Origin of the sequence: Scytonema sp. PCC 10023 (genome assembly GCF_963920835.1) — a bacterium.
Classification (GTDB): Bacteria; Cyanobacteriota; Cyanobacteriia; order Cyanobacteriales; family Nostocaceae; genus Kalymmatonema.
In genome coordinates this window covers 1-115343 of the sequence record NZ_CAWUDP010000015.1, presented here as the reverse complement: position 1 = coordinate 115343, position 115343 = coordinate 1, and the positions used below count along the sequence as shown (strand labels likewise).

At 43.9% G+C, this 115343-nt stretch carries 93 protein-coding genes and 5 pseudogenes (1 of these 98 running past the window's edge); 46 read left to right on the top strand and 52 right to left on the bottom strand.

Annotated features, from left to right (window positions below):
• The 3 genes from ACM0OZ_RS11825 to ssuD form a co-directional block, all read right to left on the bottom strand.
• Positions 1 to 111 carry the beginning of a hypothetical protein gene (locus ACM0OZ_RS11825; RefSeq protein WP_414583025.1) on the bottom strand. 111 nt of this gene lie to the left of the window's left edge, so 111 of the gene's 222 nt are visible here — the first part of the coding sequence; the start codon lies at positions 109 to 111; its stop codon lies off the left edge, out of view.
• A gap of 312 nt (positions 112 to 423) precedes the next feature.
• Positions 424 to 987, bottom strand: coding sequence for an NADPH-dependent FMN reductase (ssuE, locus tag ACM0OZ_RS11820; RefSeq protein ID WP_414583023.1), 564 nt, complete (start codon positions 985 to 987; stop codon positions 424 to 426).
• Between the two features lie 155 nt (positions 988 to 1142).
• Positions 1143 to 2306 carry an FMNH2-dependent alkanesulfonate monooxygenase gene (ssuD, locus tag ACM0OZ_RS11815; protein WP_414583022.1) on the bottom strand — a complete coding sequence of 388 codons (1164 nt, stop codon included), beginning with the start codon at positions 2304 to 2306 and terminating at the stop codon, positions 1143 to 1145.
• A gap of 553 nt (positions 2307 to 2859) precedes the next feature.
• Between ssuD and ACM0OZ_RS11810 the strand changes: the two genes are divergently transcribed.
• The 4 genes from ACM0OZ_RS11810 to ACM0OZ_RS11795 all read left to right on the top strand — a co-directional run bounded on the left by ACM0OZ_RS11810 (position 2860) and on the right by ACM0OZ_RS11795 (position 7558).
• Positions 2860 to 3900 (top strand): NADP(H)-dependent aldo-keto reductase, encoded by a 1041-nt coding sequence (locus tag ACM0OZ_RS11810; protein ID WP_414583021.1) that lies wholly within the window; start codon positions 2860 to 2862, stop codon positions 3898 to 3900.
• 191 nt (positions 3901 to 4091) lie between these two features.
• The gene (locus tag ACM0OZ_RS11805) at positions 4092 to 4325 is read left to right on the top strand and encodes a hypothetical protein (RefSeq protein ID WP_414583020.1); all 234 of its coding nucleotides are present in this window, start codon (positions 4092 to 4094) and stop codon (positions 4323 to 4325) included.
• A gap of 242 nt (positions 4326 to 4567) precedes the next feature.
• Complete coding sequence (locus ACM0OZ_RS11800; protein WP_414583019.1) at positions 4568 to 4987, top strand: hypothetical protein; 420 nt, start codon at positions 4568 to 4570, stop codon at positions 4985 to 4987.
• A 102-nt stretch (positions 4988 to 5089) separates the two neighbouring features.
• Positions 5090 to 7558, top strand: a complete 2469-nt coding sequence (locus tag ACM0OZ_RS11795) for a tetratricopeptide repeat protein (protein WP_414583048.1) — start codon at positions 5090 to 5092, stop codon at positions 7556 to 7558.
• Positions 7559 to 7611: 53 nt separating this feature from the next.
• Here ACM0OZ_RS11795 and ACM0OZ_RS11790 read toward each other — a convergent pair.
• From ACM0OZ_RS11790 to ACM0OZ_RS11775, 4 genes and pseudogenes are all read right to left on the bottom strand, one after another.
• A pseudogene (locus tag ACM0OZ_RS11790) lies at positions 7612 to 7859 on the bottom strand (DUF4926 domain-containing protein).
• Between the two features lie 19 nt (positions 7860 to 7878).
• A complete protein-coding gene (locus ACM0OZ_RS11785) occupies positions 7879 to 8154 on the bottom strand; it encodes a hypothetical protein (protein ID WP_414583018.1) in 276 nt (91 codons plus the stop codon).
• A 433-nt stretch (positions 8155 to 8587) separates the two neighbouring features.
• Positions 8588 to 10063, bottom strand: coding sequence for a hypothetical protein (locus tag ACM0OZ_RS11780; RefSeq protein ID WP_414583017.1), 1476 nt, complete (start codon positions 10061 to 10063; stop codon positions 8588 to 8590).
• On the bottom strand, positions 10064 to 10705 hold the full coding sequence (locus ACM0OZ_RS11775) for an IS607 family transposase (RefSeq protein WP_414583016.1): 642 nt from the start codon (positions 10703 to 10705) through the stop codon (positions 10064 to 10066).
• A 70-nt stretch (positions 10706 to 10775) separates the two neighbouring features.
• Here ACM0OZ_RS11775 and ACM0OZ_RS11770 point away from each other — a divergent pair, with 70 nt between their 5' ends.
• The 4 genes and pseudogenes from ACM0OZ_RS11770 to ACM0OZ_RS11755 all read left to right on the top strand — a co-directional run bounded on the left by ACM0OZ_RS11770 (position 10776) and on the right by ACM0OZ_RS11755 (position 14216).
• Positions 10776 to 11846, top strand: a complete 1071-nt coding sequence (locus ACM0OZ_RS11770) for an NADH:flavin oxidoreductase/NADH oxidase (RefSeq protein ID WP_414583047.1) — start codon at positions 10776 to 10778, stop codon at positions 11844 to 11846.
• A 134-nt stretch (positions 11847 to 11980) separates the two neighbouring features.
• Positions 11981 to 12811 (top strand): dienelactone hydrolase family protein, encoded by an 831-nt coding sequence (locus ACM0OZ_RS11765; RefSeq protein ID WP_414583046.1) that lies wholly within the window; start codon positions 11981 to 11983, stop codon positions 12809 to 12811.
• Positions 12812 to 12887: 76 nt separating this feature from the next.
• Positions 12888 to 13130: pseudogene (locus ACM0OZ_RS11760) on the top strand (IS607 family transposase); the annotation flags it as partial.
• Positions 13130 to 14216: pseudogene (locus ACM0OZ_RS11755) on the top strand (RNA-guided endonuclease InsQ/TnpB family protein). The pseudogenes ACM0OZ_RS11760 and ACM0OZ_RS11755, both read left to right, overlap by 1 nt.
• Positions 14217 to 14352: 136 nt before the next feature.
• Here the strand turns inward: ACM0OZ_RS11755 and ACM0OZ_RS11750 are convergent.
• Entirely contained in the window at positions 14353 to 14478 is a 126-nt protein-coding gene (locus ACM0OZ_RS11750; protein ID WP_414583015.1) for a hypothetical protein, read from the bottom strand.
• A 53-nt stretch (positions 14479 to 14531) separates the two neighbouring features.
• On the opposite strand from ACM0OZ_RS11750, the gene ACM0OZ_RS11745 reads away from it, so the two are divergent.
• Positions 14532 to 14735, top strand: coding sequence for an RpiB/LacA/LacB family sugar-phosphate isomerase (locus tag ACM0OZ_RS11745; protein ID WP_414583014.1), 204 nt, complete (start codon positions 14532 to 14534; stop codon positions 14733 to 14735).
• Here the strand turns inward: ACM0OZ_RS11745 and ACM0OZ_RS11740 are convergent.
• On the bottom strand, positions 14732 to 14983 hold the full coding sequence (locus ACM0OZ_RS11740) for a MetQ/NlpA family ABC transporter substrate-binding protein (RefSeq protein ID WP_414583013.1): 252 nt from the start codon (positions 14981 to 14983) through the stop codon (positions 14732 to 14734). The two genes, ACM0OZ_RS11745 and ACM0OZ_RS11740, sit on opposite strands and share 4 nt — an antisense overlap.
• 126 nt (positions 14984 to 15109) lie before the next feature.
• Here ACM0OZ_RS11740 and dacB point away from each other — a divergent pair, with 126 nt between their 5' ends.
• Positions 15110 to 16582 carry a D-alanyl-D-alanine carboxypeptidase/D-alanyl-D-alanine-endopeptidase gene (gene dacB / locus ACM0OZ_RS11735; protein ID WP_414583012.1) on the top strand — a complete coding sequence of 491 codons (1473 nt, stop codon included), beginning with the start codon at positions 15110 to 15112 and terminating at the stop codon, positions 16580 to 16582.
• Between the two features lie 306 nt (positions 16583 to 16888).
• On the opposite strand, the gene ACM0OZ_RS11730 is transcribed toward dacB, so the two are convergent.
• The 4 genes from ACM0OZ_RS11730 to ACM0OZ_RS11715 all read right to left on the bottom strand — a co-directional run bounded on the left by ACM0OZ_RS11730 (position 16889) and on the right by ACM0OZ_RS11715 (position 20855).
• Positions 16889 to 17710, bottom strand: a complete 822-nt coding sequence (locus ACM0OZ_RS11730) for an FHA domain-containing protein (RefSeq protein ID WP_414583011.1) — start codon at positions 17708 to 17710, stop codon at positions 16889 to 16891.
• Between the two features lie 118 nt (positions 17711 to 17828).
• The gene (locus tag ACM0OZ_RS11725) at positions 17829 to 18419 is read right to left on the bottom strand and encodes a Uma2 family endonuclease (protein WP_414583010.1); all 591 of its coding nucleotides are present in this window, start codon (positions 18417 to 18419) and stop codon (positions 17829 to 17831) included.
• Positions 18420 to 18635: 216 nt separating this feature from the next.
• The gene (locus tag ACM0OZ_RS11720; protein WP_414583009.1) at positions 18636 to 19853 is read right to left on the bottom strand and encodes a DNA double-strand break repair nuclease NurA; all 1218 of its coding nucleotides are present in this window, start codon (positions 19851 to 19853) and stop codon (positions 18636 to 18638) included.
• Positions 19854 to 20069: 216 nt separating this feature from the next.
• Complete coding sequence (locus ACM0OZ_RS11715; protein ID WP_414583008.1) at positions 20070 to 20855, bottom strand: HAD family hydrolase; 786 nt, start codon at positions 20853 to 20855, stop codon at positions 20070 to 20072.
• 312 nt (positions 20856 to 21167) lie between these two features.
• Here ACM0OZ_RS11715 and ACM0OZ_RS11710 point away from each other — a divergent pair, with 312 nt between their 5' ends.
• Positions 21168 to 21899, top strand: a complete 732-nt coding sequence (locus ACM0OZ_RS11710; RefSeq protein ID WP_414583006.1) for a choice-of-anchor E domain-containing protein — start codon at positions 21168 to 21170, stop codon at positions 21897 to 21899.
• Between the two features lie 179 nt (positions 21900 to 22078).
• On the opposite strand, the gene ACM0OZ_RS11705 is transcribed toward ACM0OZ_RS11710, so the two are convergent.
• Positions 22079 to 22924 carry a metal ABC transporter permease gene (locus ACM0OZ_RS11705; RefSeq protein WP_414583045.1) on the bottom strand — a complete coding sequence of 282 codons (846 nt, stop codon included), beginning with the start codon at positions 22922 to 22924 and terminating at the stop codon, positions 22079 to 22081.
• A gap of 63 nt (positions 22925 to 22987) precedes the next feature.
• Positions 22988 to 23776, bottom strand: coding sequence for a metal ABC transporter ATP-binding protein (locus ACM0OZ_RS11700; RefSeq protein ID WP_414583044.1), 789 nt, complete (start codon positions 23774 to 23776; stop codon positions 22988 to 22990).
• A gap of 147 nt (positions 23777 to 23923) precedes the next feature.
• Here ACM0OZ_RS11700 and ACM0OZ_RS11695 point away from each other — a divergent pair, with 147 nt between their 5' ends.
• The 6 genes from ACM0OZ_RS11695 to ACM0OZ_RS11670 all read left to right on the top strand — a co-directional run bounded on the left by ACM0OZ_RS11695 (position 23924) and on the right by ACM0OZ_RS11670 (position 29133).
• A complete protein-coding gene (locus ACM0OZ_RS11695) occupies positions 23924 to 24961 on the top strand; it encodes a metal ABC transporter substrate-binding protein (protein ID WP_414583005.1) in 1038 nt (345 codons plus the stop codon).
• A 397-nt stretch (positions 24962 to 25358) separates the two neighbouring features.
• A complete protein-coding gene (locus ACM0OZ_RS11690; RefSeq protein WP_414583004.1) occupies positions 25359 to 26450 on the top strand; it encodes a glycosyltransferase family 4 protein in 1092 nt (363 codons plus the stop codon).
• Positions 26451 to 26483: 33 nt separating this feature from the next.
• Positions 26484 to 26675, top strand: coding sequence for a hypothetical protein (locus ACM0OZ_RS11685; protein ID WP_414583003.1), 192 nt, complete (start codon positions 26484 to 26486; stop codon positions 26673 to 26675).
• 531 nt (positions 26676 to 27206) lie between these two features.
• Positions 27207 to 27335, top strand: coding sequence for a hypothetical protein (locus ACM0OZ_RS11680; RefSeq protein ID WP_414583002.1), 129 nt, complete (start codon positions 27207 to 27209; stop codon positions 27333 to 27335).
• A gap of 104 nt (positions 27336 to 27439) precedes the next feature.
• Positions 27440 to 27670 carry a hypothetical protein gene (locus ACM0OZ_RS11675; RefSeq protein WP_414583001.1) on the top strand — a complete coding sequence of 77 codons (231 nt, stop codon included), beginning with the start codon at positions 27440 to 27442 and terminating at the stop codon, positions 27668 to 27670.
• A 239-nt stretch (positions 27671 to 27909) separates the two neighbouring features.
• On the top strand, positions 27910 to 29133 hold the full coding sequence (locus ACM0OZ_RS11670) for a glycosyltransferase (protein ID WP_414583000.1): 1224 nt from the start codon (positions 27910 to 27912) through the stop codon (positions 29131 to 29133).
• Between the two features lie 161 nt (positions 29134 to 29294).
• Here ACM0OZ_RS11670 and ACM0OZ_RS11665 read toward each other — a convergent pair whose 3' ends face one another.
• Both ACM0OZ_RS11665 and ACM0OZ_RS11660 read right to left on the bottom strand, forming a co-directional pair.
• On the bottom strand, positions 29295 to 29735 hold the full coding sequence (locus ACM0OZ_RS11665) for a VOC family protein (RefSeq protein ID WP_096562486.1): 441 nt from the start codon (positions 29733 to 29735) through the stop codon (positions 29295 to 29297).
• Between the two features lie 954 nt (positions 29736 to 30689).
• Entirely contained in the window at positions 30690 to 31691 is a 1002-nt protein-coding gene (locus ACM0OZ_RS11660; RefSeq protein WP_414582999.1) for a bestrophin family protein, read from the bottom strand.
• 336 nt (positions 31692 to 32027) lie between these two features.
• Here ACM0OZ_RS11660 and ACM0OZ_RS11655 point away from each other — a divergent pair, with 336 nt between their 5' ends.
• Entirely contained in the window at positions 32028 to 33398 is a 1371-nt protein-coding gene (locus ACM0OZ_RS11655; protein WP_414582998.1) for a GTP-binding protein, read from the top strand.
• 19 nt (positions 33399 to 33417) lie between these two features.
• Here the strand turns inward: ACM0OZ_RS11655 and ylqF are convergent, their stop codons facing one another.
• From ylqF to fdhD, 5 genes are all read right to left on the bottom strand, one after another.
• Entirely contained in the window at positions 33418 to 34302 is an 885-nt protein-coding gene (ylqF, locus tag ACM0OZ_RS11650; protein WP_414583043.1) for a ribosome biogenesis GTPase YlqF, read from the bottom strand.
• Positions 34303 to 34628: 326 nt separating this feature from the next.
• Positions 34629 to 35000 (bottom strand): VOC family protein, encoded by a 372-nt coding sequence (locus ACM0OZ_RS11645; RefSeq protein ID WP_414582997.1) that lies wholly within the window; start codon positions 34998 to 35000, stop codon positions 34629 to 34631.
• 210 nt (positions 35001 to 35210) lie between these two features.
• Positions 35211 to 36074, bottom strand: a complete 864-nt coding sequence (locus ACM0OZ_RS11640; RefSeq protein WP_414582996.1) for a class I SAM-dependent methyltransferase — start codon at positions 36072 to 36074, stop codon at positions 35211 to 35213.
• Positions 36075 to 36311: 237 nt separating this feature from the next.
• Positions 36312 to 36863 carry a VOC family protein gene (locus tag ACM0OZ_RS11635; RefSeq protein ID WP_414582995.1) on the bottom strand — a complete coding sequence of 184 codons (552 nt, stop codon included), beginning with the start codon at positions 36861 to 36863 and terminating at the stop codon, positions 36312 to 36314.
• A gap of 5 nt (positions 36864 to 36868) precedes the next feature.
• Complete coding sequence (gene fdhD, locus ACM0OZ_RS11630; RefSeq protein ID WP_414582994.1) at positions 36869 to 37717, bottom strand: formate dehydrogenase accessory sulfurtransferase FdhD; 849 nt, start codon at positions 37715 to 37717, stop codon at positions 36869 to 36871.
• A 287-nt stretch (positions 37718 to 38004) separates the two neighbouring features.
• On the opposite strand from fdhD, the gene ACM0OZ_RS11625 reads away from it, so the two are divergent.
• Together ACM0OZ_RS11625 and ACM0OZ_RS11620 are read left to right on the top strand one after the other, a co-directional pair.
• Entirely contained in the window at positions 38005 to 39303 is a 1299-nt protein-coding gene (locus ACM0OZ_RS11625; protein ID WP_414582993.1) for an RNA-guided endonuclease InsQ/TnpB family protein, read from the top strand.
• 212 nt (positions 39304 to 39515) lie between these two features.
• A complete protein-coding gene (locus tag ACM0OZ_RS11620; protein WP_336231470.1) occupies positions 39516 to 40649 on the top strand; it encodes an ISAs1 family transposase in 1134 nt (377 codons plus the stop codon).
• 242 nt (positions 40650 to 40891) lie between these two features.
• Here ACM0OZ_RS11620 and ACM0OZ_RS11615 read toward each other — a convergent pair.
• Positions 40892 to 41200 (bottom strand): annotated as a pseudogene (locus ACM0OZ_RS11615) (helix-turn-helix domain-containing protein); the annotation flags it as partial.
• Between the two features lie 141 nt (positions 41201 to 41341).
• Here ACM0OZ_RS11615 and ACM0OZ_RS11610 point away from each other — a divergent pair.
• A complete protein-coding gene (locus ACM0OZ_RS11610) occupies positions 41342 to 41464 on the top strand; it encodes a hypothetical protein (RefSeq protein ID WP_414582992.1) in 123 nt (40 codons plus the stop codon).
• Here the strand turns inward: ACM0OZ_RS11610 and ACM0OZ_RS11605 are convergent.
• On the bottom strand, positions 41459 to 42085 hold the full coding sequence (locus ACM0OZ_RS11605; protein ID WP_332986984.1) for a peptidoglycan-binding domain-containing protein: 627 nt from the start codon (positions 42083 to 42085) through the stop codon (positions 41459 to 41461). The genes ACM0OZ_RS11610 and ACM0OZ_RS11605 overlap by 6 nt on opposite strands.
• 128 nt (positions 42086 to 42213) lie before the next feature.
• The gene (locus ACM0OZ_RS11600) at positions 42214 to 42630 is read right to left on the bottom strand and encodes a hypothetical protein (protein ID WP_414582991.1); all 417 of its coding nucleotides are present in this window, start codon (positions 42628 to 42630) and stop codon (positions 42214 to 42216) included.
• A 1186-nt stretch (positions 42631 to 43816) separates the two neighbouring features.
• Here ACM0OZ_RS11600 and ACM0OZ_RS11595 point away from each other — a divergent pair.
• The gene (locus tag ACM0OZ_RS11595) at positions 43817 to 45940 is read left to right on the top strand and encodes a M13 family metallopeptidase (RefSeq protein WP_414582990.1); all 2124 of its coding nucleotides are present in this window, start codon (positions 43817 to 43819) and stop codon (positions 45938 to 45940) included.
• A gap of 546 nt (positions 45941 to 46486) precedes the next feature.
• Here ACM0OZ_RS11595 and ACM0OZ_RS11590 read toward each other — a convergent pair.
• From ACM0OZ_RS11590 to ACM0OZ_RS11580, 3 genes are read right to left on the bottom strand one after another with little or no spacing between them, the layout of a single operon-like run.
• A complete protein-coding gene (locus tag ACM0OZ_RS11590) occupies positions 46487 to 48334 on the bottom strand; it encodes a mechanosensitive ion channel family protein (RefSeq protein ID WP_414582989.1) in 1848 nt (615 codons plus the stop codon).
• A gap of 49 nt (positions 48335 to 48383) precedes the next feature.
• Positions 48384 to 49559 carry a PrsW family intramembrane metalloprotease gene (locus tag ACM0OZ_RS11585; RefSeq protein ID WP_414582988.1) on the bottom strand — a complete coding sequence of 392 codons (1176 nt, stop codon included), beginning with the start codon at positions 49557 to 49559 and terminating at the stop codon, positions 48384 to 48386.
• Positions 49556 to 50029 carry a hypothetical protein gene (locus ACM0OZ_RS11580; RefSeq protein WP_414582987.1) on the bottom strand — a complete coding sequence of 158 codons (474 nt, stop codon included), beginning with the start codon at positions 50027 to 50029 and terminating at the stop codon, positions 49556 to 49558. The genes ACM0OZ_RS11585 and ACM0OZ_RS11580 overlap by 4 nt, the downstream gene beginning before the upstream one ends.
• 366 nt (positions 50030 to 50395) lie before the next feature.
• On the opposite strand from ACM0OZ_RS11580, the gene ACM0OZ_RS11575 reads away from it, so the two are divergent.
• Positions 50396 to 51646, top strand: coding sequence for an RNA-guided endonuclease InsQ/TnpB family protein (locus ACM0OZ_RS11575; protein ID WP_414582986.1), 1251 nt, complete (start codon positions 50396 to 50398; stop codon positions 51644 to 51646).
• A 61-nt stretch (positions 51647 to 51707) separates the two neighbouring features.
• Here ACM0OZ_RS11575 and ACM0OZ_RS11570 read toward each other — a convergent pair whose 3' ends face one another.
• The 6 genes from ACM0OZ_RS11570 to ACM0OZ_RS11545 all read right to left on the bottom strand — a co-directional run bounded on the left by ACM0OZ_RS11570 (position 51708) and on the right by ACM0OZ_RS11545 (position 54976).
• On the bottom strand, positions 51708 to 52418 hold the full coding sequence (locus ACM0OZ_RS11570) for a hypothetical protein (RefSeq protein ID WP_414582985.1): 711 nt from the start codon (positions 52416 to 52418) through the stop codon (positions 51708 to 51710).
• Positions 52419 to 52525: 107 nt separating this feature from the next.
• Complete coding sequence (locus ACM0OZ_RS11565; protein ID WP_332986991.1) at positions 52526 to 53086, bottom strand: hypothetical protein; 561 nt, start codon at positions 53084 to 53086, stop codon at positions 52526 to 52528.
• 59 nt (positions 53087 to 53145) lie between these two features.
• Positions 53146 to 53523, bottom strand: coding sequence for a hypothetical protein (locus tag ACM0OZ_RS11560; RefSeq protein ID WP_414582984.1), 378 nt, complete (start codon positions 53521 to 53523; stop codon positions 53146 to 53148).
• A gap of 621 nt (positions 53524 to 54144) precedes the next feature.
• Entirely contained in the window at positions 54145 to 54246 is a 102-nt protein-coding gene (locus ACM0OZ_RS11555; protein ID WP_414583042.1) for a transposase, read from the bottom strand.
• A gap of 66 nt (positions 54247 to 54312) precedes the next feature.
• Positions 54313 to 54660: a hypothetical protein gene (locus ACM0OZ_RS11550; RefSeq protein WP_414582983.1), complete on the bottom strand. Its 348-nt coding sequence runs from the start codon at positions 54658 to 54660 to the stop codon at positions 54313 to 54315.
• Positions 54661 to 54793: 133 nt separating this feature from the next.
• A complete protein-coding gene (locus ACM0OZ_RS11545; protein ID WP_332986994.1) occupies positions 54794 to 54976 on the bottom strand; it encodes a helix-turn-helix domain-containing protein in 183 nt (60 codons plus the stop codon).
• Between the two features lie 392 nt (positions 54977 to 55368).
• Between ACM0OZ_RS11545 and ACM0OZ_RS11540 the strand changes: the two genes are divergently transcribed.
• Positions 55369 to 56913, top strand: coding sequence for an AAA-like domain-containing protein (locus tag ACM0OZ_RS11540; RefSeq protein WP_414582982.1), 1545 nt, complete (start codon positions 55369 to 55371; stop codon positions 56911 to 56913).
• A 34-nt stretch (positions 56914 to 56947) separates the two neighbouring features.
• The gene (locus ACM0OZ_RS11535) at positions 56948 to 60958 is read left to right on the top strand and encodes an AAA-like domain-containing protein (protein ID WP_414582981.1); all 4011 of its coding nucleotides are present in this window, start codon (positions 56948 to 56950) and stop codon (positions 60956 to 60958) included.
• Between the two features lie 246 nt (positions 60959 to 61204).
• Here the strand turns inward: ACM0OZ_RS11535 and ACM0OZ_RS11530 are convergent, their stop codons facing one another.
• Complete coding sequence (locus tag ACM0OZ_RS11530; protein WP_414582980.1) at positions 61205 to 62536, bottom strand: YcjF family protein; 1332 nt, start codon at positions 62534 to 62536, stop codon at positions 61205 to 61207.
• Between the two features lie 1070 nt (positions 62537 to 63606).
• Here ACM0OZ_RS11530 and ACM0OZ_RS11525 point away from each other — a divergent pair.
• Complete coding sequence (locus ACM0OZ_RS11525) at positions 63607 to 65583, top strand: response regulator (RefSeq protein WP_414582979.1); 1977 nt, start codon at positions 63607 to 63609, stop codon at positions 65581 to 65583.
• A 198-nt stretch (positions 65584 to 65781) separates the two neighbouring features.
• On the opposite strand, the gene ACM0OZ_RS11520 is transcribed toward ACM0OZ_RS11525, so the two are convergent.
• Together ACM0OZ_RS11520 and ACM0OZ_RS11515 are read right to left on the bottom strand one after the other, a co-directional pair.
• The gene (locus ACM0OZ_RS11520) at positions 65782 to 68394 is read right to left on the bottom strand and encodes an ABC transporter substrate-binding protein (protein ID WP_414582978.1); all 2613 of its coding nucleotides are present in this window, start codon (positions 68392 to 68394) and stop codon (positions 65782 to 65784) included.
• A 114-nt stretch (positions 68395 to 68508) separates the two neighbouring features.
• Entirely contained in the window at positions 68509 to 69246 is a 738-nt protein-coding gene (locus tag ACM0OZ_RS11515) for a cupin domain-containing protein (RefSeq protein WP_414582977.1), read from the bottom strand.
• Between the two features lie 207 nt (positions 69247 to 69453).
• On the opposite strand from ACM0OZ_RS11515, the gene ACM0OZ_RS11510 reads away from it, so the two are divergent.
• The gene (locus tag ACM0OZ_RS11510) at positions 69454 to 71751 is read left to right on the top strand and encodes an NACHT domain-containing protein (RefSeq protein WP_414582976.1); all 2298 of its coding nucleotides are present in this window, start codon (positions 69454 to 69456) and stop codon (positions 71749 to 71751) included.
• 470 nt (positions 71752 to 72221) lie between these two features.
• Here the strand turns inward: ACM0OZ_RS11510 and ACM0OZ_RS11505 are convergent, their stop codons facing one another.
• From ACM0OZ_RS11505 to ACM0OZ_RS11485, 5 genes are all read right to left on the bottom strand, one after another.
• Positions 72222 to 73343 (bottom strand): DUF1822 family protein, encoded by a 1122-nt coding sequence (locus ACM0OZ_RS11505; protein WP_414582975.1) that lies wholly within the window; start codon positions 73341 to 73343, stop codon positions 72222 to 72224.
• Positions 73344 to 73409: 66 nt separating this feature from the next.
• The gene (locus ACM0OZ_RS11500) at positions 73410 to 74084 is read right to left on the bottom strand and encodes an RNA polymerase sigma factor (RefSeq protein ID WP_414582974.1); all 675 of its coding nucleotides are present in this window, start codon (positions 74082 to 74084) and stop codon (positions 73410 to 73412) included.
• Positions 74085 to 74112: 28 nt separating this feature from the next.
• On the bottom strand, positions 74113 to 74952 hold the full coding sequence (locus ACM0OZ_RS11495; RefSeq protein WP_414582973.1) for a prohibitin family protein: 840 nt from the start codon (positions 74950 to 74952) through the stop codon (positions 74113 to 74115).
• Positions 74953 to 75058: 106 nt separating this feature from the next.
• A complete protein-coding gene (locus ACM0OZ_RS11490) occupies positions 75059 to 76174 on the bottom strand; it encodes an RRXRR domain-containing protein (RefSeq protein ID WP_414582972.1) in 1116 nt (371 codons plus the stop codon).
• A 511-nt stretch (positions 76175 to 76685) separates the two neighbouring features.
• Positions 76686 to 77570: an isocitrate lyase/PEP mutase family protein gene (locus ACM0OZ_RS11485; protein WP_414582971.1), complete on the bottom strand. Its 885-nt coding sequence runs from the start codon at positions 77568 to 77570 to the stop codon at positions 76686 to 76688.
• Between the two features lie 331 nt (positions 77571 to 77901).
• Here ACM0OZ_RS11485 and ACM0OZ_RS11480 point away from each other — a divergent pair, with 331 nt between their 5' ends.
• The 7 genes from ACM0OZ_RS11480 (at position 77902) to arsC (ending at position 87513) form a co-directional block, all read left to right on the top strand.
• Positions 77902 to 79362, top strand: a complete 1461-nt coding sequence (locus ACM0OZ_RS11480) for a SulP family inorganic anion transporter (RefSeq protein ID WP_414582970.1) — start codon at positions 77902 to 77904, stop codon at positions 79360 to 79362.
• A gap of 741 nt (positions 79363 to 80103) precedes the next feature.
• A complete protein-coding gene (locus ACM0OZ_RS11475; RefSeq protein ID WP_414582969.1) occupies positions 80104 to 84081 on the top strand; it encodes a DUF4347 domain-containing protein in 3978 nt (1325 codons plus the stop codon).
• A gap of 153 nt (positions 84082 to 84234) precedes the next feature.
• Positions 84235 to 84453 carry a hypothetical protein gene (locus ACM0OZ_RS11470; RefSeq protein ID WP_414582968.1) on the top strand — a complete coding sequence of 73 codons (219 nt, stop codon included), beginning with the start codon at positions 84235 to 84237 and terminating at the stop codon, positions 84451 to 84453.
• Between the two features lie 82 nt (positions 84454 to 84535).
• Positions 84536 to 84865 carry an ArsR/SmtB family transcription factor gene (locus tag ACM0OZ_RS11465; protein WP_414582967.1) on the top strand — a complete coding sequence of 110 codons (330 nt, stop codon included), beginning with the start codon at positions 84536 to 84538 and terminating at the stop codon, positions 84863 to 84865.
• Positions 84866 to 85211: 346 nt separating this feature from the next.
• Positions 85212 to 86366, top strand: coding sequence for an ACR3 family arsenite efflux transporter (arsB, locus tag ACM0OZ_RS11460; protein WP_414582966.1), 1155 nt, complete (start codon positions 85212 to 85214; stop codon positions 86364 to 86366).
• Positions 86367 to 86378: 12 nt separating this feature from the next.
• Positions 86379 to 87047, top strand: a complete 669-nt coding sequence (gene arsH, locus ACM0OZ_RS11455) for an arsenical resistance protein ArsH (protein WP_414582965.1) — start codon at positions 86379 to 86381, stop codon at positions 87045 to 87047.
• A 70-nt stretch (positions 87048 to 87117) separates the two neighbouring features.
• Positions 87118 to 87513 carry an arsenate reductase, glutathione/glutaredoxin type gene (arsC, locus tag ACM0OZ_RS11450; protein ID WP_414582964.1) on the top strand — a complete coding sequence of 132 codons (396 nt, stop codon included), beginning with the start codon at positions 87118 to 87120 and terminating at the stop codon, positions 87511 to 87513.
• A 47-nt stretch (positions 87514 to 87560) separates the two neighbouring features.
• Here arsC and ACM0OZ_RS11445 read toward each other — a convergent pair whose 3' ends face one another.
• Positions 87561 to 88496 carry an NmrA/HSCARG family protein gene (locus tag ACM0OZ_RS11445; RefSeq protein WP_414582963.1) on the bottom strand — a complete coding sequence of 312 codons (936 nt, stop codon included), beginning with the start codon at positions 88494 to 88496 and terminating at the stop codon, positions 87561 to 87563.
• A 61-nt stretch (positions 88497 to 88557) separates the two neighbouring features.
• On the opposite strand from ACM0OZ_RS11445, the gene ACM0OZ_RS11440 reads away from it, so the two are divergent.
• The 3 genes from ACM0OZ_RS11440 (at position 88558) to ACM0OZ_RS11430 (ending at position 91850) form a co-directional block, all read left to right on the top strand.
• Positions 88558 to 89319: a red chlorophyll catabolite reductase gene (locus ACM0OZ_RS11440; RefSeq protein WP_414582962.1), complete on the top strand. Its 762-nt coding sequence runs from the start codon at positions 88558 to 88560 to the stop codon at positions 89317 to 89319.
• A 65-nt stretch (positions 89320 to 89384) separates the two neighbouring features.
• The gene (locus ACM0OZ_RS11435) at positions 89385 to 90428 is read left to right on the top strand and encodes a nitrilase-related carbon-nitrogen hydrolase (RefSeq protein ID WP_414582961.1); all 1044 of its coding nucleotides are present in this window, start codon (positions 89385 to 89387) and stop codon (positions 90426 to 90428) included.
• A 3-nt stretch (positions 90429 to 90431) separates the two neighbouring features.
• A complete protein-coding gene (locus ACM0OZ_RS11430) occupies positions 90432 to 91850 on the top strand; it encodes an aldehyde dehydrogenase family protein (RefSeq protein ID WP_414582960.1) in 1419 nt (472 codons plus the stop codon).
• Between the two features lie 317 nt (positions 91851 to 92167).
• Here ACM0OZ_RS11430 and ACM0OZ_RS11425 read toward each other — a convergent pair whose 3' ends face one another.
• From ACM0OZ_RS11425 to ACM0OZ_RS11400, 6 genes are all read right to left on the bottom strand, one after another.
• Positions 92168 to 92962 (bottom strand): aspartyl/asparaginyl beta-hydroxylase domain-containing protein, encoded by a 795-nt coding sequence (locus tag ACM0OZ_RS11425; RefSeq protein WP_414582959.1) that lies wholly within the window; start codon positions 92960 to 92962, stop codon positions 92168 to 92170.
• A gap of 428 nt (positions 92963 to 93390) precedes the next feature.
• The gene (locus ACM0OZ_RS11420; RefSeq protein ID WP_414582958.1) at positions 93391 to 94101 is read right to left on the bottom strand and encodes an HAD family hydrolase; all 711 of its coding nucleotides are present in this window, start codon (positions 94099 to 94101) and stop codon (positions 93391 to 93393) included.
• A gap of 1 nt (position 94102) precedes the next feature.
• On the bottom strand, positions 94103 to 95560 hold the full coding sequence (locus tag ACM0OZ_RS11415; protein ID WP_414582957.1) for a prenyltransferase/squalene oxidase repeat-containing protein: 1458 nt from the start codon (positions 95558 to 95560) through the stop codon (positions 94103 to 94105).
• A 444-nt stretch (positions 95561 to 96004) separates the two neighbouring features.
• Positions 96005 to 97345: a cytochrome P450 gene (locus ACM0OZ_RS11410; protein ID WP_414582956.1), complete on the bottom strand. Its 1341-nt coding sequence runs from the start codon at positions 97343 to 97345 to the stop codon at positions 96005 to 96007.
• Positions 97346 to 97989: 644 nt separating this feature from the next.
• Positions 97990 to 99447: an FAD-binding protein gene (locus tag ACM0OZ_RS11405; RefSeq protein ID WP_414582955.1), complete on the bottom strand. Its 1458-nt coding sequence runs from the start codon at positions 99445 to 99447 to the stop codon at positions 97990 to 97992.
• Between the two features lie 173 nt (positions 99448 to 99620).
• Entirely contained in the window at positions 99621 to 99827 is a 207-nt protein-coding gene (locus tag ACM0OZ_RS11400) for a hypothetical protein (protein ID WP_414582954.1), read from the bottom strand.
• Between the two features lie 60 nt (positions 99828 to 99887).
• Here ACM0OZ_RS11400 and ACM0OZ_RS11395 point away from each other — a divergent pair, with 60 nt between their 5' ends.
• The 3 genes from ACM0OZ_RS11395 to ACM0OZ_RS11385 all read left to right on the top strand — a co-directional run bounded on the left by ACM0OZ_RS11395 (position 99888) and on the right by ACM0OZ_RS11385 (position 103421).
• Positions 99888 to 100979 (top strand): RNA-guided endonuclease InsQ/TnpB family protein, encoded by a 1092-nt coding sequence (locus ACM0OZ_RS11395; protein ID WP_414582953.1) that lies wholly within the window; start codon positions 99888 to 99890, stop codon positions 100977 to 100979.
• A gap of 348 nt (positions 100980 to 101327) precedes the next feature.
• The gene (locus ACM0OZ_RS11390; protein ID WP_414582952.1) at positions 101328 to 102797 is read left to right on the top strand and encodes an amidohydrolase family protein; all 1470 of its coding nucleotides are present in this window, start codon (positions 101328 to 101330) and stop codon (positions 102795 to 102797) included.
• Between the two features lie 177 nt (positions 102798 to 102974).
• Positions 102975 to 103421 carry a DUF3598 family protein gene (locus tag ACM0OZ_RS11385; RefSeq protein WP_414582951.1) on the top strand — a complete coding sequence of 149 codons (447 nt, stop codon included), beginning with the start codon at positions 102975 to 102977 and terminating at the stop codon, positions 103419 to 103421.
• A 300-nt stretch (positions 103422 to 103721) separates the two neighbouring features.
• Here the strand turns inward: ACM0OZ_RS11385 and ACM0OZ_RS11380 are convergent, their stop codons facing one another.
• Positions 103722 to 103868: a hypothetical protein gene (locus tag ACM0OZ_RS11380; protein WP_414582950.1), complete on the bottom strand. Its 147-nt coding sequence runs from the start codon at positions 103866 to 103868 to the stop codon at positions 103722 to 103724.
• A gap of 73 nt (positions 103869 to 103941) precedes the next feature.
• On the opposite strand from ACM0OZ_RS11380, the gene ACM0OZ_RS11375 reads away from it, so the two are divergent.
• The 5 genes from ACM0OZ_RS11375 (at position 103942) to ACM0OZ_RS11355 (ending at position 110124) form a co-directional block, all read left to right on the top strand.
• On the top strand, positions 103942 to 105123 hold the full coding sequence (locus ACM0OZ_RS11375; RefSeq protein ID WP_414582949.1) for an RNA-guided endonuclease InsQ/TnpB family protein: 1182 nt from the start codon (positions 103942 to 103944) through the stop codon (positions 105121 to 105123).
• 349 nt (positions 105124 to 105472) lie between these two features.
• Positions 105473 to 106861, top strand: coding sequence for a histidine--tRNA ligase (gene hisS / locus ACM0OZ_RS11370; RefSeq protein WP_414582948.1), 1389 nt, complete (start codon positions 105473 to 105475; stop codon positions 106859 to 106861).
• A gap of 293 nt (positions 106862 to 107154) precedes the next feature.
• The gene (locus ACM0OZ_RS11365; protein WP_414582947.1) at positions 107155 to 108060 is read left to right on the top strand and encodes a DUF4437 domain-containing protein; all 906 of its coding nucleotides are present in this window, start codon (positions 107155 to 107157) and stop codon (positions 108058 to 108060) included.
• A 157-nt stretch (positions 108061 to 108217) separates the two neighbouring features.
• A complete protein-coding gene (locus ACM0OZ_RS11360; RefSeq protein WP_414582946.1) occupies positions 108218 to 109222 on the top strand; it encodes a zinc-binding dehydrogenase in 1005 nt (334 codons plus the stop codon).
• Positions 109223 to 109725: 503 nt separating this feature from the next.
• On the top strand, positions 109726 to 110124 hold the full coding sequence (locus tag ACM0OZ_RS11355) for a nuclear transport factor 2 family protein (RefSeq protein WP_414582945.1): 399 nt from the start codon (positions 109726 to 109728) through the stop codon (positions 110122 to 110124).
• Positions 110125 to 110249: 125 nt separating this feature from the next.
• Here ACM0OZ_RS11355 and ACM0OZ_RS11350 read toward each other — a convergent pair whose 3' ends face one another.
• Positions 110250 to 110714: a hypothetical protein gene (locus tag ACM0OZ_RS11350; protein ID WP_041032806.1), complete on the bottom strand. Its 465-nt coding sequence runs from the start codon at positions 110712 to 110714 to the stop codon at positions 110250 to 110252.
• A gap of 207 nt (positions 110715 to 110921) precedes the next feature.
• On the opposite strand from ACM0OZ_RS11350, the gene ACM0OZ_RS11345 reads away from it, so the two are divergent.
• Positions 110922 to 111515: an REP-associated tyrosine transposase gene (locus tag ACM0OZ_RS11345; protein ID WP_414582944.1), complete on the top strand. Its 594-nt coding sequence runs from the start codon at positions 110922 to 110924 to the stop codon at positions 111513 to 111515.
• An 85-nt stretch (positions 111516 to 111600) separates the two neighbouring features.
• On the opposite strand, the pseudogene ACM0OZ_RS11340 reads toward ACM0OZ_RS11345, so the two are convergent.
• Positions 111601 to 115343: pseudogene (locus ACM0OZ_RS11340) on the bottom strand (hypothetical protein); the annotation flags it as partial.

The window sequence follows — 115343 nt, the reverse complement described above, 5'->3', positions numbered from 1 at the left end:
GTTGAGTTCCCAGCAGTCGCGCCTTTCGCCGCCCCACTGCATCCGGTTCATTGAATATTCTGCCCAAGGTTCACCATCTGAGATTTCTCGTTCTATGGGCTCAAACCACATTTCATTCTCCTATTCAGAAAATTGAGCGCCCGAAAGCGCTACACAACCTAAGAGCCTCACTCTCGCAACCCAAGTACTTTGTGAGGATTATTTTTCCGCAAACGAATGCAAATATTAAAGCCTGACAAAATCACCAAAAGCAAAGCTGTAACTCTCTGCAAATCAGGATTCTTAGTAGATGTACTTCTTATATCCTCTTTGCGTTCTTCACGTCTATATTGTTCATAAAAATTTTAAGAAAAAAAGTTAAGGAAAAAAGTAGCAGATGAACTTTCACCTGCTACAAGCAAGTGGTTGGAGAACAGCTATGGATTAATTTGTGTGAGCCAATTCTTTGACACCAGGTTGCACATTCTTCACAGATTGTGCAAACTCTTTGAGAGCTTCTGTCAATCTTTGGTCAATTTCTTGATCAAGTTGCAGAGTGCCATCTTGTATTTGCAGTTGTTTGTCTACTGCATAAACACCGCCCAAGATGTACCGTGCTTTTAACTCAGACAACACGGGTTTAAGGGCATATTCAATTGCCAACAAATGAGCGAGTGTTCCACCGGTAGCAATGGGTAGCACAACTTTTCCTGACAAAGCCCTTTGAGGTAGCAAGTCTAAAAACGCTTTGAGAACTCCCGTATACGCTGCTTTGTAAACTGGAGTGGCAATGATAATACCATCTGCTCTTTCTATAAGTCCTTTCGGTTGTTCTAGGGCTGGGCTATCGTACTGTCCATACGCCAAAACTTCAGGCGGTACATCCCGAACAGAGATAATATCTGTTTGGAAACCTTCTTGCTGCAAAATTTTGGTGGAGTGTTCCAGAATACCGTAGGTTCTGGAAGGATGGGATGGACTACCGGCAATTGCTAAGATATTAGCCATATTTTTTTCAGCCTTTTTGCGTTCAAAAGTTCTGAGTCTGAGTATATGCTACGAAGAAAATTCCAGGAATTGAGCAACTTTTTTTTCTTTGAGTACTAAGTAATTTTTTCCTACTTTCTACAATTCGACTCAGCACTGTTTTCTAATCCACATTTCTAATCCACAGTGGTAGCTGTCTTTTGTTTGTGCTGCTGTGTGGGAAAATCCTGATTGGCAACAATCTCTCCGAAAGGACTCAAAACCTGCTGCTGTTCAACAACTGGCAGATTCTCTAACGGTAAACGTGGGAAAAGCAGTTCCGCGACTCGATAAGCTTCTTCTAAATGGGGATAACCAGAGAGGATGAAGGTATCGATACCTATCTCGCTATACTCCAACATTCTTGCAGCAACGGTATCGCGATCGCCTACTAGGGCAGTTCCCGCGCCACCTCGCACTAAACCAATCCCCGCCCAGAGGTTGGGGCTAATTTCTAAGGCTTCTCGGCTACCGTTGTGCAATTCTCCCATGCGTCGTTGCCCTTCGGAGTCCATACGAGCATAGGCGTTTTGTGCTCTGGCGATCGCCTCCTCGTCCACATACCGTATGAGTCGATTGGCTGCTTCCCAAGCTTCGCTCTCAGTTTCGCGCACAATCACGTGTAGGCGAATACCAAACCGCAATTTCCTTCCCTCTTCTTCTGCCAGTCTGCGAACAGAGGCAATCTTCTGGGCAACTTGAGCTGGTGGTTCACCCCAAGTCAGGTACACATCGACGTGTTTGGCTGCAATGCGCTGGGCTATGGCAGAGGAACCGCCAAACCACAATGGTGGATAAGGCTTCTGGACAGGCTGAAAGAGTATTTTGCCTTCTTGGATGTCGAGATAGTCACCCTTGAAGTTAGCGACTTCACCAGCCGCTATCTGCCGCCAGACTGTCAAAAACTCATCCGTCAATTTGTAGCGGTCATCATGACTCAAGTGCAAGCCATCTCCCGCTAATTCCACCGGATCGCCACCAGTGACTACATTAATCAACAAACGTCCATTGGACATGCGGTCAAACGTTGCTGCCATTCTTGCTGCCACCCCTGGTGACATCAACCCCGGACGGATCGCCACCAGAAACCGCATCTGACTGGTATGAGTGACCAAAGTTGACGCCAAAACCCAAGCATCTTCACAAGAACGACCCGTAGGCAGCAATGCCCCCGTGAAGCCCAAGTGATCTACTGCTTGTGCAATTTGGCGCAGGTAAGAAAAGCTAACTGACCGTCCGCCTACGGAAGTGCCCAGATAGCGCCCATCACCGTGAGTTGGGATAAACCAAAGAAGATGCATGATCCCTATTTAAAGTAGCTGCAAAATGCTGATTCTATACTACAGTAAATTGACCCATTTACCGTAATTAATTGGAGTATTAACATAAAACTATTGCACAGCTTTTCAAGTCAGGCAAGACTTTTTGAAAAAAATTACGGTTAATATATCTGTTTAAAGTAGTTTGTTTCAATGGTTATCTAATATGATGTCCGCTCAATGACCCACAAATCTTGGAAAACCCCACCCGAATGAAGAATGTTCGCTTCGCGATGCTCCCGTTCGGCGCAGCCGTGCTATAGGCATAGGGAGCCGCGCCTTGCGCTTCGGGCGCAGAGCGCAGCCCCGAAGGGGCATCGCATGATTGCGCTACGATGCAATCGTGCAAAGTACCACTAATTCAGTATAATTACCGTATTTTTGTTAACCAATGTAGTATTTTGAAGTTGTCAATGGGAATGTAACCAGGAAAAATATGCGAGTAGGCTGTAGGCTGTAGGGCAAATTCCATTGCAGTCCTTCGCTCAAAGACAAGCAAAGATATTTCATTTCATGAAATGTGTTTTAGGAAAATATGAAGAACAACCAACTTGGAGAAAGCGACCTCAAGGTTTCGGAAATTTGTCTGGGTACCATGACTTTTGGGCAGCAAAATACTATTGAAGATGCCCATCAGCAGCTAGATTATGCTGTCGCCCAAGGAATAAACTTTATCGATACAGCAGAAATGTATCCGGTACCACCCCGTGGCGAAACTCAAGGGAGAACTGAAGCTTATATTGGGGAATGGCTGAAGAAGCAGCAGCGAGATCAATTAATTATCGCTACTAAAATTGCAGGACCTGGTCGTGCTATTAAATGGGTGAGAAGAGGAGCCACAAATATTCAACGCGATAATATTAAGCAAGCAGTAGATGATAGCCTCAAGCGTTTACAAACGGACTACATCGACCTCTACCAAATCCATTGGCCCGACCGTTTTGTTCCCCTCTTTGGACAGACAGAATACAATCCAAAATTTGAGCGTGAAACTGTTCCCATCGCTGAACAGCTAACAGTTTTTGGTGATTTAATTAAGGCAGGAAAAATTCGCTATTTGGGTTTGAGTAATGAAACTCCTTGGGGAGTGTCTGAGTTTAGTCACGCGGCTAAACAGCTAGGATTACCTAAAGTTGTTTCCATTCAAAATGCTTACAATCTGCTCAACCGTGAATTTGATAGACATTTAGCAGAAGCTTGCTATCGTGAAAATATTGGTTTGCTAGCTTATAGTCCTTTGGGGTTTGGTTTGTTATCAGGCAAGTATATTGATGGTAAAAAACCAGAGAATACACGACTCACACTGTTTCAGAACTTTGGACAGCGATATTTCAAGCCAAATGTGAATGAAGCAGTAGCAGCTTATGCAGAAATTGCCCGTAAACATAACATCAAACTGGCACAACTAGCGATCGCATTTGTTCGGAGTCGTTGGTTCGTCACGAGTACAATTGTCGGTGCTTCAACAATCGAACAACTTAAAGAAAATATCGAGAGTGTGAATGTCGTTCTTGACAAAGATATTCTGGTAGAGTTGGATGCTGTTCATACTCGTTATCCCAACCCAGCACCGTAAACAATTCATAAGGTACGGCATTCAAAATTCAAGCATATAAGTAGACAGTAGAGTCGGGTGTATTAGAGGTGATTTCTCCGTCCTAAATTCGAGACTGGCTGCTAACTAAAGGATGAACGATGAAATATAAAGGCTAAATACTTTATACTTTATAGTTCTTCTACCAACTTTCGATGTACCTAGGCAAAACCATGCCAACTAACCTGATCATTTTCATTGCTGCACTCATTGTCGCCTGGTTAGTCTTCCGAGCTTTGCTGAGTCTGCTGCAAACAGCCATTAGTACGGCGATCGCCATTTTTGTTATTGTCGTTATCTTAATGGCTTTTGGTTTCAGTCCCCAAGATCTGATGCGAGAAATCGCCAACCTACCTCAAATTCTTAGGCAATTTGTCACGGAGGTGAGGAAAATACTAGGGTTATGAAAAGGAGTCAGAATTCAGAATTCAGAATACCCCACGGATGAATCCGGGGGTTACAGAATTTCTCAAAAATCCCCCAGAACCAGCAGGGGGAGAGGAGCAGCCTAACACCTGACAACAGCCGAACCACCAAACACAACCGGGAACGAGCTCAAACGACAGCTATCAACTTTTTACTTTGATTGCGCAATTGAGAACAAGAACGATGTAATCATAAATAAAATACCGCGCTTACGAGGTAGCACATGGAGCCACTGACTGCTGGTGCGATCGCCACTCTTGCTTTCAAAACAGCTTTTGGAGAGACGATTAAGAATCTGACGCAAGCAACCCTTGCTAAGATAAACGAGCTACGGAAGAAGATTTGGGATAAATTTCGGGGAAATCTTCAGGCAGAAACAGCACTGGTAGAAGCAGAGAAAGGTTCTGAGGCTTCTTTAGGGACGGTGACTGAGTACTTGCAAGCGGTGATGGCTAAACAACCAGAGTTTGCTGCTGATATAGAAAAATTAGCTCATGAAATTCAGCAAGAGATAAATATTGGGAAAATTCAAGGGCAGAATGTTCAGAATGTGTATGGTGGAGAAGCACAACAGAACAATGCTAACAACACCAATGCCCCAGTGATTCAAGGTGGCAGTGGTCATAATATCACATTCAACTGACTGCAGTCGTCCGAAGGGGAACGGGCAAAGTCAAATCCCCCAAATAATATTCTGTTTCAACGCTCCGCCAACTTTGTTGGCAGACAGCATGAACTTTCCCTACTGCGAGAAAAGTTGCAGCAACCAGGTGCAGTCGCAATTTCTGCAGTTTCCGGTATGGGTGGTGTTGGCAAAACCGAACTCGCAATGCAATATGCACGAATACATGAAGATGATTACCCTGGTGGTATTTGCTGGTTAAATGCCAGAAAATCAGATTTAGCAGCAGAAATAGTGCAGTTTGCCCAGTTGTACATGAAACTGGAAGTACCGCAGCAGGATTTCCGAGGAAGACAGCTAAGTCTCACCGAACAGGTACACTGGTGCTGGCAGCACTGGCAACCAGCAGAAGGACTAGCGTTGGTGGTCTTGGATTATATCACAGATTTAGGGAATTGTCAAAAATTCATACCAACGGCTCATCGCTTCCGTGTGTTAATGACAACACGGTTGCGAAATCTAGATTCTAATATTCAGGAGATATCCTTGGATGTGCTGTCACCAGAAGAAGCTTTGGAATTGTTGACAAAGCTAGTGGGTGAAAGACGGGTGCAAAAGGAAGAGGAAACAGCGAAACAGTTGTGTGAATGGCTGGGATATCTACCTTTGGGTTTGGAATTGGTGGGGCGGTATTTGGCTAAAAAACCTCCCCATTGGAGTTTAGCTAAGATGCTGGAGCGACTGAAACAGCAGCGACTCCAAGATGAAGCCATAAACCAGCAATTGCAACAAACCCTGAGTACAGCACAGCTTGGGGTTCTGGCTGCATTTGAATTAAGTTGGCTGGAACTCCATCCTACGACACAGCGTGTCGGTGAGTTATTAAGCTTATTTGCACCGGATATTTTTGCTTGGGAATGGGTAGAGTCTGCAACACAGATGCTCAATTGGGCTTCAACTGAAGTTGAAACAGCGCTTGATCAACTTTACGAACGCCATTTGATTCAATCGGTGGAAGATAAAACTGGATATAGAGATGATTCCTACAAAATTCATCCCTTAATTCGGGAGTTTTTGAAAGTCAAGCAAGCAGCATCAGAACAAGCCGATGAGTTGAAAGGTGCTTTTGCAGAAACTTTTATCGCAATTGCTAAAACAATTCCCGACTCGCCAACCCGTCGTGATATTGAATCAGTCAAAGATGCTATTCCACATTTAGCAGAGGTGGCACAAAATCTGACTGATGCAGTCAGTGATGAAAATTTACCTTGGGCTTTTGTTGGCTTAAGTAGATTTTATTCTGGACAGGGTTTGTATGCGCTGGCTCAACCGTGGTTAGAGCAATGTGTATCAGTGGTACAATCCCGTTTGGGAGAAGAGCATCCGGATGTCGCCTTAAGTTTCAACAACTTGGCTGAACTCTACTATTCCCAAGGACGGTACACTGATGCAGAACCACTTTTAATCAAAGCTTTGGAACTAAGGCAACGCCTGCTCTTAGAAGAGCACCCTGATGTCGCCACCAGTTACAACGACTTGGCATTGCTCTACTCTTCCCAAGGACGCTACACTGAAGCAGAACCACTCCACATCAAAGCATTGGAACTAAGGCAACGCCTGCTCTTAGATGAGCATCCGGATGTCGCCTCCAGTTACGGCAGCTTGGCTCTTCTCTACCGTTCCCAAGGACGGTACACTGATGCAGAACCACTCTACATCAAAGCTTTGGAACTATACCAACGCCTGCTAGGAGAAGAGCATCCGGATGTCGCCAGCAGTTTCAACAACTTGGCATTACTCTACTCTGACCAAGGACGGTACACTGAAGCAGAACCACTTTTAATCAAAGCTTTGGAACTAAGGCAACGCCTGCTCTTAGATGAGCATCCCTCTGTCGCCACCAGTTACAACAACTTGGCTGCACTCTACCGTTCCCAAGGACGGTACACTGATGCAGAACCACTCCTCATCAAAGCTTTGGAACTAAGGCAACGCCTGCTCTTAGATGAGCATCCCTCTGTCGCCTCCAGTTACAACAATTTGGCTGCACTCTACTCTGACCAAGGACGGTACGCTGAAGCAGAACCACTCTACATCAAAGCATTGGAACTATACCAACGCCTGCTAGGAGAAGAGCATCCGGATGTCGCCTCCAGTTACAACAACTTGGCTGAACTCTACCGTTCCCAAGGACGGTACACTGATGCTGAACCACTCTACATCAAAGCTTTGGAACTAAGGCAACGCCTGCTCTTAGATGAGCATCCCTCTGTCGCCACCAGTTACAACAACTTGGCTGCACTCTACTATTCCCTTGGACGGTACACTGATGCTGAACCACTCCTCATCAAAGCTTTGGAACTATACCAACGCCTGCTAGGAGAAGAGCATCCGGATGTCGCCAGCAGTTTCAACAACTTGGCATTACTCTACTCTGACCAAGGACGGTACACTGATGCAGAACCACTCTACATCAAAGCTTTGGAAATTGCTGAACGCAGCTTAGGAGTCAATCATCCCAACACAATCACTATCCGTGAAAATTTGCAATTCTTACGTGATAATCGCCAGTCTTATAACAGTGAACAGTGAACAGTAAACAGTGAACAAAAAACTGATAACTGATAACTGATAACTGATAACTGTTAATTAGGCTCAAAGTGCAATACCATAATCTGATTTGGACGCAAACCAATTGATTCATAGGTGCGTCCGTTGCGATGCTCCTTCATGAGCCGCCCCAAGGGGGCGATCGCTAAACTCAACCTCACTCATCTGTACCACCCGCCAACATCTCAACCACTGTACCAACTTGTCCACGCCACAAATTGTATTCGGGAAGGTCTACCGTCAAGGCTACCACATCAAGCAATTTGATTGAATTGGTTGTCATCTCATCTCACCTCCAGGTATTACAGAGGATAGCAGGTTGTTAATCTCGGAATATCAGAATCATGTTCGATTGGCTTTGCCACTGCCCCGAATCGCGATTGGCTTTGCCACTGCCCCTTGGGCAATCGCGCCGGGCGCGGGCACTCCGTGCCATCGCACAGATGGCGAGTCATTTGAACCGGAGCAACGCTTACGCTCACAGCATTTGAGTTATTTTTTAAATAAATATTAGTTGGCATTTTGGCAACTGCGCCAATTTTATGAGCAGTATCGTAGGTGTTAATACGTTCTTGCACAAAAAATCACACGGCACAAGGCTAAAACCTCCTCTTACCGGTGAGCTACCGGGTCTTGTAATGCACGACTCAATATGAGTGCCAGCCCTATGCAGTCGTGGTTTTATACCCCCTAAGTGATAGCTTAGGGGTTTTTCTTTTTAAAATTTTTACTTAGTTATATTACTTATATTTATTGTTATATTTAACACTAAACTAAGAAAGATTAATGATCATAAGTGGATCAAGAATTTCGTGAAGTACCCTAAGTTCCGCTACGCTTCACTTATGACATGGAAAATAACCCAGCGATGCTGAGTTAAAGATAGTAAAGAAGGAATCAATGTTATGGCACACTTATTTGAACCGCTTCTAAAAATCTACGCATATCTGGGTAATGATACTCAAATCTATGTAGAGGGAACTAGGCGGTGTATGTTCCAAGAAATCATCTTTAATGCCGAGGCTTGCTTTGAACAGATTGCTCTGTCCATCGCTTGGTCAAAGACTCCCAGTTAGAGATAGCATAGAAGTTGTGACGCTTAATGCTAGATTTCTTAATCAGATTATTCAATTGGTTCCACAGCGACCATACGTGCTTTCCATCCTTCACGGAGAGATAGGCGGTTATGGTCGCTGGTATATTTTCTGTTAATCTCATGCCACGTCGGGCTATAGCCATCGCAGCAGCTTCATCACTGGCTAGTCCATACTGACGTGCATACTTTACCAGTCCAATAACGCTGGTATACGCTGGATTCACCTTCATAAGATAAATCCCTCGGTTACTCAAAATACTTTCTAATAACTCATAAAAACGGCTGTATGCCCAACCAGAAAGCATCCGAGCATATTTTTTACCACATTCAGATAACTGTTCTTTCTTAGTAGAAAAGTCTAATTCTTCACAAACAACAGGACAAGCAAACGTGTCTGCCAACGTTGCTAGTTGCAAGCAAGCATCGACTATCTGAGCATCCTGCTTACCACACGGCAATCCCATTTGTAGCGGGATCTTACCTCGGTGTTTCAAGTTTCCATTGCAGTCAACATATGCCCAGCCGATTGAGCCAGGATTCATGTCAATCCCAATGCAGCCATAAGCAGAATGCCTAGAGATGCACTTTACTGGCGCTGGAGTGAATTGTACGGCAGCGTTCCACTTACCATCTTTACGATAAAAATGCCAGGTCTTAGAGCCGTCTTTGGGTAATCTATTAATTCTGCGGTCAAAGTTACCTAACTTAGTTTGTACGTATTTGCCAAATTTTGATTCCAGGCAGGCTGGAACACGAAACTTGAGGATATTTCCATCCCACTGAGAAACTTGATTACCAAAAGATTCATCCTTGGAACCTACTACAAATACTTGGTCTTTAGGGATAACTGCCTGAATTAGAGCAGTTTTTAAATGCTCAATTTGTTTAGTTAATTGGTAAGCACGACGCTTCTTGTTGTGAATTTGGAAGCGAAGGTTTTTCCAATTCGTATCACCAAATTGAAGAGAGCAGGACAGAGTAAACCTGCAACCTGTCTTAGACTTCTGCCAATTCTTCTTGCTGTAGAACTTTTGGGAATCGGCTAATCTCTTTTCTGATTTACTAATCCATGAATTAATAGACTTTAGCTTACCTTCTAATGTCTTAATGTGGCGTTTTCTATGTTCTTTAGATGCGTCTACCGCTCCTTGAGCATAGCTAATTACACCGTTAGCGTGTCGTTTAGAGATACCGTAAGTCGTTTGTAAGTAAGTATTCCAGCTAGACTTATTGAAGTTGTTTCCAGCTAGAAGATAGTTGGCTGTTTCACACGCTGCTTTGTGGAATACCGGACTCAGGGCAGCCAGAAACATCTCAAACTCTGTGAAACCTAAACTATTCAATTCTTCTGCTGGAGTCGGTAAACCTTTAACATACGTGAGAGTTGCCATTTATTTCACCGAGTCAATCACATTCGATATACCATCAATTAGTTTCTTGTTCTTACGGCTTCTTGCACCATAAAGACGCGCTGAGAATACTGTCACAAGCTCAATCATATCTTGAACTAATTCTTGCTCAAAACTCAATTCCTCAGTAGATTTATTAATGATTACTACTTCAGTCTCCATCTCTTCACACATAGCAAATACTAATTCAGCACCGAATCGTAGTAATCTATCTTTATGAGTTAATACGAGTCTGCCTACATCACCTTTGAGTATTCGAGTCAAAAGCTTTCGGAGTCCTTTTTTGTTATAGTTCAAGCCACTTCCTAAGTCTTGGATGGTCTCAAACTGCCAACCATTTGAGCCACTGAAAGCTTCTAAAACTTGGATTTGTCTAGTTAAATCATTCTTTTGGTCGTGGCTTGAAACTCTCGCATAATTAATCGTTATGCGGTCATCTAACTGCTTCAAGTCACGAGGCGTAATTCGTTTGATATCTGCTAAATAGAAGCGTCTATGTCCACTTGGAGCGCGTTCATATCTAATCTTTCCTGCGTCAGCCCACCTCCTAATTGTGTCTACTGAAACTCCTAATTCTTTAGCAGCATCACCGATGCTGATAGTCACAGATTGAATGTCCTCCATATCGTTGTCTCTGATCTAGAACACATTCAATTATATTGGCATTACGGAAGACTTGCCAAGATATGCCTAGATATTTTTATTCAGCTACCAGCCCCTTACAATTCGCGCAGTCACTTTTCGCAACCGGATTGCCGTTGCACCAATGTGTCAATATTCCAGTACTGATGGGTATGCCAATGATTGGCATTTAGTTCATTTGGCAAGCCGTGCGGTTGGCGGTGCGGGTTTAGTGATCACAGAAGCGGCTGCGGTGGAACCGCGAGGACGTATCAGTCCTCAAGATTTGGGGATTTGGTCAGATGCACATATTGAGCCACTTGCAAAAATTGTAGAACTTATTCACAATTTGGGTTCTATTGCAGGGATTCAACTTGCTCATGCAGGAAGAAAAGCCAGTACAGCACCACCTTGGGAAGGCGGAAAAGTCGTGGATGAATCTGCTGGCGGTTGGCGTCCTGTGGTTTCTAGCAGTGCGATCGCTTTTACTGAAAATCACCCTGTTCCAGAAGCATTAAATAGCGAAGGAATTGCACAAATTATTCATGCTTTTGTGCAAGCTGCAAAACGCTCTGTGGAAGCTGGATTTAAAGTGATTGAAATTCACGCGGCTCATGGCTATTTATTGCATCAATTTCTCTCGCCTTTGAGCAATCATCGAGAGGATGAATATGGAGGGAGTTTTGAAAATCGTACTCGTTTCTTAAGAGAAGTTGTCAGCGGGGTACGAGAAGTTTTGCCCGAAGGTTATCCATTATGGGTGCGAATTTCAGCAACAGATTGGGCAGAAAATGGCTGGGACATAGAGCAAAGTATAGCGCTTGCAGATAAACTCAAAAATCTGGGTGTCGATTTAATTGACACCTCAAGTGGTGGTACTTTACCAAAGGTTAATATTCCTTATGGTCCTGGTTATCAGACTCAGTTTGCTTCCAGAATTCGTAATGAGGCAAATATTTTGACTGGGGCTGTAGGTTTGATTACATCACCAGAACAAGCTGACCATATTATTCGCACTGGTCAAGCAGATGTTGTATTACTTGCGCGAGAATTGCTACGCAATCCTTACTGGCCATCATATGCCGCGAAAACGTTAGGAAAAGATCAAGTTTCGCCCGTTCAGTATGAGCGAGCATGGCTTTGAATTTCCAAAACTCTTTTCAACAACAAATTCTACTTTTCCAGAGTACCATCTGACAGGCTTTGAGATATTCTGCGGCATAGCCCTACCTACTATTTGTGGTTTAATCATTTGAAAAGGGCTGTAAGGTAAAGATGATGACAGAAATAACGCGCCGCAAATTTATCGCAACTGCTACCTTGGCAACGGGTTTTGCCCTCGCAGTGCAACCGATTTATGCCCAAGTCATCACCACCGATGCCAAGGGGTTGGTAGCTGGTGCGGTGAAAATTCCCGTCAAAGATGGGGAAATTCCTGCCTACAGAGCAATGCCTGCTACTGGTAAAAATTTCCCGATAGTCCTGGTGATTCAGGAAATCTTTGGTGTACATGAGCACATTCAGGATGTCTGCCGTCGTTTTGCTAAGTTGGGGTACGTGGCGATCGCTCCGGAATTGTTCGTCCGTCAGGGCGATGTCTCGAAGTTAAGCAGCGTAGACGAAATTCGCCAGGTGGTCGCTAAAGTGCCAGATGCCCAGGTGTTGTCGGATCTTGATGCCACGACGGAGTGGGCTGTGAAGTCAGCTCAGGGTAATGCCGGTAAGTTGGGGATTACGGGCTTTTGCTGGGGTGGTCGCATTACGTGGTTGTACTCCGCACACAATCCCAAGGTTAAGGCAGGCGTAGCCTGGTACGGGCGACTGGTGGGCGATGCTACCGAACTAACGCCCAAGCATCCCGTCGATATTGCGTCTACGCTGAAAGTCCCCATTCTCGGACTCTACGGCGGCAAAGATACGGGCATTCCCCTGGATACCGTGGAGCAAATGCGATCGCGCCTTGCGTCCAGCAGCAGCAAATCCGAAATCATTGTCTACCCCGATGCACCTCATGCCTTTTTTGCCGATTATCGCCCCTCTTACCGCGAGAAAGAAGCCAAAGATGGGTGGCAACGACTCCAGGCGTGGTTTAAGCGGCATGGCGTCTAAGTCTGCGGATGGGCTGCTTCAGTTGATTTTTCTTTATAGGAAAAGCGCTTCAGCGGAGAAAACGAGCAGCACTAAGCTGACTCACAAAGACAGATTGCTCAGGTTTGGTGCTGAGTTGGTGTTTGCCATGTGTGAAGAGTTTGAAACAGAAGTGGTCATTATTAATAAATCATCGGAGGAAGTCACATTTGAGCAAGAACTGGTGCAGGACATGATTGAACTCATCACAGTGTTTTCAGCGCGTCTTTATGGCTCACGCTCTAAGAAAAACAAGAAATTAATTGACGGTATGACTCAGGTTGTCAAGGAGGTGTCGTAGTGCTGTTAGGTTTCAAGACAGAGTTGAAATTACAGAGCTACAAGCGTACAGCATTAATGAAACATTGTGGTATAGCTCGTCATGCTTGGAATTGGGGACTTAGTTTGACCAAACAAATACTTGACCATAACAAAGCGAATCCAAATGACAAAATCAAATTTCCTACTGCCATTGATCTCCACAAATGGTTGGTAGCAAAGCGTGAAATCTGAAAATGAATGGTATTACGAATGCTCTAAATCCACACCACAGCAAGCTTTAATGGCATTGCGCGAAGCTTGGAAGCGCTGTTTTAACAAGACTGCTGGCGTTCCAAAGTTCAAGAAAAAAGGTAAACGTGACTCTTTCACATTAGAAGGCACTGTCAAAATCTTAGGTAATAACAAGATTCAAGTACCCGTGATTGGTGTTCTCAAAACCTACGAACGACTACCAGAGGTTTTAACTAAATCTTGCACAATATCTCGACAAGCTGATAGGTGGTTTATTAGCTTCCGATTTGACGTAGAACAACAGGAATCAAACAATACAGACGTTGTAGGCGTTGACCTCGGTGTCAAAAATCTGGCTACATTCTCAACAGGTGAAGTCATTTCGGGAGCTAAATCCTACAAAAAATATGAAGCCAAGTTAAGCAGAATGCAGTGGTTGAACCGCAATAAAATTATTGGTTCAAACAACTGGAAAAAAGCGCAGATGGCTGTAGCTCGTCTGCACAGGAAGATAGCCAATATCCGCAAAGACACATTACACAAATTAACCACAATGCTTGCCAAGAACCACGGCACGATTGTGATTGAGAATTTAAATGTGTCAGGCATGATGGCTAATCATAAACTGGCTAAAGCTATTGCTGACATGGGATTTTACGAGTTCCGTAGACAGTTAACCTACAAGTGTGAACTGTATGGCTCCAAGCTGGTTGTAGTTGACCGATGGTTCCCATCCAGCAAGACTTGCTCTAACTGCGGAACCAAAAAAGAAACACTTTCTCTAGATGAGAGAGTGTTTATCTGTGAGCATTGCCGTTTTACGATTGACCGCGACTTGAACGCAGCAATTAATTTGAAGAACGCGGTCAGTTAGATCGTGTGAGCCTGTGGACTGGTTAACGCCGACGTTACCAGAATGAAGCAGGAAGTAACCGAAACCTAAAGTAATCTGATTGGTACAAATTATCTAGCAAGCGAAAAGTCCAGTTATGGGTAGCTTTGGGTAGGTGTTATGTAACGGCTAGCACGGCGATCGCAAGACCGACAATCCAGCGCGTTGCTAAGTTTAGGCGTTGCCCCCAAAGGATAACAACCAGTATCAGCGCAGCGGCGAGAGCAAGCCAGCGGATGATCATGATAGGCAAGAAGATGATGACGGCTTCATTAGCAGTGATTCCAGGGTGTGTAAATGGGGAGAGGGGCACGCATCTGGAATCATGCGAATGTCCTCGTACTCAGTCTGCGTGCCACAACAGAAGCGATCGCCAAAGAGATATTGGATGCCTGGTTTGCCACGCCTTACTCCAACGATGACTGGAACCTCCAGCAAATCGAGCGTATCAGACAGTTAGAGAAAATAGAGAAAAGCACAAGCGAACAAAAAATATCCTAAAATGCTGGCAGCACAGCCCCCTGATACTTTTCGTTAATGAACTGTTTGACTTGTGGGGAAGTCAAAAGCTTTGCCAGTGTTTGAATCCTAGGATCTTTCTCCCGTGTACGCAACACTGGTAAGACATTAGCATAGGGATTGCCTTGAGCCGATCCCAGCGCCAGTGCGTTTTTATTCGGCTTTAAACCAATTTGCACATAGTTACCGTTAATTACCACCAGAGCAACATCATCGAGCGATCGCGGCAATTGTTGAATTGAATGCGTGAATTTTGAATTTTGAATTCCAAGGGCTGTCGGCTCCTACATTCTTAATTGGAACCCTCTAGATGCTAAAACATTCATAAACTAATCATAATTACCTCTGTTTATAGAATGCCGAAAAAAATTTCTCTTGGGTTCCTGCTGCTATTTTTAGGCACCCAGGTAGGTATTACCACCCTAAAACCAGTCCAAGCACAAACACCAACTGTACCAACAGAAACCACCACAAAATCAATTTGTCCCGCCCAACTGGAAACATCTGTAGATGCTGTGATCAATCGTCCTTTATTCACTCGGGCGCGTTGGGGGATTTTAGTACAACCTTTGTCCTCTACCCAAATTCTTTACAGTCGGGATGCGCAAAAATACTTCACCCCAGCTTCCACAACTAAACTGCTGACAACAGCTGCTGCACTACAGCAACTTGGTACAAATTTTCGCATTCGCACCTCTGTGTATCGTGGTGGTGACGGTGTTTTGCGTGTTGTAGGTAGGGGAGATCCGAGTTTGACTGATGCACAATTGGCTGCTTTGGCAAAGCAGTTGAAACAGAGAGGCATTCAGAGAGTAAATCAGTTGATTGCTGATGATACTTATATTAAAGGAGATATTGTTCACCCCTCTTGGCAATGGGAAGATATACAGTCAGACTATGGCGCACCTATCAACAGCCTAATTTTAAATCAAAATGTTTCTACTATAAGACTTCTACCGCAAACTGTAGGACAACCTCTCAAAGTTATCTGGAATGATATCACTGAGGATAGACAGTGGCAAGTTATTAATCAGTCAGTAACAACAGCAGAAAACCAACCAACATTCACTAATGTTACCCGTGATTTGAAAGGACAAACTTTACGAATTCAAGGGCAATTGGCAGTCAATTCTGAACCTGCGTTAGTCAGTTTACCTGTTCTTGCTCCTGCTGAATATTTCTTACGTCGTTTTCGTAGTACTTTGATAGCAGAAAAAATCCCCGTTATACAGACGTTTGTGTCACCTACTAATGGCAAGAATGAAGAAGAATTAGCTAATGTGGAATCTCCGCCACTATCCGAACTTCTCGCACTGACAAACATCAACAGTAATAATCTCTTTGCTGAGTCATTGTTGAGGGCATTAGCTATTAAAAAACCACCCCTTGAAAATCAAACTTCTGCTGATGCAGGTTTGGAAGTGATGAAGGCGACGTTAACCCAGATGGGAGTCGATCCTGTCGGTTACTCTGTGGTAGATGGTTCAGGGTTATCTCGTAAAAACTTAATCAGTCCAGAAGCTTTGGTACAAACTTTGCAAGCAATGGCTAAATCACCAGCAGCGTTGGTGTATCGTGCATCTTTACCTGTAGCAGGTAGAAGCGGAACTCTGAAAAATCGCTTTCAAAACACACCTGCCGAAGGTATTGTACAAGCAAAAACAGGCACCATGAGCGGTGTTGTTTCCTTGGCTGGATATGTGAATGCTCCTAGATATGGTCCAGTCGTTTTTAGTATTATGGTAAATCAAAGCGAACAGCCTGCAAGGGTTGTCCGCCAGGGAATGGATGAAATTGTGGTGTTATTAGCTCAACTGCAAAATTGTTAAATCACTAATGTTAAATCACTAAGGCAAATCGCCAAAGCGAGCCTCGCTAAGCGAGGAGCTTCGCTAACGCGATACTTTTGTAATATATCTTCTAGATTTTGCGATTGCCCAAAGGGCAGTGCGCTCCGCGCAATCGCTGGCGTTCTGCTTCTAATTCTTGTTGTGCTTGTTCAGCACGTTGCTTTTCTTGTTCAGCGCACCAAATCTGCTAATTAGGAAGACATAATTATCGCAGTTTTCAATTGATTGCAATACACCGCGCTTGTAGGGGCACAGCACTGCTGTGCCCCTACTATGTGGTGGATGCTATCTCTTCAATAATTCCTTAAAAGAGTGCAAACTATAATTTAAAACTTTCCCCGTATTAAATAGTTGATATCCAGCAAATAATAAAGCAGAAGATACAAGAATCGCAAAAAGATTAACTGACGCGAAGACATTGCCGGTAAACAGCATGAATGCGATTCCCAGCCCTATCAAAACCCATCCTATATTACGGTTTAAATGCCGTTGGGTTAAGACAATAACCCCTGTAACACATAACAGCACACCAGGAATACGTACAAACAAACCAATGTGAGTATTCGCAGATATTATCACAATCCCTGCAATCATCAGCACTAAACCAACAAGCTTGCTGGGACGATCCACTTGGGGTTGTTTGTTGTTCTCAACAACCTGAGGCTGGACAATCTCAGGCTGCATAATTTTAGCCTGAATGACTGTAGCTGGATGAATCGGTGTGGAATGAGAAGTAGAAACAAAATTTTGTTTATGTTGAAATATAAAAGTTACCTTTTCTTCCTGACCTAGGTCGATTTTATCTCCTATGTTGAGGGGATAGCGCTGTTTTGGTTCTAGCTTGATATTGTTGAGAAAGGTTCCGTTGGCGCTTTCCACATCAATAATATAGTACGTGCTTTCTTCTACCTGAATCTCTGCATGCAGCCGAGAAACAATATCGGCATTTGGCAAAGCTAAAACATTGATGTCCGGGGCGATTTGGTCATTTGGCTTACCGATGCGAATGACAGCGAGATTCGGTGGTAACTCAAAAGAGGTGTTAGTTTGAACATGAAAAAGCTCTAAACTTAGCCCTGTTGTCTGTAATGTGCTGAGGTTTTGCATGGCTTGCTTTTAGGGAGCAATTTTTCAATTTATCTAAATTGTCTTGTCTTGTGGCAAAAATGCTTCAGTGAGCAACCGATTTTTTATTGTCTCAAATTTGACTTTTAAGTTATTGTTTCTAAAATTGTTCCAAACAGAATTTGAGATTCGATAGTTCTGTACTCTTGTCCTCATTACTCTCAATATTAACAAGTTCATAAATATCTACAAAGGAAAGTTGAAAATCTATTGAGGAAAATGGCAACACTGCATCAAAAGATTCATACTCAGTTAGTGTCCAATTTCCTTGTACATTTTTGGTAAATTGCTCTATATAATAAGTATCCTGATCAATGACAATATATTCTTTAAATTCTAGAATTGACCGATAAAAGCGAAATTTCTCTGCTTCTTTATGGTTATGATTTAATTTTGAGGAAACATGAATAATAACTGAGGGATTCATGACTGTGGTAGTATCAGTTCCCTCATAGATTGGTTCTCCCTGAATAACCATCACATCTGGATAAGTGTATAGCTTATATCGCGGTATCCACAAGCGTATATCGTTGATAAAGACTCGATAGTTCTGTCCTCTCAGAGCAAATTTCAAGAAAGCATAAATATTACCTGCAATTTGATTATGATTAGTTGTACTCTCCTTCATTGGCAATATTTCTCCATAGCGATATTCACTTTTGTAGTCACGTTTTTCCGTGTGTGATGGCATCTCATCCTGATTTCAGCGAAAGATCCTGAATTTAGAATACAATCAGTGAGGGCGTATGCCACCAAAACTCATTCGCTAGTCGTACAAAGTTCATTTTGTAAGCGCAAGCGCACACTACGTGTTGGCGCAGCCTGTCCTTTTGGACTTACGCGTAGCGTGTCCTCCGGACATATTCTGACTCGTGAGTTCCTAGCTGCGGAGTACTTTCTTGGTCACTTAAGCTATACTGCCACGCTTTCTGGCTTCCTTGTAAGAAGTTCCTACATTTTTGATGCCAGCTTTAATCATTTGTCGTTCAAGGAGGGCAAAGAACCGCGCCTTATCCCCACCACGTACAACCGCTTGATTGTGCGCTTCGGCGATCGCCACTGGATAGCCATATCCTTTCTGCACTTGTCCTAGCATGAGTCCCAGTGCAGAGTCTAACATAGCTGTGTTCTCCACTACCCATGATGGTACTTCTATCCGGGCGATTTCGGTTCCCACATGCACGTAACAAAAGTAAATTTGTTGGTCTTCGTACAGTTCAAGAATGCGAACGTTACTACGCCATAAGCAACCACGTTGTCCTGGTTTGAGTTGGGTGGACAAAAGAGTTGTATCTCGTAACGGTTCAAAAACCTTGCAAGGGACTTTTTCTAGTTGATTCGGGCAAAAGCTGGCACAATCTGGTACTGTGTGGGGACAAGCTAAAAGACGCAAAAAGTTCATCCCTTCAACGTTACGCGAAGCACTCACATAGCCCATCAAAGGAATTTGAGCTTCCCGCAACTTCTGCCAAGCTTCTAGGATAGGCGGTAAAATGTGAGCGCGTGCATCTAAGGGTAATTGCTCTAAAAACCAGTAAATTAAAGAACCATCTACCATTGCTAGCGTAGGAACTTCTTTTGTCTCCTTGTCTTCTTGTCCTTCTTGTCCCTCTTGTCCCTCTTTTACGCCACAAGCCAATTCTGCTAGCACAGTTGCTTCGCTGACTGTACGGCGGAAACTCATCCATTCTTCGGTACGAATACCCCACTGACGAGAAAGATATAAATCTTCTGGGCGATAAAATATCTCTGGCAAACTATCTAGAAGCGGGTAACGGTTTTGTCCGTAGTGTAAGACAACTCTACCCATGTTGAGAAGATAGCAGTAAGCAATTTCATGGTGACTGGGGGATATTTGGGAACCATCGGTAGCAATGACGGTATGAATTTTCGGGGGAACTGGGATCTCAATGCAGGTGTTGAGTGGTTCTATGGGGGTTGCATTGGCAAACAAGATGCGATCGCGCCATTTTTCCTGTCGCTGTACTAACTCTTCCTGACACTCTAAAGCGTTTTGAAAATGTTTTTGAGCCAATTCTAAACGCTGGCGACTAGCAACCGCCTCTTGCGTCAGATGTTGACTCAAACCCTGCATTTGTCCGGTGATTTTAGTAAGGTCAAGCATAATCGTAAGTCCTGAGTTTTGAGCCTGAGTCTTGAGAAGTCATTTATAAAGTAAAAATAAAATTATTGTAGGGTGTGTTAGGCGCACCATGCTCGATATGATTTGTAACGAAGAACATGACATGAGCGCCTAACGCACCGCCATATAGCTGAGTTTTGAGTCCTGAGTCTTGAGTGTTCAAATAAAGGTACTCAGCACTCATGACTCAGAACTATCTTAAAGCCACTCAGAGAAATCTTGAGCAAACTGAGTGAGTGATAACAACTCAAGTTGTGGGTCATTTTGAGCAGTCACTTTGTCAGTTGGGGTATTGTAACCCCAGTCTGCAAGGAAAAGTTTCACTCCCTCAAGATCTGGTTGCTGTTGGACAAGCTGTAATGTTTTCAGCCGATCTTCTACAAACCATAAACTGTCTGGTGAAGTATTTGTCCCCTGAATTAATTCTCGCAGAATTTCGTGTTTCGGACGCTTCACCTCTTTGCCAAAAATGGCTTCTCGTGGTATATCTAACCCTCCTTGTTGTAACAGCTGCTGTGCGAAACGCCCTTCTTTTGTGGTAATGATATATAGATGAACTGTGCTGGTAGCGGTTGCTTTGAGTTTCTCCACCACACCCGCATAAAACTTATGCAAACTCAGCCAACCGTTTAGATCTGTAGCAATCCATTCATCCCGTATCTTGTCTAGTTTACTGCCAATTTCTGCCCCTTTGAGATTGTCTGTTAACAAAATTTGTTGGGCAATTTTTGCCCATTCTTGAAGAATTTTTTCTTCAGGAATTCCTTCTACCAATGCTTTGACTAAAACGGGCATTTCCCAACCAGTTTCAATCACAGGTCTAAGCTGATAGAACTTAGAGGCTAAATCATTTGCTGGTGTATCTTGCTGTGGCAACCAAACTTTACAATAAGTACGCCAGGCTACTTCAAAATATTCAATCAATCCGTCGCAAATCACACCATCAAAGTCCAAAGCCAGAATTGTGGGAGTCATTGCCGTCATTGTTTGGAGGTGAACCAACTTTCAATAAAGCTGCTGTTGACAGCTTACCTGACAAATCGAACTTATGCAGTAGTTATGCCAACGGTTCCCGAATGTGCCAGATGACCTACTGTACCTATCACCCACGAAAGTTTACTGAGACTGCTAGAATAGTGGCTATTAAGCAGATATACTACCAAGTTCAATTTTTCAAGCAAAGTTTACCAAAAATTTACGTAGATTTATCAAGCCTTTAACTATACGTGTAGGGTTAAGAATGAATTGGCATTGTAGATACCAATATAGTTATCTAGTTTTAAGCAAGTCATACTCATGAGAAGAAGATTTTTAAGCGTCTTAACAGCTGCTAGCGCATTGGCAGGGATTGTGGGAATTACTGAAGCTGCTCATGCGGCTACAGTCACATACACCACAGCATACAACGCGCCTACAGACCCAACAGTACCTTATGCAGGTTTTGGTTATACAGACATCATTAACGCACCTCTGAGTATCCAAAAGTTTGACTCATCTCTTGGCACACTCGATAGTGTGACGATAGATTTTATCGGCGATATTAAAGGAGATGCAGGGTTTGAAAACAGAAGCCCACAAGCATCTACAGTCACAGTGGATCTTTCTGGCGATCTGAAATTGGAACTGGCTGATGGGACATCTGTTGCCGAGTTTAGTCCGCAGCAGGATTACAGTTATGATGTCGCCAAATATGACGGCACTACTGATTTTGGTGGCACCTCTGGTAAAACCGTTGTTGGACTCACAGCCAGTCAGTCTGATACAAAAACTTACACCGACAACACCTTATTGCAGTCTTTTACTGGCTCTGATAACCTAAACTTATTGTTTTCTGCAACAGCGAAATCAACCGTTTCTGGATCAGGTAACATCGCATCTTATGTGACAACATATGCTAAAAGCAATGTCGAAGTTACATATGACTACCAACCGAGGAAGGTACCGGAACCCTCTGTCATACTTGGGATAGGTGTCATGACTGGCGTTGGTCTGTTGGTACAGAAAAACAGAAGTTTGAGCAAAGCCTAGCAGGTTTCATGCGGTTCGCTTCGTAAACAAGAGAAAATGAGACCACAAAAACAAGATCCCCGACTTCTTAAAGAAGTCGGGGATCTGAAGAACTCAATAGCCTAGGACACACCACAGATCATTCATCTGTGTGCATCTGTGTCCATCTGTGGTTATAAATATCCATTAATTTGCTATAATTACGTCGGCTTACGACTTGGTATAAGAACACCATGTCTAGGACTAAATAGCATAGCTAACAAAAATAATCCTGATACAACTAAAACAATCGCTGGTCCTGAGGGAAAATTGTAAAAATAGCTGAGATACATCCCACAAATACTAGAAAACACCCCAATGAACGCCCCTAAAATCATCACCTCATGGAGGCGTTTCACTAATAAATAGGCGGTTGCTCCTGGTGTAATCAAAAGTGATAATACCAGAATGACACCTACAGCTTTCATGCTAGCGACGATAGTAAGAGCAATCAGCAGCATGAGTCCAAAATTAAGGCGATTGACTGGTAATCCTGCTGCTTTAGCACCTAAAGGGTCAAAAGTGTAAAATAGCAGTTCTTTGTATAATAAAAAGACAGTTAACAAAACGATCGCTGCAATAATCGCTGTATCTCTCACTTCTTGAAAGGTAACACCGAGAATATTTCCGAAAAGGAAGTGATTGAGGTCGATTTTATTGTCTTTTTGAATAACAGTAATGAGGGTGACACCAAGAGCAAAAAATGCCGAAAACACTATCCCCATTGCGGCGTCTTCTTTAATGGGAGAACGCGTTCTAATCCAGGCGATCGCCATTGTACTGATCACACCAGCAATAAATGCCCCAAAATAAATATTCGCTCCCAACAAAAAAGCGATCGCCAGTCCTGGTAAAACCGAGTGACTGATAGCATCACCCAGCAAAGCAAGCCGCTGCACCATTAAGTAGCTACCAACAACCGCACATAATAAGCCTACTAAAATGGCAATGACAAGCGACCTCTGCATAAAGCCGTATTGTAAAGGCTCAATTAAAGCTTGCAACATAGTCATTAGTCATTAGTCCTTTGTCATTAGTAAAATACTTTCAACTTTTGACTTTTGACTTTATCATGCCGCTTCTGTCCAAAACATCACCTTTCCACCGTAAGCGCGGGACAGATTTTCTTCAGTGAGAACCTGCTTTCGGGAACCTGTAGCGATTAACTCTCGATTTAATAAAATCAAGTCGTCAAAGTGGGTGATTGATGCCCCTAAGTCATGGTTGACGACTAAGACAATTTTGCCGGCGGCGGTGAGTTCATGGAAAACTTCAAAAATTACCGCCTGGGTTTTTTGGTCGATACCAACAAACGGTTCGTCAAAGCAAAAAATTTCTGCTTCTTGCGCCAAAGCACGGGCTAAAAAGACTCGTTGCTGCTGTCCTCCTGAAAGTTCACCAATAGGACGGTTCTGGTATTGACTCATCCCAACTCGTTCTATTGCACTTTTTGCGACTTGGCGACTCACCACTGAAAACTGACGTAACCATCCGGTTTTCTTTACCCTTCCCATCATCACCACATCCCAGACGGTAGCAGGGTAAGTCCAGTCTATTTGGCTTCGCTGTGGAACATAGGCAATTTTCTCTAGTTGCTGCGTCAAGGGTTTGCCTTGGTAGTTTACTATACCACTGCTCGGAACTAAGCCTAACATTGCCTTAATAAGCGTGCTTTTACCTGCACCGTTGGGACCAAAAATACCAGTCAGTCGTCCTGGTTTGACAGTGCAATTGACATCCCTCAAGGCTTCCTGAACACGGTAATGCACCCCTAAATGAGCGATTTGAATCGCTTGTGTAGCATTGGTATCAATACTATTTTGTACAGACGCGCCGCCTCTGGTCTCTACAACGGGCATTTCGCCAGGTGTATTCCTGAAAAACGATAATTTTGGATGCAAAGAGATGATTTTCATAACACTGCTTGAATACTCCTTTGCTTGAGCTTACTATAAAAATGAAAGAAATATGAGAACATCTATAATTGGAAGTAATAACCAACATAAATGAAACTAATACTTCAGACGGAAGGCAGCATTCTCTCCCAAAAAGCACAAGTCAAAAGCATAAGGAAAAAATTTTTTGTTTTTACCCACTTTCCTCAGCTTTGTCTGGCAATGCTGTTGTCTTTCGCCTTGCTTAGTTGTACTCAACAAAACTCTAGCTCTTCTTCCTCCAGCAATGATAAGCCGAAAGTGGTAGCTACTAGTACCATCATTGCAGACTTAACACAAGAGGTCGGGGGAGATGAAATTCAACTCTCAGGAATACTCAAACCGGGTACTGACCCTCATGTGTACGAACCAGTACCAAAAGATACACAGGTTATGGAAGAAGCCAATTTGATATTGTATAACGGCTACAATCTAGAACCGGGACTGATTAAGTTAATGAAATCTGCGGGGGGAAAGGCGCGTCAGCTAGCGGTGGGGGAAGCTGTCAAGCCTTTGCAGTTAGATAAAGGCAAAGGCGAAGTCGTTCCAGATCCGCACGTTTGGGGTGATGTGAAGAATGCGATCGCCATGGTAAATGCCATTCGCGATGCTTTAATACAGCTATCGCCGCAAGACAAAGAAGAATTTACGAAAAAGGCACAGCAACTGACTGATGAATTAAAGCAATTAGATAGTTGGATAAGCGCGCAAATTCAAACCATCCCAGCAGATAAGCGCAAACTCGTGACAACTCACGATGCATTTCAATATTATGGACGTGCTTATCAAATACCTATTGCAGGCACTTTAATTGGTATCAGCACCGAAGAACAACCCAGCGCACAAACAGTGCAAAAACTGGTAGAAGAAATTAAAAAGACTGGCGTTCCTGCAATCTTTGCTGAAACAACAATTAACCCAGCTTTGATTAAAACTGTAGCCGAAGAAGCAAAAATCAAATTAGCACCACGCGAACTGTATTCTGATTCAATTGGCGCGCGTGGAAGTGAGGGAGAGACTTACATCAAAATGATCGAGGCAAACACGCGGACTATTGTTGAAGCATTGGGGGGAACATATACGCCGTTTCAACGTTCAACGAATCAATAAGCTTTCAAGAGCAATTATAAATTTAGCTGGCATAAAACTCTGCTTTTTCTGATAAAAACGCCAATTATTCGTTATATAGTCATAAATCTTGAGCCGCAAATATTTGCCTCTACGGAAAAATTGACTCCATGGTTATCATTTGAAATTTTTATATAATTCTCAAGATAGATGTGGTATTCTGAAATTTCAGAATAGAGTACGGAATAGCTGCACTATGGCTAGTCAGCAGAAATTCGGAGGTGGCGCGCAAAGGGTGCAAAGTGAACGGAAAAATACGTTGTTCGCAGGGAGTTTGGTTAATTCCAACTTCTTATAAAAGGAGGTATTCATACCTGGAGCAAAAGTATCTCAACCCTTGTTTAACGACCACTTTAAACCAGCTGAACCAAGAAAATCTATGAAAATTGCTCAAATTGCCCCCTTGTGGGAACGAGTTCCTCCTTCAACTTACGGAGGAATAGAACTCGTCGTGAGTCATCTGACTGATGAACTGGTGCGTCGCGGCCACGATGTCACTTTGTTTGCCTCTGGTGATTCGCAAACATTAGCTAGACTCCAAGCAACTCATCCTCGTGCATTGCGTTTAGACCCAAACATTAAAGAGGGTATGATGTACGAGATGCTACAGGCTAGCGAGGTTTACCAACAAGCGGAGGAATTCGACATCATTCATTCCCATGTGGGGATGTGGTCATTGGCATTAGCAAATATGGTGTCAACACCCACAGTGCATACCTTGCATGGCGCATTTACCAATGACAGCAGCAAAGTATTTACCCTTCATAGAACGCAACCATACATCAGCATCAGTGATGCCCAGCGTAAAGCAGACCTGAATTACGTCAGCACTGTTTACAATGGCATCAAGATACAAGATTACCCTTTTGTAGCGGAACCGAAAGAACCCCCTTATCTGGCATTTTTAGGGCGCTTCTCGCCAGAAAAAGGACCGCAACATGCGATCGCCATAGCAAAACAAGCGGGTTGGCGCTTGAAGATGGCAGGGAAGGTTGATGTTGTAGACGTAGAGTTTTTTGAAAAAGAGATTGCCCCGCTTATCGATGGTAAGCAAATTGAATACCTGGGCGAAGTAGATCATGCTGCCAAAGTTCAACTTTTGGCTAACGCATCCATAACTCTGTTCCCTATTACCTGGCGAGAACCCTTTGGCTTAGTCATGATTGAATCAATGGCAACTGGTACACCAGTGATTGGTATAAATATGGGTTCCGTACCAGAAGTCATTGCCCACGGTAAAACAGGTTTTGTTTGCCAAACCTATGAAGAGATGGCGGATATGATTCCCGCTGCTTTGGAGTTAAATCGTCAAACCTGTCGAGAATATGTGGAAAACAGGTTTACGGTTACCCAAATGGTGGATGGGTATGAAGCTGTCTATGAAAAAATCCTCAAAGACCGCACTCAGAAGAATGGACTGATTCATGCCCTGAGAAACTCATTGGAATCAATAGCTTCTGTGAAGCTGTAATCAACAGCAGCTTTCTGCGTCAAGGAGAAAAATATGAAGATGACAACGAATAGTTGTCCTTGTTGCGGTAGTTCTTTGCTGCGTCATGTACGTCACAGAGGTGTCTACTGGTTTTGTCAATCCTGCAGGCAAGAAGTTCCTCTGTTAGGTATCAGTCGTCCAGACTCCTGCACTCACAGACGTATTCCACAACGTCCAATCTCATCCCAACTCATTCTGACGTAATGACAGCTAAAGTGCAGCAATAACAGCTTGTTATTTACGTTCCTACCTCCAAAACACCTCCAATCAAGTCGAATAGGTCAAAGACCATCCACTAAATAGTGCAGCGTTCATTCTGTTTCTTTGATTAATGTAGCCAAGCTGGTTCCCGTCCTTGAGTGTTGTTTGCATCTTTTGTTCATGACACTCAATCACCGTGGTACCAGCTTTTGTCTACTCAGACGTTTTGCAAAGTAGATTGTTCCCAATTATTACTAATACCAATTCGACCTGAAGATGCTCTTAAAAAATGAGGCCTCGCCTCCCTAACTCGTTCCCAGCCTCAGCCTGGGAACAAGAAGTTGGATGCTCTGCATCGTTAACAAAAACGGCGTAAGTCCCCATCCTTCTATAAGGTGGGGATATAAGCCGGACGGCGACGATTACATCTTTGACCAATAATAGCGGCAGGCTATTGAGGAAAAAGGTGTATGAGGAGTCGTCAAAGAAAAACCGCAAAATCACAGACATTTTGGTGTATAATAATATTGGTCGATGACCCGCCCAACTGTCTCGGAACAGATAGGTCAAGTAGCGGTAGTACGCTTACCACAGAAAGAGCAGAGCTTGGGGAAAGAACATGACCACTGGTTAGCAAGGTTATGTCCTGCTGTAAAAAAATAAACCAAGCCATGTTGTACGTAAAGTTATATCCTTGCGGAAGGCGAGGATCTGCCTGTGGAGGGGGAGTAAGACCGAGACATGTTTGCATGAGGAGGCATCGCCCAATGAAGCGGGAAGCCCAAGAGACGAATAAGACCGTCGTTGCGGAACTGAAATTGGAAGCCCCTTTTTCAGCAAAGCACTCATGGGGTACTTCACAAGGGACTTCCTTGCTTAAAAAGTATCCAACTTTTTTTGTGGGATGGAATTGGTGCCATTGGTGTCAACTTAAGCCACAACCCTTTGACAATCTCGTTAAAATCTGGTTTCCAGGTGTTGAACGACAAATGATTTGACTACAGCGACAGATTAAATGTCACAATTTACGGTCGTAACAACCTTTTAGTTAGAAATATTACAAGCGTTGAGTCAATAGAAAAAAGTGCTATGAGTCAATATAACAACTACTTCAAGCCAAGTCTGCGAGGGTTGAGTGACTCGTGACAAACAATTTGCTGCTATGGTCAAATAACTTGTCGCTCAACAAATGTGTTTCTTGAAAGAGTAAGACAACCCGTACTAGAGGAGAGCTCTGATGCGCGTGCTGCTATCGACGATCGGGTCGCGGGGTGATGTCCAGCCGCTAGTGGCGCTGGCGTTGGAATTGAGAGCCCTCGGCCAGGAGGTCCGCCTGTGCGTGCCGCCCGATTTCCGCGACTGGATCGAAAGCCTGGGGATGCCCGTCACGCCCATCGGACCCGAGCTGCGCTCGACCGGGAAAGCCAACCCGTCAGCAGCCCCACCCTCGCCCGAGCGCCTGCGTCAGCTGGCGTCAGCCACGGTCGCCACCCAATTCGAGACGATCGCGGCAGCAGCCCAAGGCTGCGACGTGATCGTGGGAGCAACAGCCCTACAGATCGCCGCTCGCTCGGCGGCAGAGAGGATGGGAATCCGTTACGTCTTTGCCGCCTACTGCCCGACAGTCCTGCCATCGCCACACCACGCGCCACCCCCATTGGGTCTACGGGGAGACACGCCGACGCCCGCACCGACCGACTACCCCGAGCTCTGGGCGCGGGATGCAGAACGCTTCAACGCCACGTTCGGCGTCGCGCTCAACTCCTCTCGGGCATCACTCGGGCTGGCCCCCGTCAGTGACGTGCGCAGCCACATTTTCACCGACCGGCCCTGGCTGGCCGCCGACCCGACGTTGGGGCCCTGGCCCGATCCCGAAGACCAGGCCGTGTTCCAGACCGGTGCCTGGATCCTGCCGGATGAGCGTCCACTCTCCCCCGAACTGGAGACGTTCCTCGACGCCGGCGAACCACCCGTCTACTTCGGCTTCGGCAGCATCCGCGCGTCGGAAGACCTCAGCCAGGTGATGATTAAATCGGCCCGTGCGCTCGGACGCCGTGCGATCGTGTCCCGCGGGTGGGCCGAGCTGTCACTCGTGGACGACGAACCCGACTGCCTAGCTATCGGCGAGGTCAACCAGCAGGCACTGTTCAAACGCGTCGCGGCCGTCGTCCACCACGGCGGCGCAGGCACCACGACCGCAGCCGCGCGAGCCGGCGCGCCCCAAGTCGTCATCCCCCAGCTGTACGACCAGCACTACTGGGCCCGACGAATCCACCACCTCGGCATCGGAACCGCGCACGCCCCCGGCACACCGACCACCGACTCGCTGACGAGCGCTCTCACGCACGCACTCCAACCCGACGTGGCTGCCGGTGCCCAATCCATCGCCACCGCAGTGCGCAGCGACGGCGCACAGGTCGCCGCCCGGCACTTGATAACCGACCCCCAGAACTCATTTTGAAGCGGGTTCTAAAGCCGGCGAGTGTCAGTGGGAACGCAGGAAGACTCGACACGTCGGTGATGCGCGTTGGCACCTAACGCCTGAGTTCAGCTGGGCAGCGGGCTGCATAAGGCCGTGAATGCCGAGGAGCCTTGGGTCGCTGCGTCAGCTGCAACCATTTGTTAGCGGACCGACGGCGCGGGTGTGCTCTGCGGAGTTCCAGGGCCAGGTAGCGGCGCGCACAATCCCAAGAGCGTGCCGTCCGGCGCACGGACGTACGCGACCTCCTGCCCCCAGGGCAGTACGTACGGCTCGGCGAGAACCTTCGCCCCTGCCGCGACGGCGCGCGTGAACGCACCGCGCACGTTGTCCGTCGTGAAGGCTACCTCGGCGTTCGCTACGCGCGTCCCCAAGCTCGGCCGTTCATACCCCGCCGGCATCAAGCGCTCCCCCGTCACGTGTGCCGCCACTGCCAGCGTGACAGTCCCGCGCCCCGCAAGCTCCCCGAACTGGTAGTCGGGGTCGTAGAAGCGGCGCGTCAGGCCAAGCGCACGCTCGTAAAACTCAAGGGCGGCCGGCACCGCTCCATCATCCACGTATACCACCACGGTCGCCAACTCCATCCGACCTCCTTGTGAGCAGCGGGTTACCCCTCGTGTACAGCCAGCTAACTTGGCATTAGGCAGAACTAGTTCGGCCTATCCACCCCATAGAGGTAATTAGGCTGAATTAATTGCGTCTAATCACCCAAATCGGACATTAGCCCGACGAATTTTCCGTATAATACCCCTGATTCCAGCCATTAGACCGAATCCTTCAGCGTTTCTTCGGTCTGTTTTTGCCTCCCATTCTGTTGAGCGACAAGTTATTTGACCATAGCAGCAAATTGTTTGTCACGAGTCACTTAACCCTCGCAGACTTGGCTTGAAGTAGTTGTTATATTGACTCATATAGCAATCCTACATCATTCATGAGAAATTTAGAACCGATTGGGCGAATAGAATTCGCTACTACACAAACAAAGTCCAGATGGTGCGTGGACTTCATAGAATAACCCGCGTAGGCGGTGAGACAGCGCTGCAGGAGGGTCTCCCGACCTAGGCGACTGCGTTCGGCTTTGCCGTGCCGCAGGCATACCCGAAGGGGTTTCGTCTGTGTAGCCGCGATTTATAATCGCCAATGCTGAATAAAATTTTACCGAAGAAGAACGAAGGTGTCAGTCGTCATCCGTCAGAATGACTCCTGTACGACTGGCGATACGGTGAGGGTTTAAAGCCCCTGCTTTCAAGTATGGAGGAATAGAAATGCGGGGCGCATCGTATCTGAAACCCCCGGTACAGAGCGTGGGGTATTCTGACCAATGTATTCTGAATTCTGACTCCTTCTCATTTTTAAATTTGATGTTAAATCTACGTATTTTCTCACAAGTCATATAGGATTGCTATAGCACTTTTTTCTATTGACTCAACGCTTGTAATATTTCTAACTAAAAGGTTGTTACGACCGTAAATTGTGACATTTAATCTGTCGCTGTAGTCAAATAATTTGTCGTTCAACAGAAATCCTTAAATGATTACTTAGTCACGAGCGCTACTAGCAGCGCTTATGATTAACTCTTCAACATTGCGTCGCATTGTGTTGCAAATCACATCCAAGGGTAGGTCATTTGGATCATGCCCGAAAGGCTCCTCGATTTCCGACCCAATTTCTTCAATACTCAATAAGGTGAAACTTACAAAAGCCGTTATTACACCAGTCCACCAAGTTAAATGAGTAACTATCTCAAGAGGCAATATCAGACAGAAAATCAACAACAATTGCCTGAGTTTAATGCTATATATTAAGGGCAGTGGAGTTTTCAAAATGCGTTCACAGCCACCCAAAATATTTACCAAATCATCCACCAAGTTATGTAAGGCAGTCAGCTGATAGATATTTATACAATTACGCTCATGCTGATGCTGCAAATAATCTCTAATCCAGAAGGCAATTTGTAGTGGGGGATGTTGAGTATCTTTGAGCTTGAAATACTGAATATCGGACATCAATGGCGCTAACTGCTCGTCAACCGGCTCTCCCCTGAGATGTAACTTCATCGCGATCGCAAAAGCAACTAACAGCCGCACAGTTGCCTCTTTTTTTCCTCTATCCTTCGGTGACTGCTCTTTAACGACTATGAAAATTCCCTGAGCCAAGTTACGAACCGTATTGACTAAACTTCCCCACAATCGACGACCTTCCCAAAATCGCTCATTGGCTGTATTCGTCCGGAAAACTAATAACAAAGTAAAGCCAATATTGAAAGTCAAGATAGCATTGGTAAGGACACCGCTTTTATGTGCGAATACTACGGAAAACCCAAGATAGTTTAATAATGATACTAAAAAACCATAGACACCACAAAATATTACCCAGGGAAGAATGACTGGAATAACTGACGTTTCAAGTCGTAAACAGACTTGAAACCAATTCAGTTTTTCGCCAGTGTAGAGGTAATACTTTCCTGTAAACGAATTTTTTTTCCTGCTTAGAAACTTTTTGCACCGTTCCAGTAGATTAGTGGAATTTGAGCGGCTCATCTATTATAGCTCCAAATTAATTAACACAGAACGTTCAACCTGGCTTATGAATCTTTAGAAATCAGTCTGCGTTTTGGGTTGGAGATTTCATGATTGCATTAAATATTAAATTATATAAAGTTATACGAAAAGTATATTACCTTGCTTATGCAATATACTACTGTTGCTGATAAATATTTTTCAGCCTTTCCACAGACACTGCTATAGCTTAATTTCTCCATTCCAAAATCTAAAATATAAAATTGGTATAGTGACTCTAAACTACGTACACAGCCAAACATCAAAATCTTCCTCCCCAGCTTCCCCCAATCAAAAACAGCTATTTTTAAATCAGCCTTGAGTCAATCTAACCCAGTGCCAAAGAACCTGCAAGAAACTCACTTAAATCGCGCTCGTGCTAGCCTAAGCCTTGCGTTGTCTTGGTATGGAAACCTTCGCAAACCCGGACAGTCGTCATCAAACTCACAATTAGCAGGTTTGGTAAAACCAGAATTGGAACTTTTGACCACGACACTCAACAAACTTGACTATAACGTGATCCGCATCGCGGCTTTTGGTTTGGTCAGTCGTGGAAAGTCAGCGGTGTTGAATGCTTTACTAGGACAAAAGATTTTACAAACTGGTCCCCTGAACGGTGTGACTCAGTACCCTCGTTCCGTGCGTTGGAATCCTGGCGGTAAGGTGCAAGTGGAGTTAATTGATACACCAGGATTAGATGAAATTGAAGGAGAAGCACGGGCGCAGATGGCGCGGGAAGTTGTGCGTCAGTCTGATTTGATTCTCTTTGTGGTATCTGGTGATATTACTAGGACTGAGTATCGAGCGCTGTGTGAATTGCGGCAAGCACAAAAACCCTTAATTTTGGTCTTCAATAAGACAGACCTTTACCCGGATACAGACAAAACAGCTATTTACAACAATTTGCAACAGTTGGGCGCAGGAAATCCCCAAGGAAAACCCTTAAAACCTGATGAAATTGTGATGGTGGCGGCGGAACCTGCACCAATGGAAGTGCGCGTTGAGTGGTCTGATGGTCGTGTGACACATGAATGGGAAACACCACCGCCACAAATAGACGAACTCAAACAAACAATTCTGAAAATTCTCAATCGCGAAGGGCGATCGCTGTTGGCTTTAAACGCACTGATCCAAGCACGGGATGCACAAGAGGCGATCGCCCAAAAAACCATCGACTTACGCCAACAACAAGCAGAAGACTTGATTTGGCAATATACCAAATACAAAGCTTTAGCAGTGGCGCTCAATCCCATCGCCTTCTTAGATATTCTCGGCGGAACAATTGCCGATTTAGCCTTAATTCGCTCACTAGCACGGCTGTATGGTTTGCCAATAACCAGCTACGAAGCCGGGAAGATTTTAAAAACGATTTTATTCAGTTCTGGTGGCTTACTGCTGGGAGAACTAGGCAGCAGTTTGCTGTTAGGTTTGGGTAAAAGTACCGCCGCCATTGCTTCTGGAGAAAACCCGCTCAATGTCACTGCTTATGCTGGAACTGCAATCACGCAAGGTGGTATCGCAGGTTACGGAGCATACGCTGTGGGGAAAGCGGCGCAAGTCTATCTCGAAAAAGGCTGTTCTTGGGGACAATTGGGAGCGAGTACAGTTATTAAAGAAATACTAGCTGAGGTGGAACCCAATACAATTTTGTATCGTTTGCGGCAAGAGTTGGGACAGCATCTTGGCTAAAAATATCTCGCGCAAAAACTTACTCGTTAGGTGGTAATTCTAAAGGAATCGGACCGAGTGAACCTTTACGAAAATCTGTGAGTAGTGTACGTGCAGTTTTTTCGACATCGCCTTTGTAACGATACTCTGCCAAAGCATGCAAGTATGCTTCTCCAGTCAGAGGCGTGGGGTCGAGTGTGTAACGCGATCGCAAAGGATGTTCTGGTAAAAAATCAGGATCATTGGTCTGACCATCTTTGATGATATCTACTAATGCCGCTGCTACTGTTTGATTGTCGTAAGATGCTTCACCTATATCGTCACAAATCGCTAACTTCAATGCTGCTTCTTGATTTTCCAACCTAGCAGGGATGACACCTGGAGCATCCAACAATTCCAGTTCCTCGGAAATTCGCACCCAACGCAATTGGCGAGTTACCCCAGGACGCGCTGCACTTTCCACCACTCGCCGTCCCAACAAACGGTTGATTAAAGCTGATTTGCCAACATTCGGAAAGCCAATCACCACAGCACGGACTGGACGGGGTAACATCCCGCGACTTTTCCGCCGTTCATTAATAGCCACCCCAGCAGCTTGTGCCGCTTTTGACACCGCAGCCACACCTTGACCTTGCTGAGCATTGGTAAAATAAGGTACTTCGCCCTGGCTCTTGAACCACTGTGTCCACGCTTGTCGTACTTGCGGCAAAATGATATCAACTCGGTTTAGCACCAACACCCGTGTTTTGCTTCCCACCCACTCGCTCATTTTCGGATGATGTGTTGCCAAAGGAATCCGGGCGTCGCGTACTTCCAATACGACATCGACAACTTTGAGATGTTCTTTGAGGTTTTTTTCAGCTTTAGCAATGTGCCCTGGATACCATTGGATGATATTTAGTTTATAGTTTTGAGTTATTGACATTTGTACGAGTGTCCTTTGTCTTTTGTCCTTTGTCAAATGACTCAGGATGATTGATACTGTGTAGCGAACTGATAAAATAATATCTGTGGGCAGTGCTTGCAAATTGTAAGCCACCATTGACAATGAATAGGCTAGAGTGCTTCTTTTGTCATAAGATTTCTTGCAAAAGTCATATACCAATATTTAAAACCACAGATGCACACAGATTAACACAGATAAATCATCTGTGTGCATCTGTCTCCATCTGTGGTTTCATTTTCATTATTCTTGACTTGGTAAGAGCCTTATTGTACAACTTTAGCCATATAGTAGCGCAAACAAGCACCCTACTTTGATTGATGTAGAATTATCCGATTACCATCTGGGTCATAAGCATATATTTCCCTACCGTGGGAAGCAGTGATAATTGCTCCTGGTGGCGAATAGCCCAATGCAGTTAGATGAGCGATCGCACTTTCTAAATCACTAACCTCTAAACACAAACTCATCTTACTTTTAGCCGAGTTTTCAAATTCAGAAAAGTCTGTCTGTCTTGGTTGAAAAATACCTAATTTCAAACTAGCAAATTGAAACTCAGCATAAACGTTTGGGATATAAGTCGTTGGCTCTATACTTAGGAACTGGGTATAGAAACCAACTAAACTTTCAAGATGAAAAGTTGCCAGGGTAACGATACCTTCAGTAAATTGAAAAGTCATCTCAAGGATGCAAATTATAGCCACAAAATCGTTAAAGACATTAAACAAGAGTGCAAAAGTCAATTTTTGGAAGATCAAACCACAGATAAACACAGATAAATGCTCTATGTTTGTCTGCGTGAATCTGCGGTTTAAAAAAACCAAAAACTCGATTTTTGTAACAAATCAATTAATGTCTGACAAACTCAAACCATAACCATCAAAATCAAGTTATTCATGTTTTTCTGACAGCTGCCAGAGTTGGATTTCGTAACACAGATGCTGGTCAAAAATTAGACGTGCTTCTAACCCCTCAACAATCAGCTTTTTAAGCCAACGATTAAACATCCAGCGCCCGATAGCATGCAATGGTGGGACAGCGATCGCCACAAGATCGGCAATATACTTGATAGTACTCAGCCCAAAAGTGCGGAAGGTTCCTATACCCAAGTCAATCGTTGGCGCAATTTGGGCTGAAATATCCTCAGCTTTAACTAAATTGAACCCAGCTTGCACCAATGCATCATGAAGAACACTGCCGACATGACAATTGGAAAAGATGCCCTCATGGTATTTGGCATCAACGCGGAGCATATCGGCAAGCAGCAGGTAGCCACCACGGTTAAGCAGACGAGCGGCACCTTGAGCAATGTCATCAGCAGCCATATACTGGCTACTTTCGCTGAAGAGGATGAGGTCGTAACAGTGGGTTCCCTGGAAATCTTCAAATCTCGTTAAGTGGAACGGTGCTTGACCGTTGGTCCGCTTCACAAACATCTCTTGCTGAAACGGATCGGGTGCCAGTCCCTCAACAGTGAAGCCACGCTTTTGCAGGTAAGCAGCATTGCCACCAATGCCACAGCCGACATCAAGCACGGTGTTTATTCCCTCTGGGATGAAACTTACAAGTTTGGCTGCATAAGCTTCCTGAGCGGTGCGTAGCTGCGCAATAGTCAGCTCCTCGCCAGAAGCAGGTACTGGCTCCCAATAGCCATAATGGAGATAAGGTGAATTTGAAAGTTCCAGATAGTAATTGAGCGCAGCATTTTGGTAGCGCGTCGGTTTAGGAATATCAATTAACTTTGGTTCAGGCATGAGTGACTAGGGTGTGTTCAGCGGCGGACTCAAAACAGTGAACAGTTATCACTGATAACTGATAACTGGTTGAGCCAAGGTACGGGTATTAGCGTAGCATTTTGTTAGAAACGTCCACTAAATCTGCATTCCAATCGGACTGGAGCATACATCATGTTGATAGCACTGTCATTGTACCTACCAGCAGCTGGCGGGTGCAAACGGGAACTGCGGACGCAGAGCCGTAGTGACACGGTACTAGTTTGTTGTGCTAACTGCTGTTGCCGGTTGATGTTGAATATCTCTGTCTGGATCACCCAACTCGCGCACATTTGCTGCAAACTCTAGCATAATGCCATCAGGGTCATAGAAATAAACAGAGGAAATAAATGTACCTTCGTCAAGTTCGCGAACAATACCAGCGGGAAGATCTGTGTGGTGTAAAACAGGTGTTGCTACTTGAACGCCTTTAGCAACAAGTTTTTCTCGGTACTCCTGAAGTTTTTCAAATGAAACTTTAAATGCCAGATGGTTTAATGAGCCGTGTGCTGTAGTTAGATTGGCAGTTTGCCAAGCATCAGGTCTAGCAGATGCTATACCAGGAGCGGCTTCTGGTGCTTGTGGAAACCAGAAAAAAGCGATCGCCTCTCCATTGCCAATATCAAAGAAAAAGTGCTGTCCACCATCCGGTAGGGCGATCGTTTTGATTAACTTCAGACCCAGCGTGTTAGTGTAAAAGTCCACAGTGCGTCCCATGTCCTTACACACCAAGGCAATATGATTTATTCCTTGCAGTTGAAACTCATTCATTGCTATCACCTGTTTTCAAAAAAGCTTATTCTTTCTAAACCAGTGTAGACATTGAACCGTTCCCCTCGCAAAAATCCAATTAAGGTAATCCCAAATTCCTTTGCTACAGACACTGCCAAACTGCTAGGCGCAGAAACAGAACAGACAATCGGAACACCCGCCGTTGTACACTTTTGCAAAATTTCAAAGCTTGAGCGCCCGCTCACCATGACTATATAATTACTTAAGGGTAACTGCTCACTCAGCAAAGCTGAACCTATCAATTTATCTAAAGCATTGTGACGCCCTACATCCTCGTGTAAGTTCACTAGCTGTCCTTGGCTGTCAAACAACGCCGCTGCATGCAAACCCCCTGTAGCATGAAACACACCTTGATCCGCCCGAAGCTTATCTGGTAAGGTATAAATCATCTCAGCAGTCACGAGCAGTTCTGAAACAATAGCCGGACAACCCTGAAAGCGCAAAGCTTCAAGACTCGCCTTACCACAAACTCCACAGGCACTACTGGTATAAAAGTGTCTTTCCAAGGGCTGTAAATCTGGATTCAATCCCTCTCGAAGGGTAACATTTACAATGTTGTAGCGTTGCTCACCATCCGCCGACTTATCCACGCAGTAACTCATGCGTTGGATATCTTCTCGACAGCTAATAACTCCCTCACTATAGAGAAAACCAGCAGCCAGTTCAAAATCTGCCCCTGGTGTGCGCATAGTAACGGCTATTGTCTTTTGGGGAGAGGCAAGGCGAATTTCCAACGGTTCCTCGGTCGTCAATTGGTCTTGCCGAGAACGGATTTTACCATTTTCCACCACCCAGGTCGTGGTTTTGGTTTTACTGCCAGTTCGCCTATTCATAGCTAATTGTCCTTTAACGGTGTCGCGGAAGTCCCCACCCTCAACGCCCTCGTCCTGCGGACAAGCTGCAAGGGACGTAGGGTGGGGATGGACAGCGGAGGATGACGTATGCCTAACGGCAGCGAAGGCATATGCGTCTTTGACTGATACTTGCCTGTGGCAAGTCAGGAAAAAGACGTATGTTAGCGAAGCGGCGCGTTAGCGCGGAATCCTCAAACTTGTCCGCAATTAATTTATCAATAATTTGATATTATGATAAAATACAAAAACCAAGGAGGTGATATTGAGTGTTACACAAAGCCGTACAAGTCCGTTTATATCCATCAAAAGAGCAACAAATACTGCTAGCTCAGACGTTTGGTTCTGCGCGTTGGTGGTGGAATTATGCCTTGAATAAATCAATTGAAACTTACAAAGAAACGGGTAAAGGACTTGGACGCTCAGCACTCAATGCATTTTTACCTGCACTTAAAAAAGCCGAAGAAACAGCCTGGCTGGCTGATTGTTACAGTCAAGTTTTGCAAACTACAACACTCAACCTAACCACAGCCTACAAAAACTTTTTTGATAAACGTGCAGGCTTTCCTAAGTTCAAATCTAAGCATGGAAAGCAGTCAATTCAGTATCCTCAAAACGTCAAAGTTGTAGATGGTAATGTCAAACTTCCGGGCAATATTGGAGCGATAAAAGCCAAAATCCATAGACAGATTGAGGGAAAAATCAAGACTGTTACCGTGAGTCTTGCTCCGTCAGGGAAATATTTTGCATCTATACTGACTGAGATTGAGGGTGAAAATCCCTCTACGACAGAAGGTAAGATTTACGGCATTGACTTAGGGTTAAAACACTTTGCCGTTGTCACAGACGGCGAGAAAGTTTCTAAATACGACAATCCTAAACATCTTGCCAAACACGAAAAGAATCTAAAACGCAAACAGAAGAAGTTAGCGCGTAAACAAAAGGGGAGTAATTCACGATATAAGTATAGAAAAGTTGTTGCCAAAGTGTACGAAAAAGTTAGCAATTCGCGGCAAGATTTTCTACATAAACTTAGTTACAAGTTGGTCAGCGATAGCCAAGCTGTCATAGTAGAGAATCTTCATGTCAAGGGCATGCTTCGTAATCACCCTTACGGGTTCGCCACTTGCTACAACGGGGGGAACCCCCGCAACGCAGTGGCTCACAACTTGCGCGAATCTTTATCTGATGTTGGCTGGGGAACATTCACTAACTTCTTAGCTTATAAGCTAGAACGCAAAGGTGCAAAGTTGGTTGAGATTGATAGATGGTTTCCTAGTTCCAAGCTTTGCTGTAATTGTTTCTATCAGATGGATGAGATTACATTAGATGTGAGGGAATGGACTTGCCCTCACTGCGGTACTCACCATGATCGAGATGGGAACGCTGCAATAAATATTAGAGCAGAGGGAATCAGATGGCTATTGGCGGAAGGTTCAGCCGTCTCTGCTGTAGGAGGGGAGGTAAGACCAAAGCTTGGACGAAAGTCTAATCTGAGGCACTCGCCTATGAGTACAGAAGCCCAGCCTATGTCTTCGACACGGCAAAACCGAACAGGCGTGCCGTAGGCATAGCCAAGGCTGGGTAGTTCACCTTGCATATCTGAATTTGAGAAACTCCTTGTGGGATCGGCTGTCCTGCCCAGGGCAAACGCATCTAAATATAGTACACGCATACTAAAGAGTCAGGAAAGGTAGAGATCGCTGATGGGATGGAGGTTGAGCAATGAGGCTTTGATGATAAAGTCATTCTAGAAGTAGAAGAAAGACCCTAAAAAAGCGTGAAGCTCAAGCCCAAAATTACGATTGCTGACCACTTTGCCCTGATGGAAGACCCAAGAATAGACCGCACGAAGCGACACAATTTAATTGACATTCTCACAATTGCTTTATGTGCAGTGATATGTGGAGCAGACAGTTGGGTGGCAATTGAACTGTATGGCTGCACAAAATATGAGTGGTTGAAAACGTTTTTAGAGCTACCAAATGGCATTCCGTCGCATGATACATTTGCACGAGTATTTGCACTGGTTGATTCGCAGCAATTTCAGTCATGTTTCTTAAATTGGATAAAGTCAATCGAGATCAAGACGGATGGTGAAGTAGTAGCAATTGACGGCAAAACTTTATGTGGCTCCCATGATAGAAGCAGTAACCAAAGTGCAATACAAATGGTAAGTGCGTGGGCAACTACAAATAAGTTAGTGTTAGGGCAGGTAAAGGTGGATGAGAAATCAAATGAAATTACAGCAATGCCCGAATTAATAAAAGTATTAGAACTATCTGGTTGTATAGTGACAATTGATGCAATCGGTTGCCAGAAGGAGATTGTGAAGTTAATTAGCCAACAAAACGCAGATTACGTAATTACTCTCAAAAAGAATCAAGGTAATCTGTACGATGAAGTAGAGCAACTATTTAAAGCAGAGATAAGCAAGGGTTTTCAAGATTTTCAACATAGCACATACAAAACAGAAGAACATGGGCATGGTCGTCATGAAATTCGCCACTACGCGATGTTATCAGGAATTCAATCTCGGCTTGACCCTGATTTAGTTTGGTCAAACTTTAATAGTATTGGGATGGTAGAATCCGTCCGGCAAGTAGATGGTAAAACAACAGTGGAGACTCGTTATTTTATTAGTAGTCTTGCAGATAATGCTAAAGAATTTGCTAATTCTGTTCGGAGCCACTGGGGAATAGAAAATTCATTACATTGGGTATTGGATGTAGCTTTAAAAGAAGATGACTGTCGGATTAGAAAAGATAATGCTCCACAAAATTTTGCAGTAATGCGGCAAATAGCAGTAAATCTTTTAGGTAAAGAGAAGCGTGTGAAACGGGGAGTTAAAAATAAACAGTTTCTGGCAGCAATGGACAATAAATATTTAGAAAGAGTTTTATCTTTAGCTTAAACTAGCTTGTCAATAATTTAGTTAAGATTGTTGCTTGTTTTCAGGAAGAAGCTTACTTATTCATGGCTGAATAGTTGGCTAATTTATCCTTAGACAAGAGTTCTTTCATTAGAGATAAGCTAATTTACGTGTTAGCAGAAGAAACAATTTGTTCTGTTTATCTTTTGTCAAGTTTTGCATTTATATAAATAGTTTTGAAATCCTTATTTGTTTTTATTAGGAAATAAGGTGCGTTTCCCCTGGTATTTGTGGCTGTTCTCATACTCTAGCTCGTTCAAAGTCCATCTATCTTTGGTTAACAGCCACTCTATTACAGACGAACGTTGCTCTGAGCTTAATAGCCCAACACTTCCTTGATGAGCGAGTTTTAAACCTTCTACTCCACTTTGAAAAAATGCTTTTTTCCACTTACTTATAAAACCCGATGAAACTCCCAGTATCGGCATTATCTCTTCATGCTTGTATCCACACAGCAGCATCTTGACTGCGAGCGCTCGTTGAAGTTCACGTTTATCTTGGCTCTTTTCAATAAACTCTTCTAGCGAGCGCATCCACATTACTGCACCCTCACCTTAGTCATCCAAGCTACTTATGCCCTCCTACGTATTTTCTCACGACTGATTCAGGATTGCTATATGTTCCTATTGAATAGCTTCCTCCGTTCAACAATCAGGTTTGTAATAATTAGTTTAATGACGATCGCAATAGTGCTTGGCTCGAATGCGATCGCCCACAGTCAAATACCTTCTTTATCCACCGCAGCCTCTGAAGATCCGCACCAGCCACCTAAGAGTGTCACCCGTCTCGGTTTATAAGTATCCTTCATCTACAGTGCTATACGATCCAAATAAAGCACTGCGAGTTTGGGGGCCGACTATACCATCGACACGCAAACCATTGTTGGCTTGAAACTGCCGGACTAGCCCAATAGTCGTATTTCCGTAATAACCTGTAGGATTAATCCCTAAACGCCTTTGTACTTGTGATACAGCAGAACCTCTAGAACCATAACTGAGTGTGATGCGTCCACCTACTCCACCAGACGTTGGGTTGTTTGAACGAGAGTTATACGTATCACCTACCCATCTTGCAGCTACATATCTATTTCTGGATAGGCGAACAAAACCATTGGCTCTACCAGTGCTGGTAATTCTAGTACCGTTGGGAATACAGTCTACAACTGAAGAACTAGTGTAGGGGCTTACACGCACGTTAAGACAACTGCCGTTAGTTCTGACATAAGCGCCTAATGCTGCTGATACTTGGGTAATAGCTGTAAAAAATACCATAAAACCAGCTAACGATAACCAAACAGAAGATTTCAGAGATTTCTTCCAATCTAAGTCAAACTTGGGAAATTCATAGTCGATAGATTTTGCCTGACCGTTTGCCTCTTCGTAGGCCACGAACATAGATGAATAAGCAATATATTCCATTGATTAACACCTTAATCTTTCAAAAACTAAAAACTCACAAACTTTTCACACCACAAATTAAGCGATTCTTGAACGGCAATAGACTCACTCAAAGCCATCGTCCAGTGTCTATGGTGTAGACTGCAATTTTATTCGCCACCATCGCTGAAAATAATGTTGTCGCTACGAATCCAACCAATCGCTCCCGATCTTGGGAATTTCACTCGACACCAGTTAAGCTGACTACCACGTCTATCTTTGTCTTGAACGCATTGTAAATTTTGGACGCGATCGCCACCTAAACCGTAGCCCTTAGTATCCGAGTTGATAGTTGGTCTTGTACGTAGGTTAATTCTTTTTGACCGTCCTCCAGCTAGCGTCACCCAATTAGATCTAGCGATGAGATAAGGCTGGTTTAACTGATTTACAACAGAAGAATTTGAGGTTACAGAAATATCATTAATTCCTTGCACTCCTTTCTGAGAAATATTTGCTTTCACTGGAAAAGTCGCAACAAATGATGCTAAAGATACAACAGTGGTAATAAGTAATGTTTTAAGGATCATGATTTTTGTTCACCTAAATATTGACAAATTAAACTTTACCTAGCCTTTGTTGCTTGTTTTCGTATTTGCTCGTTAAACTTACCCATCCTGTAACAAATATAGAGAACAGAAGCCCTAAAATTTTTAGACAGATTTAAATTTCCCATGTTTTCTTCTTGACTTCAAGTGCAGATAAATCAGTTAATCTATTTACAGGCAAATTAGCCCAAAGCACCATCATGATTAAACCAATTCACAATTCGCAATGACGCTCTCTACGAAACGCTAAAAGCCTAGCTTGCAACTCTTACATAGTACGCGGACTCGCTACCGCTACGTTCGCGCAGCGTCTCGTAGAGAAGCGTTAGCGAGTCTGCGTTCGCGCAGCGTCTCGTAGAGAGCGTCCGGAGATTTAGCTTAGGCTTCAATTCGCGCTGCCCTTCAAAGGCTAGGACTTAAACCCCCAAAGTTCGTTAAACTTGTCAGAAAGTTATATTTTTACTCTTGTTTTACAAGGTTTTATTATTAATTTTTTGATATTTAATTTGGAGATCAACCTAAAACTTTTATTAATATAGCTTTAATATACGTTGTATATTTTATTTTTTCTATCAAAAAATATCCATGAATTTAGTTACAGTTACAGAAATATCACTTAAATCAGTTAAGAGATAAATTACTTTATTCAAAACATCATATACATCAGTTAAAGTGAGAAACTTACTTACGAACATCTGACTTTTTTCAGATAGTTCCAACAGACTGTAAGCCATTGAGTAAGTCAATCGACAAACAAAGGACTTGAAGGATATTTTTCGATTTCATATATACACAAAAATTTTGTATTTATTTATTTTTGGAATCAAAATTTTATGAGAGAATAGCTATTAGATTTTCATAATTTTGTGAAAACATCAAAATCAAATCTAACTGAAAATGAAGCAATTAACCAAGTTGAAGAAGAATTCAGAAGTCAGAATTCAGGAGTCAGAATCAAGACGCGACGCTCGAATACTCGCTAACGCTCCGCTATCGATGACTCGCTAACGCTTCGCTATCAGTCGGGGATTCAGACCCGCGACTTTCTTGTTGACCACCAAATTTTCAATTTGGTGGGGGTGCAAAAACGCCGGTTATTCATCCGCTTTTTCGGTCAAAAAACATTGCTGAATTCTGACTCCTGACTCCTGAATTCTGTTCGATAAACATGAAAAACAATCAGAAATTTTCTGCCTTTCCTCGGTTAACCAGCAGTATCTTTTTAATTTTGGGGATTTCCGCCATACCCTACACTACCGCTTGCAGTAATCAATCCAATAGCAGCAAAGCCGAACAAGTTTCTCATACTAAGTTTCCTCTAGGTTTTTCGGTAAGTAAAATAGACACCACGGTAGACCCCAAGCAGGATTTCCAGAAATTTGCAGCAGGTAAATGGCTCGATGGTGTTCAACTTACCCCAGACCTTCTGCGAGCGTCCGATAGTGACTTTTTAAACAAGCAGGTTTCCCAGCAGGTGCAAAAAATAGTGTCACAAGCAGCTGCTCAAAGCACTAAGGCATCTAAAGGAAGCCCGTTGCAACAGGTTGATAACTTTTATAGCTCAGGCATGGATGAGAAGCGGCTGAAAGCTTTGGGGGTTTCTCCTCTGAAGCCAATGTTTGACCGTGTTGAGGCTATCAACTCTCCTCAGACTTTGACGGAAACCCTTGCCGATTTGTCAGTCATATTCAGTGGAGATGATATCCTGATGTTTGGGGTTGAGATTGAAGCAGATACCCAGAATAGAACCATCAACAGTGTCTATGTGGGCGATCGCAAACTGTCCCTCCTAAATCAAGCAGAATATTTGAATCAAGACACGGCTGCTACCCGCAGTGCCTATTTAAAGTTCATCACAGACAACTTAAAAATCGCTGGCGATTCTCCTGAAAAAGCAGCAGCCGCAGCTAAGAAAATTCTGGAAATAGAGACTCGCCTTGCCAGTAAAAAACTCAGCCCTGTAGAAAAAAGAGACCCCAACCGCAGATACAAAAGGATGTCGTTTGCAGAGCTTGAGTCTTTGCTATCCAACTTCGATGTCAAGACCTATTTTCAAAAGTTGGGATTACCGACCAAGGGAAATGTCATTGTTGTCGAGTCTCAGGCATTGGCAGAGCTAAACCAGATACTCAAGCAATACCCGATAGAAGACATCAAGACCTATCTCCGTTGGGTGGTATTGCTGCAAAGCAAACCCTATCTGACTCCCGCATTTAACGAGCCTGCGCTTGCCTATGCTCAGAGTCGCTATGGAAAATATCAGCTTCCACCCCGTGCTGAAATTATATCCAGTGAGATTCCTCAATTATTGGGTCATCCTCTATCTCAACTCTATGTCAAAGAATATTTTTCTCCCCAATCTAAGCAAAGGGTAGAAGATATGATTGGACAGATCAAATCTGTGTTCAGGACGCGGTTGGCAGCGAATCGCTGGCTGAGTCAGTCTACCCGTAAATCCGCCCTGGAAAAACTTGACCGTATGGTAATCAAAGTAGGGTATCCAGAGAAATGGATTGATTACTCCAGTATTGATATTCGACCGGATGACTATTTTGGCAACGTGATGCGGATCAAAGAATTTCTCTCCCGTCGCAATTTGGCCTTGTTGGGCAAATCAGTAATCCGTGATGAGTTCAACGACCCAGAAGCCACATTGCCTATCAGCGTAGATGCAGCCTACGATCCAGGTAAAAATGGAATTGAGATCCCTGCGGCTTTTTTACAACCACCATACTTCGATAGTAAGGGCGATGCAGCCGTGAATTTTTGTTCTATGGGAGCTGTAATTGGTCATGAAATGACTCACGGTTTTGACAGTCAAGGGCGACTTTACAATGCTCAAGGTAATCTCCAGAATTGGTGGACTGATGAAGATGCTGCTAAGTTTGTAGCCCAGACCGATAAATTGGTGAAACAGGCTAATGCTTTTGAAGTGCTTCCGGGGTTGAAATTGAACGGAAAACTTACCGTAGGAGAAAATTTGGCTGATGCTGGTGGGGTCAGTCTAGCTTATGAAGCGCTACAAAAATATTTAAAAGAAAATCCCCAAGCTAATCAAAAGATCGATGGCTACACACCCCAACAGCGTTGCTTTATTGCCTGGTCTCAGTTATGGGCTATGAAAACCAATGAAGGTATTCTTCGCCAAGTGACAGCAACCGATCCCCATCCTCCAGGCTCTTATCGTGGCTTTGCTCCTTTTCAGCATGAGGATGGGTTTTACAAGGCCTTTGGCATCAAACCGGGCGATGCTATGTGGTTGGATGAAAAAGACCGCGTGAAGATATGGTAAGTAGTAATTCAACACACTAATATTGACCTGTGTAGATTGGGAAAAGGGCAAAGGGTAAGGGTTTAAAGCCTTTACCTTTTTCCCCTTACCCTTTCAAGCGCCTGTCAAAAAGATTTTGGCAGACTACTAGTACAGGTCGGCGGAAATAAACCTACCATTTAAAACAGCCATAAATTACCTTGAAAGAGTTCTATACCCGGCTGTTCCTCACTTAGAAAACGGGAGCATTTACAGACCAAGGTTGAGTTCTGCAAAGTCATTGTTTTCTCTACTTAAAACTCAAAAAAGTTTTCTACACGACTAAGACAAGTAGGTTAACTGATTTATCTGCACTTGAGGTAAATAACAAAATATGGGATACTTCAAGCTATCTAAAAACTTTCGGTTTTCCATTCCTTGCTTCTGTTCCAACATCGCTAAACTGACTATAATACGCAGTAGGGGCACAGCATTGCTGTGCCCCTACGACAGATGTGGTTCAAATACATGAAAACTGCTGTAACTAATATCGGATATTTTTTTCACTGCAAGTTTCTTACACAAAGGCTAATTTTGAAAAGGAGACTTTGCCAAATCTGTGTTGTAAGTAATCCATTGTGGTCTGCCAATCTGGATATTGTTTGCTTCAAAGGCTAGGCGCACTCGTAAACGGAACTCTCGCCCAACATTCCATTGTTCCATCGGTGCCGTTTTAATCCAGACGCGGACTAACATACCTGTGTGGGAGAGGTCATCAATGCCTAGCACTTCAGGCAATTCTGGTAAGCGATCGCGCCATTCCACTTCGCTATACAATTGCTGGGATACTTGCCTGAGAATCTCTAAAACCTGCTTCGGGTCGTTTTCATAGGCCACCACAATAGAAAAGTCTACCCGCGACCAAAGCCGGGTTAAGTTGTTGACATCAGTGATATTGCTATTAGGAATGGTAATTAACTTACCTTCGCCATTGCGTAGTTGAGTCACGCGTAGGTTGAGATTTTCCACCAGTCCGCTTTTATTCCCGATCTCAATTACATCTCCCACAGCAAATTGATCCTCCATCAAAATTAAGCAGCCATTGACCAAATCTTTCATCAAACTTTGGGAACCAAGGGAAATTGCAATACCGATGACAGCCCCCCCTGCCAAAATTGAACTAGTGGGTACATTAAAAATGTCTAGAGTCCGCAAGATACCGAAGGTAATGAAAACAAAGGTGATTAATCCTTTTAGTGCCCCAGAAACTGTTGCAGATCGCAGGGTAATCCGTTGAGTTTCACTCAAAGGGAGAGAGGGATGGGTTGTCCAGACATCGGTGATGTAGTCAATTAAGCTTTTGCCGATACGAATGACAATACTAGTGAAAAACCAAATAATCAGCAGCGCCAGGGGACGGGCTAAAGCGTCATTCCACCATTTCATCAGGTAGGGGACGCGAGATATGATGACCACAATCCCGATGTACCATCCGAGAATAAACGCCCAAAACAGTAGCAAGGTGAGAAAAGAATAGATCCCCAGTTGGCGCTTGAGAGTGAACTGTCGCTGGATGATTTCTAGAAATTGCGATCGCTGATAGGCGATGGTGTGTGCCTCGGATTCGCTGGTGTCGATTGCCTGAATATTGGCCGATGTTTCTGCCTGAGAGTGTTTGACCGCAGCCTCTTTTGCCTCAGCTATATACTCTTGATAACGAGCTTCCAATACCGTCTGTTTGCGAATTAGAGTTCGCCGCAGGAACCATAACACAACACTGCCCAACACCAAGCCGATGCTGATTTGTAGTGCCTGCCCAACCCGTTGAGACAATACCTTAGGTGAGAAGAGTCGCTCGATGCGTTCCACTTCTGCTTGTAATATTTTTTGCCACTCCTGGGCCAATTCCTCAAGCGTTTTCCCATAGTAGTCAGCATCTGGCTCTGTCACTGTCACCAGCCTTAAAGAACGGGACGTTTGATCGTCATTGAGCTGGAGGATTAGGCGGTTATTCAGGGTGGCAACAGAAATTATGGGAGTTTCCTTGGCTTTGTTGGCTCTATCGAGTGCTCGCATCAGCCGTTGCGTAATTTCTTCAGCACGTACTTCCACAGGAAGACTTCCCTCTGGCGGTTGGTCGCGATTAAAAACAGTGGGAGAGACAACCTTAAATAAAAGGTTTTTGTCTAGTGGTGAATTCACGTTGGCAATTTCATATTCACCGAGACGGGTGACGCCTTTAGGCGGTTTGTACGGATCGTTAGAAGCGGCGGTGGGTGATGAGGGCAGTTGACTGTGGGCGATCGCACTCCAACCAAGTACCATTGCGATCGTCATCACACTGACTAGCACAAACCTAATTATTGAATGGAGGAAGCGATTAAACAAGAACATAATCTCTGCTAAAGTGATTGACCAACTCGATCTTGAAGCCATGCTCTACTGTATCAGGCAGTCTCAATCACCTCGGCATTTCGGCTGGAATCTACTCTAATCGACCTAACTGTGCGGCACCGCGCACCCTCGCAATCTCCGCACGCGCGGCTTTGGCTGCCGGACTATCGAGACTGTCCGTAGATGCAATTGCCGCTGCAAGATCGATTGCCGCATCGAGTATAAACCCAGCGCGTTTTGCCGCGTCAGTCCCGGATGAGGACTTGATCTCTCTCAAGTAAGCTCGCCGATCTTTCGGTCGGTTGGAAATCGCAGCCAGTTCGGCTTCTGTCACGATTCCGTTTGCAACATCGTCAGCCAGCAGGACGCGGACAAACTTGCGTTGACGCTGCTCGGAGAACCGCCACGCAAGCAAAATCGCAACCGTTCCAATGACGATGCCGATGAGCCCGAAGCCGTGCCACCCAACAATGGCATCCCAACAGCTATGAGCCAGACAAGCCAACAGAAAGAAACCTACCAAAACCGCGAGCCGATGGCCGAACGAGCGATTTTTCGCTTCGAGGAAGTAGCCAAACCCCGTACCCGCAACCGCCGTGAAGAGCGAGTGACTCCAGAAACCGACAGATGTACGCCCTACCAACACCGACAACGTATCAGCAACCTGCTGCGATCCAAAGCTTGCGTTGGGTGCGGCCACAAGGTAAGACACGTCTTCAAAGACCTGAAAGCCAAGACCCACAAACGCACCAAGCAGAAATCCGTCGTAGGCGTTGCGGACATGGTTGCGTGCTAGTAAAGCGAGCATGACCAGCCCGACGAATTTGGAGCTTTCTTCCACGATGGGTGCCGTGAGAGCCGGACTCCAATGGCTATAAAAGTCGAGGCTGGTCAGCTTCGCAAATAGCGATAGGATTGCATTATTGCCAGGGAGCGCCATAACCCAGGGCGCTACTAGTCCGCCCCAGAGAAAGCCGAGCAGCGCGAGCTTGGCTGGCTCACGTTCATAGCGATCTTTGTGGGTGAGAAACCAGATCCAAGGCAGGCAATAGAGTGCCTCAGAGGAGAGGGCAATAAACAGAGCAGTGGGATAGATGGCGCTGGCGAACAAAAGTTGGCAGAAGACGTAGGTGCCTTTGAGTACGAGCAACCAATACAGGTAGCACGCCGGGTTGTGCGGCTGAAAAAATCGGACGGGATAGCTCCAGCCTGAACGATCGATGGCAGCCTTGCGGATTGTGCCCTCACTTTTTGAAGTGCCAGTCATGAATCGCCTTCCTTTAGTTTAAATGTGATGCTCTGAATCATGTCAGCGATCGGTTGCTGTAGTTGTGTGGAGGTAGCGGCCGGGCCCTTCACAATCACTTCGACTGCCTGACCCTTGCCATCGACGTATGCGAGCAGTAGACCAGTATAGTCGGGGCCATTAATTCTCTTAGCGACTCCGGCAACCTTTTGCAGTGTTGTAACGGGAACTAATTTACCCTCGACAACAAATTCATTCTGGTCTTTCACGATCTGGTTGAGGAGTTCCTCGGCAGTTCCCTTCCAGACGCCGCTCTTGACGCTAAACGTGACGCCATCTTTGAAGACCACTGCGTTTGATGAACTCCCGACAGGGGATGGGGTCTGAGTTATCACCCAGCCTTGGGTTGGCGTAAAACTTACAGGGCCGACATTATAAGCTGTCCCTGCTAAAACCTCCTTGTTGTGAACAGCCTCGTTGATGGCTGGCATGACTCCCGACCATAAAAACACCACAAGATAAACGCTCACCGTCGGCCAAATGAGCCGACGATCGAGTCCAAACAGTCGATATTCAACCGGTACAGGGGCTTCGTGTCTTAGGGGGGACATACAATTTTCCTTTTTGCGGTGCTAAACAGGGGTGAAGCAGATTCCGGGACGACTTCTCGAAAAACTCCAACACCGCCGCATCTTCAAAAGATGGTAAGTTTGTTACCGAGAATCGAAGGGTGAAAGCCCCTGCATTTATGCATGGGGATGAAACCCGTTCGCGCAGCGTGCCCGTCAGGGCTTAGGGGAATTTATTCCCCGTCAAGATATCTGTGCTATAATTACGCTATAGAGTTGAGCGTAAAAGTGCTGGTATTTGAGGCAAAATTGGAAGGAACAAACGAGCAGTATGGAAAGCTGGATGAAGCTATCCGTACTGCCCGATTTGTTCGGAACAGTTGCCTGAGATACTGGATGGACAACAAAGACATCGACAAATATGACTTGAGTGCATATTGTGCTGTCCTTGCAAAAGAATTCGAGTTTGCTGCTAACCTTAACTCTATGGCTCGTCAAGCTAGTGCAGAGCGAGCTTGGGCAGCAATATCTCGGTTCTACGACAACTGCAAGAAAAATAAGCAAGGATTGAAAGGATATCCACGCTTTAAGAAAGAACAAACACACGGTTCTGTTGAATACAAGACCAGTGGATGGAAATTTTCTAATGACAGACGCTATATTACCTTGAACGATGGTTTTGAGGCGGGAACCTTTAAGATGTGGGGAACCCGCGATTTGCATTTCTACCGCCAGTCGCCTACGGAGGGAGACCCTCCTGCAGCGCTGGCTCACCAGTTGAAGCAAATCAAGCGCGTCCGTGTCGTGCGTCGTGCAGATGGCTATTATTGCCAATTCTGCATTGACCTTGAACGATTGGAGAAACGAGAACCGACACTTAAGACCGTCGGGATTGATGTTGGGTTGAACCACTTCTACACCGATTCTGACGGCAACACGGTTGCGAATCCACGTCATCTCCGTAAAAGCGAGAAGTCGTTGAAACGATTGCAACGTCGTTTGTCTAGAACTAAGAAAGGTTCCAAGAACCGTGTAAAAGCACGCTTGTTGGTGGCAAGAAAACACCTCAAGGTAAGTAGGCAGCGTAAAGACTTTGCCGTGAAGACAGCAAGGTGCGTAGTCCAGTCTAACGACTTGGTGGTCTATGAGGACTTGAAGGTGCGCTCGATGGTGAGGAATAGATACCTTGCCAAATCGATATCTGATGCAGCGTGGACTCAGTTCCGCAGTTGGGTTGAATATTTTGGAAAAGTGTTTGGTGTGGCGACGGTTGCAGTTCCGCCCCACTACACCTCCCAAAACTGTTCTAATTGCGGGAAGGTCGTCAAGAAGTCTTTGAGTGTTAGGACGCATACTTGTTTGCATTGTGGACATACTCAAGATAGAGACCATAACGCTGCACGAAACATACTTGAGAGAGGACTCCGTACCGTGGGGCACACGGGAACGTTAATCGCCTCTGGAGACATCGACCTCTATTCTGGTGAAGAAATTCCTCAGAACAAGCCGAGTCGTGGAAAGAGGAAACCCAAGAAGTGATTCTTGGAATCCCCCGCCTTTAGGCGTGGGGAGGATGTCAAAAACCCAATAGCGTACTAGGCTAGAATCGGGTTCTGCTGCCGCCCCAATCGCCTGAGTTGCACTCGCCCCGAAACTTTTCAATCCCATCTATGGCGATCCTGCCGCTGCGCCGGTCGATATTGACACGCGGTTTATTTAGCCCGTTCATCCGGTATCTTCCCGTAATGCGATCGGGCGAAACCTGAAGGTTTTCGAGCGTCCACCATCCATTGTCACCACCGGAATTGATCGGCGCGATGAGCCTTCCGCCGAGATGGATTTTTCCGAGTGTATCACGGATTTCGACCTGAACCTCGGAATCGAAGTCGCTAGTCGTTGACTCTATGCGATTACTCAGTTCGTAGCGATGGCGGCGGTTGTCCCATTCATATCCATAGCGATTTGCAACAGACGGTTTGCGACCTTCACCATAGCAGATCAACGTCAAATTTTGGCGCGCCGATCTGTCATTGTGACTATCGGATGTGCCTTGTTCCCGCAGATAAGTATCGATCGCGGCCTGGGCTTTACGGATTTCTGTTGAACTACAGGATCGTCCTTGTTGCAGGATCTCTCCTTGAGGGTTAAAAAGGACTGTGCAGCCACTTCCCGATCTCATACCAGTCACACTCAGATTACCGTTGTCTAAAGTGTCAATCACTGCTTGAGCGTTAACAGGATGAGTGACTGTAAGAGTTAATAAACCCACAATAGTAGGGGCTAATATTCGCAAGCTTTTTATTGGTTGCATTGAGATTCTGGCTAATTTCAAGGGGGGTACTTACCAACACCAAGACGCTTGTTTGGTAAATTGGGGTTTGGCTAACGGCGAATCATAGTTTAGACATCAGAACGGGATTATTGATCGCAGTGATGCCAATCAACGTAAAAGATGTTTCTATAGCGACCGTTTGAGGTAACGATTTCTACACAACGGCCTGAGTTGCCTTCAGTCCAGAAGGAAGCAACAGAACTATTTGACACTGTTTGGTTGTGGCGATAGGTATATCCTCGCCGCCGCACTTCCCTCTCTGCTTGACCAGCCCTCGCTCCTATTAGGTCTGGCAATGGTTGGGAGGAATTGCTCGTATTTTGAGTACTTTGTGCATCGCCGCGATCGCAATCTGCCGTGGTTCCGGTATCAGCCAGAGAGACATAGCGACCTTGTTCTGTCCTCACGCTAATGCACCGACCGGTTTTAGTTTGAGTCCAAAAGCTATAAGTAGAATCATCAGATTTTTCAGCCCAGCGAAACCTATAGCCCCGCTTTTGGAGTATGGCTTCTCCATCTCGTCCGCGAACATTCACTAAATCTTGAAGTCCGCGAACAGGATCTCCAGCATTTTGAGCCTGGGCATTGAGGGCAATCGTGATGATTAGGGAACTCACGACGATCGGAATTAAACGGTTTATTTTCATGTTGTTTTCTCAAGAGTGCAAATAATCTTAAGAATCATTACAAATTGGATTGCTTTAACCTAAAGCGCCCCTTCATTGGTATCAGAGAAGTAGTAGTTGTAAAACTCAGTCCCCGTCTTTTTGTTAATCACCACAACCTGCTTAGTACCTCGGTCATAGATGACGCGCACCTGCTCGTTTTCGCCAATGAATGTATTGCCAGATGTTCTCTTCAGATAGCCGTGGAAGAGAAATTCCCCCTCCGTAATTTGGATGACGATTGTATTTTTGTCCTGTACTGTCATGTAGGTGACAGGTTTAGAAGATTGGGAAATGATCATAGAAACAGGTTCAAATCTTTGAGCTTGGGCAGAGCTAACCAGCCCCTCCATGCTCCAGAAAAGACTCCCAGCAGTGATAAAACAAAGAGCAACGATTTTTTTCTTCACGCTTTTCATGGCGCTCAATCCTGTTATTAAAAAAATGGAAATAATTAATGATAGGACAAGAACACAGATGTCAGGGTGATAGTTAAAGTTTGACATAATTGTAGGTTACGATTGTCTCAAGCATTCGTCTTTAGGCGTTCCCGCTTTTTAAGGCACAAAGCTACGAAGGAAAAAAAAGTAATTTTAGAATTTCATAGTTCTGATTGAGCAACGCCAATATTTTAGACAGCTTCAAATTTCCCATGTTTTCTTATTTACCTCAAGTGCAGATAAATCAGTTAACTTACTTCCAGGCAAATTACCTGAAAACACTCTTATATAGGCTGTAGTTTTGGTAATCTCAGGATTGGGCAATAAAATACTTCATTTGCTTAAAAGTTTCTGTATTTTTATATACAAATTTTGTTTTTAATTACATAGGCATTTAAAACTTTTCTTATTATTTTTTAATCATGTTTTATTTTGTCACTACTAAGTAGGTCAACCTAATTAAACATAAAACGCTCAACTTGGTACTGACCTTGGTCGGCTCTGTTTTTTATACCCTCAATAATAGCGATTGCCTACGGCAGAGCTAAGCGCCAAAGGCGCACGCTGCGCGAACGCTTAACGCGCTCTTCATATTCATCCTCAAAAACTTGGGCGGCAAGCTCCGGAGCGCTTGAGATGCAACCATTCGTCTTCAATGCGATTCATTTGTGGGCTATAAGGAGGTAGAAAAAAGATGTACAACCGCAAGCTGAGTGCCAACGTTGATGCTGCTGGCGAGCCAAAAGACTTTTGTGAACAGAGGCATTATCATGAATAATTACGGTAAAAAAGTCCAGTTTCTAGTAAGCGGTGTGCAGCAAATTCAGCTTGCCAATCCATGAGTTGGACATAGGTTGGTGCTTTCAATGTTCCAAGCATCAAAGCGTAATCAAAGCTAGATTTCGGCTCCCAAATACCGAAGATGTTTATCCGTCTACCACGTCGTCTATTTTGTCGAATACGTTTTTGCTCTCCCCTACGTCCATAAGTGTAATCAGTGGGACTAGTGCAGTAACAACCAGATTCATCCAAGTACTTTAAACAAACCAATCCTAATTGTGCCCTTCTTCTTGAGTAATTCCCAATCTTGGCGTTTAGCTTGTAAATATTCTGCATTCGGACTTAAAGTCGGACAGTAGCGGATACGTTTCCAACACCACCCCTTTTTTTGAGTAGTCGCCTGATTTGTTCGGCTCCTAGTTCGATTTGTCGTTCCTCAAATAGCTTTTGACTTAGCTGCCGAGTACGCTCATCGGCGATTTTGTCCCAAGCATTCTTCTACTACTTGCCAATCAACTTCATGCCAAGTTCTCTTTTTTCCACGTCCTCGAGCTTCCCACAAACCTCCTAACCCCTGAAATTGCCAGCGTTTAATTGTCTGCCTTACCGTTTGTTGTGCCCAACCTAAATACTCTGCAATAGTACGGTACATTCCATCCGTGGGCATTGAGGCGCAAAGCGTTAGCGAAGCTCCTCCCGAATGAGGCTCGCTCTTTGTTTGGTTCGACGTGGTACTTTATCTACACAGCTGAGTTCTTTGAGTGTCAGGTCTTCTTCCGCAGTTAGTATTATTTTTAACGCGCTAGGCATCACTTATCACTTAATGTTTATAGTCTATTTATTTTACGTTTTTTTTGGTTGACCTACTTAAAAAATCAATTGATTTTTTCCCAGTTCAAAAACTTCACTTACATCAGTTAAGCTGTTGCAGATATCTGGTAATATTTAGATTACATCCATTAAAACATCATATACGTCACTTAAGGCTGGAAACCGCTTTTGAGCAAAATTAATATGAAAACAAGTTAAAATTTTCATTTAGAAATGAAAGAAGACAAAAATAAATCACTGCGAAAAAGAGGAGTAGTTCTAACTGCTGTCGGGATGAAGAGATTGCAAACTGCAATTTTAGAAGAAGAGAGACAAAAAAGAGGAAGTAAACGTTTTACCCAAGTAGAATTAAGCGATCGCATTGGAATTTCTACCTCTAGTTTAAGCCGTTTATGGTCTTTGAATTCGAGGATAGATCCGCGTACCCTGAGAATCTGCTTTAGTGCTTTTGATTTAGTGTTGCATGAAGATGACTACACCCTCTATGATGCCAATGATATGGATTTTCTGCGGGAATATTCGCCAGAAGATAGACAACTGATAGATCGAGATTTATCTGACAATTCAGCTAATGCAGATTTATTACCAGAAAGTGAATTGTCGGGGGAAAAACAAACAATCACACCAAATACTGCACCATCTCAAATTGTTTCCGTCTTTCTCGGTGAAGAGAAAATTAAGAGTGAAATGACACTCAACAAACAGAGCGATTACAACGATGGAACAAAGATTAGTGAATATATAAAATATCCCTGCGCTCCTTTATCTTTAGATTCTAAATTCTATATTCCTCGTCCTCCATTAGAAGAATTAGCATATCAAGAAATCACGCAACCGGGATGCGTCATTCGCATTCAAGGTTGTCGAGGCATGGGTAAAACTTCTCTGATGTTGCGGATTGTAGCTCATACCAGAATGTTAGGGTATGAAACTGCAAAAATCAATATCGCTCAAGTTGATATTGATGTTTTGCGAAAACCTCAATTATTCATGCAATGGTTAGCTGCTAGTATTGCTCGTCAACTAGGCAGAGAATTTAATGTCGATAAACATTGGGACGAAGAAATAGGTAGTAAACTCAGCTGCACTCTTTATCTAAAAGAATGTTTGCTTGCACCTTTAGAAAAACCTTTACTATTAGTATTAGACGAAGTTCAGCGTATTTTTGAATATCCCGATCTAGCCAATGAATTTTTACCTCTGTTACGTTCGTGGCAAGAAGAAGCGCAACAGGATGAAGTATGGACAAAGCTGCGTTTGGTGATTGTTTATTCAACAGATGTTTGTCTTTCTATTGAAATTAATCAATCTCCTTTTAACATTGGGCTACCATTGAAATTATCAGAATTTACTTCTGAGCAAGTAATTGAGTTAGCCAACCGCTATGGAATTGATTGGCAACAAAACAAGCAAGTGCAGCAATTAATGGAATTAATCGGGGGACATCCAGCATTACTAAATATTACTCTTTATCACCTGCTCTATCATAAATTAACCTTAGAAGAGATTTTGCAAACAGCAATCACAGAAGTAGGAATTTATCGTCAATATTTACAAAACTTATTAAATAAATTACAAAAAAATACCCAATTATTAGATACTATGAAAATCTTTTTAACAAAAGATAAAAATATCGATTTAGATATGTTAACTGCCTACCAATTAGAAAATATGGGGTTAATTCAATTGCAACAACAAAAATGGGTAATTAGTTGCCAATTATATCGAGACTTCTTTAAAAAATATCTGATGTCATAATTAAACAAAGTTCAGCAAATTATGATTTGCTATTATGAACAAAAGCATTTATAAAGTTGGTGGTTGTCTAAATGCTAATGCTGCTAACTATGTTAATAGACAAGCAGATATTGAGCTTTATACAGCCCTGAAAGCGGGGGAATTTTGCTATGTATTCAACTGTCGTCAAATAGGCAAATCTTCACTACTGGTACATACCAAGCAACGATTACAAAATGAAGGCTTTAGTTGTGCTTACATTGATATTACGCAAATATATAGCCAAGAACTCACCCAAACACAATTTTATAAAGGGATAATTGTCCGCTTGCTGCATAGTTTTGGATTAGCTAAGAAAATCGATTTTGCAGCTTGGTGGCAAGAACAAACTGAGTTTTCACTCATACAACGCTTGGGCAATTTTATTGAAGATATTTTGCTAGTCAATCTGAGTAACAATCGGATTTTTATTTTCATTGATGAAATTGATAGCTTGCTGCAATTAAGCTTTGGCATAGATGATTTCTATGCGTGGATTCGGGCTTGTTATCAACAAAGAGTCCATAATCCTGAATACGAACGACTGGGTTTTGCTTTATTTGGAGTTGCAACTCCCTCTGATTTAATTCAAAATAAACTCAAAACACCTTTTAATATAGGTGTTGCTATTAATTTAGAAGGGTTTACATTAGCAGAGGCTCAACCTCTGGTAGTGGGATTAGAGCAAGTTGTGAACAATCCCCAAAGGGTATTTAAAGAAATTATTGCTTGGACTAATGGACAGCCATTTCTAACGCAAAAATTATGTCAGTTGGTGGTAATAACCAAGCAACAGCATTACAGCCAAGGGATGAATCTAGAAAGTAACAACGGCAAAACTAGCCCACCTTTGGAAATTGCACCAGGTAAAGAAGCAGATTGGATAGAGTGTTTAGTGCGATCGCAAATCATTAACAATTGGGAATCTCAAGACGAACCAGAGCATTTACGCACAATTCGCAATCGCCTGCTTTACAATACTCAACGCATTAGTAGATTACTCGGAATCTATCAGCAACTTTTACAAGCTATTCCCGTAGCAGCCGACGACAGTCGAGAACAGATAGAACTGCTGCTTTCTGGTTTGGTAGTTAAATATCAAGGATATTTGCAAATCCGCAATCGCATATATCAAGACGTTTTTAATCGGGAATGGGTAGAAGCACAATTAAATCAACTATGTCCCTACTATGAAACAGTATCAGCTTGGATTGCTTCTCAAAAACAGGATACATCCCGGCTTTTACGGGGACAAGCTCTAATTGATGCCCAAAAGTGGGCGCAAAACAAAAGCCTCAGCGATTTAGATTACCAATTTCTGGCTGCCAGTCAGGATGCAGAACAGCAAGAAATCCGGCGGCAATTTGCGGCGCAGCAAGAAAGCGAAAGGTTCTTTCGGCAACTAGCAGAAGCAATGCCCCAGATGGTATGGATTGTAGAGCCAGATGGTAGGCTGTCTTATAGCAACCAGCACTTAAGTAGCTTTTTGGGGCGATCGCTTTCGGAGGTGACAGATTGGAAACGCCTGGATTTGGTTCATCCTGAAGATCGCCCCAATAGCCTTGTCGCTTGGAAATATTCCCTAGAAACTAACTCACCTTATGAAGTGCAACTGAGAATACAAGATGTCGCGGGAAACTATCGCTGGTTTCTCAATCGGGCGATTCCCATCAAGGATGGAAGCGGACAGGTAGTCAAGTGGTTTGGCACCAGCACCGACTTAGATGATTTGAAACGACAAGAAGAATTCCGGCGACTGCAAGAAGTTGAAAAGCGACTGCAACAAGAAAAACGTGCCAGTCGCTTGCAAAAGTGGTTACTGGGGACTGTTAGTATTGCTTTCGTCGTCGCCAGTTTCTTGGGAATGTATGCCTTCGCTCAAAGACATCAAGCCACTCTCCGAGAAATTGAAGCGATCGCTAACGTCTCGGAAGCTCAGTTTGCCTCTGGGAATCGATTAGATGCTTTAGTCAGTGCCATCAAAGCCCAGACTCGATTGAGCAAATTAGCGGATGTGCCTGCTGAATTAGTTACCAAGGTAGATCGAGAATTGCGCCGTGCCACCTTTCAAGTCATTGAACGCAACCGCCTAAACGGTGAACAGGGAAAAGTGCGGGGTGTTGCCATCAATACCGACGGACAGACAATCGCTGCTGCTCACCAACAGGGTAAAATTACTTTGTGGAAAAGTGATGGCACATTGGTAAAAGTACTCAGCGGTCACAAAGGAGAAGTCTTTGATGTCACCTTTACTCCCAAAGGCGATAGACTGGTTTCGGCTGGGCAAGATGGCACGGTGCGACTGTGGAAGCTGGACGGTACACTGGTTAAAACACTCAACGGACATCAAGATTCGGTGCAATCGCTCGCCGTCAGCCCTAACGGACAATGGATTGCCTCGGCTAGTAACGACAGGACAGTAAAACTTTGGGGCATCGACGGCAGCTTGATTCGCACTTTCAAGGGACACAGCGGTGCAGTTTCAAAGGTGGCGTTTAGTCCTGTTGATGCTAACATCCTAGCCTCGGTCAGTGCTGATAATACTCTCATCCTCTGGAATTTGCAGGGTAAGAAAATTCGGACACTGAATAATCCCATCGCATCCAAAAAAGGCAAAAACCGTCTGATGAGTGTCACCTTCAGCCCCGATGGTCAAACCCTGGTAGCTGGAGACTGGATTGGTAATGTTATCTGGTGGACTGTCACTGGCACTTTATTGGAAACTGCCACAGAACACGACAGCAGCGTGGTGACTCTCGCCTTTAGCCCCGATGGACAAACCCTCGCTTCAGCTGGTTGGGATAACACAATTAAGTTTTGGAACAGCGCTCGAACTGTCAATCAAACCCTGTATGCCCATATTAACGGTACATGGGAAGTAGCTTTCAGTGCCGATGGTCGTCGTTTGATTTCCGGTGGTGAAGACAACTTGGTGCGGCTGTGGCAGCGGCAAAGCGATATTCTCACTGTATTGCGGGGTCATCGTGCCTCTGTTTGGCACACGCCGATTAGCCCTGATGGGCAAACAATCGTTTCCTCTAGTGCTGACGGCACCATTAAGCTGTGGAATCGAGCCGGACAACTGCTCAACACCTTAACCCCGCCACCGGGACAGGTTTGGTCAGTGGATATCAGCCCAGATGGGAAGGCGATCGCCGCAGGTAGCGATGATGGTTCCTTGACTTTATGGACGATGCAGGGAAAACCCTTAAAAACGATCTCAGCCCATAACGCAACAGTGCGGGATGTGGTGTTTAGTCCCGACGGGCTAGAAATAGCTTCCATCAGTTGGGACGGTACAGCCAAACTCTGGAAGCAGGATGGCACTTTGATCCAAACCCTGAGTGAGTCCCTACCTAAAAACCGCGATCGCCTCAATGCTGGAACATTTAGCCATGATAACCAATGGTTAGCGATCGGCGGTCGAGATACGTTTCTTCGCCTCTGGCACAGGAATGCAAACGGGAAGTTTCCATCTCAGCCGCAATTTACCCTGAAAAGTCATAACGAGACTATTTGGGATGTCGCCTTTAGTCCTGATGGAAAGTTTGTTGCTACAGCCAGCGAAGACACGACAATTAAACTGTGGTCGTTAGACGGTAAATTAATTCGCACCATTCCCGCCCACACAGATCGGGTAAATGGTATCACCTTCATTCCCCCCCATTCTGGACTCCCCGACAACTGGGGTACTGTCCTAGCCTCTGCCGGTTGGGATAATACTGTGAAACTGTGGTCGCTAGATGGCATCTTGCACGCTACTCTGGAAGGACATGAACAGCGAGCATTGAATGTTGCATTTTACCCCGCTACTCATAATCAGGGAGCATTGCTAGCATCTGCCGGGTTAGATGATATTGTGATTCTTTGGCAACTCGATCGCGTCTTGGATAATAACCAGATATTGCACTCTGGTTGTATGTGGATACGAGATTATTTGCGATCACATCCAGATTTGAGCGATCGTCAATCTCTTTGTCAGGTGGAAAAAACGATTCCTCCAGCCTACTCGAATACATCCGGTTAAGCCTGTTAGCCAAAGAATTTCATCAAGTTATTTCATGGTTGATTAAAAATTTAGGCAACGAAGTTATCAAGGTTTAGAGCGACCGACTCCGAAATACTTGATTTTAGATGCGTTCGCCCTGCTGTCCTGCCCGTCCAGTTCGTGCAAATTAAAGGGTCAGAATCCCCCATTAATTGCATTCTGACGAATGACTTCTTCTTCAAAAAGCATCTGTGCTGTTACTCAAATAACACAGCACAGATGTTCTCAACGCTTAATTCCCTTAAACCGTTCTTTTGCTGACTCAAAGGCTTCTTGCATCACAGACTGAATCTTTTGAGGATCAGGTTTCTTGCCCCCCATTAAGTCACCAAAGTAAACACAAGACCCTTCGCCCAGTGCCCAGGTGTAGGCGGCTGCCCAGGAAGCTGCTATCACACTGCCGAAACCTGGCACGAATTTGAGTAATTCACGTCCGACTGCTCGTGCTAAGAAGCCACTGGCGATCGCACTGACAACACCCCCCGCCTGCGATGGAGTCAGCGTCTGTCCATACAATTTCCCCAGCACCCCCACCATCGACACTTGCAACGCTGTCAGTGCTGGCATCGTCGCAAAGGGCAGCGGCACAGCTGCGAGCGTGGCTGATATGATAGCAAATACCAAAATGTAACGGCGTCCAACATCCCGGTAAAGGTCACCGATTTGTCTGCCAGTGTCCTCATCTAATAACTGATAAATCGCCCGCGCTTCAGCTTCGGGGAGTAGATCTGCCAAGATATCCCTCAGCGCCTCTAAGCCATAAAATACAGGATTGTAGCCGTCCTCTTCCAGGGTAAAGTCAATCAATAGAGAGCGATCGCATAGTCCTGCAAAAGCTTCCTGCATTGCGGCGAATGCTCGGTTCACCTCCTCATAGTCTGGTGGATATGCCGGATGATCGCCTGTACCGGGAGGATACACCTCATGCAAGCAAGTCACCGCCAGCAGACAGGGAATGTCTGGATATTTCTCACGCAGCTGAGCAGCAATTTGTCGCAGTGTGTCAGTCGCAAAATCATTAATTTTGACCGTCAGAATCAAGATTTTGGCGTGACGGTTCTTCTGTTGCAAATCTCCAACCAGTTCCTGAATGATCACCTGAGTGTCCTGGTTCACATCGCCCAATCCAACCGTATCTGTAAAAATGAGTAACGGTAGGTCGCCCGAAGGGTAGGCGTAGCGCTGGGTGTGTTGTGTGTGCGGACGAAATCCCTGCCCGACAATCTCCGCAGAAACTCCTGTCAGTCCCCGCACAATTGAACTTTTTCCGGCTTGGGGCTTACCAATCAAGAGGGCTTCTGTGGTTGGCAGTTCTGCGCGAACTCTCTCCAAAATCTCTGCAACCTGATCTTCGCTGACGCTAAACCATTTCACAACGGTCTGTACCACTTGCTCTGTTGGTAGAAGTTGCGTCAAGCGTGCTGTTGCGTTATTCCAGACACCAGTAATGCGGCTTGTCCAGGAATCATCGACCGACTTGAGCGTCACATCATCCGTCGGTTCACTAAACTCTTGAGAATCAGCCGACGATGAGTCAACGTCACGTTGTTCAGTCATGGGCATCCAAAAGGTAGATTTTATTCTAACTACACTTTGTCTATCATTCAGGACGTTTCATAGGGTTGACCATTGAGATTGTTATACCCAAAAGTTCCTCACACGCACGTCCCAAAGAACTTCCTATTCGCCAATCCCTTGACCAAGCATAGCAAACAAGCTCCTACACCGTCAGCTTATCTTTGGGCAACTTTTTGGCTCTACTCTCAAATTTTACCGCACGCTCCCTTCGCGTACGCGAAGAGCGTAAGTTCCTTTGGAGCAGGCTTGTGCCAACACAAATCAAATAGGATTGCTATACTCACTCCCAAGAGCTATGGAGAAAAAATGCAAATTCCACTTTGAGCAACTCTTGTTTGCTGAATATTTTGTTTATAACCTGAAAAAAGTAAGGCTTTATCTTTACATTGGAAACTAATCCACGTTCCGCTGAACGTCGTGCCTAAAAGAATCCTGCTCAAACTCAAAAGTGAAATTTTAAAAGTATTAAAACTCATTTATGATAAACTTATTATAAGTTTTATATTTTTTTGAAAAGCAATTGGTACAAGCGAATGTATTTATTTGTTTACAGAATTTGATATTATAGCAATCCTAAATCATTCGTGAGAAACAAGATCCCCGACAACTTTTACGAAGTCGGGGATCTGTGGCTTTCAATTCTCACAAATCAAATATGATTGCTATAAGTCTGAGCATTTACTTCTAAATAGTTAAAATTTAGTAACAGAATTTGATATTAAGTGTGAGCATTTACTTCTAAGAAGTTAAAATTTAGTAACAGAATTTTACTTTCAGTTACAAAAACGAGTATATGGCGAAAACATATGTAAAAAATTGATGAGATTATAGAAGTCAAATGAGATCAAAATTTAGAATCGATGCATTCATCCAGCATTTCATTAAACCTACCTTGAAAATCAGAGCATTAGCCATCGGAATTTGCTTGAAGACACCGTCGCTTATATGCCACTAAAACAAACTGGCAGAGGAAAACAAATCCTGGAGTTTATCAATTCACATCTTGCACCAGCTTGCCAACAGATGCTACATTGAATAAGAAAAGTTTTATGACTGATTTGACTGACAAAAGCGCCATTTTAATCGTTGATGACACTCCCACCAATTTAGAAATACTGTTCGATTTTTTAGCTGACTCTGGATTTACAGTTTTAGTTGCAGAAGATGGCGAAAGTGCGATCGCACGAGCAGAATATGCGCCACCCGACCTGATTCTGTTGGATGTACTTATGCCGGGGATAGACGGTTTTGAAACTTGCCGCCGTCTGCAAGCTAATGACTCAACAAAAGATATTCCGATCATCTTCATGACCGCACTTTCGGAAACAGTGGATAAGGTCAAAGGCTTGAGTCTTGGTGCAGTGGATTACATCACCAAACCGCTTCAGCATGAAGAGGTTTTAGCCCGTATTGAACTCCATCTGAGGATTGCAAACCTGACTAAAACACTTCAACAGCAAAATCTGCGTTTGGAGGTGGAAATTTCGGAACGCACACGGGTAGAGGAGAAACTGCGCGAACAAGCTGCGCTACTCGATATCACGACAGATGCAATTGTTGTTAAAGACTTGGACAACCGAATCCGTTTTTGGAACAAAGGGGCTGAAAATTTATACGGATGGAAGGCAATAGAGGCGATCGGCAAAAATATAAATCAGCTTCTGTATCCAGCCGAAATATCTCAACTGCAAAATATTCAGGAAAGTTTAGTTGAGTGTGAATCGTGGCAAGGTGAGTTGACTCAGGTACACAAGGAAGGTAAAGAGATTATTGTTGCCAGTCGGTGGACTTTGATGCGCGATCAACATGGGCAACCTCAATCAATTCTTACAGTCAACACTGACATTACACAGAAAAAACAACTTGAAGCACAGTTTCTCCGGGCGCAGCGACTGGAGAGCATTGGCACACTTGCTGGCGGTATTGCACATGACCTCAACAACATACTCACTCCAATTCTGACGGCAGCGCAACTCCTGCAGCTAAAACTCCCCAATACTGATGAGCGGAGTCAGCAGATGTTTCAGACAATAGAAACTAACGCTAAACGTGGGGCGGGTTTGGTCAAGCAAGTGCTACAGTTTGCACGTGGAGTCGAAGGTAAGCGGACGATTGTGCAAGTGAGTCACTTGTTCTCGGAAATTAAGCAGATTGTCCAAGAAACATTTCCCAAATCCATCGAATTTTCCACGAATATAAAGTCAGACCTTTGGGCTGTTGTTGGAGATGCCACACACTTACATCAGGTGCTGATGAATCTAGTCGTCAACGCTCGCGATGCCATGACAAGCGGCGGGACTCTAAGTATCTGTGCCGAAAATGTATTCATTGATGAACACTATGCCCGCATGAATCTTGAGGCAAGCGTCGGTCCTCATATCATGATAAGTGTTGCAGATAGAGGAGTTGGTATGCCGCCAGAAATAGTGGATAGAATATTCGAGCCGTTTTTCACCACTAAAGATTTTGGCAAAGGTACAGGGCTGGGTCTTTCTACCGTGAGGGGGATTATCAAAAGCCACGGTGGTTTTGTGAACGTCTACAGCAAGTTCGGAAGAGGAACTGAATTTAAAGTATTCTTGCCAGCAGTCGAGGCAACAGCAACACCGCTTGCAGAAAACCTCGAACTACCAACAGGAAACGGAGAATTGATTCTGGTTGTGGATGATGAAGCCCCAATTTTAGAGACGATCAAAATCTCGTTAGAAACTTACAATTACAAAGTGTTGACAGCCAGCGATGGAATTGAGGCGCTCGCACAGTATGCTCAACACAAAGATGAAATTAGCCTGGTGTTGGTGGATATGATGATGCCGTCATTGGATGGAGCAACCACCATTAGCGCATTGCAAAAAATGAATTCAGGTGTCTTGATTATTGCTGTCAGCGGTCTGGTAACCAGTGATAAACAGGCGGGGACTAGGGGAGTCAAAGCATTTCTTTCTAAGCCTTACACGACAAAGGAATTATTGCAAGCTTTACACAGCATTCTTTACCAGAAATCGAAAAACCCAGCAATTCATTAGCGACCATATATAGCGGTTTTGCAACCCTTGTAAGGTATACAAAGAAATAATGAACCACAGATGGACACTCATGGGACACAGATAAATAATTACTTCATTCAATTGAATTGCGCTATGGTTTGATGAAGTGACAAGCTACAATATTCTTCTAGGGATGTCAAAAATATAACATTATTGCTGAATTGAATTCAGGTTATGTTACTGTTGCAGCAGCACAAAATCATAGCCATATTGACTTTGACGCGCGGGTTGAACTTCCACTAAAACCCCAACACGAGTATCAGTTTTGGCATCAACTTTGCGATCGCCCGTCTCGTCAAATTCTACTTCTCCAGTAGCGCCCTTGGCGACAAAACCAGGCGCAGACAATACTCGTTTTAATTCTTGTTTTAATTCTTCAGGAGTAAGATTATCTTTGCTAATCCTCCTCAAACCTTCAGCAATCACCTGAGTGGCATCGTATGCTGTTGCTGTGCGCCAGTTCACCTCAAAAGAACCCCACAATGATTCAGCATCGAGTTCAAATTCACTTGTTGGGTTAGACTGCTTTCGATGCCAAGGGACAGCAACCACCAAATGTTCAGCAGCTTGACCTTGTCCCAGAATTTTGTGACTATACATCACATCTCCACCAAGTAGCGTCAATTTCTTAGTGCCATTATTAGCATTGAAAATTTGCAAAGCCTGATCGGCTTCGTTAAATTCCGGGACGAGTAGTAGCACCTGTGCTTGTTTTGCGGCTGTTGTTACACAAGTATGTGCGTCGAAATCAGCGCCAAGATGACACGCATTCCCACCGTCAACTACCTGACCACCTTTTAATTTCAGTTGCCTTTGGAAAGCTAAAGCAAAAGAATTGCTGTACTGACCTTTAGGATTAAAAACAATCACAGCTTTTTTGTAGCCTGATTGTTGTACCATATATTTTATTAGGTCTTCAATTGCGATCGCATCACTGGTAGCTGTGCGAAAAACGTACTCACTAAAATCCAATCCCGGATTATTTTTAGAGTGTCTAATGGCAGTGCTAGTAGGAGAAATAACCACAAGTTTCTTGTCGTATACCGTTCCTGCTTTGAGAATAGCACCAGTAGAGGAATGACCTATGGCTGCTAAGATATTCGTTTCTACTAGTTTCTGAGCTACTTTTTCAGCAAGGTCTGGCTTACCTTCATCATCAGCAATTGTCACCTGCAAGAGTTTGCCATGAATTCCACCCGTGCAGTTAATCTCATTTTGAGCTTGGGCAACTCCTCGCAATATTTCTTGTGCCATGCGGGAATCAGTGCCGATAGGAACACTAATGGCAATGTTGAGAGGATTTTGAGTATTTTGACTGACAAAACAAGTCTTTGAACTGGCACTTTTGGGAACGGGAAGTTCTTTAATTTTTGTCGGTTCATGACTCACAGCATTGTTGAGGTAAATAAGTGTTTCTGGGTCATGAGAATTTTTCTTGAGAAATTTGTGGAAGTCTTGAATAGCTTGAGCAAAGTTGTTAGCAGCAAAAGCTTTTACCCCAGCTTGTTTGTCAGGATTAGTATTGGAGACAAGGAGAATCTTTTCTCCCTGACTAAAGTTGTTTGGCAAAAGTTGAGGTTGTACTGTTACTGGCTGCGGTCGATTTATTGGTTCAACAGGTTTGGGGTAATGACTTGTCTTTGTGTAGACTAAGAATGCCAGTGCGATCGCTACTCCTATCACAAGTGCTACTTTCCTAACACTGAACAGAAAAACCCATAACTTTTTGGGCCACAGTAGTGGCTTTGCTGACGGATTTTGACAAATAATAGGGAGCCAGGAAGCACAGGGATTGTCGTCTTCCATCAATTCTTCTAAGCGTTCGCGTGCTTCTCGCATTGCTAAGTACAAAGATTTACCATTTGAAAAAGCTTTTAAGAAGTATTTCAAAAATTGCCGCGCTACTTCGTCAGGTATAGGTTCCCGCATGACAATCATTTGTGGAACTTCCACATCGGTTAATTGTGCAGCCAAACCCAACCCATCACAGGAATTGAAAATTGCTAACTTCAACCCCTTTTTCACCGCAGTTTTCAAGCCCTTCTTTAGCTTCTTCAGTGAAAGAGTTTCAGTGTCATTGATTTGAATTGCTCCAGTATGACTCTCTAACTGACTGCAACTATGCCCTGCAAAAAAGAGAATGTCCCAATGTTTCTCCCACAGCTTATCACTCAGTTGCTTTAGACATGGTTGTCTTAGCTCAGTAACTTCCGCTCCCCGGCGTTTTAATTGCCTCAGTAATCGTTGGTCTGGCTCTAAATCAAGTCCCTGGCTACCACCAAAGATTGCTAAAATTTTCACTGGAGGTTTAAGCGGCTTACAAGGCGGTGCATACCTAGCACTTAGGGCAAATTGCGCGTAAGGTCGTGTGTTAAACAACTCCCACAAATGCCAGGGAAGTTTTTTCAGGTACAAATTATCTGTATAGAAAATTATCCGTACTGATTCATGGAGTTGTACATTTTCCTCAATTCGCACCTGCAACTTTTGCCAAGGGAGTTGGTCAAACCATTCGCGCAAGGAATTCTCCAATGTTCTGGCTGCTTCTTGGCAGTCTTCTAGCAATGAGGAATTTGTAGTCTGAGCGGAAGGTAGATTGATTTGCCTGGTTTTCCCTAACGCGTAGTATCTTTTTGTCAGAGCGTCATATAATCCAGGTAGTTCGGGGGCTGGAGGGAGCCTGCCTGGTATTTTGTGGTGTATTTGACCATCTTCTCCGATTTCTAGTTTGACGGGAAAACCTTGCTCAAAACTACCTTCGTCAATATTTAATACAACAAGCTTGCTCATGGAGGTTGCGAAATAGAGGTTGAAGCCAAGTTTTGCGGATGAGTAGTTAGGATTTTTATTATTTTTTGTATATCTCTTGGTAGGTGCACGATCACTTTTATTTTGTGACTTTTGCTATTGCTCGATGTTCTCTGGTGTAGAACCAAAATTCTTAGTTTGAATCTGCGGGAGTTGCGAAGCACTTACCCCAGTCACAATAGTTCGATTTAGCATCGGGTGATTATGGTGCGTGAACCCAAAATCACTGTCAGGGTGAAACACAACCAGCGTTAACTTCTCATCCAGAGTGCGGAACTTATGCTCCTCCCCAGTTGGAATGAAAAAAATTACCCCAGGTAAAAAAGGCGTAATTCCTTGTGGTGTTTCACACTCACCCACACCTGCTATAACCATGCCCAAACGGTAACTAGGATGCGTATGCATTGTTTGGTCGGTTACAGGAGGAAAGTAAAGGGCATTCAAGCAAGGAGCACCTAATATAAATGGCGGAATCAAGAGACTATCTGTTCCGCCATCAATATATGCAAATCTACCTGTTGGCTCAATCGGACCCCCAATACTAAACGTCCCACAATAATCTGGGCAAGTGACCACAAAACCAGAGGAATCTTCGCTACCAATCCAACCTTCCCCAGGCAGGCTGAAATACATCCCTGGATAGAGTTTAAATTCTTGTTCTCTTGTGTGGCGATACAAAATAGGGTTTCCTTGATAGACAAAGCCAAAGTGAGTGCCCGTGTTGGGTAGATGAAGTCGCCTTTGGTGCCAACCGAGGAACGAATGAGGCAAGTCAGCTTGACCAAATTCTGCTAGATTACCGTGAACTAACTGTGAATAAACTTTGATTGTCATTGCTCTCCGCTTTGATTTACAGCTTGAGAATGAAGGACTGCTGATGGCTTCGATCATCAGCGGGGGCAACATAGTTCTGAGGCATCCCTGAACCTCTCTCAAGATACACTTAAGCCTGTTTTAAGCCTGTTTAATTTGATTGTAAAGTATAAATCAGGTAAAATACATATTTGTCAAGCCTTTCTATGTATCTTTGTTCATTCAGATATGGCAAGACCATCCCTACAAGCATCCCAACCAGGTATTCACTCTGCAAAGCAGGCGCTGACTAAGCGAGGAATCCTACAGAAGGATTTAGTTCAACAGCTGGGTTGTAGCCGTCATCCAATCAGTAGATTTTTTACAGGGAAGCCAGTTGAACAGGAGATATTTATCAATATTTGTGATGAATTAGGATTAGATTGGTTACACATTGCTGACTTATCTGAACTTGCTAAACCACCACAGAATGAACAGCGCCAAGAAGAAAGCACCAGTATAGATAAATTAGTGCAAGAAGTCTGCAGCAAAATAAAAGACAACATACAAGAACGCTGCGGAACTATGCGTGTGTTGGATATGTCCCAACCTATCGATTTGGGTGAAATCTACACGAAAGTTAATATTTTAGAAAAAATTACCGGACGTAAGCGTAAAAAACTTAAAGAGTTACTGCAAGAGTTGCATTTAGAAGATTTTGAAAATTTCGGCTTTGCTCAAGTTACCGAAGAAAGAGTCTGTGGACTAGAGGCGGTAAAAAAATATCAAAAATTGATTGTGCTGGGAAAGCCGGGAGCAGGTAAAACGACATTTTTGAAATACATTGCTATTCAAAGCAATCAGGGTCACTTTCTGCCAAATCTCGTCCCGATTTTTGTAAGTCTTAGAGATTTTGTCGAAACGCCAGATGAACCCAATTTACTCGAATATATTGGGCAGCAATTTTCCGAATGCGGTGTGACTTCTGCTGAAATTCATGAAGTGTTAAGTCACAAAGCAGCCTTAGTGTTATTGGATGGCTTAGATGAAGTTAAACAGGAGCATTACCAACGTGTTTTAAGGGAAATTCGGGAATTATGCGGAAAATTCTATGACAATCATTTTATCATGACTTGTCGCATTGCTGCTTGTGAATACACTTTTGATAAATTTACCGAGGTCGAACTAGCTGATTTTGATAAAGAACAAATTAGTATCTTTGCGACTAACTGGTTTAGAAATAAATCAGCCAAAGCTTCAGACTTTATCAAGCGACTCGAAAATAATCAGCGGATTCAAGAATTAGCAGTTAATCCTCTATTATTAACGCTTTTATGTTTGGTTTTTGAAGAATCAGGTGATTTGCCTGCAAATCGTTCTGAACTTTATAAAGAAGGTTTAGAGGTCTTTCTGAAAAAATGGGATGCGAAACGTGGAATTCAACGCGACCAAGTATACAAACAACTGTCCCCTCAGCGGAAAAAAGATTTGCTGAGTAAAATCGCCTTGACAACTTTTGAACAAGGAAATTATCTTTTTCACCAAAGGGAAGTAGAAAATTATATTGCAGAATATATTTGTGATTTACCGAACGCCGAAACAGATCCAGAAGCGTTACAACTCGATAGTGAGGCAGTTTTACGTTCTATTGAAACGCAACACGGACTTTTAGTTGAACGCGCAAAAAGTATTTATTCTTTCTCTCACCTAACCTTTCACGAATATTTCACAGCTAGAGAAATAGTATTGCGATCGCATCCCCTAGAACAAGCTTTGCAAAGACTCATCCAGCATATTCACGAAATCCGCTGGCGTGAAGTTTTTCTATTAGCAACCGAGATGTCGCAGCCGAACGCCTCAATGCTATTACAAGTAATGAAACAAAAGGTTGATGACCTCTTAGTAGGGAATAAGAAATTAGAGAATTTTTTAAAGCACGTAGCAGAAATATCAACAGCACAGCAGTTGCCAATTAAACCAGCAGCAGTGCGTGCGTTTTACTTTGACATTGATTTTGAAATCGATGTCGAACGCTCCCTGAGTCTCCTTTTAGACCGTTCTGCTAATCTGCTCGTTTGTGCCAGCTTTTTTACTCGTGTTTTTCAAGATACCGACTTTTCCAAAGCCATTGATTTAGTTTTAGACTATGACAGGCGCACTCTCGATCCCACACAAAAGATTATCAATGCGGCTTCTGCAAATGAGGTGATGTATCTTGCTGTTAAACTTGCGATCGACTCAAAAAGACTTGAACCAATTTTAAGAAATAAACTGGAGCGAATCTATCAAAAAGATTTTAGACAAGCACAAGCTGAAGAACTCGACGAAGAAAAAGTCAAACATTTGGCTGATGAAGCCAGAAATGTTGCCAAAAACCACCATCATTTAGGTGGGAAAGATTGGCAGTTTACAACTGAGGAAAAAGAATTACTGAAACAGTATTATTATGCCAACAAGTTATTAGTTGAATGTCTTAACAGTGATTGTCCAGTTAATTCTCAGGTACGTTCAGAGATACTGAATACACTATTATTACCGTCCCATTAATTAATATTATCTTGTCGGCTTTGCAAAAATGGTATGATTATACTTTGCATTAGATCTCTTGGGGAATGTGAGTTCCATCTGTGTCCATGTGTGTCCATCTGTGGTTAATTATTCTTTTTTTTCGACTTTTGCAAGAAGTCTATTATTTTTTTGCTGCTTTTACCAACAAATATCGAGAAAAAATCAGTTAGAAATCTCCTGAGACTCATAGACTTACAGCGCTTTTCATTTACATATAGCGAGTTTCAAATGAATAGACCACACGCAGACCTCGCTTCCATTCCTCTCTCCTGCTCTTGAGAGGCTTTGATTTCTCCCCTTCCCTCGTAGGGAAGGGGTTGGGGGTTAGGTCTCAACACCTGAAAACTGCTGTAAATTACAAACCATGTGGTAGGGGCACGAAGCTTTGCTGTGCCCCTACAGCACTGCCCTATATTCTAATCAATTGAAAACTGCTGCACTTGATTGTCCTAAACAATGAAACTCTGTGTGATACTTGCATCACCCAATGCCACCCTCAGGTTAAACCTGTCTCCTGGGTCAGCAGTAAATTTAAACTGAATATAGTTGTCTCTTCTCCTGGCTTGCACCGTAAAAAAGCTGTTACCTACTGTATCTAACCCAATGAGTTGCAAACCTGCTGGAAGATGGGGATGGCTACCAAGAGGATCTACTTTCATTAAAATCGCTATCCTTTGGTCAGGTTTTGGTAAGATTGCAACCATTAGCGCCACGGCATTGTTACCGAAGTGCATACCCAAATCGATCGCCCTTCTGACACCGCCACCGGGGTTATCTGGGTCAATTTCCCACAAAAGTTCTGCTGCTTTCCAACGAATTTCCTCATCTTGGGTCGTTTGTAGCAGATGGATTAAAGCTGTGCTGGGATCTGAGTCAGGAATGGCTGTTTGATCACACAGATGACTATTTGCTTGACTAGTATACAACTGTGTAATGAAGTCCTTTATCCTATCAAAGTTGGCAAGTTCCACTTTTGTAGGAAGAATATCGGCGAAAACCAAGACTGGGCTATTTCCTTTTGTACCCAAAATGTCTTCTACACTCTGCCATCCTGCGGTGAAAATATTCTCCAACCATTGACTCAGTTGCACTACAGGTTGAGAAGAATGCAACGCAATCAGTAACATATCTAGCGGTTGCAATTGACTAATTGGTAGTGTTGTCCTAGATACTTCCGGTACAAACCCTAAAAGATTTCCTTGTTTATAGGTTTCATTAAACTCAACGACAACATAGCCAATACGATCTGTCCAAACCTCTTGAGGAAAGTCACAAGTGTCTTCACCTTTAAGGATGGGACGACATTCAAGATGTCCTCTTCCTGGTAAATTTAAGTCAGCGACATCTGCACTCAGCCGACCAAGCACATTCCAACTATAGCTGGCTTGTAGATCAGTCGGCACATCCAGCATTTGCAAGTAGTGGGACATCACCAACACGGCTAGTGTATTGAGGTATACCTGTTTTGCCTTTTTCGTGCTGGATTGTTCTTGGGCAAATTGCTGTGCAATCTGTCTGTCTGCTTTTGTAATCGGGATAGAAATGACAAAATGTTGTGTTGGATTATTCATAGTTAGCATAGGTAGGAAACACAAATTCAGTAGAACGAATCAAGTCTTCAGTAAAAGTACTGAAAATTATGTGTCAATGTATCCTTGCAATTTGCCAAAAGCAAGTAAACAGGGAAAGCATTTTCGTCGATAGAAACTACTCAGCGTCACTGCTGCGACTCCAAACTCTCGTGCTATCTCATGCCAAGTTTTTTCTTCTGGAGGTAAGCGGCGTAAGAGTAAAACCTGGCAGTTAATCTGCGGACAACTGCACAAATGGAGACTACGTAATGTTCCTTGAGTTTTAATCCATTCTAAAGTTTCTTCTAAAATTGGTTGCGCTTTCCCTAAGGCAGGCAAATTGTCTATGAAGTCTAATTCTTGATCAAAGTAAGTTACCCTAGTTGCCTGTTGCTGCGCTATTCTTCTATGGATGTCTAGCAGTCTACCTTTGAGATGGATATTAAACCAATTTATGACACTACCTTTTTCAGAATTGTATTGAGAAAGATTTTGGCAAAACCAAAGCCAGGTTTGCTGCAACGCATCTTCATAGTCCTCATCAGATAGACTGGCCCAACCTCTCCAAATTTTCCCTGATTGCTGCATTTGATAAACAAGCTGATTCAGTAATTGCTGCCGCCTCAAACTACCAGGAGGATGCTCGCACGCAGCCGCCACGATTTCGCGTAGCTTTTGATGTAAATCTTCTGGCTCAATGTTTTGATTCATAGAGGATGTCATCTGTTCTTCCACTGACATAAAGCATGAGTGTCGTTGACTCAGGTATTTACTTTGTCTGCTCTACAGGCGAACTTGGTGGACTAATATTGATCAACGGCAGCGCACTGCTACCCCCCATGACTTGGGGAAAATGACCATCCCACTTTTGTATCGCCTGCTGTTGTAGTATCTGTGGAGTTAAATTTTGCCGCAATAATTTTTGTGCCTCAGCTTGACCTTTGGCGCGATTTACCTCTGCTTCTGCATCCTTAGCGGCTTTCAGGGCTACATAATCTGCCTGTTTAGCCTGTTGCTCAGCTATTTGCTTCGCCTCAATCGCTGCAGCAAACTCTGGAGAAAAAGACACATTTACCAGAGAAACATCATCGGTATACAATCCATAAGCTGCAAGCCGTAATTTAATAGAGTTGTCAATCTCTGCTTTTAAATCTGCCCGTTCCTTAAGAATTTGCTCAGCAGTTTTTTTGGGAGTTGCTGCTTTGATAACCTCAGTAATCGCAGGCACTATAATTGCATTAATAATCTGCTCTTGATCTCCAATTCTTTGATAAACCTTGTTCACCTGGGTTGGCTCAATATGCCAATTGAGGGAAACGGCTATCTTAAGAGTTTGTAAATCTTTAGTGCCAGCTTGGGATTCGATATCAGTTTTTTGAACACGAACACTAAGTTTCTTGACGGATGTCACGATTGGCATAATCGGATGAATACCTTCGTCCAAAATGACATTTTGGACTTGACCGAAGCGCATCACAACGCCTCGCTCACCTGTATTTACAATCGTAAATGGCTTGAAGATATTCGCTCCTAGTAATAGGACAAACCCCCCGACAATGGAAAAGGCAGTGGTTGGTCTAAAGTTATTGCGCACGTTTATAAATGCCATAGTCCCTTTGAACAAAACTGTTCCATAAGCAACAAGTGTAATTTCATCAAATTTTCCACTATCCCTCCCCACCTTCAGCAAAGCAAGGTGGGCGAGGTTGTTCGGGTCAAATTTGGTGGCTCGACACCATCAAATTTGACAATCTCCGAGTTGACAGCACGATTAACCCCGTGCTTCGCTGTATCAATCGGACTTTCTTAGCAGTAAATTGTCCAAGACGCTTCCAGGACGCATCACTTACAGAAACTTGTTTTTCGGTGTCGCCACTCACCCATCCACGACAAGTTTTAGTCCCTTGGGTAGCTTCTACATAGTCACCCTTCCTGAAACCATGCCGTGTTATGGTTCCACCATACTTGCGCCTTACACCGCCAATGGATGGAACCATGAGGTGTAATTGACGACGTGAAACTGGCGGGCGCTTAACAACAACAAATTGGGAGGGGGTGATATTGACTTGACCTTTCCATCCCATGCTGTTAATTGATGTTATCCCGTACTTAATCCAACGGCTAGCCGCAATTGTGACACCATCTACTGCGTGAGTTTCTGGTGTTTGGCGCGACTTGTCTTGTTTGTCTTTGGGTAATCCTAGTTCTTTACGCAAACTAGAGGTTTCCCATCCCTGGATGGTTGATGGCTTGATACCAAATCGCGTTTCTAATTGCTTGAGTAACCATAATTGTCCAACCATGACAGGGCTAAATCTTTTGTCCCCTCGTGCCATAACACGCTCAACAATAATGCTTTCAACTGGATAAATCTTGACTATTTCACTCACTATCCGTAGTTCAAGCGTTTTATTAGCGCCAATACTAGGAGGTACTTTCTTTTGTTTACGGTTATCAAATCGCGCTTGACGGTGAGCACGTTGAATATATGGCAACTTACGGTTGATGCGTCTCCCTCTACGACCACGTCGCATCATTGCTCTTTGCTCCATTCTGTCTTTTACGGTTTTGAATGGTAAAACAAGGTGCAACATAAGCAACGTAAACTTGGAAGACTGAACGCCAACCCCAGAGTAAAGCTTGCCAGGGTCTAGTCCAATAACAATAGGTTGAGTTTTGGTATCGCTTGGCTCAACGGTTAACTGTACGTAGAACACACCTAGTTTTGACCATCGTTTGATTGCCTTGCCGTCTTTTAACCAGCGTCTAGCACGACTAGGAGTCGTGGGCATAAGTGGCAACCCATCTTTTGAAACTACTGGGACTCGCATTTAAGATAATTCTCCTTTCAGAGTTGATGTCCCCTCGCCCACCTAATCCAAGATGTCTTGGCTTTCCCAACGACTGACCAAACAGTCTTGCATTTTGTCCGAACTAGGGAAGTATTCGGAAGTGCGTACCAGGATTAGGCTCAGTGGGCTAGTCAAACACACAAGATTTGGTTCTTGCAAGCCCCACCCTCAACGAAGTAGGGTGGGGTTATTGACGTTGTTGGGCAATTACGCTCCATCTGCTTATCGGGTTAAAACCAAAGGTTTGCGGCAAATATTTACAAAACTTTACAAAATGATGATGCAGGAAAGAATGGTGGGTTACGCCCCACTTTAGTTATCATCTAAAACCTCAACTGTCCTGCGCTAAGCCACCCTACATAAGGGATAATTTATTTTTTGCTAAGCTGTTCCACATTTAACTTGCATTATCTGGGCGCGCAAGATGCCCACCCCACAAGAATTTGAAAAAATTTAAAGCAAGCAAATTCAATGTGCTTTAGCGAGTAAGCTAAAGTGCTGTGTCGTTCTTTTGTGCGAACTGCTGCTCGATTTGGAGATATTGAGGCACACCGATGAGTTCTTGAAATTCCTTGAACTCAACTAAACCCTGAAAATGAGCTGTCGTTCCGTGTTCTTTCAAATGACGCAAGCAAGCAGTCATGACGTTTGTGGCTGCAAGTAAAGCAGAGACTGGGAAAAACACAATTTTAAAACCTAACTGTTGTAACTCTGAGGCGGAAAGTTGGGGAGTTTTGCCACCTTCAACAATATTGGCTACCAAAGGTACATCCACAAACGTAGCGGCTATTTTTTGCAGTTCCTCAACCGACTGGGGCGCTTCAATAAACAGGACATCTGCTCCAGCATCAATATAAGCTTGACCCCGACGAATTGCTTCTTCCAAACCCAATGGGGCACGGGCATCGGTGCGGGCTACAATCACTAAACCACTGTCACCACGCGCTTGCACCGCCGCCCGGATTTTGCCAGCGTGTTCAGCCATCGAAATGACTCGCTTGCCCTCAAAGTGACCGCATTTTTTGGGCCACTCTTGGTCTTCGAGTATGACCCCAGCAATTAATTGCTGTACGGCGTCCTTTACAATCCGGATAACGTTTAAAGCGTTGCCATAGCCTGTGTCCATATCGGCGATCAGGGGAATACTCACTGATTGAGCAATTCGCCCTACGCTGTTAAGCATTTCCGTGGCTGTGAGCAAACCGTAATCTGGCATACCAAGTGTGGAAGCGGCGATACCAAAGCCACTGGTAGCCACTAATTCAAAACCTAATTGTTCAGCCAGCTTTGCTCCCAGGCAATCGTAAACTCCTGGAATAATCAGGATTTCAGGACGCTCAAGCAATTGTCGCAGCTTTTGGCTAGAAGAAGACATAAATGAAGAACCAGGGTATAGTTTGAACTAAAAACCTTTTATTCATATTCTCATATTTCGTTTGTTGCCCAACTTATGTATTTATAAGGTTGGGGGTTCAGTAAATTTCAAGAAACCATGACTCGGTCGGTTTCTTAAAATTTTAATACTTTCTAACGAAAATATGAAGGAATTGTAAAATTGTTGCATTTTTTCTAGGCATTTTTGAAAAATGTCATTTGCGTGATGTTAACATGACTGGACTCAATATTTAGTTACTGCTTGATTGAGAAAAGTCGTTTCATTAGCTCTGGGGGTAGCAGTGTTTTTTTTTCAGAAAAAAACTAAAAAAGTGAATATCAAAGTCGGGCAGAAACTAAATTTAGAAAAGTTTAAAAGCTTATATCTTTCCAATATTAGAGGCGATGTTTTAGCAGGGATAACTGTGGCATTAGCACTGATTCCAGAATCTTTGGCTTTTGCTGCGATCGCCAAAGTTGAGCCAATGGTAGCTTTGTATACTTCATTTTGTATCGCCGTCGTGATTTCCCTGTTTGGTGGACGACCGGCAATGATTTCTGCAGCTACTGGTTCAATGTCGTTACTGATGACATCATTAGTAGAAAAATATGGAGTTGAGTATTTATTTGCCGCCACAATCCTGACTGGAATCATTCAATTCCTGATGGGAGTTTTGAAATTAGGAAGATTTTTTACCTTCATTCCCCAATCTGTAGTCGCAGGTTTTGTTAACGCCTTGGGCATCTTAATTTTTATGGCTCAAGTCTGGCAACTTGCTGGACAAGCTTGGCAAGCATACGCAATGGTAGCAGCTACATTGGCAATTGTCTATCTCCTGCCCCGTTTTACCAAGAGTGTACCATCACCCCTGGTTGCCATTATTCTGATGACGATTGTGGCAATGTCTTTTGGCGTGAATATCACCAGAGTAGGAGATGTTGGAAATATAACCGATACGCTTCCATCGTTGCATCTGCCACATATTGACCTTTCTGTGAAAAGCTTTTTCATTATTCTTCCTTACTCATTAACGCTCTCGATTGTCGGTCTTTTAGAATCTCTATTAACAGCACAACTGCTTGATGAGCTAACAGATACCAAGAGTTCTAAAAACCGGGAAGTTAAAGGTCAAGGAATTGCAAACATTGTCACAGGCTTTTTTGGTGGCATGGCTGGTTGTGGCATGGTTGGACAGTCGATTATTAACATTAGATCCGGTGGCAAAGGGCGTTTGTCCACCTTTGTTTCGGGTGCTTTCTTGTTAATTCTGATTTTCGTTTTCAAAGATATAGTTAAGCAAATTCCTATGGCTGCCCTCAACGGCGTGATGATTATGGTGGCTTTTGAAACCTTTAATTGGAACTCATTAAAAGATTTACGCAAAATGCCGTTGACTGAGGCAATTGCCATGCCTGTAACGATGGCGATCGCCCTTTGGACTCATGACCTTGCCCAAGGGGTGTTAGTTGGCGTGATCATGAGTACTTTGATTTTCGCTTGGAAAGCAACCCAAATCACAGCAGTAAAATCCATTGATGCTAGCGGAGCGAAACAATATACAATATCGGGACAACTTTTCTTTGGTTCAATCTCCAACTTTATGGAGTTATTTAACTATGTTGACGATCCAGAAAAAGTTGTCATTGACTTCCATCACGCTCATGTGTGGGACCACGCTGCTGTCACTGCAATTTCTAAAGTGGTTGAGCGATATCGGAAATTGGATAAGTATGTGGTTATGGTTGGATTAAACCAGGAAAGTCAGTCATTCATGCGTCAAGTTGGTGTTTGAGAAGGAGTTATCAAGTGAACTTTGTCTTGGTAACAGGGGTTGGGTCACAACGATTGAAAAATCTGCCGAGCCAGAGGAAAAACCGCCCTTAAAAATTGATTGATTTTGTATACAAGTTAACAGTTTGGGCGGTTTTTCCGTCAAGAACGTGGAGCCTAAACTAGTTAACTTGTAATGAGGCACCGCAGTTTTTCAGTCCTTCAATGAAACGGTAGTTGGCACAAAGAAGCCAGCACCCATTTTTTTCTTGCCTCCAAGACCATTTGTTTCCAGCTTATTGGTTTGGTGCTTGTGTCGTAAACATATTCTGGCATGTAGGGATGACACGAGACGTCCGCACTCTACATCCCACAAAAAAAAGTGCAAAAAACACCTAATATACTGTAACAGAAAAATACTCCCATCAAATTTTTTACAGCTTCATTAGAAATAAATATAAGTATAAATTTTTTTTTAAATACTGACCTTTTATACGGAAGTACACAAACTCAGGACGAAAAATTGAACAGGTATTAACAAATTTTGGTTTAAGCGCTTATACCAGCTTTGTAGAACAAGACAAAGCAGTGAAAATACTTAGACACGAAGTTAATACTTTGTGTTGCTAACCAAAACTCTGATGGCTAGTGGGTACTGTAGAGAAATTAACAAATACCTAGAACTCTCCGCATCCTTTGGTTCCCTATAAACGAACGGTGAGTAATCAGATGTAAAACGCAATATTGTTTTGTAGAGTACCAGATGATGATTACAGGCATTCTTTTCGTTGACCCATCTGTAAGCCACTACGAATTTTTACTGAAAAATGTTGTAGCAGGCATCAAGGCTATTGTTCTTGACTCTGAGCGAGATGGCGTAGCACAAATTACTGAGGTACTGTCCCTGTACCGTGGAGTGGAAAATGTTCACATTGTTTCTCACGGCTCTTCGGGAACCCTAACCCTTGGCAATAGCGAACTCAGCCTCAGCACCCTAGAACTTTACGCCGACCAACTAAAGAATTGGTTTTCCCCATATTCCCAGCTTCCGGTCTCTCCAGTTCCCTCGCTTCTTTTGTACGGTTGCCATGTGGCTCTTGGTGATGCAGGGCTAGAATTCATCACCAAGCTACACCAACTAACGCAAGCAAATGTTGCCGCCTCCGCCAACCTCACTGGCAACGCTTTTCTGGGGGGTGATTGGAACCTGGAAGTCAACATTGGCAGCATTTCAAATCAACCACTGGCATTAAGCGCCAAAGTTATCACAGCGTATCCATCTGTACTCAGTATTGCTCCTATCCTCAATGACGCTAATCGGATTCTGGATGCGATTAACGAAGATGCAGTCGCACCCATAGGGGCAGTTGGTACGCCAATTTTCTCCTTAGTGACCCTTGGTAATAACGTCATAGACCAGGACCCCGACGCACTCACTGGTATTGCCATTACAAATGCTGACACTACCAACGGTAATTGGTTGTACACCACTAACAATGGCACCACTTGGCTACCCTTGGGGGCTACATCCGACAACAACGCTCGTCTATTGGCTTCTGATGCAATTACCCGCCTTTACTATCAGCCCAACGCCAACTTTAACGGCACCATCAGCAATGCTCTAACGTTCCGTGCGTGGGACCAAACCAGTGGTATTAACGGCGGCACTGGGGACACCAGCGCCAACGGTGGCGCAACTGCCTTTAGCACTGGGATTAACAGTGCCACACTTACCATCAACCCCGTTAACGATGCTCCTACCCTCACTGACACGAACCTTATCCTAACTGCCATTGACGAAGATGCAGGTGAAGCCATAGGAACAGTTGGTACCCTCGTTTCCTCGTTAGTGAGCCTTGGTGTTAACGTCACTGATCCAGATAACGATCCACTTACAGGTAATCCACCACTTACAGGTATTGCCATCACAAATGCTGACACCACCAACGGCAATTGGTTCTACAGCCTTAACGATGGCGGCAGTTTGGCACCTTTAGACTTGGTATCCAATACCAACGCTCGCCTATTGGCAGCTGATGGAACCACCCGCATTTACTTCCAGCCCAAAGCCAACTTCAATGGCTCCATCAACAATGCTCTCACCTTCCGTGCATGGGACCAAAGCAGTGGTACCAACGGCGGCTTTGCGAACACCACCATTAGTGGCGGTACTACTGCCTTTAGCACTACGACTGACACTGCCGCAATTACCATCAATCCCGTCAATGATGCTCCTACCCTCACTGAAGCTAATATCACCCTAACTGCCATTAACCAAAATGTAGGCGCACCGATAGGAGCAGTTGGTACCCTCGTTTCCTCCTTAGCGCGCCTTAATGATAACGTCATCGACCCGGATAGTAATGCAGTCACAGGTATTGCCATCACAAATGCTGACCCTACCAACGGCACTTGGTTCTACAGCACCAACAACGGCAGCTCCTGGATACCCGTAGGAATTGTATCCGGCACCAATGCGCGCCTATTGGGGGCTAATGCCAACACTCGCATTTATTTCCAGCCCAACGCCACCTTCAATGGCACCATTGACAATGCTCTAACCTTCCGGGCGTGGGACCAAACTACTGGTACCAACGGCAGCACTGCTGATACCACCCTCACTGGTGACGCTACTGCGTTTAGTATTGCGACTAACACTGCCGCACTTACCATCAATGCTGTCAATAATGCTCCTATCCTGCTTGACACCAACCTCTTGGTAAACACAGTGGAAGATCCAGGGGCACCTACAGGACCAGTTGGTACTCTCGTTTCCTCCTTAGTCAGTCTTGGTATTAATGTCACTGATCCAGACAACAATCTAACTACAGGTAATGGACCTACAGGTAATGCACTTACAGGTATTGCCATTACAAATGCCAACATTACCAACGGCAGTTGGTTCTACAGTACCGACAATGGCACAAACTGGGCAGCCTTAGGGTCTGTGTCCGACGCCAATGCCCGCCTATTAGCGGCTGATGGAACCACCCGCGTTTACTTCCAGCCCACCGCCAACTTCAATGGCTCTATCAGCAATGCCCTGACCTTCCGTGCATGGGACCAAACCAGTGGTACTAACGGCGGCAATGCGAACACCACGATTAGCGGTGGTGCAACTGCTTTTAGCATTGCGACTGACACTCTGGCAATAACCATTGATGCCGTCAATGATGCTCCTATCCTCGCTGACACCAACGTCACTCTAACTGCCATTGAAAAAGATGCAGTAGCACCCATAGGAGCAGTTGGTACTCTCGTTTCCTCGTTGGTGAGTTTGGCTCCTAGTGGTAACGTCACCGACCCAGACACTAATCCACTCACAGGTGTTGCGATCGCAAACGCTGACACTACCAACGGCACCTTCTTCTACAGCACCGACAATGGCACTAACTGGACAGCTTTAGGAATTGTATCCGATACCAACGCCCGCTTACTCGCAGCTGATGCCAACACCCGCATTTACTTTCAGCCTAACGCCAACTTCAACGGCATCATCAGCAATGCTTTGACCTTCCGTGCATGGGACCAAACCAGTGGTACCAACGGCAGCACTGCGGACACCACCCTTAGCGGTGGCGCAACTGCCTTTAGCCTTGCGACTGATACTGCCGCAATTACCATTGGTGCTGTCCCCAATCCTGTCCCCAATCCTGTCACCAATCCTGTTACCGATCCTGTCACCAATCCTGTTACCGATCCTGGCACCCAAGTTGCTTCTACCCTGAAACTCCTGCCTAACAATATTTTCCAGTTAGAAGGCGACAAACCAAAACTTGAAGCCACTCTCACCGGAGCCAATTCTAATCAGGTGAATGAACTGGGAGTGTTTGTAGTTGACGATGACCAAGGAACAATTAATGGCATCGCTCCTGGTGCAGAAAATTATGCCCAAGTTGCACTTTCAAGAGCCAAGGCTATTTTCTCAGCAATTACCGATAGTCCCAATGGGTTTAATACTGACTTAACACGTCTAGTTGAATTTAATTCAGGGGAACGCCTGCGATTCTTCTTGGTCAACAACAGTAGTATTGATGCTGTACAAGCTGGTTCAACTTCTCTGACAGATGTACTCTTTTCCAACCCCTCAACCCAAAAAATCACAGACTTGGGTAATGGCGAGTTTACATTGGCTTTGAACGATGCATCAAATAACAATACTTCCGACTTCCAGGATCTGGTGGTAAAGATTAAGGCTACAAATCAGCCGTTACCTCTAGGTGCTGGTCTTCAGGGAAATCCTTTTGGAGAACTGGTTGATTTGCGTGATGTGTCAACTCCGGTCAAAGCAGAGTTTGTCTTAAATAGAGAAGCAACCAATGACAATTTCGTCGGCTTCTATCAAATCGCTGATACCAATGGTGGTATTGATATCGATGGCAACGGCACTGTAGACTTGCGTCCTGGTGATGCAGGTTATGCTCAAGCTGCGGTGCAAAGACGTGTTGCAGGAATTGATTTGACAGTGGGCAACCAAAGTACTGCTACATTGACAACTAATCTTAGCCCCGGTTCAGTGTTAGCACCATTCATTATTGCTAATGGCAGACCGGAGGCAATTTTAGATGGAAATCCAAACAATGACTCCGCAGTGTATTTCTCCTTTTTAGGAGCTAACTCAGATAAAGTTGACCATATTCGTTTGTTGGGGAATAACACCTTTGGGTTTGAGGATTTAGCAAATGGCGGTGATAAAGATTACAACGATATGATTGTCAGAGTCAATTTGACTAATGCTTAACCCACTCAAAAAACCAGTTTTTTAAACTCGTTAAGAGTAAGAAACTCAGAAACCCTACAGCAATTTTCATGTCAACATCGTAACCAGTATTCAAAAAAATACAAGGAGGCGATCGCCTCCTTGTGTTCTTGTCTTGTTGTTGCGATTGCATGATTGCACTGGCACCCCCAGTTAGTCTGTGACTGGCAAAGTGCAAAGCTGTGCTTGTGGGCGGCTTGGAGAACAGCAACGGAAGTGAAACCTGCAAGTGGAAAGATTCTCCCTTCCTCCTTTGGTCGTTGCCCAGAGGTAGAGCCGGTCGCAGCAGAAGTCTTTAAGAAAACATCGCAGAGCCAGGATGTTGTAGGAGAAATCCGAGAGCTTGGCAGATGATGTTCAGTTAAAGAACCTCCCCTTTTCGCGCATGGGAGAGCGTCAGAATAGAAATGGAACACCTTTACCCTAAATACAATTAATGCAATCTCCTTCCGTAGCCAGTCCCGAGCCAATTTTTATCGGTTTTCACGCTCTTAGCGATCCACTAAGGATTAGCGTTATCGAACTCCTGCGAAATAAAGAGCTTTGTGTGTGTGACTTATGCGACGCTTTAGGGGTTAGCCAGTCAAAGCTGTCTTTTCACCTCAAAACTCTCCGGGAAGCTCGTTTAGTTCGCTCCCGTCAAGAAGGGCGTTGGATTTACTACAGCCTCAATATCCCTCAATTTGCCGTTCTAGAGCAGTACCTCTCAGAGTACCGCAGCCTGAGCCAAATTGTGCCTGCTCGTTTGTGTAAAGAGCCATCATAATATATCAATTTTTTTTATAAACTTGTGTTAACAGGATTCTCCTTCTTGACATATCAATTTTTTTTGAAATAATAGGGATATACCCTAAATTGATATGTCAAGGGAGTGGGGTCAATGAACGCAAGGCTACTTAAGTTGGCGCTGTTTCAAGCCCCCGGATTTATCCGTGGGGTATTAATTTTGAATTGATAATGCGCGAATTTTGAATTGTCATAACCACCCTTACTTAGGGCGCTGTTATTCATAAATAGAAATCAGCTTTGATATTGCAAGTGTTTACTAAACAGTCTTATAAAAGATTGTTAATTTTTCATGAAAAGAAATCGTATCAGCCAAGGAAATTTTGATGAGTACAAATAATTCGCAAGCAAGTAAAGCCTCGGTGAAAGCAGGGAGCAATTTAAGCTTTTTTGAAAAGTATCTCACTGTTTGGGTTTTCTTGTGTATCTTTGCAGGAATTTTACTAGGAAGATTGTTCCCAGGGATTGCAGTGGCGCTGGATGCAATGAGTGTGTATCAAGTGTCAATTCCAATTGCGATTTGTTTGTTTTTCATGATGTACCCCATCATGGTAAAAATTGACTTCACGCAAGCTGCAAATGCGATTCGTGCCCCGAAACCCGTTATTCTTACCTTGGTGGTGAATTGGTTAATTAAACCATTTACGATGGTGGCGATCGCACAGTTTTTCTTGGGATGGTTATTTCGCCCTTGGATTACTGGAACTGACCTGATTCGCGGTAGTGAAGTAGCACTAGCAAATTCCTACATTGCCGGCACCATTTTACTGGGAATTGCTCCTTGTACGGCAATGGTGTTGATGTGGGGGTATTTATCTTATGGCAACCAAGGACATACCTTGGTGATGGTGGCGGTGAATTCTTTGGCGATGCTATTTTTATATGCGCCTTTGGGAAGATGGTTACTGGCAGCGAATGATTTATCAGTGCCTTGGGAAACAATCGTTTTGTCGGTACTGATTTATGTCGGATTACCGTTAATTGTAGGAATGTACAGTCGTTATTGGATTTTTAAACACAAGGGAAGAGAATGGTTTGAACGGCGATTTTTGAAGTATCTCACTCCAGTTTCTATCACCGCTTTGCTCATTACTTTAGTGCTGCTGTTTGCTTTCAAAGGTGAGTTAATTATTAATAACCCGTTGCACATCTTGTTAATTGCAGTACCTCTGTTCATCCAAACGAATTTCATTTTCTTTATTTCATATGTAGCAGCTTTAAAGCTCAACATATTTTATGAAGATGCAGCACCAGCAGCATTAATTGGGGCTAGCAATCATTTTGAAGTTGCCATTGCGACTGCTGTGATGCTGTTTGGCTTAAATTCTGGTGCAGCGCTAGCCACAGTGGTTGGCGTTTTAATCGAAGTCCCAGTGATGTTGATGTTAGTTGAGTTTTGTAAGCGTACAGCGGCTTGGTTTCCACGGGAACCAGAAAAGGCAACGTTGCGCGATCCGCGTTGTATTAGTGCTTTTAAGTAATTGCTGATTTTCATGACAAATTTTTCTCATCCACCCAGAATATTGTTTTTATATGGCTCTTTGCGAGAGCGTTCCTATAGCCGCCTCTTAGCAGAAGAAGCCGCTCGAATTATCAAGGAATTTGGTGCAGAAGTCCGGTTTTTTGATCCACGGGAATTACCGATTCACGGAAGCGTACCGGATACACATCCCAAGGTGCAGGAATTACGGCAATTAAGCCTGTGGTCTGAGGGTCAAGTCTGGTCATCTCCTGAGATGCATGGTAATATCACTGGTATAATGAAAAACCAAATTGACTGGATTCCTTTAGAGGTAGGAGCAGTCAGACCGACTCAAGGCAGAACCTTAGCAGTGATGCAAGTTAGTGGAGGTTCTCAGTCTTTTAACGCCGTCAACACCATGCGGATTTTAGGGCGTTGGATGCGAATGTTTACAATTCCGAATCAGTCTTCAGTCGCAAAAGCTTATCAGGAGTTTAACGAAGACGGAACGATGAAGGATTCAGCTTACCGCGACAGAGTGATTGATGTCATGGAAGAACTTTATAAGTTCACTTTCTTGTTGCGTGACAAAGTGGATTACTTGAGCGATCGCCATAGTGAACGTAAAGAAAAAGCAGCCAAACAGGCAATTATGTTGGCGAATCAAGCTGTTGCAATGAACTCAGCTAAAGACACGTAGCCTTTGCTGTTACTTTTTGTCGTCAGAGAGTCACTCATCATAACTCATTTATAAATAGCGAGGAAAACCAATGAAACGTGTGATGTTCGTTTGCAAGAAAAATTCCCGTCGTTCTCAAATGGCAGAGGGATTTGCTCGCACTTTCGGAGAAGGCAAAATTGGCGTCACAAGTTCTGGTTTGGCAGACAGTTACGTAGATCCAACCACTGTCCAAGTTATGTCAGAAATTGGCATTGATATCAGCAATCAGACTTCTAAGCCTTTAAGCGATTTCAAAGCTGAAGATTACAATGCCGTGATTTCTCTTTGTGGTTGTGGAGTCAATTTACCTGAAGAATGGGTGATTAGAGATGTGTTTGAAGATTGGCAACTAGAAGATCCAGAAGGGCAAGATATGGAAACCTTCCGCCGCGTTCGTGATCAAGTTAAAGAAAGAGTCGTGAAGCTGATTGAATCTTTGAGTTAATTTTTATCTCGCATTATACAGCAGTATCAAATTGACCGCGTGAGAGGTTAGAAGCCAAGATTTTCGTAGGTGAGTTCCTGATTTGCCCAGTTGGTTTCTTCAAGAAATTCACTAAATGTGGTCAAAAGTCCGGGGAACTCCTCTTCCCTCAAGCGCTGGACATCGGCTTGATAACCCTTAGTGCGATACCACTGAATCAAATCGAACAGTTCCTTTCGCAGGAGGAGCAAGAATATCCAAGCAGGTGTTTCTTTGTAAACAACTGGAATCCCTTGGGCGTTGGAAAACGCCTCCGTCATCTGCTTTGGAGTCAGCACATCGCCAGCAAGCTCAATTTCTTGCCCGATGTACTTCGAGGGATTTTTTATAACATAGGCAGCTACGCGCCCCATGTCCTTAGTTGTAATTAGATGTATGGGCTTATCTGGCTGAATGGAGAATGGGAAGACACCCTTAAGAATGGATGGGCGGGTGTATTTCTTCCAAAATTCTTCCATAAACAAGCATGCTCGTAACATGGTTGTTGGTAAGCCTGCGTTTTTTAGAACCTGCTCCACCTTGTACTTCTGCTCAATATGGCTGATTCCAGAATTTCTATCTGCCCCTCCTGCAGAGTTATAAACGAAGTGCTTAATGTCAGCTTTCTTTGCAACTTGTGCAACTCGCTTTGCCCTCTCGACCTCTTGTGGGTCAGGTTTGGCAGAGTCCGCACTCGTAGCGTGGCAGTAAACAGTCGAAACTCCTGCAAAGGCTGCTGCTAGTGAAGCTTCATCGTCTAAGTTTGCCTCAACAAGCTCGACTCCTGCATCGTTCATCTTTGCCAAGGAAGGACGATTCAAGTCAATTTTCCTCGTTATGGCACGTAGGTTGGTCACTCCTTGTTCAAGAAATCCTTTGACCGCATTTCCACCTGTGCCTCCAGTAACCCCGATAAGCAGGACTTTACCAATGTTCGACTCCGTGACTTCAGCAGAATTTAACACGTTCACTTCCTTGGAGTTTTTGGTCTAAATTAAGTCTATACAAAGCGGAGGGATGCAAACAATGATTGAGCCGCAACCGGATTTAGACAACACTTCTGTGTTTGAGCAGTTGTGGGGTATTACAAACGAACTTCGACAAAAGCTAGACGCTCGTTTTGAGCTACATCCAGACCCGTCTACGAAGGACTTACAGAACTACTCTACTACTACAGGAGATGCCCAAGGCTCGCTCAACACCTTCTCTGGTCCGGAAATAGATTGGCTAGTGCATTCATGGATCCGCAACCCCAAATTGGGCTTTAGCAATATGCACCTAACGATTTGGCTGGGACCACAGATTCGTGTTCCTCATCTCGCCTTTGTGTTTGCCACGGTTCCGCAGTTGTTCTTTTATATAGATTATGTCCCTCGGACGGATTTGTATATCGACCTGGAGTACCTGGATCGCTACTACGAACCGGTTAACCAAACCTATCTGATGTTACAGGGGGATTCGCGTTTTGAACCGTATATCAGTAAAACTCTGTATATGCGTCAGGCGCAATCGCATACAAGTCTGTGCTATTCGTGCCCAGTCACAGAAGACACACTCTCTCTGGTAAGTAGTGTTGCTCACGAGATGATGGATCGCTGGCTTACCTGGGTAGATGAAGCAGAACCTGTGGCAGAATCCAAGCGTGATGCCTTATCTGAGCGCGATTTGTTTGTACGCCGTGCGGTTGCTGAACGTGATCCGGATAACAAAATTGCTGTGCGGTTGTTTGGGGCAGAAATGACTGAGAAACTGGTTCGATCGCTCTGGGGTGGCGATCGCCCAAAATAGCGCACTGCTTTAGAGAGGCGATCGCATTACAGAGTAACATAATGATAATTTAGACAAAGCAGGGTATGGCAGCCAATCGAGAAAGCATCGACTCATTCCGAGCCTTGGCACTCCAGGTAACGTGCCACGCCGTTAACCAGGCAACTGACCGCCAAGAAGCCCGCTCTTTGATGCAAAATACTATCAACCGCTTGGCACAACAAATCGCTGCCAGCATCGCTTTCATCGGCTTCGACTGTCGTTTAATTGTTCTACCGGAATACTTCCTCACAGGGTTTCCGATGGGAGAGTCACTGGCTGTCTGGGCGGAAAAAGCTTGTCTAGAAATGGCGGGTGCTGAATATGAAGCACTCGGTAAAATTGCTCAAAAGCATAGTATCTTTCTTGCTGGCAACGCCTACGAACTCGACCCCAACTTTCCAGGGCTGTACTTTCAAACTTGCTTTGTTCTCGACCCGTCAGGGTCAGTTGTCTTGCGGTATCGGCGGCTGAATTCTATGTTTGCTCCGACACCGCATGATGTTTGGGATAAGTATCTTGACTGCTACGGATTGGAAGGCGTGTTTCCGGTTGCAAAGACTGCAATTGGTAATTTGGCGGCGATCGCATCAGAAGAAATTTTGTATCCGGAAGTGACACGATGTCTAGCAATGCGTGGAGCAGAGATTTTTCTGCACTCAACCTCAGAAGTGTATGGCAAAGAACGCGCTCCCAAAGAAGCGGCAAAAATCTGCCGTGCTGTGGAAAATATGGCATACGTAGTCTCAAGCAATACGGCAGGTATCGCTAATATCCCCATTCCTGTGGCTTCTGCTGATGGTGGCTCTAAAATCATTGACTATCGAGGACTGGTTTTAGCGGAGACAGGTGAGGGGGAGAGCATGGCAGCTTTTGCTGAGATAGATTTGGCTGCTTTACGCCGCTACCGCCGCCGACCGGGGTTAAATAATTTACTTTCACGACAGCGGTTTGAACTCTACACAGAAAGTTATCGTCACTCGCATTTTTACCCAGCTAACACTATGCTGGAAAAAGAAGTAGACCGTAAACACTTCATCCAAACACAGCAAGAAACGATAGAGCGCCTAGCTAAACTAGGGGTGATTTGAGCCATGTCCAAACCAATAGAAGTCCGCAACCCCCGGACTGGAAAATTTGATTATGTCATTATACCTCCACCCTCAAAGTTGATAGCACAGCAGTGCAACCGCTCACGGAGAGCGCAAAAAAGCTGGCAGCAGCTTGGTTTAGAAGGGAGAATCGAAGTTTTGCAGCAGTGGAAGCAAGCTATCTTATCTGGACGCGATAAACTGACCGAAGCTTTGGTCAATGATACGGGGAGATTATCAATCTCCGTATTGGAAATTGACTCATTCCTCTCCAGCATTGACCGTTGGTGTAAATTAGCGCCAGAACTGCTGCAAGAATCTAAAAAAGATACGGCAATTTCTTTTATCGAACTGCAACAAGCAGCGGTTCCTTATCCCCTCGTTGGGGTAATTAGCCCGTGGAATTTTCCCCTGTTGCTCTCAACAATTGATACAATCCCAGCATTGCTGGCTGGTTGTGCCGTCATCGTCAAACCCAGTGAGATTGCTCCTCGGTTCGTAGCACCGCTGTTAACAGCACTCAACGCCGTGCCAAAATTACGCGACGTATTAAGTTTTGTAGAGGGAGCAGGCGAAACCGGAGCTGCTCTCATCGAATATGTGGATTTGGTGTGCTTTACTGGGAGTGTGGCGACGGGGCGAAAAGTGGCACAAGCAGCAGCTAAACACTTCATTCCTGCTTTTTTGGAATTGGGAGGGAAAGACCCAGCTATTGTGCTGCCATCAGCCGATTTAGACTTAGCAACATCAGCAATTTTGTGGGGTTCTGTCGTCAACACCGGACAGTCATGCCTCTCCATTGAACGGATCTACGTTGCTGAATCTATCTTTGAAAAGTTTATCGAAAAACTGGTAGCCAAAGCGCAATGCCTTCACTTAGCCTACCCTACAGTGGAAAGCGGGGAAATTGGTCCTATTATTGCAGAGAGACAAGCAGCAATTATCAGCGACCATTTGCTAGATGCAGTGGAACAGGGAGCAGTTGTTCACTGTGGCGGTGAAGTTGAAAATTATGGAGGAGGTTGGTGGTGTCACCCTACAGTTCTCACTTCTGTTAACCATTCTATGAAGGTGATGAGCGAAGAGACATTTGGTCCTATTATGCCAGTGATGCCTTTTTCCACAGTTGAAGAAGCGGTGAACTTGGCGAATGACTCAATCTATGGACTCAGTGCAGCGGTTTTTGCCTCCTCGGAAGCAGAAGCATTGGAAGTGGCACGCCACGTAGATGCGGGTGGTATCAGTATCAACGATGCTGCTCTCACCGCCCTTATGCACGAGGGAGAAAAAAATGCTTTCAAATTTTCTGGCATGGGTGGGTCAAGAATGGGACCTGCAGCGCTAACACGTTTTATGCGAAAAAAAGCTTTTTTGGTGAAAACAAACCCCATTGCCGATCCTTGGTGGTTTGATAGTAAATAAAGCTTTTTCGTGCTTGTAAAACTGCTTCAAAATCATAGGAAAAGTTTTAAGAGTAAATATTAAGTAGGGAAGCCAGTGCGGTGGACGGGTTCCCCGGCATAAAGCACCTGGCGTTGTGTTACGGCTATGTAAGGACTTGAGAGTTTGAGAGAGTGAGATAAGAGCCGTAACGCACCGCCTTTGGTGGTGCCGTACTCTCGTTAATGCACCCTACAATTTACAGCTATTTTCAGCTAATTGAACCACAGATTTTTGTAGGGGCAAAGGCTAGCCGTGCCCCTACCCCGTGGTTTATTTACTTGAAAAGCGCTGTAAGCTTATAAAACTTTATCCCACTCTAACTGATGAGCTAAACCATACTTGATAAAATCTTCTTTTTTAGCTTTATCACTTTTACCAAAAACACCTAAACTGTAAGGATTATCTTGCATACGTTGTGTGACTTGCTCTTGTTCAAATCGTATCAATTCCTCTCTAGGCTTATCCGGTTTAAAAAAGTCTACAACCAAGACAGTTCTGTCATAATTGGTGTAATTATGCGGACAGTGTGGATAGCTGTGATCTAAAACCATGAATTCTCCTTCATGCCAATAAAGCTGCTCATGGCATATTTTCATAGCTATATCCCCTGGTGGCACAATCAATCCTAGATAGCCACGATTCATATGAGGGTTATAGTTGACATGCAGCTTGATATCCAAGCCTGGATGGAATGTACCAAAATACGCATTTCTGATGATCTTATCATCGCTCAAGTTGACTTTTTCTATCAACTTAGCCAAATTTGGGAAATATTTCTCTCTTAATGCAAGTGCTTTTTCTGATGCATCATTTGGTCTATAATCTGGATATTGTATTTGATGAAATTGAATATATTCTTCAATAAAGATACCTTGAAATAAAATACCAAAAGCACTATATTTGGAATTACCTTTGGTTTTAATGGTTTTACTTTTAGGTCCTAAAACATCATAAGTGAATTGTAACTCTTCATTAGATGCGTCTTTAATAAAGTGTGTAAACTCATCTCTAATGACTTGCCAGTTATCTTGAAAGCTTTTGAGAAAAGGAAATTGCTTTGGGTCCATATGATACTCATTAAAACTTTCCATTATCTTTTCTCCTGAAGATGATTGAATAAAAAACGTTACATGGTGATGAGATTTGGTCTGCGTCCCGGTACGATATTGGAATTCCTGAGTAAACCAGAGTATTCATCCATGACTAGTTAAAAGACCATGCTTAGAGTTCTACTTATAAAGTTATATAACGGTTGAATGGAATAATATTATCTGTGTTGATGTTCTTAAATTTTTGGGTTATGTACTCATTTTAACCTCAGTCTCCAACGGAGGGGCACGAGCGGGAAGGGCGAAAGAAACAAAGCAAAGCCAAGCGGATGAAGAAGTTGTAATCTAAGGAACAAGGCAATTCTTTGACAGTAAAAACCGCAAGAACAGTGGTGCGATTTCGCCCGTCGTGAGTCTGGTTTTGGAATCTAGAGTGAAAGACACTGGTGAAAAGGAGCAACGCCTTAGTTTTACGAGTTTCCTAACTCCATGATATGTTTCACAACATCATTCCGGTTGGTAACAAGCCAACCTTTCTCTTGTGCAACCAACATTAATGATGGATGAGGTTCAAACACTACAGGTTTACCGACTATCTGAAGCAATGCCGTGTCAGTTATTGAATCACCTATAGCAAGAGATTCCTCTAGATTCACTCTCCAATCCTTAACCATCTGTAAAAAAATAGAATACTTCTTGCCGAGATCTCCTGACAAGAGATTTACTTTTCCAGTGTACTTACCTTGGTGAGTTGCGAAAATTGAGCCTTGGTATTTTGAAATCCCAAACTCCTCAGCTAGGCAACACACAATTTCATCTGGGCTACCTGAAATTAACACAAGGGAGTATCCCTGGTTTTTGAGAATGTCGATGAGTTTCGGAACAAAAGGGAACATCTTGGTTCGTTCTTGCTGCCATACTTGCCTAGCATTCCGCTGCATTACAACTTGTGAGATACCTGCAATAGCCTCTGCATAGAGAGTATAAGCGCTAGTTGCCATGGTCTGGAAGTCAATTTCATTGAGGCGATATTTTTCAACTACTTTGAAAATATCCTCGCTCTTTGACTTATCACTAATACCATTTGCTGCCAATGCTTGTAGTAACTGAAGCCCTAAAGCACCAGGGTAGAGAGTTCCGTCAATGTCTAAGGCAGCAACTTTTATATCGTTCCTTTGCATATTATTCCGTGATAACGGCGGCGATGTGCTTAAGAGCGAGTAGCGCGAAGCTGCTAGTGAGAATAGGGACATCATAAGGGATAGGCCGGGGAGCTGCTTGATCTGGTATGGAGACGAATTTCCCTTCTTCATCCTGCTGTAGCATCAGGTGATGTGCACCTCGCCTTAATGTTTCGATATCACCAAGGCTGCTTAGGGCAATTAGGGTATATGAGGTGCTGATAACGTCGCTTGCGTCACCTAATTGATGACCCCAACCGCCATCGCTGTTTTGGGATCTACGCAGGTAGTCTAGTGCTTTAGCTTCTGCTGTATAAATGCTCTTTAAAAGCTGCGGTGACTGAACAACTTTACAGGTACGCATTGCTAACACTGAACGGAAAATCGCCTGTGCCTCGCTCAGACTCCAGCTTCTTTCAAAAGAACCGTCGAACCTTTGTTGGCTGGTGATGTAGCGCAGTCCACGCTCAAAGACGTTTGTATACTTAGCAGCCCAAGGAGCCAACGCGTTAAGGGCTCCTGCTGTCATGGTAATTTCAGAGGGATTACCACGAACAAAGGTAGGGAAGCCGCCGTCTTCATTTTGAATGGCCAGAAAATACGCCTCTGCTTTTGAAATGCATTCTTTGTATTTGTCAGGCTTAACTGCCCGTAAAAACTCTACACAGAAAGAAGTATCATCTACGTCAGTCTGACGTGCACCCTCCGCATATGACCATCCGCCATCTGACTGCTGTTGTCCTACTAGATACTCAGCCATTTGTAACAGAGTCTCAATGTCAACTCCAGTCTCTGTTAACGCTACTCCAGCAGTTGCTGTACAGAAAATCTCAAAACTAGCAATAAAAGGGAAACCGCCATCTGAATTTTGACAACTTAGCAAATTGTTAATTCCCTTCAAGACTATATGGTGGTGCTCTGGAAATTTCTGAAGTGCTAATAATATGATGATATTAGCCAGAACGTGTTTTTCCCATATGGGCTCATTGTTCTGCGTTGCCAGTAGAAATTCTATGTCATCATGGTTGACCCATTTTGGGTGGTTTAAACCAAAAGCGTATAGAACTTTAAGAGCGCATATTTCAGCGGCAACCCAACTTTGATAACCACGATAACAGAAGTGTTCTACCTGATATTGGCTGTCGTACGGTATTACCTGTAGTTCTGCTAGGATTGCACGGAACAGCACGCGCTTACGGCTTGCTGTGAAATGCTGAAAGCCCACCATATAGTCTTCAACAACTTGTGCATCTTCAGATTTACTTTTACCCAATGCTCCAAGAATTAGAGCCTTATGGAACTTGTTATTCTGCTCTTTGTCAAGTTGAGTAGTCAAGTAAGTCGTGAGTTGATATTGACAATTTGGATATATTTTTTGGATAGTAAGCAAGTGGAGCATCAACGAGGATTCAAGCACACGGCTCTTGCAAACATCTCTGACAGATCCATCTGTTTTCACTTGGTCTTTTAGATAGCGCGTAAGTTTTTTCTGGCAGTCTATGAGTTTACCTTGCAGCTCGGGCTCGCATAGTATAAAAGGTTGGAAAACAGAAGAGGTGACTGTAGAGTCAGACAAGTTTTTTAAAGTTTCCATAGATACACCCGGAGATATATACGGAGAATTAGAGTTGTGAAAAAGCGTAACAACTTTACAACAAAGATTTTGCTTTGTAGGCTAGCATTAGGGCTGCAACACTGAATTTTTTGTCCTTAAGGTAAGAGATGAACTCATATAAAATACAGCTTTTACCGTTAGTAAAAATCCAAAAAACCCGATTGTGACAATAGGGGGTGCGGAATGTAGGATGGATTATCTGTGTTTATCTGTGGTTCTATTGTCACAATAGACTTTTTCAAAGAATTTATTGAAGCTGTAACCTTAAACAATTGTTACTTTACGAAGTTAAACTAAACGACGCAACTTTACCTGCAAACCATCGCGAGGATGGGCTAGGGGCATCAGAACTATATCTAGGTTTTGTTCGGGTAATAATTCCCATTCATACTTGCGGACTAATAGCGCTGCAAATAACTTCATCTCCAGCTTGGCAAACTCTTTGCCAATACATTCTCGGACTCCTCCACCAAAAGGTATGTGACTAAATAGTTTTGATTTATCTTCAGCCCGTTCTGGGGCAAAGCGTTGCGGATCAAAGCGCTCAGGTTGAGTATATACTCTGCTATCTTTATGAGTTGTGATGATTTGGTACAGAGCATTCCAACCTTGGGGAATAGAATAACCATTAAACTCACACGGCTTGATCGTTTCCCGAAAGCCACCCCCAACTGGAGGAACTGGGGGAATTATTCGCAGAACTTCCTTAAGTACTTGTTCGAGATAGGTCATCTGCTTAAGATGTTCTAATGTCAGCGGTTCTTCAAACCCTAGTTGCTGTTGTTCTGCACGCGCAGTTGCCAAAACTTCTGGATGCTGCGCTAACAATAGACAAAAAGATGTGAGTGCTGATGTCATAGTCTCATGACCCGCAAACATCAACAGCAGCACTTGTTCTTTAAGTTCCTGCAAACTTAATTCATTCCCATCTTCATCCCGTGCTTGCATCATTATTCCTAAAGCATCCTCATTTGTATTAGGCTGCTGTTGACGCTGACGCACAATCTCTTCAATTTTTACCAGTAACTGTTTGCGACAACCTAATGCCCGACTAAATCTCGTCCAAGGCAACCGCACGGGAAAACTGAATATACCATTACTATAGTCTTTAAACAACTCCTCAAAATGGTTATCTGAGGCTACATCAGTTCCTATAATAAACTTGCAAGCAACATCAAAGGTATATTTTTTCAGTTCGGCATACCAAGTCAGTGTACCCATATTCTCCCATTTATGCAGATAACTGTGAATCGTGTCTGCCATTGAGGAGACGTACTTAACCAGCGTTCTAGATTGAAAAGCTTGCGATAGCAATTTGCGTCGCTTTTGGTGCTCGTCTCCTGTTTGTGATACTAGAGAAGATGCACCAAACAATATCTTGGTGCTACCCGGCCAACCAACAGAAAAATACTGGTTTTCATTTGTAAACAAAAAGCGATTGGCTTCTGCTCCAATCAGAACTACAGTAGGACGCCCAAATAGATGGGTTTTGAAAATCGGTCCATATCGCTTATATCGCTTCTGACTAAAGCTTGGATCACGCAAAAAGCTAATTGTTTCACCAATCAAGGGCAGCCCAAAGTTACCAGGAGGTAAAGCGAGTGAGCGTTCAGTCTGAGTTGTTGTCATCGCAGCTGTGCCTCACAGAACAAAAAACTTGCTTATATATTTAGCTTGCCATGATGTTCTTAACTTTGCACTTTCAGAATTCCAAGCAAAGTCAAATCAAACTGTAACGATGTATACAAAATCTGTAATTAAGATCATCACCGTTATCCCTTGTAAGGCGCTCCTCAAGACTAGACTGCTCACTTTTTTCTGCGTCTCCTTTTAAGGAGAAAATCATAATATATTAGTTTTTTTATATTATTAATAGTTTTTGTTAAAAGAAATATTATGTATTGACGAAAACAAAAACTGTTGTATATACTAGCGCTAAGCGACAACTAGCATGCCCGTGTCAAAAATATCAGGGTAAAAACGTTGCCTTAACTTTTTCTACAGGCAGTAAAAAAAGCTTTTATTACGATAAAAAACTTTATTGCGGTGAGCATTTCCTCAAAAACTAAGGGTGCTTCACTCGGCAATTCCTCCACTCTTACCTCTGTCTTAACGTGAGTTCGACGGAATTAAAAAACAGCAGCAGGTAGTGGTGGGGCGATGCAGAAACTGCCACCTTCTCCTATCAAACACGCACTCGCGTTCGGTGTACGTACTTATGGTTGATAGGAGTGATGCGATCGCTCCCGACCATCCTAACTTTACGCTTTTATCTAGAGAGTGAAAATGTCTTGACCAGGGGTCAGCAAATTGTCAGGATCGTAACGTCGCTTGGCATTTACCAATCTGCTCCAGGCTGAACCAAAATGCTGCTGCCAATCCAAGTGAGAAAATTTAATAGCGTCTACGGGATAGCGAGTACCACCAATATCACGGTTTTTCTCAAAAAATCTCCGATTATCATCAAGCATTTTGCGAATCGTAGCATCATCAAGCGGTGCAGTCCGTAGAATAGAAAAGAGAAACACAACCTGCTCATTGGGTGTCCGAAATAAAGGCAGCTTAAAACGATCAGTTTTGACAGGGTACAGCAGAATTGGACTATTTCCTGTATCAGCCAGTGTCAAAGTAGAAACCAGATCGCCAACATATTGTTCAACGGCTGTACTCGGTACGAAAAGGTTAATCCAAGGATGAGGGTTAGACCAAACACCAATGGATTGGAGGAAAGCAACAGTGGGAGCTAAGCGATTGAGAAAGTCGAAATAAGTCTTATCTTCAATTTGTTCGGTGCCCCGAGTGTAGCTTAAGGAGGCAAGTAAACTGGTGTTGTCTGGCTGATTGGGTGGGGTGTAAAAGCTAGCTGCTTCTAACATATAACGCCACCCTCCACTAGTATCGGATACTACCTGACCTTCTAAATAATTGAACCGTTCATCTTCAATAAGTAAGCGTTGGTCATGAGTAAATGTAGCCAAATCATCGTAAGACAAAAGAAACACACGGGCATGGGTAAAGGCTTCGATGAGCCGAATTGTTGCCTGTACTATAATTCCACACTGACCCAAACCAGCTAGCACTGCTTCAAATAAATTGCGGTTTTTATCGAGGGAACAAGTTTCTAGCTTACCCTCACCTGTCACAACCTGAAGAGATACTACATTATCAACCTGTACGCCATAGCGATGACTCGCACCGCCGATACCGCCTACTGACAAGGTTCCTCCAATTGACAGTTCGATGTAATCGGTGAGGACTGGTGGTGTTAATTGTTGCTGTAGCGTTGCTTGCAATAGCTGACTCCACACTACCCCTGCGTCAACAACAGCCTGTTTTGCACTAATAGAATGGATTTTGTTTAGTGTACTCATATCAATGATTACACCCTCTTCTACTTGTGCCTGACCGTAGCAGGTGTGACCCTGACCGCGTGCGGCAACCTTAAGGCTGTGAGTACGAGCAAATCTGATAATGTTGACGATATCATCAATCGAATCTGGTTTAAGTACAGCTTTTGGGTAACGATGCACTAGGTGACCAAAGTCATCACTCACATTTGCGCGTGTGACATCATCAGTGTAAAGTACTCCATCTAAATGCGGCAGGTTGACAAACGAGTGTGCTGCGCTAGCAGATGTTGCCCACGAACAATTTACTGTATCAAATCCAACGACAACAGCACTGGCAATTAAAGCTTGCAAAATATTGCGACGCGAGGCATTATTCTTCATGTTTGAATTCTCTTACAAGTGTATTGCTTCAAAATCAATCTTCATTTGAAGGCGATCGCCTGATTTTGCTCTCTTGACATTTCTTTAGAAATAGCGTTCGGTTTAAGCCATAACAAAAATAAAGAGTCCCAACTAGGGTTAAGAACTGTAAGCTAATTTCTCTTCACATCTCCTCATTGTTTTTCATTTTGAGTAGGGTTTTCCGAAATTAACTGGTCAACATATTCTCTAAGTCGTTCTTGCCAGTTGGGTACGGCTTTAAGTTTTTCTAGTTGTCCCTGACGTAATCTAACAGTCAATGGCTTTGAGTCCAAAGGTGTGTCACCGATAGGTTTAAAGCCCAGTTTATTATTTTTTTGGAACTGCCCTTTTCTCGGCATTGACATTTTGTATATAACGTTAGTATACTAACGTTATATACCATTTAAAAAGTCGAATCAATGCTGCTAGGTTTCAAGACTGAATTGAAACTGAATAACAAACAGCGTACACAGTTGTTAAAGCATACGGGAGTGGCACGTCACGCTTGGAATTGGGGACTCGCGTTAACAAAACAGATTTTAGACCACAATAGAGTTAATCCTGGTTCCAAAATTAAGTTTCCCACTGCTATCGACCTGCACAAGTGGCTAGTAGCACTGGTGAAACCTGAAAATGAATGGTACTACGAGTGCAGTAAATCTACACCGCAACAAGCATTGATGGCTTTGCGTGAAGCGTGGAAGCGATGTTTTAACAAGACTGCTGGTGTTCCAAAGTTCAAGAAAAAAGGTAGACGTGATTCTTTCACGCTTGAAGGTACTGTTAAAATCTTAGGCAACAATAAAATTCAAGTGCCTGTAATTGGTGTCCTCAGAACCTACGAAAGACTACCGCAAGTATTGACTAAATCATGCACCATTTCTCGTCAAGCCGATAGATGGTTTATCAGCTTCAGGTTTGATGTAGAGGCTCAAAAAACAGATAAGACAAGTGTTGTAGGTGTTGACCTCGGTGTTAAAAATCTTTGCACCCTCAGCACTGGTGAAGTCATAGCTGGAGCCAAGTCTTACAAAAAATATGAAGCGAAATTGTCCAGAATGCAGTGGTTGAACCGCCATAAAATCATCGGTTCAAACAACTGGAAAAAAGCGCAGATGCGGATAGCTAGATTGCATAGAAAGATTGCCAATATTCGCAAAGATACATTACACCAAACTACCACACTACTGGCTAAGAACCACGGCACGGTAGTTATCGAAGACTTGAATGTTTCCGGAATGATGGCTAATCATAAGTTGGCTAAGGCAATTGCTGATATGGGATTTTATGAGTTTCGTCATCAGTTGAGGTACAAGTGTGAACTGTATGGTTCCAACTTGGTAGTCGTTGACCGATGGTTTCCTAGCTCCAAAACTTGTTCAAATTGTGGAACCAAGAAAGAAACACTCACTTTGGATGAGCGAGTGTTCTCTTGTGACCATTGTGGATTTGAGATTGACCGTGATTTAAACGCAGCAATCAATCTTAGTTTGTACGTATCCGGCAGTTAGTCGGTGAGAGCCTGTGGACTGGTTGATGCCGACATCGCCAGAGTGAAGCAGGAATTAAACGAAATTCAAGACCATCAACTATAGTTCCAGTTATCTTTGTATAGAAAAGAGTATAGTTGAATAGTTTTGAGTAGGCTTTATATAACGGAAGTAAATTATTGCACCCCATACATTACAAAGACGCTACACTTGTCTTGAGTGTTGATATTCTCTAATGGCTGGTTTGGCTGCTTACACCTATTTACCTCAAAAACCGTCTCTTGATATTTTTCCTAAAGACTTACCTGCTCTACCTCCTGCTGTTTTTTAATTCCGTCGAACTCACGTCATTTTAGTGTGAGGTCTACTGTGTCTGAAGCTCCCGTATTAGATAAAATTATCAAAAATGTGCGGGTAGTTCGTCCCCATCATGATGCTGTCGAACTACTTGATTTAGGAATTAAGGATGGAAAATTTGCTCAGATTGCTCCTAATATTAGCCCAGACACAGGCAAAGAGGTATTGGATGGTAAAAACCTGCTGGGCTTTCCTGGGGTCGTGGATGCCCATATGCACATCGGTATCTATCAACCCCTCGACAAAGATGCTGTGACTGAAACCAAAGCAGCCGCAATGGGGGGAGTCACAACTAGTCTCAATTACATCCGTACAGGACAATATTATCTCTACAAAGGCGGTTCCTACCGCGATTTTTTCCCAGAAGTACTGGCGTTATCCGCAGGTCATTTTTTTGTTGATTATGGGTATCACGTCGCACCTATAGCTAGCCAGCATATCGACGAAATACCTCTACTGTTTGAAGAACATGGTGTATCTTCGTTTAAAATCTTCATGTTTTATGGGGGCTATGGGTTGCATGGTTTGTCAGACCAGCAAAACCTCTTTTTGATGATTAATAAAGAGGAACGGTACGACTTCGCCCATTTTGAATTTATTATGCGCCGTCTCACTCGCTTGATGGAAGAACATCCAGAAGCACGAGATACTATCAGCTTGAGTTTGCACTGCGAAGTTGCAGAAATTCTCAACGCCTATACCAAAATAGTTGAAAATGATTCTAGTCTGAGCGGACTGCACGCCTACAGTGCAGCGCGTCCCCCTCATTCTGAAGGATTAGCAATTTGCATTGCTTCCTATTTGGCACATGAGACGAACTGTGCAAATATCAATTTGTTGCACCTGAGTTCGCGTAAGGCAATGGAAGCAGCTTTGACTATGCAAACTGCTTTTCCCCATATCAATTTTCGGCGAGAAGTTACCGTCGGACATTTGCTATTAGATGTTGATACCCCTGCGGCTACTTGGGCAAAAGTAAACCCCCCTATTCGTCCGCGTGCCGATGTGGAATACTTATGGCAAGCAGTACTCAACCATGAGGTAGATTGGATAGTGAGTGACCATGCTTGCTGTTCTGCCGAACAAAAAAGAAGTGCTAAAGACCCAAATAATATTTGGTTGGCAAAGTCTGGTTTTGGTGGTACAGAATATTTACTTTCTGGTGTATTTAGTGAAGGTCGTAAGCGGGGAATGTCCTACAACCACATGGCTAAGTTGCTATCTTGGAATCCGTCGCGGCGCTTTGGTTTGTTACAAAAAGGAGATATTGCCATTGGCTACGATGCTGATTTAGTACTGGTAGATCCAAATGAAACCTTTGTGGTACGTGCTGCTGAATCGGAGTCACAACAAGGTTACACACCCTTTGAAGGGGTAGAGTTAACCGGACGAGTGAAAAGTACCTTTTTACGTGGAAATCTTATCTACAATAACGGACAGGTTCTAGGTTCACCCACTGGACGTTATTTAAAAAGATGTTAGAGGAATCTCCGCAGAAATTTTGTTGCTTAAAATCTTTATTAATTACTATAGCGGTTTGCAATTGGGTAAGGTACACCAAAGAAATAATCAACCACAGATGAACACAGATAAACACAGATAAATCTGTACTTCATTCAATTGAGTTGCGCTATATTTACCAAGAAAAGGAGTTGTGCTATGTCTGCCATTCGAGAGGAAATGCCTGTACTTACCCGCCATGAAGGAGATTGGGTAGGTACGTATACAGTGGTTGATACAGAAGGAAATATCCTCGACAAACATAATTCTCATTTAACTTGCCAGTTTCCAGAAGACGGTTCCTACTCCTACTACCAAATTAATCGCTATAAATGGTCTGATGGAAAACAGGAGGAACACCAATTTCCGGGAAACTATCGGGACAAGAAGATATGGTTTGATACAGAGCGCATTGAAGGAAAAGCCTGGGAAGTAGATGATGCAACAATTATTTTGTGGTTTTCCTACAAGACTATGCCAGATATGTACTTGTATGAAATGATTAATCTCAGTCCTTGCAATAACTATCGTTCACGTACTTGGCACTGGTTTAAGAATCATCAACTCTTCCGGCGCACCCTAATCCAAGAAGAACGTCTACGATAAGAAGAAGTTAAGCGATCGCCCAAAGGGCAGATGCTGCTAGGCGTATCGCAGATGATTTATAAAGCAATACAGTTGCTGTTAATCATGTTCAATCCTCGAAGATCCCCCCAACCCCCCGATGCATTGGGGGGCTTTATTCCCCCCTTTTTTAAGGGGGGCTAGGGGGGATCAACTCTTATCGGCAACCGTATTGATTTATAAAAAATCAAGCGAGCCAAAACCACCGAGGATGAGGCTCGTAGCACGGCGCAGAGACTCATCTGTACTTCAGGCGGTGGATGCAGGCGAGCGGTTAGCCCTTTAGGGGCTTTGATTTTTTGGCTCAGGCAAGGTATCAATCAAATCTTCAATAATTTGAGTAATTGTTTTATCTTTTTCGACTGCTAATAAACGTAGCTTATTGATTCTGCGTTCAGTAATCCGAATATGTAAATCTTTTTTTCCCATATTGTGTACATTTTGCGAACAGAATAATGTTAGCATAGATTCCGTTGATTAAATTAAGGAGGTGAAGAGCCCAGTGCTGGTTTTAGAGTACAAGGTGAAGGGCAAGAAACAGCAGTATCGAGCTATCGATGAGGCTATTAGAACTACTCAATTCATCCGTAACAAAGCTATTAGATATTGGATGGATGCACCACGAGAAGCAAAGATTAACAGGATAACCTTAAATAACTACTCGACAGCACTGCGTAAAGAATTCAAATTTGTAGAAGAATTAAACTCAATGGCTTGTCAATCTGCGACTGAAAGAGCATGGTCAGCTATTGATAGATTTTACGGTAACTGCAAGTCTAAGAAGCCTGGGAACAAAGGCTTTCCTCGCTTTCAGAAAGATAACCGTTCGGTTGAGTATAAGACCAGTGGCTGGTCACTACATCCCACAAAACGACGCATCACCTTTACTGATAAAAAAGGTATCGGAGAAGTCAAGCTATTAGGGAAGTGGGATATTCACACCTACCCTGTGAAGTCAATCAAACGAGTTCGACTAGTCCGTAAGGCTGACGGTTACTATTGTCAGTTTGCAATTGATATCGAGGTAAAATCTGAATCCAGAACGGCTGATGGTGAAATCGGTCTTGATGTTGGGTTAGAGTTTTTCTACTCTGATTCCAACGGGCATCACGAGGAGAATCCCCGTTTCCTTAGAAAAGCCGAAAAAGCTATTAAACACGCTCAACGTCAAATTTACAAAAAGGAGAAAGGTAAAAACCAACGACGAATAGCGCGAGCCGGATATGCCAAGAAACATTTAAGAGTAAGTAGGCAAAGGACAGAGCATTCCAAGAAACTGGCGCGAACCTTATGCAAGCTTAACAGCTTAGTCGCCTATGAAGATTTAAATGTGAAAGGCATGGTAAAGAATCACTGTTTAGCCAAGTCCATTAATGATGTGGCTTGGACTCTGTTTCGTCGTTGGCTAGAATATTTTGCTGTTAAGTTCAATACTCAAGTTGTAGCTGTCAATCCTCGAATGACATCTCAAAAGTGTTCGGATTGTGGAGCAATTGTGAAAAAATCTCTTTCAACTCGTACTCATAAATGTAATTGTGGATGCGACTTACAAAGAGATGTGAACGCAGCAATAAATATTCTGAATCTTGCAAAAGCTAGGGATGGGCAATCCCGAAGTAACGCTACAGGAGTCGCAACCTCTACTCTTCTTGGCGCAAGCCTGGTTGAGCAAGTGGCGACGTAGAGTGTAGAATCCCCGTGTCTTTAGACCGGGGAGTGTCAAATTCTGATTAGGTGTCAGCAGCATCAACTTATCCACTCAGGGCATAGAAATGGGAAAGAATTCCAGTAACCGTGCTAATAAAGGATTAACGGAAGTTTTACTCGGTTGTCAGTGGCTGAAAACTCAAAAACTGCTAGTGGATATGCCGCCCTTGAGTGTTAACACTGGGAAAATGAAATTGAATCGTATAACCTCTTTTGATTTTATGAGTCATGGGTAAATGCTTATCGGTACTTGATAAAATTTTGAACTATTACCCATTAATTTCTTTCTTCAGTTCCAGATTAACTAAAGTTAGCAAGGAAAAGGCATGGCAAAAAGTGACAAAATAAATTTCTCTACCCCCAGTGGTTTTCCAGAATTTCTTCCTGGCGAAAAGCGTCTGGAACTATATTTACTTGATACAATCCGGAGAGTTTTTGAAAGCTATGGATTTACACCTATAGAAACTCCCGCAGTAGAACGCTTGGAAGTTTTGCAAGCTAAAGGCAATCAAGGCGACAACATTATCTATGGGCTTAATCCCATTCTGCCACCAAATCGCCAAGCGGAAAAAGATAAGGCGGGTGAAACAGGTGCGGAAGCAAGAGCTTTAAAATTTGACCAAACAGTTCCTCTGGCGGCGTATATTGCTCGTCACCTCAATGAATTAACCTTTCCCTTTGCTCGCTACCAGATGGATGTCGTGTTTCGCGGAGAAAGGGCAAAAGATGGTCGATATCGTCAGTTTCGTCAGTGCGATATTGATGTAGTCGCCCGTCGCGAACTCAGCTTGCTCTACGATGCTCAGATGCCTGCTATTATCACTGAAATATTTGACGCAGTTAATATCGGTGATTTTCTGATTCGCATCAACAATCGTAAAATTCTCACTGGGTTCTTTAAGTCCGTAGGGATTGAAGAAACCAAAATTAAATCTTGTATTGGCATTATTGATACTTTGGAAAAAGTCGGTGAGAAGAAGGTAAAACAGGAGTTAGAAAAAGAAGGTATTTTAGCAGAGACAAGTCAAAAAATTATCGATTTTGTTCATATTAATGGCACAGTTGATGAGGTACTAGATAAGCTCAAGTACTTAGCTCAAACAACACCAGAAGCTGAGGAATTTAGTCTGGGAGTGACGGAGTTAGAAACAGTTATTTCTGGAGTTCGCAATCTCGGAGTTCCGGAAAATCGTTTTTGTATTGACTTATCCATTGCTCGCGGTCTTAATTATTATACGGGTACAGTGTACGAAACAACCCTTATAGGACATGAAGCTTTGGGCAGCATTTGTTCTGGCGGTAGGTATGAAGAATTAGTGGGGATGTTTTTGGATGAGAAAATGCCTGGGGTGGGCATTTCTATTGGCTTAACTCGCTTAATTAGTCGGTTGATCAAAGCTGGTATTCTCAGTTCCTTCGCCGCCACACCAGCGCAAGTGATGGTGGTGAATATGCAAGATGATTTGATGCCTGTTTATTTGAATGTGTCGCAAAAGCTACGTAAGGCTGGAATTAATGTTATCACGAATTTTGAACAGCGACCTTTGGGCAAACAATTTCAACAGGCTGAAAAACAGGGAATTCCATTTTGTGTGATTATTGGTTCTGAGGAAGCAGCAGCGCAAAAGGCTTCTTTCAAAGATTTAAGAACACGGGAGCAGGTGGAGGTAGTGTTGGAAGATTTGGCGGAGGAAATTAAACGAAGGCTTGCGTAATACCCCACCCCTAGCCCCTCCCCGCAAGCGAGGAGGGGGAAAGTAAGCGGGTAGGGGTTCTTCCTGGTTTACTTACCGCAAGCGAGGAGGGGGAAAGCAAGCGGGTAGGGGTTCTTCCTCGTTCCCAGGTTCCACCTGGGAATGCCTTCAGGGAGGCTCTGCCTCCTAAAATATACTAGAGGCAGAGCCTCTGGCAAGGCGTTACCAGGCTCAGCCTGGTAACGAGATGAAACGCACCGTCTTAATGAAGTGATGGCTATTAACGCAGTGTACGCATAGGAGGCTGTAGAGTCATGAATTCCGCACACGAAGAAGAGGCAGATGACTTTTTGCATGCAGCGTCTGTGCCGGAGGATTGGGGTGGAGATGGTAGAGGGCGCATGAACTTGTCGGGAAGGCGCACAGCAATCTCTAAAGAGTACGTACCTCGCCAGTACCAATACTTTGACACGAATACCGTGGCAGAAGAAGACGGGTGGCGAGTCAGTGGTATGCCAGAGAACGTAGTACCCGGAAAACGTAAGTTGATCACGTGGCATGACTGTGGTGCATCTACTTCAAAAGTGTTGCTACCGCCCCAGTTTGAAGCACCGTCAGGCTTATTTACTGCCGATCTGGAGATTTTCGTGCTTAAGGGTACAATCCAATTGGGTGAGTGGCAGCTCACCAAGCATGGCTACTCCTTTATCCCCGCAGGAGTCAACGTTGGACCTTGGAAAGTGCTAGGTGGTGAGGAAGCAGAAATCCTCTGGATGGAGAACGGTCCTGCTCCATTGAAATATAAAAATGCACAAAAAAATTATCCAGATGCTAGGGTAAGGGATTTCATTCCAGCATTGGATAGTAAATTGCTACCGTGGGGCAAGACAGATACAGTTCAATTTGAGGTAGCAAAAAAGAAGTACCTAAGGAAAGATGGTAACGGAGGTGGAACATGGCTGCTTGCCATCTTGCCACATTTTGACAACAGGCATTCAGAAATCCAATGTTATAACGAAGAGGGGTATTGCCTAGCCGGATACTGTGACATAGGAGATTACCGATTTGTAAAGGATCATTTTGGCTATGTCCCTAGCTTTACCACCTCTCCTAGACACATAACGGATGATGGCTGCTTATTCTTCATCCGAGTTGATAGGGATTTATCAAAACTTGCAACAGTCTTGTCATATGCACCTAGAGATGCATATGGATTGTAAGCAGCTTAAAACACCTATTTTTTCGTTCCTCGTTCCCAGATTCCACGTGGAAATGCCTTCAGGGAGGCTCTGCCTCCTAAAATATACTAGAGGCAGAGCCTCTGGCAAGGCGTTACCAGGCAGAGCCTAGTAACGAGATGAAGAACATTTATAAGAAATGATTTCAAAAACCTATAAAAAGCTAATAGCAAAACAATTTGCCCAAGATTTCAAATCAGCTATTGAAATCATAGAACTTCCCATTCCCGAACCTGCACCAGATGAAATTGTCATTCGCAACAAATTTGCTGGAATTAACGCCGGGTTTGACACTTTAATTTGCCGAGGCGAAGTTCCCTACGTTATAACTCCTCCCTTTGATTTAGGAGTGGAAGCGGTGGGAGAAGTTGTAGCCATTGGAGATGATGTCAAAGATTTCCAAGTTGGTGATGCTGTAGTCACTACCGTGCGTGGCGGAGGTTATCGGGAGTACCAAGCGATAAATGCGAACCTTGCAATCAAGGTGCGTGAAGCAACGCCAGAGGTGCTAACCCTGATGCCTACTGGTGTATCAGCAATGGTAGCCTTAGAACAAGTGGGGGAAATGAAAAGCCAAGAAGTTGTCTTGGTGACAGCGGCGGCGGGTGGAACCGGGCATATTGCGGTGCAACTGGCAAAGTTAGCGGGTAATCATGTGATTGGTACTTGTGGTTCGGATGCGAAAGGAGATTTGCTGAGAGAGTTGGGATGCGATCGCATCATCAACTACCGCACACAAAACCTCAATCAAGTCCTCAAGCAAGAATATCCCAATGGCGTTAACCTAGTTTTTGAATGTGTAGGTAAACAAGTCTTTGATACCTGTGTGGATAATTTAGCAGTTCGCGGACGTTTAGTTGTGGTTGGTTTCGTTTCCGAATATGCTAAGAATATCGAGCAAGTGACACAACCGCGAATCTATCACAAGTTGTTCTGGAAAGCAGCTTCGGTGCGGGGATTTCTCATGCCCTTGTATAAAGAATATATGGTTGAGGCACGCGATCGCCTGTTAAACCTGTTCTACACAGACAAGCTAAAAGTTGCTGTTGACTCAACTCCATTTCACGGCATAGAATCTATTCCTGCTGCTGTCGAATACCTGCTTAGTGGTCAAAATTGCGGCAAGGTAGTCGTTAGATTTTAGGTAATGGTCATATATTTAGCAGTTTGACACTCTCCCGACTACCGAAATATCGCGCTTGCTCATTTCGGTAAAAAGTCGGGAGATTCTTGGTTCCACGAGTCCACTTAGATTAAACTCCTTGCGGTATCGCGCCCCAGAGGTGGTTCTCTCCCCAAGCGTTAACTTTCGGAGGCAAGAGCGGTAGTTGGATTGCCCCAAAATTTGTTTGAGTTTAATGCTGTTCGTCTAGTTCCCATGTAGACGCGAAGCGGCTTCCCGAAGGGTAGATTTTACCTATTCCTGGGTAAGAACTAGAACTATGGAATAGAACCGCATATCTTCAATTGTCAAGGTGAGCGCGTCTGCGTATTAGGCAGCAATTGGGTTTTTTAAGTGGTTGATTACCCTTCCACTACAAGTATATTATCATGTTGGCGGCAATTAAAATTGCCCGTAGCGGCAGTCTCCTATCTCAAAGATAAGGAGTTTTGCGCCTATCGCGTAGGGTGATAAAGGAAGTCACAATGGCACAAGAGTCAGAGAATACTTTAACAGTTGCTCATCAAGCATTTGAACACTTCCAGCATGGATTGGCAACAGGCGAGTGGAACCAGTTCTTAGATATGCTCACAGAAGACTTTAGCTTCTGGTTTCCAATGGGAGAATTCCACGGGTTGAATCAGGGAAAAGAGAAAGCCAGAGAATTTTTCCAATATGTTTCTCAAGCTTTTAGTTCTGGACTAAAGCTGACTTCGCTAGATCACGTTACTAGTAATGAGACAACAGTTGTTTTTGAGTTCCGCGATGAGGGACTGTTGTTTGGAGAACCTTACAAAAATCGGGTTGCGGTTTCCTTTGATGTACGTGGAAACAAAATTTGCGGCTATCGGGAGTACTTTGGCAGCGATGGCAAATCGAATTAAAATCGTATCATAAGTTGAATCACAGAGGTAATTTGTCATGCTGAGCGTAACGTAGTGGAGCGAAGCATCTGGTGAGATTCTTCCCTTCGGTCAGAATGACATATTGGAACGTAACTTGGTATTAGTTAGTTTTTCTCAGCATTTTTTTGATTGAGTTCTCTGCACTTAGCCTCCGCAGCTTGATAAGCCTCTAAGTAGCTTTTGTCACCCAACATTACGTTTCCGTAATACTCGTATGGTGGATCACCATAGATTGGCAGAGGGTCGTCTTCTGGATAATCTTCTTTAGATTCTTCTATGATTGCTTTCAGTTCTTTTACGGTTAAGCGTTGTGCTGGAAAGTACCAAATTTCTTGAGCGTTCTTGTTCAAGTACGGTAGTGTTGGATCGACTATGCTATTTTCCAGTTCAATCCAACCGTGTTCGATAGGTTTGTATGGCTTACCAGCAAAAGCTAAAAAGCCTTGTACATAAATTGCTCCCTGCGTCGCCAATGCTGCTCTGTAAGCATTCTGAAACTGGGTTTTAGGCTTGCTTTTTACGCGTTGGGCAACTTCAACAGAAAGCGCTTCATCCAATGGTTTGTTCATGAACAGTGAGGATTAAGCAGCAACTCCAACATACTAGCACCGTAGTAAGCACTTTAGTGCTTTTCAACGTGTAGTCAGCTAAACGCTCAAGCGCTCATTACAACAGATAACTCTAGGGATAAGAAAGGGAAGAATAAGTTATCACCTTGGAGGAGCACTAAAGTGCTCACTACAAACGTAGTAAGCACTTTAGTGCTTAAAATAATTATGTACGAATATCGTCAACTCACACCAGAACAAAAAGCTGAAGTCGTTCGCCAGCGCTTAAGTCGTGGCTATCCACCCCACTCGCCACCCCATCCAGTGCGAGATCAACCCTTTTACCTGTTGACGGCGGCTTGTTATGAACATCAGCATTATCTGCGCTGTGAATCTCGCCGTCAGCAACTGCTAGATATGATATTCGAGAGATTTATCAGCAAAGATGTCACAATCTGTGCTTGGGTTATTTTGCCAAATCACTATCATCTTTTGGTGCATATTGTAAATTTTGATGTATTGAGTGAGTTATTTCGCCGCATTCATGGTTTAACTTCTCGCCAATGGAATCTTGAAGAAAATGTAACTAAGCGAAAAGTTTGGTACAGGTGGAGCGATCGCGCTATTCGCTCAGAACGACATTACCATACAACTCTTAACTACATACATTACAACCCAGTGAAACACAATTTCGTTAAGTCTCCTTACGACTGGGAACATAGTAGTGTTCACTGGTATTTCCAGACTTATGGACGGCAATGGTTACGTGATTCTTGGACAGAGTATCCAGTGCGAGATGATGATTATGATTGGGATACGTAACAAGCACGTAACAAGCACGTAATAAAAACGTAGTAAGCACTTTAGTGCTTTTAAACGCGTAGTAAATTAAGCGCTAAAGCGCTCACTACAACTTCTTAAGTTCTTCATCTGTAAACGGATTCTTGCCAGCGCGTAAATCTTTCACCCACCGTTGCCGTTGTGATTTTATATCCTTATCATCAGTCTGAGCAATATATGCCTCAAAATCCTCAATTGCTCTTTGAGTATTACCTGTCAGCGCCCTAGCCAAGCCGCGACTATCGCGAATTTTTCCATCGTTAGGAGCAAGCTGCACAGCTTTTTCACAGGCAAACATGACATCAGCAGCACGACGATGCAAGCTACCATACCAGCAGAGTGAGTCCCAAGAATCAGCGTCAATTTCCACTTCTGGATCTAGCTGTTGGGCTTGTGTGTAAGCTGCGATCGCTTCTTTTAGCTTACCCTCTTTTGCAAGACTCTTTCCTTCTGCAACCAAGCGCTTAGCGTTTCCTTTGTTAGCAAACTCTTGTGCTTTTGCTTGCAAGTCAAATTTTAAACGAGAATCCCACATTTGTGCTTTGCGGAACTTAGCGACGGCAGCATCAATATCACCGTTTTGCGCTAATTCCTCACCTCGCGCAACTAGGGCTGGAACTGCTTGCACGAGAATAGATTGCGTTTGGCATTCCTTAAGTTCTTCGAGTACATCAGTATGGGTAGTCAGGTAGTTATTGAGCCAATCGCAACCATCTCGCACTAAATTATCTAAATCAAAATTCCATAAAATTACTTTTGTGTCATCACTACCACTAGCTAAAATTTTGCCATCCGGACTGAAAACGACGCTCCAGACGTCACCACTATGCCCACTGAGCGTTTTAAGTGGTTTCCTCGTCGCCACGTCCCAGAGTTTGATGGTGTTGTCATCACTACCACTAGCTAAAGTTTTACCATCCGGACTGAAAACGACGCTCCAGACGGCACCACTATGTCCACTGAGGGTTTTAGGTTGTTTCCTCCTCGTCGCCACGTCCCAGAGTTTGATGGTGTTGTCATAACTACCACTAGCTAAAGTTTTGCCATCCGGACTGAAAACGACGCTCCTAGCTACACCGCTATGTTCAGTGAGGGTTTTGAGCGGTTTGCCTGTCGCCACGTCCCAGAGTTTAATAGTGTTGTCATCACTACCACTAGCTAAAGTTTTGCCATCCGGACTGAAAACTACGCTCATGACTGCACCGCTGTGTTCAGTGAGGGTTTTGAGCGGTTCGCCTGTCGCCACGTCCCAGAGTTTAATAGTGTTGTCATAACTACCACTAGCTAAAGTTTTACCATCCGGACTGAAAACTACGCTCATGACTGCACCCCTATGCCCACTGAGGTTTTTGAGTGGTTTGCCCGTCATCATATCCCAGAGTTTAAGAGTTTTGTCATAATTACCACTAGCTAAAGTTTTGCCATCCGGACTGAAAACGACGCTCCTCACCAAAGTGCTATACCCACTGAGGTTTTTGAGTGGTTTGCCCGTCATCATATCCCAGAATTTGATGGTTTTATCAGAACTACCACTGGCTAAAGTTTTGCCATCCGGACTGAAAATCATGCTCCAGACTGCACCACTATGTCCAGTGAGGTTTGTGAGTTTTTTATCTGTCGCTACATCCCAGAATTTAATGGTATTGTCATAACTACCACTGGCTAAAGTTTTGCCATCCGGACTAAAAACGACGCTCATGACCGAACTGCTATGCCCAGCAAGGTTTTTGAGTGATTTGCCCGTCGTCACCTCCCAGAGTTTAATGGTGCTGTCATAACTACCACTAGCTAAAGTTTTGCTATCCGGACTGAAAACGACACTCGTGACCGAACTGCTATGCCCAGTTAGGGTTTTGAGTTGTTTGCCCGTCGCCACATCCCAGAGTTTAATGGTCTTGTCATTACTACCACTGGCTAAAGTTTTGCCATCCGGACTAAAAACAACGCTCCTGACCTCTTTAGTATGCCCAGTGAGGTTTTTGAGTGGTTTGCCCGTCGTCACATCCCAAAGTTTGATGGTGTTGTCATTACTACCACTGGCTAAAGTTTTGCCATCGGGACTAAAAACAACACTCCTGACCTCTTTAGTATGCCCAGTGAGGGTTTTGAGTGGTTTGCCCGTCGTTACATCCCAAAGTTTGATGGTGTTGTCAGAACTACCACTGGTTAAAGTTTTGCCATCCGGACTGAAAACGATGCTTGTGACTAAACTGCTATGCCCAGTCAGAGTTTTGAGCGGTTTGCCTGTCGTCACATCCCAGAGTTTGATGTTCTTGTCATTACTACCACTGGCTAAAGTTTTGCCATCGGGACTGAAAACGACGCTCCAAACGGAACTGCTATGCCCAGCAAGGGTTTTGAGTAGTTTGCCCGTCGCCATGTCCCAGAGTTTGATGGTGTTGTCAGAACTACCACTGGCTAAAGTTTTGCCATCCGGACTGAAAACGACGCTCCAAACGGAACTGCTATGCCCTTGTCTACGGTTACGTTCTCTATAACCATATTCTTGCGGCTGTAGGTAGACTGCTTGGTGTAAGGCTATCGTCGTTAGTGTACGGATATTTGCTGTTGCCCAGTCTGCATTTTTTAATTTTCCTCTTGCCTTTAAAGCTTCTACTAGAGCATCTAAAGTTTTACCAGAGGCAAAAAACGCTTCTGAAGAATTAATTAATGCTCTAATTTCGCTAATTTCCGCTTTTTTTCTTTGAGTGTCTGCCTGCGATGCCACCACAGCTAACACCAGTACCGCAGCAACTGAACTAACCAAGGCGTGTCTGAAAAAACTATTTAGCTTTTGTTCACTGAGCTTTCTTTGCTTTCTCTCCTTTTCTAGTTCCACCATTAACTCTGTTAACTTTGGTTCTTGTTGCTGGCGGATAAAGGCAGCTAAATAATCATGCACCAGTTGATAGCGGTTTGCCGGATTTTCTCGCAGCAAAACCACTAAGCCAGATTCGACAAAAATCTCTAAAACCAAATCTAACTTGCTCACTTCTTTGCTCAAATCTGCTGCTAACGCTTGCAAATCCCGTTCTATTTCAGCACGAGTTTTTAGCGGACGAGTCCCCTTTTCATCCGTCAGCAAATACAGCACAAATTCCGCCGTTTGCCTATTTTCTTCGCCGCAGTCCTCAACGACTGCATTTAGGTAGCGTTTTACCAGTTCTTCCTTTGTGCCACACTCCCGATATTTTGCCAAAGTTGTGATGTCTTCCGTTTGCAGTTGCGCCCCCACCACCTGCAACTCAATCGGGCGCACTTCGCCCAGTTCCCGCGCTAAATCCTGCACCAGTTTGCCAACTAAAGCAGGTTCTAAATGAAAATTAGCACGCTCTGTTAATTGCTCAATAATTGACTTGGCATAAGTCGGTGAAAAATTCCCCAACTTGTAAAGCACATGATTGCTGAGAATATCATTACTAATAATCTTCATGCTGGGCAAGTCGTTGCACTCCAGCAAATAATGCAGGTAATCCACCCGCAGCGACAAAATCACCTTCACCGACAGAACGTTGAGACACTCGCCCACAAATTCAAAAAATTGCCGCCTTTGCTGTGGTGCGATGTCAACAAAGAAAAATTCTTCAAATTGGTCAAAAATCAGTACTGGACGCAGATTCTGTGTTTCACACTGTCGCAATTGTTCCAAAAGCGCAGTTGGGGAGTGAGGCGTTTGAGTGTCTGATACTCGCGCTTGAGTGTTTGACACTCGCCGTTGAGTGTTTAATACTCGTGGTTGAGTGTTTGATACTCGCGGTTGAGTGTTTGATACTCGCGGTTGAGTGTTTGATACTCGCGGTTGAGTGTTTG

Bases quoted from the DNA above. Each gene is read 5' to 3' on its own strand.
- ssuE (WP_414583023.1), bottom strand. From the start codon at position 987: ATGGCTAATATCTTAGCAATTGCCGGTAGTCCATCCCATCCTTCCAGA.
- ssuD (WP_414583022.1), bottom strand. From the start codon at position 2,306: ATGCATCTTCTTTGGTTTATCCCAACTCACGGTGATGGGCGCTATCTG.
- ACM0OZ_RS11810 (WP_414583021.1), top strand. From the start codon at position 2,860: ATGAAGAACAACCAACTTGGAGAAAGCGACCTCAAGGTTTCGGAAATT.
- ACM0OZ_RS11805 (WP_414583020.1), top strand. From the start codon at position 4,092: ATGCCAACTAACCTGATCATTTTCATTGCTGCACTCATTGTCGCCTGG.
- ACM0OZ_RS11800 (WP_414583019.1), top strand. From the start codon at position 4,568: ATGGAGCCACTGACTGCTGGTGCGATCGCCACTCTTGCTTTCAAAACA.
- ACM0OZ_RS11780 (WP_414583017.1), bottom strand. From the start codon at position 10,063: ATGGCAACTCTCACGTATGTTAAAGGTTTACCGACTCCAGCAGAAGAA.
- ACM0OZ_RS11775 (WP_414583016.1), bottom strand. From the start codon at position 10,705: ATGGAGGACATTCAATCTGTGACTATCAGCATCGGTGATGCTGCTAAA.
- ACM0OZ_RS11765 (WP_414583046.1), top strand. From the start codon at position 11,981: ATGACAGAAATAACGCGCCGCAAATTTATCGCAACTGCTACCTTGGCA.
- ACM0OZ_RS11750 (WP_414583015.1), bottom strand. From the start codon at position 14,478: ATGATCATCCGCTGGCTTGCTCTCGCCGCTGCGCTGATACTGGTTGTT.
- ACM0OZ_RS11745 (WP_414583014.1), top strand. From the start codon at position 14,532: ATGGGGAGAGGGGCACGCATCTGGAATCATGCGAATGTCCTCGTACTC.
- dacB (WP_414583012.1), top strand. From the start codon at position 15,110: ATGCCGAAAAAAATTTCTCTTGGGTTCCTGCTGCTATTTTTAGGCACC.
- ACM0OZ_RS11730 (WP_414583011.1), bottom strand. From the start codon at position 17,710: ATGCAAAACCTCAGCACATTACAGACAACAGGGCTAAGTTTAGAGCTT.
- ACM0OZ_RS11725 (WP_414583010.1), bottom strand. From the start codon at position 18,419: ATGCCATCACACACGGAAAAACGTGACTACAAAAGTGAATATCGCTAT.
- ACM0OZ_RS11720 (WP_414583009.1), bottom strand. From the start codon at position 19,853: ATGCTTGACCTTACTAAAATCACCGGACAAATGCAGGGTTTGAGTCAA.
- ACM0OZ_RS11715 (WP_414583008.1), bottom strand. From the start codon at position 20,855: ATGACGGCAATGACTCCCACAATTCTGGCTTTGGACTTTGATGGTGTG.
- ACM0OZ_RS11710 (WP_414583006.1), top strand. From the start codon at position 21,168: ATGAGAAGAAGATTTTTAAGCGTCTTAACAGCTGCTAGCGCATTGGCA.
- ACM0OZ_RS11705 (WP_414583045.1), bottom strand. From the start codon at position 22,924: ATGTTGCAAGCTTTAATTGAGCCTTTACAATACGGCTTTATGCAGAGG.
- ACM0OZ_RS11700 (WP_414583044.1), bottom strand. From the start codon at position 23,776: ATGCCCGTTGTAGAGACCAGAGGCGGCGCGTCTGTACAAAATAGTATT.
- ACM0OZ_RS11695 (WP_414583005.1), top strand. From the start codon at position 23,924: ATGAAACTAATACTTCAGACGGAAGGCAGCATTCTCTCCCAAAAAGCA.
- ACM0OZ_RS11690 (WP_414583004.1), top strand. From the start codon at position 25,359: ATGAAAATTGCTCAAATTGCCCCCTTGTGGGAACGAGTTCCTCCTTCA.
- ACM0OZ_RS11685 (WP_414583003.1), top strand. From the start codon at position 26,484: ATGAAGATGACAACGAATAGTTGTCCTTGTTGCGGTAGTTCTTTGCTG.
- ACM0OZ_RS11680 (WP_414583002.1), top strand. From the start codon at position 27,207: ATGACCCGCCCAACTGTCTCGGAACAGATAGGTCAAGTAGCGGTAGTA.
- ACM0OZ_RS11675 (WP_414583001.1), top strand. From the start codon at position 27,440: ATGAAGCGGGAAGCCCAAGAGACGAATAAGACCGTCGTTGCGGAACTG.
- ACM0OZ_RS11670 (WP_414583000.1), top strand. From the start codon at position 27,910: ATGCGCGTGCTGCTATCGACGATCGGGTCGCGGGGTGATGTCCAGCCG.
- ACM0OZ_RS11665 (WP_096562486.1), bottom strand. From the start codon at position 29,735: ATGGAGTTGGCGACCGTGGTGGTATACGTGGATGATGGAGCGGTGCCG.
- ACM0OZ_RS11660 (WP_414582999.1), bottom strand. From the start codon at position 31,691: ATGAGCCGCTCAAATTCCACTAATCTACTGGAACGGTGCAAAAAGTTT.
- ylqF (WP_414583043.1), bottom strand. From the start codon at position 34,302: ATGTCAATAACTCAAAACTATAAACTAAATATCATCCAATGGTATCCA.
- ACM0OZ_RS11645 (WP_414582997.1), bottom strand. From the start codon at position 35,000: ATGACTTTTCAATTTACTGAAGGTATCGTTACCCTGGCAACTTTTCAT.
- ACM0OZ_RS11640 (WP_414582996.1), bottom strand. From the start codon at position 36,074: ATGCCTGAACCAAAGTTAATTGATATTCCTAAACCGACGCGCTACCAA.
- ACM0OZ_RS11635 (WP_414582995.1), bottom strand. From the start codon at position 36,863: ATGAATGAGTTTCAACTGCAAGGAATAAATCATATTGCCTTGGTGTGT.
- fdhD (WP_414582994.1), bottom strand. From the start codon at position 37,717: ATGAATAGGCGAACTGGCAGTAAAACCAAAACCACGACCTGGGTGGTG.
- ACM0OZ_RS11610 (WP_414582992.1), top strand. From the start codon at position 41,342: ATGACGATCGCAATAGTGCTTGGCTCGAATGCGATCGCCCACAGTCAA.
- ACM0OZ_RS11605 (WP_332986984.1), bottom strand. From the start codon at position 42,085: ATGGAATATATTGCTTATTCATCTATGTTCGTGGCCTACGAAGAGGCA.
- ACM0OZ_RS11600 (WP_414582991.1), bottom strand. From the start codon at position 42,630: ATGATCCTTAAAACATTACTTATTACCACTGTTGTATCTTTAGCATCA.
- ACM0OZ_RS11595 (WP_414582990.1), top strand. From the start codon at position 43,817: ATGAAAAACAATCAGAAATTTTCTGCCTTTCCTCGGTTAACCAGCAGT.
- ACM0OZ_RS11590 (WP_414582989.1), bottom strand. From the start codon at position 48,334: ATGGCTTCAAGATCGAGTTGGTCAATCACTTTAGCAGAGATTATGTTC.
- ACM0OZ_RS11585 (WP_414582988.1), bottom strand. From the start codon at position 49,559: ATGACTGGCACTTCAAAAAGTGAGGGCACAATCCGCAAGGCTGCCATC.
- ACM0OZ_RS11580 (WP_414582987.1), bottom strand. From the start codon at position 50,029: ATGCCAGCCATCAACGAGGCTGTTCACAACAAGGAGGTTTTAGCAGGG.
- ACM0OZ_RS11570 (WP_414582985.1), bottom strand. From the start codon at position 52,418: ATGCAACCAATAAAAAGCTTGCGAATATTAGCCCCTACTATTGTGGGT.
- ACM0OZ_RS11565 (WP_332986991.1), bottom strand. From the start codon at position 53,086: ATGAAAATAAACCGTTTAATTCCGATCGTCGTGAGTTCCCTAATCATC.
- ACM0OZ_RS11560 (WP_414582984.1), bottom strand. From the start codon at position 53,523: ATGAAAAGCGTGAAGAAAAAAATCGTTGCTCTTTGTTTTATCACTGCT.
- ACM0OZ_RS11550 (WP_414582983.1), bottom strand. From the start codon at position 54,660: ATGCAGAATATTTACAAGCTAAACGCCAAGATTGGGAATTACTCAAGA.
- ACM0OZ_RS11545 (WP_332986994.1), bottom strand. From the start codon at position 54,976: ATGTACCGTACTATTGCAGAGTATTTAGGTTGGGCACAACAAACGGTA.
- ACM0OZ_RS11540 (WP_414582982.1), top strand. From the start codon at position 55,369: ATGAAAGAAGACAAAAATAAATCACTGCGAAAAAGAGGAGTAGTTCTA.
- ACM0OZ_RS11535 (WP_414582981.1), top strand. From the start codon at position 56,948: ATGAACAAAAGCATTTATAAAGTTGGTGGTTGTCTAAATGCTAATGCT.
- ACM0OZ_RS11530 (WP_414582980.1), bottom strand. From the start codon at position 62,536: ATGACTGAACAACGTGACGTTGACTCATCGTCGGCTGATTCTCAAGAG.
- ACM0OZ_RS11525 (WP_414582979.1), top strand. From the start codon at position 63,607: ATGACTGATTTGACTGACAAAAGCGCCATTTTAATCGTTGATGACACT.
- ACM0OZ_RS11520 (WP_414582978.1), bottom strand. From the start codon at position 68,394: ATGAGCAAGCTTGTTGTATTAAATATTGACGAAGGTAGTTTTGAGCAA.
- ACM0OZ_RS11515 (WP_414582977.1), bottom strand. From the start codon at position 69,246: ATGACAATCAAAGTTTATTCACAGTTAGTTCACGGTAATCTAGCAGAA.
- ACM0OZ_RS11510 (WP_414582976.1), top strand. From the start codon at position 69,454: ATGGCAAGACCATCCCTACAAGCATCCCAACCAGGTATTCACTCTGCA.
- ACM0OZ_RS11505 (WP_414582975.1), bottom strand. From the start codon at position 73,343: ATGAATAATCCAACACAACATTTTGTCATTTCTATCCCGATTACAAAA.
- ACM0OZ_RS11500 (WP_414582974.1), bottom strand. From the start codon at position 74,084: ATGTCAGTGGAAGAACAGATGACATCCTCTATGAATCAAAACATTGAG.
- ACM0OZ_RS11495 (WP_414582973.1), bottom strand. From the start codon at position 74,952: ATGGCATTTATAAACGTGCGCAATAACTTTAGACCAACCACTGCCTTT.
- ACM0OZ_RS11490 (WP_414582972.1), bottom strand. From the start codon at position 76,174: ATGCGAGTCCCAGTAGTTTCAAAAGATGGGTTGCCACTTATGCCCACG.
- ACM0OZ_RS11485 (WP_414582971.1), bottom strand. From the start codon at position 77,570: ATGTCTTCTTCTAGCCAAAAGCTGCGACAATTGCTTGAGCGTCCTGAA.
- ACM0OZ_RS11475 (WP_414582969.1), top strand. From the start codon at position 80,104: ATGATGATTACAGGCATTCTTTTCGTTGACCCATCTGTAAGCCACTAC.
- ACM0OZ_RS11465 (WP_414582967.1), top strand. From the start codon at position 84,536: ATGCAATCTCCTTCCGTAGCCAGTCCCGAGCCAATTTTTATCGGTTTT.
- arsB (WP_414582966.1), top strand. From the start codon at position 85,212: ATGAGTACAAATAATTCGCAAGCAAGTAAAGCCTCGGTGAAAGCAGGG.
- arsH (WP_414582965.1), top strand. From the start codon at position 86,379: ATGACAAATTTTTCTCATCCACCCAGAATATTGTTTTTATATGGCTCT.
- arsC (WP_414582964.1), top strand. From the start codon at position 87,118: ATGAAACGTGTGATGTTCGTTTGCAAGAAAAATTCCCGTCGTTCTCAA.
- ACM0OZ_RS11440 (WP_414582962.1), top strand. From the start codon at position 88,558: ATGATTGAGCCGCAACCGGATTTAGACAACACTTCTGTGTTTGAGCAG.
- ACM0OZ_RS11435 (WP_414582961.1), top strand. From the start codon at position 89,385: ATGGCAGCCAATCGAGAAAGCATCGACTCATTCCGAGCCTTGGCACTC.
- ACM0OZ_RS11430 (WP_414582960.1), top strand. From the start codon at position 90,432: ATGTCCAAACCAATAGAAGTCCGCAACCCCCGGACTGGAAAATTTGAT.
- ACM0OZ_RS11425 (WP_414582959.1), bottom strand. From the start codon at position 92,962: ATGGAAAGTTTTAATGAGTATCATATGGACCCAAAGCAATTTCCTTTT.
- ACM0OZ_RS11420 (WP_414582958.1), bottom strand. From the start codon at position 94,101: ATGCAAAGGAACGATATAAAAGTTGCTGCCTTAGACATTGACGGAACT.
- ACM0OZ_RS11410 (WP_414582956.1), bottom strand. From the start codon at position 97,345: ATGACAACAACTCAGACTGAACGCTCACTCGCTTTACCTCCTGGTAAC.
- ACM0OZ_RS11405 (WP_414582955.1), bottom strand. From the start codon at position 99,447: ATGAAGAATAATGCCTCGCGTCGCAATATTTTGCAAGCTTTAATTGCC.
- ACM0OZ_RS11400 (WP_414582954.1), bottom strand. From the start codon at position 99,827: ATGCCGAGAAAAGGGCAGTTCCAAAAAAATAATAAACTGGGCTTTAAA.
- ACM0OZ_RS11395 (WP_414582953.1), top strand. From the start codon at position 99,888: ATGCTGCTAGGTTTCAAGACTGAATTGAAACTGAATAACAAACAGCGT.
- ACM0OZ_RS11385 (WP_414582951.1), top strand. From the start codon at position 102,975: ATGTCTGCCATTCGAGAGGAAATGCCTGTACTTACCCGCCATGAAGGA.
- ACM0OZ_RS11380 (WP_414582950.1), bottom strand. From the start codon at position 103,868: ATGGGAAAAAAAGATTTACATATTCGGATTACTGAACGCAGAATCAAT.
- hisS (WP_414582948.1), top strand. From the start codon at position 105,473: ATGGCAAAAAGTGACAAAATAAATTTCTCTACCCCCAGTGGTTTTCCA.
- ACM0OZ_RS11365 (WP_414582947.1), top strand. From the start codon at position 107,155: ATGAATTCCGCACACGAAGAAGAGGCAGATGACTTTTTGCATGCAGCG.
- ACM0OZ_RS11360 (WP_414582946.1), top strand. From the start codon at position 108,218: ATGATTTCAAAAACCTATAAAAAGCTAATAGCAAAACAATTTGCCCAA.
- ACM0OZ_RS11355 (WP_414582945.1), top strand. From the start codon at position 109,726: ATGGCACAAGAGTCAGAGAATACTTTAACAGTTGCTCATCAAGCATTT.
- ACM0OZ_RS11350 (WP_041032806.1), bottom strand. From the start codon at position 110,714: ATGAACAAACCATTGGATGAAGCGCTTTCTGTTGAAGTTGCCCAACGC.
- ACM0OZ_RS11345 (WP_414582944.1), top strand. From the start codon at position 110,922: ATGTACGAATATCGTCAACTCACACCAGAACAAAAAGCTGAAGTCGTT.